This window comes from Streptomyces sp. NPDC030222 (assembly GCF_055573115.1).
The window spans coordinates 160,121-246,153 of record NZ_JBVICA010000009.1 but is presented as its reverse complement, the minus strand read 5'-3'; the positions used below and the strand labels follow the sequence as shown (position 1 = coordinate 246,153).

The following is an 86,033-nucleotide window of genomic DNA, read 5'->3' as shown; positions in this document are numbered from 1 at the left end:
TCGTCTCAGAGAGACGGGGTTATCAACATATCTGGCGTTGACTTTTGGCACGCTGTTGAGTTCTCAAGGAACGGACGCTTCCTTCGTACTCACCCTTTCGGGCTTTCCTCCGGGCGCTTCCCTTCGGTGTTTCCAACCTTACCAGATTCTTTTTCCGTTCCGTTTCCGGTCTGGATTTCGATTCCGGCGGCCGTTGGAAGGCCTTTACCTTTCGGCGCTCCCCGACTTTATCAGAATCACTTCGGCCGAGCTAATCGGCGTCGCGATCCGGATAAGGATTCGAAGGAGGGTGACTCCTTGAGGACCTCGCCCTCGGAGAGAGTCTGTAGATATGAACCGCTGCCATCGAACGTCCCGTCCAAGGCAACCGTTAAAATCTACCTCCCCACTCGTCCTGTGTCAACAGTCCTTGCGGGGCGAAGAGGACAGTACCAGCTCAGAGGGGTTGCACGCACATCAAGCGGCGGTCGGCAGCTCCGCACTGCGATCGGCCGACTCCACATCGCCACTGTCGCCGGCCCGAGCCGCGCGGCCTCCCAGTACATAGACGTACGCAAGGAACAGCACCTCGGCTGCGATACCGATCCCGATGCGGGCCCAGGTCGGGAGACCTGATGGGGTCACGAATCCCTCGATCAGGCCGGCGACGAAGAGGACCACTGCGAGTCCGATGGCCATACCGAGGGCGGAGCGTCCGCGTTCCGCGAGGGCCGCGCGACGGCTCCGCGGGCCCGGGTCGATCACGGTCCAGCCGAGGCGAAGGCCGGTGCCGGCGGCGATGAAGACCGCGGTCAGTTCTAGGAGACCGTGCGGGAGGACCAGGCCGAGGAAAGTGTCGAGCCGGCCGGCCGACGACATCAGGCCGATGCCCACACCGAGATTCAGCATGTTGAGGAACAGCACCCAGAGCACGAAGACGCCCAGGAAGACTCCCAGTACCAGGCACATCGCAGCGGCCTGCGCATTGTTCGTCCATACCTGGGCGGCGAACGACGCCGCGGGATGACTGGAGTAGTACGTCTCGTACTGACCGCCGGGGCGGGTCAGCTCTCGCAGTTCCTCGGGAGCGGCGATGGCCGCCTGGACTTCGGGATGCGTGCCGATCCACCAGCCTATGACCGCTGCGGCGAGCGTCGACAGCAGTGCGACCGGGATCCACCAGCTCCGTGAGCGGTACACAGCTGCCGGGAATCCCACGGTGAAGAAGCGGGCCGCGTCCCGCCAGGACGAGCGGCGGGTGCCGGTCACCACTGCGCGGGCACGGGCCACGAGCCGGGTGAGCCGGCCGATGAGCACCGGGTCGGGGGCACTGGACTGGATCAGTGAGAGATGCGTCGCGGTGCGCTGGTAGAGCATGACGAGTTCGTCGGCCTCGGCGCCCGTCAGACGCCGTCCCCGGCTCAGCAGGTGGTCGAGACGGTCCCACTGGGCGTGGTGGGCGGTCACGAAGACGTCGAGGTCCATGGTCGGATGCAGCTCCAGGCACTGGGTTCCGTACGGTTCGCACTACTGCTCGTACTACTGCGGCGCGCTGCCGGTCAGCTTGGCAGACTGATGGGTCACGGGGTCGGGGAAGGTCATGTCGAAGGGTGGGCGCCGATGAACGCGCTGGTGACGGGTGATGCGGTCGTACTCGGGCTGCGCCCTGCGAGGCTGCCGAGCCGTGCCCTTGCGCTCGTCATCGACACGATGGTGGTGTGGGCCGCCTATCTGCTGATCACTCTCGCGCTGGTGGCCGCGACCTCGGCTCTCGACGAAGCGGCGGTGAAGGCGATAGCGATCGCCTCGTTCGTCCTCGTGCTGGTGGGGGCCCCGATAGCGGTGGAGACCCTGACGCACGGACGGTCGCTCGGCAAGCTGGCCTGCGGCCTGCGGGTGGTCCGGGACGACGGTGGCCCCATCCGGTTCCGGCACGCGCTCGTTCGCGGAGCGGTCGGAGTGGTCGAGATCCTGATGACGTTCGGTGTGATCGCCTGTATCGCTTCGCTGGTCTCCGCCCGCGGCCGGCGCATCGGCGATGTGTTCGCCGGGACGCTCGTGGTGCGGGAGCGGGTGCCCGCCGGGCAGGCCGGCGTCGTACCTCCTCCGCCTCCGTGGCTGGTCGGACGGTTCGGCGGTCTGGATCTCTCCGCGGTGCCCGACGGGCTGTGGCTCGGCGTACGGCAGTACCTCACGCGCATGGGACAGCTGGATCCGGCGGTGAGCGGGACGATGGCCGAAAGACTGGCGGGCGACCTGGCCGAGCGGACGGGGGCACCGGTTCCCCCGGGTGTGCCTCCGGCGGCCTACCTGGCGGCGGTGCTCCACGAACGGCAGTCGCGTGACGCGCGGCGGGCTTTCGGTGACCGCGCCCACGCGGGCGCTGCGGGTGTTCCCGGGAGCATCGGCGCCGGCGGCACGTCCGGACCGGTGGGGGCAGGACACTCTCCGGTCCTCCCCGGCGGAGGGCCGGGGGCCGGGGCGGTCGCAAGCGAGGTTCCCGGCCGGTCCGCAGCCGCGGCTTCCTCGGCGTCAGCTTCTTCTACTTCGCCGTTCGCGGCACCCGGCCTGATGCCGACTGCTCCGAATCCTGGTCCTGGGCTGCCGGGACAGCCTGGTCCGGTTTCCTCCCCTGCCCCGGTCCCTGCCTCGGCTGAGGCGTCGGCGGCCGATCCCGCCCAGCCGTCACGCCGGGTCTCCCCGCCGACGGGATTCGTGCCGCCGGCGTAGACCGCTCGCCGCCGACCTGGACCGCTCGGGCGGGCTCCCCGGATCTCTGCATCCGCTTCCGTCCCCGGCCCCCTCATCCCTGTGCCCGTTGCTCACTGCGACGGGTTCGCTGCGACCGGGTTCACTGCGACGGGCAACCGGTTCCCCCTGCGGCGCGTGCCGGACGTCAGGCCCGTCTGCACTCAGGCCCTGCTGTCCTCAGGCCCTCTTGTACTCAGGCCTTCCGTCCCCCCGTCAGACCCCGTCCTCCCATTGCTCCGCGGACTCCGCCCCCGACGGGAACACGGACGGCGGGCTTTCGAGGTCCTCCAGCTCGATGCCCGGTGCGGAGAGGACGACGTCGCCGGCGATGTGGATGACCTGCTGTTCGCCCGTGTCGAGGGCGTTGACCTGGTATTCGTCCACGACGAGGGGGCCGTTGTCAGTGGGGTGCGCTTCACTTCTCATCAGGGCCCAGGACTGGTCGACGGTGAGGGGGGCGAGGACCGGGTCCGTGAAGGCGACGAGACGTACCCGCGTCGCGGGGGAACCGGGGGTGAGGCGCAGCAGTCGGGCTGTGGCGACGAGGAACGCGGGGGAACGGCCGGTGAAGGCGTGGGCGCGCACATTGCCTTCCGTGGCGTGGATGCCGCCGGGGTCGGTACGGACCCAGGTGACGCCGTCGAGGGCGGCGCCGCGGACCTGCCAGCCGGCGGCGTGGAGTTCGAGGCGAATGGGGCGGCCCAGTTCGTCGAGGGCGAGGTCGACGGAGCCGGCGTGGTCGCCGGAGGGGGTGGTGATGCTGGAGACGTAGCGCCAGCCGGAGGGGCCGGGGGCGCATTGGAAGTGTTCTTCGCCCAGGGGGGTGTGGTCGTGCGGATCGTGGAGTGAGTAGCGGCCTCGGGGCATGGGTTCCGGTCCTTCACGGGGCAGGCCCCCGCCACGGGGGGACGGGGGCCTGGTCCTGGTGCCTGCTCGTCGGTGCCGGCCTCGGCCGGGCCGGTCGCGCCGGGTGCGGCGCGCCGGCGGTCGGCCGTGGGGCCGGCGGGACGGTCAGTAGCGGTAGTGGTCGGGCTTGTAGGGGCCCTCGACCTTTACACCGATGTAGGCGGCCTGCTCGGGGCGGAGGGTCGTCAGCTTCACGCCGAGCGCGTCGAGGTGGAGCCGGGCGACCTTCTCGTCGAGGTGCTTGGGCAGCGTGTACACGTCGGTCGGATACTGCTCGGGCTTGGTGTACAGCTCGATCTGGGCCAGCGTCTGGTCCGCGAAGGAGTTGGACATCACGAACGACGGGTGGCCGGTGGCGTTGCCCAGGTTCAGCAGGCGGCCCTCGGACAGCACGATGATCGTCTTGCCGTCCGGGAAGGTCCAGGTGTGGACCTGCGGCTTGACCTCGTCCTTGACGATGCCGGGGATCCTGGCGAGGCCCGCCATGTCGATCTCGTTGTCGAAGTGGCCGATGTTGCCGACGATCGCCTGGTGCTTCATCTTGGCCATGTCCGAGGCCATGATGATGTCCTTGTTGCCGGTCGTGGTGATGAAGATGTCGGCCTTGTCGATCACCTCGTCGAGCGTGGTGACCTGGTAGCCGTCCATCGCCGCCTGGAGCGCGCAGATCGGGTCGATCTCGGTGACGATGACCCGGGCGCCCTGGCCGCGCAGCGACTCGGCGCAGCCCTTGCCGACGTCGCCGTAGCCGCAGACGACTGCGACCTTGCCGCCGATCAGCACGTCGGTGGCGCGGTTGATGCCGTCGACCAGCGAGTGGCGGCAGCCGTACTTGTTGTCGAACTTCGACTTCGTCACGGCGTCGTTCACGTTGATCGCCGGGAAGAGCAGGGTGCCGTCGCGGTGCATCTCGTAGAGACGGTGCACGCCCGTGGTGGTCTCCTCGGTGACACCGCGGATCTCGGAGGACAGCAGTGTCCACTTCTGCGGGTTCTCGGCGAGGGTGCGGCCGAGAAGGCGCAGGATGTGGCCGTACTCCTCGCTGTCCGCGGTGGACGGGTCCGGGGCCGCGCCGGCCTTCTCGAACTCGACGCCCTTGTGGACGAGGAGGGTGGCGTCACCACCGTCGTCGAGGATCATGTTCGGTCCGCCGGTGGACGCGTCCGGCCACGTCAGGGCCTGCTCGGTGCACCACCAGTACTCCTCGAGCGTCTCGCCCTTCCAGGCGAAGACCGGCACGCCCTGCGGGTTGTCCGGGGTGCCGTCGGGGCCGACGGCGACGGCGGCCGCGGCGTGGTCCTGGGTGGAGAAGATGTTGCAGGAGGCCCAGCGGACCTCGGCGCCGAGGGCGACGAGGGTCTCGATCAGGACGGCGGTCTGCACGGTCATGTGCAGGGAGCCGGTGATACGGGCACCGGCCAGCGGCCGGCGCTCCGCGTGCTCCTTGCGGATCGCCATCAGGCCGGGCATCTCGTGCTCGGCGAGGGTGATCTCCTTGCGGCCGAAGTCGGCGAGCGACAGGTCCGCGACCTTGAAGTCCTGTCGGTTGGCGACAGAGGTCATAGCGAGCTGCTCCTCGTGGGGTTGGTCGAGGTGGTCAGGGCTGGCCGGCTCTGCGGCGGCGGGCGGGCACGTCCGCACATGCGGACGTGCGGACGTGCGGGTGCCCGCCGCTCGCAGCGCAGTCCGTCGGAGGCCCTCTCTCCCTCGGTCGGCCCGTGCGGGCCGCCCGACCGCCATCAGCAGCGACGTCTGGCACTGATGACGAATCTACACCGATCACCTTGAGGCGCCCCAGTAGCTCTGGTGGAGATCGGTGGCAGACAAGGGCCCACGGGAAGGTGAAGCCGAGAGGGAGGGACCCCGCCCGGTCGTGCGGCGGGGTCCGGGTCCGCGCCCCGTACGCCCGCCCCCGGGGATCCCGGGATCCCTCGTCGCCTCTCAGTGGGCGGTGTCGCCGCCGGGGGTGGGGCCGCCCGGGGTGGCCCGGGGGTCCGGGCCTGCGGCGGCCTCGGCCTCGCTGTAGATGTCCGGCTCCAGGTAGATCACGCGGGCGATCGGGACGGCGGTGCGGATGCGCTCCTCGGCGGCGTTGATCGCGGCGGCGACCTGGGCGGCGGAGTCGCCGTGCCGGACAGCGATCTTGGCGGCCACCAGCAGCTCCTCGGGGCCGAGGTGGAGCGTGCGCATGTGGATGACGCCGCTGACGGTCTCGCCGTCGACGGCCGCCCGGCGGATCTTCTCGACCTCTTCGGTTCCCGCGGCCTCACCGAGCAGCAGGGACTTGGTCTCCGCGGCCAGCACCAGTGCGATGAGGATCAGCAGAGCGCCGATGCAGAGGGTGCCGATGCCGTCCCAGACGCCGTTGCCGGTGAGCAGGGCGAGGCCGACACCGAAGAGGGCGAGGACCAGACCGACGAGGGCACCGAGGTCCTCCAGCAGGACGACCGGGAGCTCGGGCGCCTTGGCGTGGCGCACGAACTCCTTCCAGGAGCGCTTGCCCCGCAGGGTGTTGGACTCCTTGATGGCGGTACGGAAGGAGAACGATTCGGCGATGATCGCGAAGGCGAGGACGCCGATCGGCCAGTACCAGTCCTTGACCTCGTGCGGGTGGACGATCTTCTCGTAGCCCTCGTAGAGGGCGAACATGCCACCGACGGAGAACAGCACGATGGAGACGAGGAACGCGTAGATGTAGCGCTCGCGCCCGTATCCGAAGGGGTGCTGCGGGGTGGCCTCGCGCTGGGCCTTCTTTCCGCCGAGGAGGAGCAGTCCCTGGTTCCCCGAGTCGGCCACCGAGTGCACGCTCTCCGCGAGCATCGACGACGAACCGCTGAAGAGGAACGCCACGAACTTCGCCGCCGCGATCGCGAGGTTCGCGGCGAGCGCCGCGACGATCGCCCTGGTTCCGCCTGACGCGCTCATGGATGAAGTCGTTCCCTTCGTCGGTGGCGGCTCCGGTGGTGCCGCCGTTCGGCGGCACATTGTTGCATCAGGCCACAACGGTCGCGCGGAAGACCGTCCCCGCACCGGACAGTTCGGTCTTCTCGCCCGCCGGTACGAACACCGACTGGCCGGGAGCGAGGCCGAGTTGGCCGACGGTGACCGCTCCGGCGGTGCACAGCAGGATCTGGGGGGTGCGGGCGGTGGTGAGGTCGCGCGGTGCGGCGCCGGGTGCCAGGACGTGGCGGGAGAGCCGGAAGTCGTCGACCGGGGTGTCGTAGACCTCCTCGCCCGAGGACGAGGCCTCGGGACGGAGGACGAGCGGCTCCATCGGGTCGAAGCGCGTGACGTGGAGGAGCTCGGGCACGTCGATGTGCTTCGGGGTCAGTCCGCAGCGCAGCACGTTGTCCGACGTGGCCATGATCTCGACCGCGAGACCTCCTATGTAGGCGTGCGGGATTCCGGCGCCGAGGTACATGGCCTCGCCGGGCTGGAGCCGCACGTGGTTGAGCAGCATGGCGGCGATGACGCCCGGGTCGCCCGGGAAGTGGTGGGCGAGCGTCACGTACGGGGCGTAGGGTCCGCCGAGGCGTTCGGCGGCGGCCGTGGTCTCGACGACGGTGGCGGCCATCTCCTCGTGGTCCGCGGAGAGTATGGCGGTGAGGACCTCGCGCAGGGCGGCGTCGGCGGGGTGGGCGTGCAGCAGGTCGACGTACGGCTTGAGGGAGTCGACGTCGAGTGCGGCCAGCAGTTCGGCCGTCTCGTCGGGGTTGCGGAAGCCGCACATGCCGTCGAACGGGGTGAGGGCGCAGACCAGTTCGGGCTTGTGGTTGGGGTCCTTGTAGTTGCGGTGGGGCGCGTCGACCGGGATTCCGCGGCGTTCCTCGTCCTCGTAGCCGGCCTTGGCCTGCTTCAGGTCCGGGTGCACCTGGAGGGAGAGTGGTGAGCCCGCGGCGATCACTTTGAGGAGGAACGGCAGGCGCGGTCCGAACTTCTCCGCTGCCGCGGTGCCGAGTTCGCGGACCGGGTCGGCGGCGATGACGTCGGAGAGCGCGGACTCGCCGCCCGTGCCTCGGTCGACGCCGGAGGGCGCCCCGGGGTGGGTTCCCATCCACATCTCGGCCTGCGGTTCGCCCGTCGGGGCGATGCCCAGCAGCTCCGGGATGGCGGTCGTGGAGCCCCACGCGTAGGGGCGCACGGTGTTGGAGAGGCGGTCCATGATGGCTCTTCCTGGGTCTGCCGCGGAGGCTGCGTGCGTTCACCGCGGGGCGCGGTCCGGGAGTGAGTGGTGCGGTTTCGTGAGCTGGGGCCGGGGCGGGCTGTGCGTGGTGCCTGCCGGGAGACCGGACCGCGCCGCGCCGACCCGGCCCCCGTCTGAGCCCGGGACGGTGTCCCGACGCCGTCCGGGGCCGGTCCCGGGCGGAGCCGGACACCTGCTAAGCCGAGGCCAGCGTCAGATAGACGGCGGCGAAGTCGGTGACGGCGACCAGCTCCGCGAGGGTTTCCAGCTCGCTGCCCTCCTCCGGTTCGAGTTCGCTGACCGCGGTGTCGTGGCTGAGGGCGAGCTCCCGGGCGGCCGGGGCGGCGGAGAGACCTCCGGCCGGGTGGTCGCGCAGGAGGAGCACCCGTGCGTGCAGGGCCTGTGCCTCCTCGACGCGGTCCCGGAAGAAGTCGTCGGGGTCGGCGCCCGCCGCGAGCGCTCCGGCCAGCAGGATGCCGTGCGCGGGAAGCGCTTCCGGGAGTTCCGCGGCGAGGGCGGGACGGCCGGCCAGTTCGGCCAGCACGGCGGCGAACCGGCGGCCGACGGGGGCCGCGCAGACGCCCTCCGTCCAGATCAGCGGCAGGGAGTCGGCGAGCTCGGCGGCGAGGGTCTTCGCGGGGTTGCTGTACGTCGCGGTGGCCGGGCCGCAGCGTTCCGCGGTGCGGTCCAGCCGGTCGGCCACCTTCTCCAGGACGTCCGGCGGGGCCGCGAGCAGCCCCACCCGGTCGAGCAGCGCGAGGAGCGGGGTGAAGAGCGCCCAGAGGGCGTTGGGGCTGGCCGCGGGCGTGCCCTCGTACAGCTCGTGCGGGGCGGTGGCCATCGGTACGACCAGGCCGTGCCCGCCGCTCACCGCTTCGCTCAGCGGGGAGCGCTGCGGGGCGACTGCGACGACCGTGCAGCCCCGTCGGTACGCCTGTTCGGCGAGGAGGGCGAGGCCGGGCTCGGTGCCGTCGGTCGTCACGATCAGCAGGAGGTCGACGCTGCCCGCCCAGCCGGGGAGGGTCCAGCGCAGGGCTCCCGCTGCGGCCGCGACCCCGCTCGGGTTGAGCCGGGTCACCGGGCAGGCGGCGCCTGCGAGTGCGCCGAGCAGATCGGCGACCCCGCCGGCGGCGGTGCCGGGTCCCGCGATGAGGACGGCGCGGGGGCGGCCGTCCGGGCGGAGGTCCGCGATGCCGGCCTCGGCGGCGTGCCGGGCGGCGGTGCGGACCCGGGCACCGGCTTCGGCGGCGCCGCGCAGGAGTTGCCGGCGGTCGGCGCGTGCCAGGGCTTCCGGGGCGTCGAGCAACGACTCGTCCAGCATGGGGCGGCCTCCGATCGCGGGTGCGGGTCCGTACGGCGTCTGCGTGCTCCGCTACGCCGGGCGGCGGGCCTCGTCGACGAGGAGGACGGGGATGCCGTCCCGGACGGGGTAGGCCAGGCCGCAGTCCTCGCCGGTGCAGATCAGCTCGGGGGTCTCGGCCGCGGAGCGGTCGTCGAGCGGGGCATGGCAGGCCGGGCAGGCGAGGATCTCCAGGAGTCCGGCTTCGAGCGGCATGGTCGAGTCCCTTCGGGCGCCGCGTCCAAGATGTCCGCGGCCAGGTGGTCTGGGCCACGTCAGCGTACCGCTGGGGCCAGTGGGTGGCGTGTCGGGTGGCTTATCCCGCCGTCGTGGCTTCGGCGTGCCGACGCGTGTCGCCGGACGGCGGGCGGGGCGTGGCGGGTAGGCCGAACGGGTGTGGTGCACCCGTCCGGCGTACGCGGGCCGGCCGTGATCCGCAACCGTGCACAACCTTGATCCGCAGTGGTGATCCGCGGGGTGCGCGCAGATCCCCGAGCGGACCCCGAGACGAACCCCCGAGCGGACCCCGGTACGAACCCCCGGCGGATCACCGGGGTCAGCCGCGGATGAGGGCGAGCGCCTCGTCGCGGATCTTGGCCATGGTCGCCTCGTCGCGGGCCTCCGCATTGAGGCGGAGGAGAGGCTCGGTGTTGGAGGGGCGGACGTTGAACCACCAGTCGTCGGTGGTGACGGTCAGCCCGTCGAGCTCGTCGATGGTGACGCCGTCGCGTCCTGCGAAGGCCTGGCGGACGGCGTCGAGGCGGGCACTCTGGTCGTCCACCGTGGAGTTGATCTCGCCGGAGGACGCGTACCGGTCGTACTGGGCGACGAGCTGGGACAGCGGCCCGTCCTGGCCGCCGAGGGCGGCGAGGACGTGGAGCGCGGCGAGCATGCCGGTGTCGGCGTTCCAGAAGTCGCGGAAGTAGTAGTGCGCGGAGTGCTCACCGCCGAAGATCGCGCCGGTGCGGGCCATCTCCTCCTTGATGAAGGAGTGGCCGACGCGGGTACGGACGGGCGTGCCGCCGTTCTCGCGGACGACCTCGGGCACGGACCACGAGGTGATGAGGTTGTGGATGACCGTGCCGCCGGAGTGCTTGGCGAGTTCCCGTGCGGCGACGAGGGCCGTGATGGCGGACGGCGGGACGCCTTCGCCGCGCTCGTCGACGACGAAGCAGCGGTCGGCGTCGCCGTCGAAGGCGAGGCCGATGTCGGCGCCGGTCCCACGGACCTTGGCCTGGAGGTCGACGATGTTCCTCGGGTCGAGGGGGTTGGCCTCGTGGTTGGGGAAGGTGCCGTCGAGTTCGAAGTACATCGGTACGAGGTCGATGGGCAGGCCCTCGAACACGGTGGGCACGGTGTGGCCGCCCATCCCGTTGCCGGCGTCGACGACGACCTTGAGGGGGCGGATGTCCGTGAGGTCCACGAGGCTGCGCAGGTGGGCGGCGTACTCGACCAGGACGTCTCGTTCGCCGATGGTCCCGGAGCGCTCGGCGGCGGCGGGTGCGCCGGAGTCCAGCCAGCGCTCGACCAGGGCGCGGATCTCGGAGAGGCCGGTGTCCTGGCCCACGGGGGCGGCGCCCGCACGGCACATCTTGATGCCGTTGTACTGGGCGGGGTTGTGCGAGGCGGTGAACATCGCACCGGGCAGACCCATGCTGCCCGAGGCGAAGTACAGCTGGTCGGTGGAGCAGAGCCCGATCAGGGTGACGTCCGCGCCCTGTGCCGCGGCACCTCGGGCGAAGGCGTTGGACAGGCCCGGCGAGGAGGGTCGCATGTCATGGCCGACCACGATCGCGCCGGCACCGGTCACCTGGACGAACGCGGCGCCGAACAGCTCCGCGAGGCTCTCGTCCCACTGGTCCGGCACCACCCCGCGCACGTCGTACGCCTTCACGATCTGCGACAGATCGGCAGCAGCCACGGCCAAACCCTCCCTGGAGTCCTCTTAGGTCTCCTCACAAACTACTCGGGAGAGCGCAGAACTCGCAGATGACCTCGGCGGGCGACCTCACGCGGATCGGCCGTACGGGCGTTGTTGCCGCCACCGGCCTCCGCGGCGCGGTCGTGCGGCCGGGCCGCTTCGCGTACGGCGTTGGCAAGCGCTTCCAGGTCGTCACCGCTGGGGCGGGTCGGGCCGGAGCCGTCGGAGAGGCGGACGACCTCCCAGCCGCGCGGTGCGGTGAGCCGCTCGCTGTGCTCGGCGCACAGGTCATAGCAGTGCGGCTCGGCGTAGGTGGCGAGCGGTCCGAGGACCGCGGTCGAGTCCGCATAGACGTACGTCAGGGTCGCGACGGCGGGACGTCCGCATGCGGTGCGCGAACAGCGACGTACAAGGCTCACGACGTTGGACGGTACCGCACTCTTGACCGGGCCGCGACGACTCTCCACCACGTCACTCCCCCGTGTCGCACTGTGACCTCCGCCACGAGCCCATCCTGAAGGACCTTTCTGACCTGCGGGTAAGGCGCCGGTGAACGGGGCGGGGCAGGTGTCGACCCGGTCAGCTCGCGGGTTTCTTTCCGTCATCCGCCATGAAATCCGCGGTCACGGATGGGCCGGTAATCGAGCCCAAGAGTGTCCGAAATGCTCACCCTGCGACATCGCAGCAACAGGACCGGAGGAGGGCTACCCTGCGTGAGTGATGGACAGTCCGGTACCGCCCCTACCCGCAGAGCCGCGGCCGCGGCGCAGAGACCGCCACGGACGCGGGATGCGGGGCCCCGTCGCCCCGCCCCAGGTCCCCCTCTCGGCCAGCAGGGCCGAGTCCTTCCGCGATCTCGTGCAGGACTCCGTGGAGCGGCTGGAGCGCCGCTGGCCGCAACTCGCCGACGTCGACTTCCTGGTGCTGGACGTGCCGCGGATGGGTGACGGGAGCGGCGGCCCGGATGCGTGGGTCGACGAGCCGGTACCGCTGGGCCGGGCGGTGAGCGCGGAGAAGGACCGGCCGGCCCGGATCTTCGTCTACCGGCGGCCCGTCGAGATCCGGACGAAGAACCGCGAGGAGCGGGCCCTGCTCGTCCACGAGGTCGTCGTGGAACAGGTCGCGGAACTGCTCGGCCTGGCGCCCGAGTCCGTCGATCCCCGGTACGGACAGGACTGAGCGGGTACGGACCGGACCTCGCCCATCCGGTGCGCCCGGCCCGGTCCTGACGTCGGCTTCGAGCCCGGCTTCGAGCCGCCGCCGGCACGGGCTGCGACCACCCTCCCGGCGGGACGTCCCGCGCGTGGACGTCCGCCGCCCTGTCAGTCGTCGAGCACGGACAGGTCCTGGACGGCCTTCGGGACCGCGACCGTGCCCCGGTCGTCCGGCATCGTCTGGATCGTGAACATCGGGACGCCGTCCTCGGGGATCTCCAGCACGCGTGCCGCGTGGACCGGTCCGCCCGACTCGGTGGCGACGGTCAGCGCGTACGAACCCTTGAGACCTGCGGGAACCGGCGGCTGAACCGCCAGCGTCGTGCCGGCCTTGACCGTGTAGGTCTTGACGGTCGGCTCGCCGCCCTCGGTGCCCGCCGAGGCGGTGACCTTCACCTTCGCCGCTTCCGCCGCGTACAGGGCGAGCGTGGAGCCCTTGGCACGGTTGTCGGCGGCCGTCGCGCGGGAGCCGACCGGGCCGGTGGCCGGGATGTAGGCGATCTCCTGTTTGTCGCCCTTGCCGCGTACCACGCGCAGCGCCGCGACGACCGGTGTGGGCCGCTGGTTCCCGGAAGGCTTGAGGACGAGCGAACCGGCCTCGCCCTTGGTGAGGTCCTTGAGGTCGGCGACCGCCGTCATGCCCGCCTTGACGTGCAGGGATTCGTTACCGGCGGGCGTGATGGTGCCGGTCGGGCCGGCCAGTCCGATCCTGAGGTCGGCGTCGTCCTGTCCGGGGACGTGGGCGATGAGGCGCACCGAGGTGGCGTCGGCCGGGATGCCCGGCAGGACGAGCGTCCCGGCGGGATCGGCGGACGCGGTCAGCCAGTCGCTGCCCGTCTTGGCGTCGGCGACCTGGACGACCGCGCCGACCCGCCCGTTGCGGGTGGTGACGTGTGCGGTGAGGTCGGGGACGGCTTCGGAGGTGAGGGTGCTGAGCAGGACGGGAACGCTCGACCGGGCCGGGACCGTGATCTCCTCGCCGGCCTCCGTCTTCACCTTGCCCTGGGGGCCGTAGAGCTCGATGTCGGCCACGGCGGCGGTGTCATCGGGGTTGGTGAGGTGGACGTAGTCCTGCCGTTCGGCTGCGGTGCCCACGCCGGGGAACCAGAAGTCGGTGTCGGGGACGGTGCATCCGAGGCCGAGCAGACCGCGGGAGCCGCCGACGGTGAGCGACGTGGTCTGCTGGACCGTCCAGCCGGGGGCGAGCGGGCCGTCGGCGGATCCGACGAGAGCGGGGGCGGTGCTGCCGGATGCCTCGGCTGCGGCCGGCTTTCCGGGTTCCTTGAGGGTCAGCACGGGTTTCGCCTCGGCCGGGGGCTTTGCGCCCGCCGCACCTGTCCTGCCGCCCTGCCCGTCCTTCTCCGCGTCCGCCTTGCCGGAGTCCTTCGAGCCGTCGTCCTTCCCGTCCTTGTCGTCCTTCCCGGTGTCGTCGTCCTTGGTCGTGAGGGCGGCGGACGGCACGAGTTCGGCGGTTCCGGCCCCCTTGCCGCGGGCTCCGGCGGGGGTGAACGAGGTGTATGTGGTCTCGGCGACCTCGGAGCTGCTCGGCGCGGGGCACAGCAGGCTCGACCGCTCGACGGGCAGCAGCGCCGCCGCCCTGGCTCCGGCCGGCTTCCCGCCGTCGGGCGTGACGATCGCGGCGAGGCCCGTGACGGCGGCGAGCGCGCCGACGGCCGCGACCAGGGAGAGTGCGGTGCGGTTCATCGGTTGCTCCCGTCGGGGCGCTGCCCGCTCTCGTGGCCGTCGGAGCGGCCGTCCGTGGCGGGCTGCTGTCCGTACCCGTAGGGGTCGTAGGCGTCGTAGGCGGTGCCCTGCCCGTAGGGGGCCTGCGCGTGGTCGCCCTGCTGGTACTGGGTCTGTCCGTACCCGGATTGCTCGTATCCGGACTGTTCGTACCCGGGCTGCTCGTATCCGGGCTGCTCGTATCCCGGCTGCTGGTAGCCGCCCTGTGGGTACTGCTCGTGCGTGAACTGCGCGGTCCGGTACGGATCGTCCTGCTGGTGGACGGCCGTCCCGTACGGGTCGGCCGACTGGTACGAGCCATCGCCGTGGTGCGCGTACTGGTCGCCCCCGTAGGTGCCGGCATACGGGTCGCCGGTATGCGCCCCACCTGCGTACGTCCCCTGATAGGGGTCCTGGTGGGCGGTGTGGACGGTGTCCTGGGACGGGTGTTCGCCGATGTCGTCCCATGCGGCGTGGGACGGCTGCTGCGGTACGTACGGGGTGCCGGTCCCCCGGTCGGCCGTCACGTCGGCGGCCGCTCCGGTCTCCTCGGCGGGGTCCGCGCTCTGATCGGCCTCGGCTGCCGCGCGGAGTCGGCGCGCCCTGCGGCCCTCGCCGTCGGCGGGCTGGGCGGGGACGGCCACGGTTTCGGGTGTGTCGTCCGGCAGGTCGTCGTCGATCTGCCGGCGGCGGCCCGGGAGGGCCAGCACGAGGAGGACGACGACGAGGGCGACCTGTGTCCACACCCGGGCACGATGGGTGAACGGCGCCTCGTAGACGACGTCGAGCCGGCCTCCGGCGGCGGGCAGTTCGAAGCCCTGGGCCCAGCCGTCGACGGTGATCCTCTTCAGCTGCCTGCCGTCGAGGGTGGCCGTCCAGCCGGGGGCGGCCCTGTCGGCGATGCGCAGGACCCGGCCGCCGTCGCCCGAGGGGATCTTCGTGTGGATCTCGACGGGGTCGGCGGCGACCGCCTTGGGCTCGGCAGCACCGCCACCGGCCCCGGCGGGCACGATGGTGGCGCGGGCGACGGGCTGGTCGACGCTCCACAGGGCGCTGCCGTCGAGCTGGCTGAGCCGGATGAGGCCGGGCGTGGCGTCGAGGACGCGGCTGGTCTGGCGGGGTGCGTCGTCCCGCACCAGGACGTAGCGGATCGCGAAGCCGCTGAGCTGGCGCGACTGGTCGGCGCCCGATCCGGCGACGAGGCGGGCCACGACCTTCTCGAGCTGCGGGTCCGCGCCGCCGGCCTCCGCGAGTTCGGCGTCGCCGAGCCGGGCACCGGAGCCGCGGACGAGCATGTAGGAGATCTCGGCGGGCGAGCTGCCGCCGAGGACCAGGGTGCGGGCCTGGTCGCTGCTGCTGCTCTCCTCGGCGACGAACGCGGGCACCTGCACCGGGTCACGGCGCTCCAGGGGGCCCGCGGCGCCGCCGACCGTCCAGCCGACGACGGCGATCAGCGGGCCGACGGCGGCGGCGAGCGCCACAAGCACGGCGACGGGCTGGCGCCAGCCGAAACCGTGTGCCGCCACGCGTGCGTGGGCGCCGTCCGCGCCGAGCACGGCGGCGGCGAGCAGGGCGAGGCCGTAGACGAGGGTGGTGGGACCGGCCCAGCCGCCGTCGGTGCCGTTGGTGACCACGGCGAGGACCAGGGCGGTGACGGCGGTGGCCCACGCGGTGCGGATCGCGAGCTGCCGCTCGGCACGGAGCAGTGCGGCGAGGGCGGCGAGCACCAGGCCGATGAGCAGCAGGCCGCCGGTGGTCCTGGGGCCGCCGGGGCTGATGCCCAGCAGGTCGAGTGCGGACGCCGGGCCGGTCGCGTAGGCCAGTCCGGCCTCGTGGAACAGGCGGGCGGGGTCGCGGAGCAGGCTCAGCGACCAGGGGGCGAGGACCAGGACGGGGGTGCCGACGGTGACGAGGAACCGGGGTGCGTACGCGGTGATGTCGTCGCGCCGGACGGCCAGGAGCGCGATGCCGAGGAGGACGGCGAGCGGCCATACGACGGGGGTGAAGGCCATCGCGGCGGTCAGCAGGAAGGTGTAGGCCCAGGTGGCCCGCCAGCTCCCGCGGGCGCCGTGCTGGAAGCCGGCGGCGGCGACCGCGGCGCGGGCGATGAGCGGGAGCAGGACGGCGAGGACGGCCGTGCCGAGCCGGCCGGTGGCGAGGGCGCCGGTGGCGGCGGGCAGGAACGCGTAGGCGACGGCCGCCCAGGCGCGCAGCAGCCGGGATTCGACGAGGGGCCGGGAGGCGAAGTACGCGGTGAGTCCGGCGAGCGGCACCGAGCAGACGAGCAGCACGGTGACGGCGAAGCCGGTGGAGCCGAGGAAGAGCGCGGAGAGCGCGGCGAGGACGGCGAGGTAGGGCGGTGCGCTCTGGGTGCCGCCGGTACCGACGGGGTGCCAGCCGTCGGCGTACCGTCCCCAGAGGCCGGACACGTCGTCGGGTACGGGCAGCAGCGCGCCGCCGGAGAGGGAGCCGGCGCCGAGGAGTCCCCGGCAGGCGACGAGGGAGACGAGGAGGAGCAGCGCGAAGAGGACGGGGGCGGGCCGGCGGGCGATCCGCTTGAGCCTGGCGAACTGTTCGATCTCCAGGAAGTCGGCGTCCTCGTCGCCGGGACCGGATTCCACCGCGCCGTGGCGTGAGCCACCGGAGTCGGCGGTGGCGCCTCCGATGCCGGAGACGAGCTGTTCGACGGTGGCGCGGACGGTGGCCCCGGGCGGCGGGAAGAGGTGGCGCAGCTCGCCGGGCGGGACGGCGGCTCTGCCGCGTGCGCGGCGGGCGGCGAGGATGCGTTCGGGCCGGAGCAGGGTGCCGAGGAGTCCGGTGATCTCGTCGACGGCCTGACCCGGGGCCTTGCCGACGAGGTAGGCGAGGGTGCGCAGGACCGTCCCGAGGACGAGCCGGAGCAGGACGAACGGGAGAGCGGCGCCGCGCGCGTTGGCGAGGAGGGTGAAGACGGCCCCGGCCTTGTCGACACGGTGCGGGCTGGCACCGCGCCGCGCGAAGCGGGTCGATGAGGGGTGGCGGTCGGGCGACGGGCGGGCGGACCGTCCGGCGCAGTCGACGGTGCGGCGTTCGCGGGCGGCGGCCTCGGCGTGCCGGAGCACGGCGTCGGGGGCGACGAGGACGCGGTGTCCGGCGGCGTGGGCGCGCCAGCACAGGTCGACGTCGTCGCGCATCAGGGGCAGGCGGCGGTCGAAGCCGCCGAGTTCCTCCCACACGTCGCGGCGGACGAGCATGCCCGCGGAGGACACGGAGAGCACGGTGCGGACCTGGTCGTGCTGTCCCTGGTCCTGTTCGCGGCGGTCGAGTCCGGTCCAGCGGCGGCCGCTGTTGGCGATGGTGACGCCGACTTCGAGGAGCTGCTTGCGGTCGTACCAGCCGCGGAGCTTGGGGCCGACGACGGCGGCGTGGGGGTCGCTGTCGGCGACGCGCAGCAGTTCGGCGAGGGCGCCGGGGTCGGGGGCGCTGTCGTCGTGGAGCAGCCACAGCCACTGGACGGGTTCGCCGTGCGGCAGTTCGGGCAGGTCGTAGGCGTCGTCGTGCCAGGTCCGGTTCACCGGGTCCCAGCCGCTGGGCCGCTTGAGGTACGGCAGGTCGTCGGGCGTGAGCGGGGGGGCGTTGCGGACGGCCTCTTCGACGGCGGCGCCGAAACCGGTGCGGCGCGCCAGGTGGAGGACGCGGTCGTCGCCGAGTGCCCGGGAGACGAGGCTGGCGGAGTCGTCGGCGCTGCCGGTGTCGGCGGCGACGGCGTACTGGACGGGGCGTTCCTGGCCGAGGAGCCCGGTGAGCACGTCGGGCAGCCAGCGGGCGCCGTCGTGCGAGACGAGGACGGCGGTGACGACGTGCCGGGGGAACTCGGGTGTCGAGGATCCCGAGTGCGGGGCTGTCGCTGTGTGCACGGACATGGGGGTACGGGCCCTCCGGCCGGGCTCCCGGGTCGCCCCCCGGAAGGCTGCTGTACTGACTTTTGTGCTGGTGTGGCTGCTGTGCTGTGTCGCTGCTGTGCTTCGTGTCGCCGCCAGGGCCGCGACGGGTGTCGCGGCCCGGTGCACCGGCTGCGACGCCGTGCCTCGACAGCGCCCCACACTAACGGCTGACAACACAGCGGTCCGCCGCCTGTGGACAGCTCACAGGCGGCGGACCGTTCGTGTGGTGCGGAGTTCCGGGTGCTTTCGAGGGCCGACCGGGGCTGGTCAGACGGCGGCCTTTTTCAGGCGGCGGCGTTCACGTTCGGACAGGCCGCCCCAGATGCCGAACCGTTCGTCGTTGGCAAGGGCGTATTCGAGACATTCGGAGCGGACTTCACAGGCGAGGCAGACCTTCTTGGCCTCACGAGTGGAACCGCCCTTTTCGGGGAAGAAGGACTCGGGATCGGTCTGGGCGCACAATGCGCGCTCCTGCCAGCCGAGTTCCTCGTCCGCGTCCTCGACCAGCAGTTGCTGGAACAGCTCGGTCATGTGCGCCCCTCGTCTGTCTTCTTGCGTCCCCGTGGTGCCGCCGATCGTCGACCCGGCAGAACGACACGAGTGAAATTACAAGTTCGGTGCTCCGGGCCAGTCAAGCCGAGATCTGCTATTGGGCCCGGTATTCACTCTGCGGAACCAAGGCTAGGTGGAAAGTGTTCAAATCGGCAAAAAACATGACACCACCGCCGGCCGTCCACACCCCCTCCCTTGACAGGGGGGACGCAACCGGTGCCGATCCTGTTGCACCCACCCCCTCGAAGCGACTCGGATCACATTCCGGCCACAACGCAGCAACCACGTTTGGGGGCGCGGTTGTTGCGCCACATCTCCCCGGGCGTGAATACACAAACCTTCCTCTGAGCACATTAACCGGATGAGGTGAAACAATGCCGCCAAATCGGGCAATGGGTTGACAGCGGGCACCCGGAACCGGTCTCCTTGGACCCATGTCAGCCACCGCCGTGACCACCGCGCCCCACACCCGTGGGTTCCGTCGTGCTGTCCAGGCGTGTTGTCGCTGTTGCTGTTCCAGCTGTTGATGCCGTAGCGCTCCAGCTTCTCTTCTGCGAAACGACCCGCATCCCCTGCGACGCCCCAGCACTCCGTCCTGCCGAGGAACCACCGCACCCATGAACAGCGACAGCGACCTCCAGATCGCCGGCGACATCCTCGAGGTCCAGCACCTCCTCCAGCCCCCGCGGGAGCATCCCGCCACCGTCGCCGACTTCGTCGGCCTCGCCCGCTCCATCGCCGCCGACCGCACCCAGTGGGCCCACCTGGTCCGGTACGACGCCACGACCCGCTGGTACCACCGGCTGCGCACCGGGCCCGGCTACGAGGTCTGGCTGCTCTCCTGGGTGCCCGGCCAGGGCAGCGGACTGCACGACCACGGCCGCTCCTCGGGCGTACTCACCGTGCTGGAAGGTACGTTGACCGAGCGCGGAGAGCGGGGGGCACGCTCCCTGGTCGCCGGAGCGCAGCGGGTCTTCGCACCCGGCTATGTGCACGAGGTGGTCAACGACACCCTCGAACCGGCCGTCAGCCTGCACGTCTACTACCCGGGCCTGACGGAGATGCCGATGCACGTCCGCTGCTCCGCCCCGGCCGCCGCCGAGGTCCCCGTCGCGTGACACCGCGCCCCCGCGGCCTGACAGACTGAACCGCATGCGCATTGTGGTTCTGGCCGGAGGTATCGGGGGCGCCCGTTTCCTGCGCGGCCTCAAGCAGGCCGTGGGCGACTCCGAGGACACCGTCGTCACGGTCATCGGCAACACCGGTGACGACATCCATCTGTTCGGGCTGAAGGTCTGCCCCGACCTCGACACGGTGATGTACACCCTCGGCGGCGGCATCGACGAGGAGCAGGGCTGGGGGCGCGCCGACGAGTCGTTCCGGGTCAAGGAGGAACTCGCCGCGTACGGCGTCGGACCGGAGTGGTTCGGACTCGGCGACCGCGACTTCGCCACCCATATCGTCCGCACGCAGATGCTCGGCGCCGGCTATCCGCTCAGCGCGGTCACCGAGGCACTGTGCGACCGCTGGCAGCCCGGCGTCCGGCTGATCCCCATGACCGACGACCGCGTCGAGACGCACGTCGCGATCGAGGTGGACGGCGAGCGGAAGGCCGTGCACTTCCAGGAGTACTGGGTGAGGCTGCGCGCCTCCGTGGACGCGAAGGCCGTCGTGCCCGTCGGCGCCGACCAGGCCAAGCCGGCCCCCGGTGTGCTGGAGGCCATCGCCTCCGCCGACGTCGTGCTCTTCCCGCCGTCGAACCCGGTGGTCAGCATCGGCACCATCCTCGCCGTCCCCGGCATCCGCGAGGCCATCGCCGAGGCCGGCGTGCCGGTCATCGGGCTCTCCCCCATCGTCGGCGACGCGCCGGTGCGCGGCATGGCCGACAAGGTGCTCGCCGCGGTCGGCGTGGAGTCGACGGCCGCGGCGGTCGCCGAGCACTACGGCTCGGGACTGCTCGACGGCTGGCTCGTCGACACCGTCGACGCCGGTTCCGTGGAGCGGGTCGAGGCCGCCGGCATCCGCTGCAAGGCCGTGCCCCTGATGATGACCGACGTGGACGCCACGGCGGAGATGGCGCGTGCGGCGCTGGCGCTCGCCGAGGAGGTACGGGCGTGAGCACCCCGCCGTCGTACCGGGTGTGGGCGCTCCCCGGGCTGCCCGAGGTGCAGCCCGGCGACGACATCGCCAAGCTGATCGCCTCGACCGAACCGGGTCTCGTGGACGGTGACGTCCTGGTCGTCACCTCGAAGATCGTCAGCAAGGCCGAGGGGCGGATCGTCGCCGCGGACTCGCGCGACGCCGCGATCGACGCGGAGACCGTACGGGTCGTGGCCCGCCGCGGCACCCTCCGCATCGTCCAGAACCGGCAGGGCCTCATCATGGCCGCGGCCGGCGTGGACGCCTCCAACACACCTCCCGGCACCGTGCTGTTGCTGCCCGAGGACCCCGACGCGTCGGCGCGCCGAATCCGCGAAGGGCTGCGCGACACCCTGGGCGTCCGCGTGGGCGTCGTCGTCACCGACACCTCCGGCCGGCCCTGGCGCGCCGGGCTCACCGACGTCGCGATCGGCGCCGCGGGGGTGCGGGTCCTCGACGACCTGCGCGGCGGCGTCGACTCGTACGGCAATCCGCTCGTCGCGACCGTCGTCGCCACCGCCGACGAACTGGCCGCAGCCGGCGATCTGGTGAAGGGCAAGGCGGCCGGACTGCCCGTGGCCGTCGTCCGCGGACTGCCACACGTCGTCGCCGACGATGCGGACGGCACGGATGACGACACGGAAGGCGCGGAAGGTGCCCGTGCGCTGGTGCGCGACGCCGCCAACGACATGTTCCGCCTGGGCACGTCCGAGGCCGTCCGCCAGGCGATGACCCAGCGCCGCACCGTCCGCGCGTTCACCGACGACCCCGTCGACCCCGGCGCGGTCCGCCGGGCGGTCGCCGCCGCCCTGACGGCCCCCGCCCCGCACCACACCACCCCCTGGCGCTTCGTCCTCCTGGAGTCGGGGGAGTCCCGCGTACGCCTCCTGGACGCGATGCGCGACGCCTGGATCGCCGACCTGCGCGGCGACGGGCGGACGGAGCAGCAGATCGCGAAGCGCGTGAAGCGGGGCGACGTCCTGCGCAACGCGCCCTGTCTGGCGGTGCCGTGCCTGGTCATGGACGGCTCCCACGACTACCCCGACCCGCGCCGCAGCGCCGCGGAGCGCGAGATGTTCGTCGTCGCGGCGGGTGCGGGCGTCCAGAACTTCCTCGTCGCGCTGGCCGGCGAACGGCTCGGCTCCGCCTGGGTGTCGTCGACGATGTTCTGCCGCGACGTGGTGCGGGAGGCGCTGGACCTCCCGGCGAACTGGGACCCGATGGGCGCGGTCGCGATCGGCCGCCCGGCGGAGGCTCCCAAGGATCGCCCGGCACGGGATGCGGACGGGTTCATCGCGGTGCGGTGAACCCGTCGGGGTGCGCCTCGGGGCGAGGTGCGCCACGGGGCGGGGCCCGGGACGCCGGACGCGGACCGTCAGGCCGGCCGCTCCGTCACAACTGCGCGATGTCCCATTTCGGCATCTTCGGCACACGGCGCTTCGGCGCATGGCCGCTCAGCAGGATGAGCCGGGCGGCCCGGTGGCGCTGTCCCTCGTAGGGGGCGAGGAGTTCGAGCATCTCGGCGTCGTCGGCGTCGCGGTTGCCGGCAAGGGCGTGGCCGATGATGCCGGGGAGATGGAGGTCTCCCGTGGTCACGGCGTCGGGATGGCCGTTGGAGCGCTGGAGGGTCTCGGCGGCGGTCCAGGGGCCGATGCCGGGCACGAGCCGGAGGCGGGCGGTGGCCTCGGGGAGTTCCATGCCGGCCGCCTCCTCGATGCGGCGCGCGACGCGGACGGCACGGAGGATCGTCGAGGAGCGTTTGCCGTCGACGCCCGCGCGGTGCCACTCCCAGGAGGGGATGAGGGCCCAACCGCGGGGGTCGGGCATGACTGCCATACGGTCCGGGGCCGGACCGGGTGCCGGCTCGCCGAACGCGCGGACGAGGAGCCGCCAGGCCCGGTACGCCTCGTCGGTCGTCACCTTCTGTTCGAGGATCGACGGGATCAGGGATTCCATGACGAGACCGGTGCGGACCAGGCGCAGACCGGGGCGGCGGCGCAACGACTCGTGGACGAGGCGGTGGCGGGGGACGAAGGCCTCGGGTTCGTCGAGCGCGCCGAGCAGTTCGGGCAGCCGGTCGAGCAGCCACTCCGCACCGGACCCCCAGGCCGAGGCCTCGACGTCGCCGGTACGCGCCGTCACCCGGAGGGTCGCCGGGCCCTCGGGCGTGCGGGTGGCGCGCCAGAAGGAACCGTCGGGTGTGACGGAGAACGTGGGATCGGCCGGACCGCGGCGCAGCGGCCCGAGGACCAGGCCGAGGTCGAGGGGGCCCGGCGGGGTCCAGCGGCGGGTACGGGCGGTGGCGGCCGGGGCCGTCTGGCGCGGTATGCCCGCGGGTACGGGGACGTGACCACCGCGCGCGGTGGTACTGGTGATCCGGTTCGCACCGGGCGCGAATCGTCCTGCCACGCGTCTGAGACTACGGGGTCACCGCCCGGTGGGGCAGGTGCCGCAGGCGCTCGACGCCGGGGCCGTGTGACATGTGCCGGGGAGAGGTATGCGGCGTCGGCCTGCCGTCGGCGGCCGGGCCCTCTGCGGCAGAGGCAGGGCCTGGCGCTGCCGCCCACCCTGAGCGTCCGCGCCGACCGGTCCGGGCCGGCGGACATCGCCGCGAGCCGTACCGGGCGACTCCGCCCGAGAAGGCGCGCGGTTCATAGCAGGGCCAGCCCCACGGGGCCGGGCAGGCACCGGGGTGGAACACGATGCATTCACCCGCGACACCGGAATCCAGGCCCGGCTGCCGCCCCTCGGACGGGCGACGCTCCCGCCGGTCCGGTCCGCGGCGGGTTCGCCGGGCCACTGGTCCGACGGGAAGCGCGCTACTGGTCCGACGAGAAGCGGATCGCGCCGTCCGGGAGGAGCGCCCCACACCACACACGGACGCCTTCGAGTAGTTCGTTGTCCGCGCCGACCTGGGCGCCGTCGCCGATCACCGCGCCCGAGAGGACCGTGCGCGCCCCGATACGGGCTCCGGCGCCGATCAGGGAGTCGGAGACGACGGCTCCGGGTTCGACGACGGCTCCGTCCAGGACGGTGCTGCCCTCGACACGGGCGCCCTCGCCGATCACCGCACGGTCGCCGACGACGGTGCCGCCGGTGAGTTTGGCGTCGTCGGCGACACGGGCGGTCGGCAGGACGAGCCGGTCGCCGCAGCGGCCGGGGACGGCCGGGGAGGGCGCGCGGCCGAGCACCAGGTCGGCGGAGCCGCGGACGAAGGCCTGCGGGGTGCCGAGGTCGAGCCAGTACGTCGAGTCGACCATGCCCTGGAGGTGCGCTCCGGCGGCGAGCAGGTCGGGGAAGGTCTCCCGTTCGACGGAGACCGGCCGGCCGGCCGGGATGCCGTCGATCACGGAGCGGCGGAAGACGTACGCGCCGGCGTTGATCTGGTCGGTGACGATCTCCTCGGGCGTCTGCGGCTTCTCCAGGAAGGCGGTGACGCGGCCGGTGGCGTCGGTCGGGACGAGTCCGAAGGCACGCGGGTCCTCGACCCGGGTGAGGTGCAGCGAGATGTCCGCGCCGCTCCTCTCGTGGGTGTCCACGAGGGCGTTGATGTCCAGGCCGGTCAGGATGTCGCCGTTGAAGACGAGGACGGGGTCGTCGGGGCCGGAGTGCAGCCGGGAGGCGACGTTGCGGATGGCGCCGCCGGTGCCGAGCGGCTCGGTCTCGGTGACGTATTCGATGTGCAGGCCCATGGAGGAGCCGTCGCCGAAGTACGGCTCGAAGACCTCCGCGAGGTAGGAGGTGGCGAGCACGATGTGCTCGACGCCGGCCGCCCGTGCCCGAGCCAACTGGTGGGTGAGGAACGGCACGCCTGCCGCCGGGACCATCGGCTTCGGCGTGTTCACGGTGAGCGGCCGCAGCCGTGTGCCCTTGCCGCCGACCAGGAGGATCGCTTCGGGCGAATGAGGCGCGTGAGTCAACTCTGTGTCTCTGCTTCCTGCTGGGCGGGCATGATGGGCGGCCAGTTTATGCAGACTGTCCCGGAGAGTCCGGTCAACGGCCCTGCAACCGCGCGGAGGCGGACCTGGTCGTCACGAGTTTGTCGTAGAGCTGCTCCCCGGGGCATTCGGTGGCGTATGCGTCGCGGTGCCCGGAGATGACGTTGAACTTCACGCTCGTGCCTTCCGGGAACTTGCCGCCGCCTGACGTCAGGGACGTCCTGCCCTCCGGATCGCCTCCGTGCAGGCCGAGCTTCCATGCGGTGAGTGCGGCGATCGCGTCGGTGGCGGGGCCGGGCGGACTCGTCGAACCGTACGTACCGATGACACCGATGCCCATGCTGTTCGTGTTGAATCCGAGGGTGTGCGCGCCCATCACGGGCTTGGCCACGCCACCTGCCCGGCCCTCGTAGATTTTTCCGCACTTGTCGACGGCGAAGTTGTAGCCGAAGTCCCGCCAGCCGCTGCTCAGGACGTGGTAGCGGTAGATACCGCGGATGACCGACGGCGCCTCGGAGCAGCTGTACTCGTTGCCCGACGCGGTGTGGTGGACGAAGGCCGCCTTGATCGTTTCGGTGTAGAGGAAGTCGCCCGTGCGGATCGACTCGTCGGCTCCCCAGCCGCTGCGGGTGATGATCGCGGGCCGCGGGCCGATGTACGGGCCGGTGGCGGGGGTGTCGTCTCCTGCGCTGCCGGGCGGGTTGCTGTCCGGGCGGGGATGGCCCCATGCGTTCATCAGCGCGGTCTCGGTCTCGGCCTTGCCGAGGGCGGGGATGGCGGCGGCGCCGAGCGGCGCGAGGTCGGCGTTGACCGCGGAGGCCGCGGCTTCCTGCGGGGACAGCAGTGGGGTCATGGGCTCGTCCGCAGGGGATGACTTGGGCCCGTCCCCGGGGGACACCGCGGGCGTCTTGGGACCGTCCGCAGGAGACACCGCGGGCGTCTTGGGCGTATCCGCGGGCGGCCCGGCGGCCGGTTCCGGTCGCTCGCCGGGGTCGACCAGGTCGAGGCGCAGCCCTTCGGGCAGGGGCATCCGACCGACCCGGTCGGGACCGCCCCGCTCGGGGCGCACCCGCACCTCGACGGCGTCGGACCTGCCGACCCACAGCGGTGAGGTGGAGCCGCGTGCCTTGCCGGCACGGCTCTCGGCGCTGCCAGGGTCGGCGGCATGCTCGTGGTTCCGGGTCTCGACGGTCTGCCAGCCGGACCAGGTGGCCGAGCCGACGCGCCGGGTGCGGACCTCGACGGTGCCGTGGAGTTCGGCAGTGGGGTCGTTCCAGACGACGCCGACCAGGGAGAAGGGTCCGACCTCGCTCGGGGGCAGGCCCCGTTCCGGGGCGGGGACGGTTCCCGGGGATGCGTCGCGCTCGGCCGCGGCCCCGATCGGGACGAGCGGCAGGGACAGGGTGCTGCCGGGGATCCTCGCCCCGGTCGCGGCGGCACGGGTCCCGGCCGCGGCGGCGTCGGTGCCCACACCGGCCGCGACGGGACGAACGGTGGCGGTGGCGGTCGCGGTGGCGGCGAGCGGCAGCACGAGGAGGGCTGTGCAGGCGACGCCGATCGAGGATGCACGGAGGGCACGCATACCAAGAATCCTGAACATGGTCGGATAAATCTGTCCATTGGTGATCTGACGGGCCATCGGCCGATCCGGTGTACGCACCCGCACCCGACCGGTCGACCCGGTACCGGGCGAGCCCCTGCGGGCGATGCGGCCCGCCACGTACCCTTGCCCGGTGAACGCCAGCGACCGCACCCCTGCCGACCTGCTGCGATCCGCGCTCGCCGCGGACCCGTCGCGGCCCCTGATCACCTTCTACGACGACGCCACCGGCGAGCGCGTCGAACTGTCGGTGGCCACCTTCGCCAATTGGGTGGCCAAGACCGCCAATCTGCTCCAGGGCGATCTCGCCGTGGAGCCCGGCGACCGGCTGGCACTGCTGCTGCCGGCGCACTGGCAGTCCGCCGTCTGGCTGCTGGCGTGCTCCTCGGTGGGCGTGCTCGCGGATGTGCAGGGCGACCCGGCGCACGCCGGCCTCGTGGTGAGCGGGCCGGACACGCTGGAGGAGGCCCGTGCCTGCGGCGGCGAGCGGGTGGCGCTCGCGCTGCGTCCGCTCGGCGGCCGCTTCCCGCAGCCGCCGCAGGGTTTCCTGGACTACGCGGTCGAGGTGCCGGGCCAGGGAGACCGTTTCGCGCCCTTCGCCCCCGTGGACCCGGAGGGGCCAGGGCTGATCGTGGCGGGCAGGGAACTGACGGCCGCACAGGTGGTCGACCAGGCGCGGACCGATGCGGCGGACCTCGACCTGGGGCCCGGTTCCCGGATGCTCTCCGGGCACGGTTACGACACCTGGGAGGGGCTGTCCTCCGGGCTGTTCGCCCCGCTGGTGTCGGGGGCGTCCGTGGTGCTGTGCCGGAATCTGGACCGGCTCCCCCAGGGGGATCTGGACAAGCGACTCGAAAGCGAGCGGGTCACTCATACCGCCGTGTAAGCCACGGCCGGGTCATCCACGGACGGACCTCAACTCCGGTACATGATCGACGGTGAGCTTACGAGCCTGCCGTCGACATGAAGGATGGACACCGCCGTGACCGAGAGCGCCGGCCCGCCCTCCGACGACCGCGCGGCCACCCCCGGCCACGAGGAGCCGGGACGCGGCCCCGGGCGGCACGAGGACGGGCAGCGCGACGCCGGGCAGGGCGTGGCGGACCGGCACGGGACCGGCGGGAGCGGGCACGGCGGAAGCGGGCACGGCGGGAACCGCCGGCTCCTGAGCGGCCGGGGCCGGCATGGCAGGCACAGCGGCCGGCCTCCGTACGGCACCCCCGACGGCGCAGGCGACCGGGGCGGCGAGGGTGGCGGCGGTACCGGGGGCGGCGAAGGCGGCCGCGCCGGGCCCGAACCCCCACGCCGCTGGATGCGCTGGGTTGCGCTCGGCGCCTCAGGGGTCGTCCTGGTCTCCGCGGCCACGGGCTGGTGGCTCTACCGGAAGCTCAACGCCAACATCACCAGCGACATCTCCGCCGCCGAGGAACTGGCCCGTTACGAGAGGGAACGCCCCTCCCCCGGCGCGCTGGACGCACAGAACATCCTGCTCGTCGGTTCCGACTCACGGACCGGCCGGGGGAACGCCGAGTACGGCAAGGACAAGGGGACACAGCGTTCCGACACGGTGATCCTGCTGCACCTCGCGGCGGACCGGAAGAGCGCCACCGCCATGTCCGTGCCCCGCGACCTGATGGTGCGGATCCCCAGCTGCCGGAAGCCCGACGGCACCCGTACCGCGGAGCAATTCGCCCAGTTCAACTGGTCGTTCCAGTTCGGCGGCACGGCCTGCACCATCCGTACGCTCGAACGCCTCACCGGTATCCGCGTGGACCACCACATGGTCGTCGACTTCACCGGCTTCAAGTACATGGTGGACGCGGTCGACGGGGTCGAGATCTGCCTGAAGGCGCCGATCGACGATCCCGGCTCCCATCTGAAGCTGCCCGCGGGCAGGCAGACCCTCGACGGCGAGCAGGCCCTCGGCTTCGTACGCACCCGCAAGTCGCTCGGCAACGGCAGCGACACCCAACGCATCCACCGGCAGCAGCAGTTCCTCGCCGCGCTTGCCAAGAAGATGCAGAGCAACGGCGTCCTCCTCAATCCGGCCCGGCTCTACCCCGTGCTGGACGCGGCCACCAAGTCGGTCACCACGGATCCCGGCCTCGCCTCCCTGCGCGATCTCTACGAGCTCGTACGCGGCCTGCGCAGCGTCCCCACCGAGAAGGTGCAGTTCCTCACAGTGCCCCGGCGCCCCTACCCGCCGGACCCGAACCGCGACGAACTCGTCGAACCGGGCGCCCAGCAGCTCTTCAAGCTCATCCGCGAGGACCTGCCGGTCCCGGTGCTCCCCGTGGACCGCCCGGACGACGACGGCGAGCGGCCGGACAAGGGGGATCCGGACGGTACCGCCACAGTGCGCCCGGACGGTTCCGCCACGACGGAGCCGGACGGTTCGGACACGGCCTCCCCCGAGGCGACGCCGACATTCCCCGGCACCAACGCCTCTGTTGGTACCTGTGAGTAAAGCAATCCCAAAAGCACAGGCCGTAGAGCGCCCGACTCGCGAACTATGTCCGGTTGTAAGCGCCGTGGAATTTGTCACGGGCGTCGCTCAACGCTGAACTGGACAGATAGTGTGACGCGATCCGGCGCATGAGGTTCTCGCACCCGTGGGACCGCGCACTGCTGGAGCAAGACCGAGCGCCCTGGGGGGAGGCGACTCGCGTGGCACCGACGGAGGACTGGAACAACCGTGGATGCGCAGAGCCGTGGGCGGGCCGAGGACATGGACCCCGCAGACCAGTGGGTGCTCAACCCCGACACCGGTAACTACGAACTGCGACTGGATCGATCCGCAGCGCAGCGGCCGCCGGTGAACCGCCCCCGCAGACCGTCCCCCCGGAACTCCTCTCCGCGTTCCGCCGCCTCGGCGTCCCCCTCCGCAAGCGCTTCCGCCTCGACGGGCGCTTCCGCGGGCTCCGCCTCCCGGTCGGCCGCCCGCGCAGCGGCACGGGGCAAGACCGCCGCCGTGCCCTCCCGGGCCGTCCCGGGCCAGCGCGGCCGTCGCGGCGCGCCCCCCGCGGGTGACACCGGACCCGGCGGTGCCGGGCGCCGGAAGCGCCGGCAGGAGAAGCCTCGCAAGAAGAAGGCCCTGCTGTGGACCGGGGGCGTGCTCGCCTTCCTGGTGACCGCGGGTTCCGTCGGCGCGTACCTCGTCCTCCAGCACTTCGCGGGCAAGATCGACACCGTGGACGTCGGTGGCGCGGGCAGCGGCAGCTTCAAGAAGGACCAGGCCATCAACATCCTGCTGATCGGCACGGACCGCCGCACCGGGGCGGGCAACGAGGGCTACGGCGACAAGAACAGCCCCGGCCACGCCGACACCACGATCCTGCTGCACGTCGCCAAGGACCGGACGAACGCGACGGCGATGTCCATCCCGCGCGACCTGATCGTCGACATCCCGCCGTGCGAGGTCACGCAGCAGGACGGCACCAAGACGACCATCAAGGGAACGCTCGGGACCCGCTTCAACGAGAGCCTGGGGCAGCTCGACCGCAACGCCGGCTGCACCATGCTGACGGTCGCGAAGATCACCGGCATCAAGCCGGACCACTTCATGATGGCGGACTTCAACGCCATCAAGACGCTCACCACCGCCGTCGAAGGCGTCGAGGTCTGTGTCGCCAAGCCCATCGACGACCCCGACTCGCACCTCAAGCTGCCCAAGGGCGTGAGCACCATCCAGGGCGAGCAGGCCCTGGCCTTCGTCCGCACCCGGCACAGCTTCGGCAACCAGGGCGACCTGGACCGCATCCAGGTGCAGCAGCAGTTCCTGGGCTCGCTGATGCGCAAGATGAAGTCGGACGACACGCTGTCGAGCCCGACGAAGATGTGGAACCTGGCTGAGGCCGCAACCGACGCGCTGACCGTCGACAGCGGCATAGGGGACATCTCCACCCTGCGCGACCTGGGCCTTGAGCTGAAGAAGGTCGACCCGAAGAACATCACCTTCACCACGCTGCCGGTGCGCGACAACCCGCTGGAGCGGATCAAGGCCACGGTCGTGGTCGACAAGCCGAAGGCCGAGCCGCTGTTCGCGATGATCGCCTCCGACACCTCGCTGACCGAGGTGAAGCAGAAGGAGAAGGCGGCGAAGGACGCACAGGCCGCGCTGCTCCAGGGCGACCGGGCCGAGTCCTCCGCGGTCCGGGTCGACATCTACAACGGCGGCGCCGAGGCCGGCTCCGCCCAGAAGGCGCTGGTCTGGCTGCAGAACGAGCACTCCATGCGGCTCGCCAGCAACCACGGCAACGCGTCCGAGAAGCTCGACAAGACCACCCTGGCCTATGCGCCCGACCAGGCCGACCAGGCGCGCAAGCTCGCCGACGTCATGGGTCTGCCCGCGAGCGCGCTGAAGCCGGGCACCGCGGACGCCGACGACCGCACGCCGATGACGCTGACGCTCGGCGCCGACTTCAAGGGCGCGGGCATACCGATCGTCGCTCCCAAGACGGCCCCGAAGGACATCCAGAAGACGACGGCCGACAAGGCCGTGTGCGCCAAGTAGCGTGCGCCGGCCGGCGAACGCCGATATGACCACGCCCGATCACCGGGCCTTACGAGCACCTCAGTGACAGGGGGACTTGGTGGGACAGAGCAGCGTGCGCGGAGAGAAGACGCGGGAACGCGTTCCGCGCGCCCGGCAGCGGGAGGCCGCCGCGACAGCGCCTCCCGGCCGGAAATCCGGGGGTGACGGACCCCCCGGAGCCGACCGTCGAGGGGGTGCTCCCGGCCGGCCCGTCAAGCGGGGCCGACGCCGGATACTCCGCTGGATCGCGACCGCCACCGCAGTCGCGATCCTCGGCACCGCAGGCGCCGGCTATCTGTACTACGAACATCTCAACAGCAGGCTCAAGAAGGGCGATCTCAGCCTCGGCGACCGGAGCATGGCCGACCACAAGGCCAACGCCTTCGGCCAGACCCCGCTGAACATCCTGCTCATCGGCTCCGACGCCCGTAACTCCAAGCGCAACCAGGAACTCGGCGGAGCCCGCGACACCTTCGACGGTCCGCCGCTGGCGGACGTCCAGATGCTGGTGCACCTCTCGGCCGACCGGTCCAACATGTCCGTCATCAGCATGCCGCGCGACACCCTGCTGAAGATGCCCAAGTGCACGGGTTCCGACGGCAAGGTCTACCCCGCCACCCAGCGGAGGATCATGACCAACGAGAGCCTCGGCCGCGGGGGGCCGGGCTGCACGGTCGCCGCCTGGTACGAGCTGACGAACATCACCATCGACCATTTCATGATGGTCGACTTCGCCGGTGTCGTGTCCATCGCCGACGCGGTGGGCGGCGTCCCCGTCTGCGTCCAGGAGAACGTCCACTCGCGTAACAGCACGGGGCAGGGCTCCGGTCTGAAGCTGCCCAAGGGCACCAGCGTCATCCAGGGCGAGCAGGCCCTCCAGTGGCTGCGCACCCGCTACGGCTTCGAGGACGGCACCGACATCGGCCGCACCCGCGCCCAGCACCTCTACATGAACTCGATGATCCGGGAGCTGCGGAAGAACGCCAAGCTCTCGAACCCCAACAAGCTGCGCAGGCTCGCGGAGGCCGCCACGGCCGCGCTCACCGTCGACGACGGCATCGGGGCGGTGCCCGACCTGCTCGGTCTGGGCGAGGAGTTCCGCAAGGTCCCGCCGGAGCGGATCACCATGACGACCATGCCGTGGATCACATCGCCGCAGGACCCGAACCGCGTCGAGCCGAAGCCGGGCGACGCCGAGACGCTGTTCCGGATGGTCCGCGAGGACGTACCGCTGGACGGCAAGGGCAAGAAGCAGACCGGACCGTCCGCCGCTCCGAGCGGTGCGCCCCCCTCGGCCTCCGCGAGCGCCCCCGGCGCCACCGGCAGCGCGGCCCCGTCCGCCACCGCGAGCGCCACGGCCCTCTCGGCCACCGCGACCCCGGCCGGCAGGGACCCGGTGCCGCCCTCCTCGGAGATCCCGGTGATGGTGCGCAACGGCACCGGCGTCGACGGTGCCGCGCTCGCACCGGGCAGGACCGGCACGGTGAAGGACGCCCTCGTGTCCAAGGGCTTCGCCCTGGCCAAGGCCGACTCCACACTCACCCCGCAGGACCGGACGACGGTCACCTATCCCAGCGTCGACCTCCAGGGAGACGCCGAGGCGGTCGCCAAGGCCCTGGGTATCCCCGTCTCCTCCGTGAAGAAGAGCACGGAGGTGTCCGGCATCACGGTCGTCGTCGGCGCCGACTGGCGCGAGGGCGCGGCCTATCCCGCGGCGGCGAGTGCGGCGGACAGCACCACGCCGGACTCGGCCCGGGCGCTGAACGGCGCCAAGACGGACGAGTGCATGAAGATCCAGCCCGGCTTCACCTGGTGAGGCGGCACGGCCTCGGCTCGTAGCCACACGGCACCGGCCCGGACCCGACGAGGGACCGGGCCGGTGTGTGTTCCGGGCGGCCGTGGTTCCGCCCCGTGGGCTGCGCCCGGCCGTTCCGGCCCGTTGGCTCCGGCCCGGGGAAGACCCCGCGCCGTTCGTCGCTCAGGCCGACGAGGACTCCGACGGGCGGTGGGCCGCCGGGCGGCGGGACGCGATGACCTTCCGCGCCAGCGCACGCGGCGAGGTCAGGAAGCCGAAGCCCCAGGACATGTGCATCGTCGCCAGCGCCACCGGGACCTGCAGCCGCGCCTTCAGCGGCAGCCCCTTGCCGGCCGGGACGGAACCCACGCTGATCGCCGCCAGGTAGCCGGCCGGGATCACGAAGCCGAGCGGGCTGACCGTCGCTCCGACGACGAGACCTGCGGCGATCGCGCACACCGCGGCGGGCGGGGCGAGGTAGCGGAGGTTGATGGAGCCCTCGTGGTAGCGGGCGACGACGTGCCGCCAGCGGCCGTAGTCCTTGTACTGCTTGGCGAGCGCCTTCACCGAAGGCCGCGGCCGGTACGAGACCCTGAGCTCGGGCGAGAACCAGATCAGCCCGCCCGCCTCACGGATCCGGAAGTTCAGCTCCCAGTCCTGGGCGCGGATGAACTCCTCGTTGTAGCCGCCCTGCTGCTCCAGCGCCTCGCGCCGGAAGACGCCCAGGTAGACGGTCTCGGCCGGGCCCGCCTCGCCGCCGGTGTGGAAGGCGGCGTTGCCCACTCCTATTTTCGAGGTCATCGCCGCGGCGACGGCGTGCTCCCAGTCGTTCTCGCCCTCGGCGTGCATGATGCCGCCGACGTTCTGCGCACCGGTCTCCTCCAGGAGGCGCACGGCGGTGGCGATGTAGTCGGGGGAGAGCATGCCGTGGCCGTCGACCCGTACCACCACGGGATGACGCGAGGCCTTGATGGCGGCGTTGAGGGCCGCGGGCGTACGGCCGGTGGGGTTGGGCACGGTGTGCACCCGGCCCCAGGCGTTCGACGCGGTCTCCCGCACCAGCTCGGCGGCGATCTCGTCCGTGCGGTCCGTCGACGGGCCCAGCGCGATCACCACCTCCATCTCACCGGCGTACTCCTGCTGGAGGATGGCGTGGACCGCGCCGCGGAGGTGGCGTTCCTCGTTGAGCACCGGCATGATCACGGACACGGCGGGGAGCTGGGGCATGGGGGTCCTCGGTGGTCCGGGGGCGACAGGGTGGGCCCCCCGGGAGACGGCAGCATCGCCCGCCACGTTACCGCGAACGGGGGACTCGGTCGCGCGCCGACCGGGCGCCGCCGGTCGGCGCAGATCGTACGGGCTTACTGTGCTCACAATCCCCCTGCCCCCGCGGAGGTGTACCTGTGCCCACGCCGCCCGGCTCCCGCCGTCCCCGGCCGCCCGCCCCCGCTCCCACCCGGGGAGGGGTGCGGCCCCCCGCGCGGAAGCGCCGGCCGCGCTGGGTGATGCGGGTGGTGACCACCCTGTCGGTGCTGGTGCTGGGCGCGGGCGGGATCGGGCACGGCCTGATGTCGGACCTGGACCAGGAGATCGAACGGGTCGACCCGTTCAAGGACATGAAGAACCGCCCCGAGGCAGGCCACGGCATGAACATCCTGCTCGTCGGCACCGACGACCGGGGGCACATCAGCAAGGAGCAGCGGAGGAAGTACCGGCTGGGCGGCGCGCCCTGCAACTGCACCGACACGATCATGCTGGTGCACATCTCGGCGAGACGGGACCGCGCCACCGTGGTGAGTCTCCCCCGCGACACCTACGTGGTGCTGCCGGACCACCACGACGGGACCACCGGCAAGGCGCACGGCTCGCACCCGGTCAAGCTGAACGCCGCCTATTCGGAGGGTGGTCCCGGACTCACCGTCCGGACGGTGGAGAAGCTCACCGGAGTGAAGATCGACCACTATCTGGAGATCGACTTCGCCAGCTTCATGCGGACCGTGGACGTCGTCGGCGGTGTGGAGATCTGCACCACCCAGCGGCTCAAGGACACCCACACCGGTCTCGACCTGCCCGCCGGCACGCATGAGCTCGACGGCGGCAAGGCCCTGCAGTACGTGCGCTCCCGGCATATCGACGGGACGGCGGACCTCAGCCGGATGCAACGCCAGCAGCGGTTCGTCGCCGCGCTCATCGCCCGTATCTCCGACAGCGGCGTCCTGCTGAACCCGGTGAGGTTCCGGGAGATCGCCTCGACCATGCTCGGGTCGGTCCGCGCCGACGAGGGGTTCGGCAACGAGCAGATGCTCGCCCTCGGCTCGGCCATGCGCGACTTCACGGCCGCCTCCTCGGAGTTCACGACCGTGCCGCTCATGAAGACGAGCGTCTCCGTGAGGGGCATCGGTTCCACCGTGAGGTGGGATCCGGTGAGGTCCCGCGAGTTGTTCGAGGCGCTGCGCGAGGACCAGCCGCTCGCCCCGGAGGTGTCCCGGCGCAGGAAGGCCACGCTCGTGGACGTCTCACCGCAGCGGATCCGGGTGCAGGTCTACAACGGGACCCGCAGCGACGGCCTCGGCCAGCAGGTCGACGACGCGCTGCGCGCCACCGGATTCAACACCAGCGGCAAGCCGCTGTCCGGCGATCCGCGTGATGTGCGGCACACCCTCATCGAGTACGACCCGCGCTGGGACCGGTCGGCGAAGACCCTTTCGACGGCCCTGCCGGGCAGTGTGATGAGGAAGGTGAAGGGCCAGGGCCCGACGCTGAAGGTGACCGCGGGCTCCGGCTACAAGGGTGTGCGAGAGGTGCGCGCGGAGAACGCGAACCTCGGCGAGTTCGGTGCGGTCACCGGTGACGAGGTGACCTGCCCCTGACGCCGGGCGGGCTCCCGGCGGCCCTTCGGGGCCCCGGCTCCGGTGGCTTCTACTCCTCGTAGCCCTCGGCGGCGCGCTTCTCCCGGAGCTCCCGGATCGCGCGACGCCGCGCGAGCCGGTGCGTGCGCCGGATCTGCGCCTCCTGGTGGCGCCGCCGGTCACGGTCGGTCTCCGGGAGCACGGGCGGCACGGCCCGGGGCCTGCCGTCCGCGTCCACCGCCGCGAACACCAGGTAGGCGCTGCCGACCTGGGTCGCCGGCGCCGACTCGTTCCAGCGTTCGGCCATGACCCGCACCCCGACCTCCATCGAGGTGCGCCCGGTCCAGTTCACCTGGGCCTTCACATGCACCAGGTCACCGACCCGGACCGGCTCCAGGAACACCATCTCGTCCATCGACGCGGTGACCGCAGGACCCCCGGAGTGCCGCCCCGCGACCGCTCCCGCGGCGTCGTCGACGAGCTTCATGATCACGCCGCCGTGCACAGTGCCCAGCAGGTTCGTGTCACTGGCGGTCATGATGTGGCTGAGCGTCGTACGAGAGGCCGAGGTCGGCTTGCCGGGGAGATCTGCCATGCCCCCACCCTAAGGGCGGGTGCGCGGGGGCGTGCGCAAGGCCTGTGCGCGGGTGCATTGCTGCAGGTGTGCAACAGCACTGACCCGATTTCCCACCCACCCTGTCAGCCGCCGCGGCCCGGCCTGCACACTGGTCCGCATGAGTGATTGGCCCGAGGGGTGGAGCGACGACCGCAGGGACCGGTACGGACGGGGCAGCGCAGACGCGCAGCCCGAGGGCCCCCGGGTGATGCGGCAGGTACAGCGCGGTCAGGTACCACGGCAGGCGCCGCCGCTGCGCCCCACCGTGCCCCCGCAGCAGCAGGGGTACGGCGACGACGCGTACGGCTACGACAGCGGTTACAACACCGGTCAGGTCTACGGCGGAGGCGGCGGTGGCCACTCCGCGGTCCACCCGCGGCCCGCGGGCGCTGCGCCCGACTGGCGCCGCCGGATCAAGATCGGCACGATCACCCTGGCCGTCGTGCTCCTCGTCGCCTCCGTCGGCACCTACTTCTGGGCCGACTCCAAGCTGCGCCGCGAGGTCGACCTCTCCAAGGTCATCGAGCGGCCCGAGGAGGGCGAGGGCACGAACTATCTGATCGTCGGTTCGGACAGCCGCGAGGGCCTGACCTCCGAGGACAAGAAGAAGCTCCACACCGGTTCCGCCGACGGCAAGCGGACCGACTCGATGATGATCCTGCACACCGGCGACAACGGCCCCACACTGATCTCGCTGCCCCGTGACTCCTGGGTCAACATCCCGTCCTTCCGCGGCTCGACGTCCGGGAAGATGTTCGGCCCGAAGGGCGGCTCCAAGCTGAACGCCGCCTACGCCACCGACGGGCCCGAACTCCTCGTCCGCACCGTCGAGTTCAACACCGGCCTGCGCATCGACCACTACGTCGAGATCGGCTTCGCCGGCTTCGCCAACATCGTGGACGCGCTCGGCGGCGTCGAGATCGACATCCCCAAGGCGTTCAAGGACAAGAAGTCGGGTGCCGACTTCCAGGCCGGCAAGCAGACCCTGAACGGCGAGCAGTCGCTGGCCTTCGTCCGCACCCGCTACGCCTTCGCGGGCAGCGACCTGGACCGTACGAAGAACCAGCAGAAGTTCCTGGCGGCCATGGCGAGCCAGGCGGCCACGCCGAGTACGGTCGTGAACCCGTTCAAGCTCTACCCGGTGATGGGTGCCGGTCTGGACACGCTGATCGTCGACAAGGACATGGGTCTCTTCGACCTGGCCGACATGTTCTGGGCGATGAAGGGCGTGACCGGTGGCAACGGCGAGGGCACGTCGATGAACATGCCGATCTCCGGTACCGCGCCGCAGGGCTCCCTCAAATGGGACATGCCGAAGGTCAAGCAGCTGGTGCAGCAGCTGAAGAACGACGAGAAGGTCACGGTCACCGGCAACTGACGACCGGCGACGGTCGCCGTCACGAAGGGCCCCGCCGCTCCGGCGGGGCCCTCGCTCGTGTCCGCGGCGGCCGCGGTCGCCGGTGGTTCCGGTGCTCTCAGTCCCGCAGCCGGATCGTCCCGCGCCGGCGGGCGCCGTCGAACCGCGACTCGTCGACGACCGGACGGGGCGCCGGGCGGCGGGCCATCAGCTCGATCACCTCGCGTCCGGCCAGCGCGGTACGCCACTGGCCGAGGCCCGGCCGGGAGCCGTGCGGCCCGGCCGCCTGCTCGTGGAGCCGCCGCACGGCGGCCTCCCGGCGGCCGTCCAGGACGCCGGGCACCAGCCAGAGCGGGTCGCCGGGCTTCGTATAGGCGTCCTGGGCGAGGATGCGCCCCACCGCGAGCGCCGCCTTGTAGCGGTCGCTGTCGACCGTGGCCGTGCCGGGCGGCGCCTTCGGGTCGTTCCAGTCCATGGTCTCCGCCTGTGCCAGCACCGGACGCCGGCCCGCAGGCCGGACGCCGTCGCAGTCGAGGAGATACACGGCCGGGCCCGGGCGCACCGTCCACAGCACGTTCGCCTGGGACAGGTCGCCCAGCACCAGACCGAGGGTGTGCAGCCGGTCGATCAGTTCGACCAGGGCGACCACCAGCGCGAACCGTTCGGCGGCCGTCGGCTGCACGACCCCCTGCCAGCCCTGCTTCGGTGGTCGCAGCAGGAAGGCGAGCTCGGTCAGCCGGGTGTCCCCGTTACCCGTCTGCCAGGTCATGCTGTCGGGCGCGCGGTACATCAGGAAGCCGGTGGTCCTGCCCCCGCAGACGACCCGGCACAGCGGCCAGGCCGTCGTCGCGTCCAGGAGCTCCCGTTCCTTCGCCTCGAGCCCGCGCCGGATGTCCACCAGGGCGGCGAGGGCGCCCCCGTCAGGGCGGTAGGCGGCGCGATAGCTCTTGTAGAGCAGGTCCGGACGCCCGTCCACGGTGAACACCTCGCCCTGGCCGCCGTCCCCGATACGGACGCCGGTCCCCAGCGACGACAGCCGTACGTCGGCGCCGTCCTCCGCGGTCACGGCCGTCCCTCCCAGAGGCAGACCGCGGTGCGGTCGTCGTCGTAGGACTTCACCCGGAACTGGAACTGCCACAGGAAGTCGGCAGGCGCGGGTACGGTGCCGCCGCCCCACCGGGCGCCGAGGAACTCCCTCATCTCGGGCTCTCCCACCAGCGGCGTGGACAGCCCGTCGGTGCACACGACGAGGACGTCTCCCGGCTGGGCCCGGTCGAACAGCCGCACCTCGGCGTAGCGGGCGGTCGGCAGGGCCGCCGTCCTGGTGTCGATGACGGCGGACGACCCGGCACCGTTGTCGGAGAAGCCGTCGACCGCGTGCCACGTACCGTTCCGCAGCAGCACCGTGCCGCCGTCGCCGACCGCGAACAGGACACGCCCGCGGACGGACGGGTCCAGCGGCACGAGCACACCCCGCAGGGTGGTGGCGTACGCCTCCGGCGGCTCCTCGTAATGGGCGGCGCGCCGGACGATCGTCTCGGCGACCCGGCCCACCGCCGCGTTGACCAGGCCGGTGAGCTGTTTCTCGTCCCCCTCCCGCACCGCGCGGACGAGTTCCCCGGCCGACCCGTCGAGACAGCGGACGATGTGACGGCACGCCTCGTTGGAGCCGACGTGCGAGTGCCGGGCGGATCCCACGCCGTCGGCCACGGCGAGCAGGAGCATCCCGCCCTCCGGTCCGTCGTCGCCGAGCCGGGCCACGCACAGCGCGTCCTGTCGCGGCTCGCCCGCGTAGCGGTGCGCGTCGCCGCGCACCGACGCCGCGCGTACCGTCAGGCCGCCGTGGACGGCACCGTCCACGACCATGTCGGGCAGTACGGCGGCATCGAGGTCCGCACGCGCCCCCGGCAGCCCGCCCGGTACGGCGGGGTAGAGCGGCGGGCGCTTCCCGCCGTACAGCGGTTCGCCGAGCACGGGACCATGCGGCATCGCGGGTTCGGCGGGCGTCCGGGGGGTGGGTTCCGGGGGCGTCCCGACTGGCTCGGCGGTCATCCTGGTGGGGTCGGCGGACGTCCTGGTGGGATCGGCAGACGTCCTGGTGGGATCGGCGGTCATCCTGGTGGGATCGGCAGACGTCCTGGTGGGGTCACCGGGCTTCCTGACGGGTTCGCCGGCCGACGCGGCGCGGTCCGGCGGGGTCCGGTCCGGTTCCTTCGACGCCACGGTCTGCGGGGCGGTGGGCTGCGGAGCCGTGGGCTGAGGTGCTGTGGGCTGAAGTGTCGTGGAGCGCGGAACCGTGGGCTGAGGTGTCGTGGACCGCGGTGTCGTGGTCCGAGATGTCGTGGTCCGCGGTGATGTGGTCCCGGGGCTCGCGGTCGGGTCCGGCCGCGACACCACTGGCGCCGGTGCCGTCGTGCGCGGCGCCGGCGAGGGCACCGCGCCCGGCCGGAGGGACGGTGTCCACGCGGGGACGGATTCGGGAGCGGGCACGTGTCCCGGCGGGGTGGAGACGCCGGGCACCGGGAGGGAGATGCACTCCGGCGGCGCCTCGCCGGTCGTCACCAGCATCTCCGGTACGGGTTCGGGTCCTGGGCAGAGCCGGTCTCCGTGCAGGCCGGCGTCCGGTGCCCCGGCCGTCGGGCCGGGAGACGTTCCGGTCCCGGCCCCGCTCCCGGTCGTCCCGGCCGGGGGCTCCGCCCGGGCCGCCGGATCGCCGATCGTCCGCGGCGCCGCCGGCGGCAGGACGCCCCGCCGGCTCACCCACGGGGGCAGGGAACTGAAAGCGTCGTCGAGCGCGTCGGGCTCGTCTTCCTGTCCCCACGGTGTGGTGTCCTCATGCATGGCGGCCTCAGAGCTTGTCGAGGGAGACGGTGGAGAAACCGGGCACGGTGTCGTCCACGGCCAGGCTGAATCCGCCGCTGCCGTCGGCGGGGATGCTGCCGGCCGACCGGACGATGGAACGGGTCAGGCTGGCGGCGAACTCACGCAGGGCTTCTGCGGCCGACACCGACCTGTCCTCCTGGATGAAGGCCCGGAAGTTGGCCACCTGGCCGATGGTCGCGCGGTCGGCCTCGCCGATGCCGAACGCGATGATGTTGGGCCGGTAGCGGGCCTCGACCAGCTGTTTGTGCGCGGTCGGCCAGTCGTCGTCGGTGGGGACCCCGTCCGAGAGGAAGAACACCACGGGCCGGTACACATCGTGTCCCTGCCACTTGAGGGCCGCCACGTCCGCCTCGATGCACCGCAGCAGTGTGCGGAAGGCGTCGCCGTAACAAGTAAGGCCGCCGGCCGCGAGCGCCGGCAACGTGTCGATGTCGCTCAGGTCGACCAGGGACTGGAGCACCTTGGCGTCGTCTGAGAAGCCGATCAGACAGAAGCGGGTCTTGTCGGCGACGGTCGGGTTGGTGCTGATCTCGCGGTGCAGCTCCGGCAGGGCGTCGTTGATGCTGGCGATGGGGTCGCCGTTCATCGACCCCGATTCGTCGCACACCAGGTAGAAGGGAAGGATCTGCACGGTTCGCACCTCCGGTCGGACAGGGTCAGTAGGTGTAGAAGTAGATTTCGATGTCGGCGTGGCCCCCGGAGGCCCCGCCCTTCCAGAAGTCGCGTGTGGTGGCGCCCCCGAACATGTCCGGACGGGCCTTCACCAGCAGCGTGTTGACCCTGTGGGCGTAGTCGCCGCCGCGTCCCGGGTCGGGGTTGCGGCCGAAGGTGAGCACAAAGGCGGCCTTGCGGCCGTCGTGCGGCGCGGTCACGTCGCGCAGCCGGCGGACGATGCGTTCGGTGTCGTCGGCGTCTGCGTCGATGGCCACCCGTACCGGCTTGCGCACCACGGCGCGCGGTCCGGTCGGGGACGGTTTCGGTTTCGCGGACGCGGACGTGCCGGGTTTCCGCTTGGCGGCCGTGGCCGCGTCCTCCGCTGCGGCGGGATCGCCCCGGTCCCCCATCGCCACCAGGGCCAGCACCAGCAGCATGTCCGCGAAGAGCCAGCCGGCCAGGTGGAGGGGGTTCAGCCGGGGCCGCCGGAGCGCCCTCATCGGGCGTCGGCCCAGGAGGAGCCGTCGAGGCCGTGACCGGCGTCCGGCGGGGTGCCGTTCTCGCGGGTCGATCCGTAGCGGGGGTCGTCCTGTACGCCCGTGCCGGGGCCGGGAACGGCGGGAAGTCGGTCGCGCACGGGGCCGGCGTGGGCCGGGCCTGCGTATCCCGGCACGTCCTGGACCGGAGCGTCGTGGACCGGGACCTCGTGGACCGGGACTTCGTGGACGGGGGCGTCGCGTGGCTGCTCGTCGTACCGGGACCCGTCGTACCGGGACCCGGTCGTGGGCGGGTTCACCCGGAGCGCCGCGGCCAGCTCGGCGAAGCGCTCCGCTGCCTCGCGCAGCGCCTGGGTCTGCGCGTCGAGCCGGCGTATCGCCTCCTGGGACGTCGTGACGGCGCGCGCCGTCTCCTCCGCCACGTCCCCCAGACGTTCCAGGACGCGCGTCGTGACATCGGCCGCGACTTCGGTCGACGTGGTGAACGACCGCTGTGCGGCGGCCAGCGTGTGGACGGAGTCCTCGACCCGCTCCCCCGCCCGGTCCAGGGTGTCCCGGACCTCACCGCTCATGGCCCGTACGTCGTCCAGGGCCATGCGCACCATCGCGCCGCTGCCGCTCACCGCGGCCTCCACGCGCTCGCCGGACTGCTCCAGCGGCCCGGCGAGCGAGGCCACGGCCTGCCCCACTTCGGTGGCGTTGTCGCGGACGGCGGTCTCGATCCGGCCTGCCACGGCCTCCAGCGGACCGACCGCCCTGTCGACCCCGGCGAGGCTTCGCTCCGCGCTCTCGACCGCGGCGCCGACGGTGGACGCCGCCGAGGCGAGGTGCCGCTGGGCCTTGGCCGCGCGGTCGCCCAGCTTGCCCAGCGTGTCGGCGGCGGCCGTGAGTTCGGCGGTGAAGCGCCTGGGCGAGGTCAGCCGCTCCTCGTTCAGCAGCAGCTGCGTCCGCGTCAGCAGGGGGACCATGCGGGCCAGCAGTTCGTCGGCCGAGCGTGCGGCGGCTTCCTCCTGCTGGGCGACGTGGGACCGCCGCAGACCGTGTGCCAGGGCCAGGAGGAACAGCAGCAGGATCGCGACGGTGGCGGTGGCCGCCACATGCCCGAAGGTGAACCAGCCGGTGAGGTGCCCCTCGAATCCCGACTGCCATAACTGGAGGAACGGCCGGCCGGCGGCCTCCGGGTCCGCGCCGATCAGCGCCTCGTACGCGCTCGACGCCCTCGTCAGCCCGAACCAGGTGAGCAGCAGCGGCACGAACACCAGCGCGCCGAGCAGGGCGTCGAGCCGCGCCCAGGCGGGCTTCTCGGCCGAGGTGCGCGTCAGCGCGTCGACGCTTTCGGGCCGTGCGTACGCCTGCAGCAGGTCGAGTTCCGTCCACGGTTCCAGGTCGCCGTCGCCGACCCCTTGCAGAGCGTCGGCGAGGGCCTTGAGTTCGTCACGCCGGGACGCCAGTCCCGGGTGATCGGCTATGTCTCTGAGCTGCTTGGCGACGGCAGCGCTGTCCGCCAGGGCCCCAACGGGCATTCCCCCACCCCTACCGAAAGACACGGGGGCCGGCCTCAGGCCCCCCGCGCGCCCCCGGCGTGGGACCGTCCCGCCCCCTGCGACCAGCCGTCCGGCGGTCGTCGGTGAGCGCCGATCGTAACGCACCTCACGGACTTACAATCCGGACTCGACAAACCGTCAACTAACCTTCTGCGAGGGCGAGATGAGCACCGACGACCGCCGACGCGGAGTGATCCGACTGCGGCCCGCACGCACGTACGAGGGGAGCGTTCCGGCCGCTCCCGCGCATACGGCGCCCACGGTGGTCCTTCCGGTCCTGACCAGGGACGTTCCACAGGCCCGCCTGGGCGGACGGGGGGTGCTCCAGGCCAACCTCAACTGGCGTCCCGGCACGGGTGCGGACCTGGACCTCGGGTGCCTGACGCAGTTGAAGGACGGCAGCGGTATGGCGGTCCAGGCCCTCGGCGGAGCGTATGGATCCCTCGCATCATGGCCGTATGTCGCCCTCGACCAGGACGACCGGACGGGCTCGTCCTCGGACGGCGAGACTCTCCGGGTGAACCTGGAGCACCGGGCCCTGTTCCGGCAACTGCTGTTCTACGTATACGTGTACGAGGGCGCCGCCGACTTCCAGCGGCTGGGCGCCACGGTCACCGTGACCGCCCCGGGCGACAACGGCTGCGTGATCGTCCTGGACGACTCGCCGCCCGGCGCGACGGCCTGCGCGATCGCCCTGATCACCCCGCTCGGCACGGACCCCGCCGGCGGCTTCTCGGTCCGCCGCGAGGTCCGCTGGTTCACCGAGAACCCGGCGATGTTCCAGCAGGAACAGATCGACCGCGCCTACGGCTTCGGCTTCACATGGACCCCGGCGACGAAGCCTCCCCGGCAGTGAGGCCGGTCTCGAGCAGGTCGAGCGGGTCCTGCGGAGCGGGCAACGACGGCACGCAGGCCGCACGGGCGTAGACGTTGAACCCGGGGCCCGATGCGGCGTGCACCCCGGACGAGGACGGGGTCCGAGCCGACCCGGGCGCATCGACTCACTCCGGGGCGCGCACTTGAGCGGTTCAGCACGTCGTGCGCCGCGCGATCCCCCTGCGCCCCACTGCGCGCCTGCGGCAGGACGCGGTGGAACGCGTCCTGCCGGGGGCCGTTCCGTACGTGGTGCGTGCCTACGGCAGGTTGCGCGCCATCACGATGCGCTGGACCTGGTTCGTGCCCTCGTAGATCTGCGTGATCTTGGCGTCGCGCATCATGCGCTCGACCGGGTAGTCACGGGTGTAGCCGTAGCCGCCGAGGAGCTGGACGGCGTCGGTGGTGATCTCCATGGCGACGTCGGAGGCGAAGCACTTGGCGGCGGCGCCGAAGAAGGTCAGGTCGCCGTCGACGCGCTCGGACTTCGCGGCGGCCGCGTAGGTGAGCTGGCGGGCGGCCTCCAGCTTCATCGCCATGTCGGCGAGCATGAACTGGACGCCCTGGAAGTCGGCGATGGCCTTGCCGAACTGCTTGCGCTCCTGGACGTAGCCCTTGGCGTAGTCGAGGGCGCCCTGGGCGATGCCGAGAGCCTGGGCCGCGATGGTGATGCGGGTGTGGTCCAGGGTCTTCATCGCGGTGGCGAAGCCGGTGCCCTCCGCGCCGATCATGCGGTCGGCGGGGATGCGGACGTTGTCGAGGTAGACCTCGCGGGTCGGGGAGCCCTTGATGCCGAGCTTCTTCTCCGGGGCACCGAAGGAGACGCCCTCGTCGGACTTCTCGACGACGAACGCGGAGATGCCCTTGGAGCGCTTCTCCGGGTCGGTGACGGCCATGACCGTGTAGTACTCGGAGACGCCGGCGTTGGTGATCCAGCGCTTCACGCCGTTGAGGACGTAGTGGTCGCCGTCCCGGACGGCCTTGGTCTTCATACCGGCGGCGTCGGAGCCGGCGTCCGGCTCGGAGAGGCAGTACGAGAACATCGCGTCGCCCTTGGCGAGCGGGCCCAGGTACTTCTTCTTCAGGTCCTCGGAGCCGGAGAGGATCACGGGAAGCGAGCCGAGCTTGTTCACGGCCGGGATGAGGGAGGAGGAGGCGCAGACACGTGCCACTTCCTCGATGACGATGACGGTCGCCAGGGCGTCGGCGCCGGCGCCGCCGTAGTTCTCCGGCACGTGCACGGCGTGCAGGTCGGAGGAGACCAGGGCGTCGAGGGCCTCCTGCGGGAAGCGGGCTTCCTCGTCCACGGCCGCCGCGAACGGAGCGATCTTCGCCTCGGCGAGCGAGCGGACCGTGTCGCGGAGCATCTCGTGCTCTTCGGAAAGACGGTACAGGTCGAAATCGGCCGATCCTGCCAAGATCTCTCACTCCCCAGAGGTGTTGCTAACTACCGTTAAGTAACCGAATTTTAGTGGCCCGCCGGGGCGTGGGCATACGTGAGCTTGCTGACAGCGGAAAGAGTGCCCGCCGGGACGCCCGACTATGCTCGGGCCCGCAGTCCTGACGGCGCCGCGCGCCGACCCCGTCTTACCTGGAGCTCCGCATGCCCCTCAAGATCACCGTGATCGGCACCGGCTATCTCGGCGCCACGCACGCCGCGGCGATGGCGGAGCTGGGGTTCGAGGTGCTGGGCCTGGACGTGGTGGAGGAGAAGATCCGGATGCTCTCCTCCGGGCGCGTCCCCATGTACGAGCCGGGGCTCGAGGAGCTGCTGAGCAAGCACGTCGACGGCATCGAGGGATCGACCGGCCGGCTGCGGTTCACCACCTCCTGGGAGGAGGTCGGGGAATTCGGCGACGTGCACTTCGTGTGCGTGAACACTCCGCAGAAGCACGGCGAGTACGCGTGCGACATGAGCTTCGTCGACGCTGCGTTCCGGTCGCTGGCCCCGCACCTGCGGCGGCCCGCGCTGGTCGTCGGCAAGTCGACCGTGCCGGTGGGCAGCGCCGAGCGGCTCGCGGCGGCCCTGGCCGAACTGGCTCCCGCGGGAGCGGACGCCGAACTCGCCTGGAACCCGGAGTTCCTGCGCGAGGGCTTCGCCGTGCGGGACACCCTGCACCCGGACCGGATCGTCGTCGGTGTGCGCAGCGAGCGGGCCGAGAAGCTGCTGCGCGAGGTGTACGCCACACCGGTCGCCGAGGGTTCGCCGTTCGTGGTGACGGACTACCCGACCTCCGAGTTGGTGAAGACCGCGGCGAACTCCTTCCTGGCCACGAAGATCTCCTTCATCAACGCCATGGCCGAGGTCTGCGAGGCCGCCGACGGCGACGTCGTGAAGCTGGCCGAGGCGATCGGCCACGACGACCGCATCGGCAGGAAGTTCCTGCGGGCCGGGATCGGCTTCGGCGGCGGCTGCCTGCCGAAGGACATCCGCGCGTTCATGGCCCGTGCCGGCGAACTGGGCGTCGACCAGGCGCTGACGTTCCTGCGCGAGGTCGACTCGATCAACATGCGGCGGCGCGGCCACATGGTGGAGCTGGCCCGCGAGGCCGTGGGCGGCGGGTCCTTCCTCGGCAAGCGGGTCGCGGTGCTCGGTGCCACCTTCAAGCCCGACTCGGACGACGTCCGTGACTCGCCGGCACTGAACGTGGCCGGGCAGATCCACCTCCAGGGCGGCCAGGTCACCGTCTACGACCCGAAGGGCATGGACAACGCCCGGCGCCTCTTCCCGACGCTCGGGTACGCGGACACCGCGCTGGAGGCGGTGCGGGGTGCGGACGTCGTCCTCCACCTGACGGAGTGGGCCGAGTTCCGCGCCCTCGACCCGGCGGAGCTGGGCGGGGCCGTGGCGCACCGGATGATCCTCGACGGCCGCAACGCGCTGGACGCCGAGCTGTGGCGCGGGGCGGGCTGGACGTACCGCGCGATGGGCCGGCCCCGGGCCTGAGGGTCCCTCGACGACAAGGCGCCCCGGACCGGTCGAGCCGGTCCGGGGCGCCTTCGTCGTGCGACGTCAGTAGTTGACGTGCTCGGACCAGAGCCAACCGACCTTGCCGGTGACGATCACCTTCCCGTAGAACCACGTGTTGCCGTAGCCGTTCTTGGTGCTGCAGTACACCCGGAACGCCTCGGCGCCCGGCAGGACGCCCCTCTTGGAGAACTTCTGCCCAGGGCCGGACCGGACCGGGACGTCGTCCAGGTTGTGCGAGTACGCCGTGAAGTCACGGTTGTTCTTCGTGCATCCCTCGGTACCGACGGCCGAGGCCGTCGGGGCGATGGTGACGACGCCTCCGATGGTGAGCGCGGTCACCGCACCGAAGGTGGCGAGCTTCCTGGCCATGTGGCGCATGTCTTCCTCCCCGTCATACGGCCGTCCGCGCTGCGGACGGCACGTGCCGGAAGACGCCCGGGCGAGTCGGATGCCGGCTCGGCCGATGGGGCGCGGCCGGTTACCCCCGGAATATCTCCCTCAGATCACATTGCGGCCTCACTTGTATCACCGTGTTGTCATGCACCGCTAACTCACCCCCCGTGATCATCTGCACCCGACGGGGCAAGCCGGCGCTCCTCAGGAAGCGCAGAGGCAGAACGGATGACCCGCCGGATCCGCGTACACACGCCAGGTCCGCGAGTGGTCCGCCGTGTCGAGCGGCGTGGCGCCCAGGGCGAGCACCTGGGACTCCGCGACGTCGAGGTCGTCGACGGTGAGGTCGAGGTGGAGCTGCTGCGACGCCTCCGGGGACGGCCACTTCGGCGGGACGTGGCCCGGCGCGACCTGGAAGGCCAGCGGTGTGCCGCCGTGGCCCTTCAGCTCGACCCAGCCCTCTCCGTCGTCCTCGATCTCACCCCCCAGCAGTTCGGCGTAGAACGCGGCGAGCGCGACCGGGTCGGGACAGTCCAGGGCAACGGTGCCCAATGCGGCGATGGCCATGATGACGCCTCCCTGTCGTGTTACCGGTACATCGGAAGCACCGGTAACGGTTACCCCATGGTGGCGCAGTAGAGGTAACGTCGCAAGCATGAATGAGAGGGCGCCCGCTCCCGGAGGACTCGCAGTCGTGGAGGCGCTGGTCAACACGCTGGACGTCGAGACCGGCGCGGACGCCCTGGACACATCCGAGGGGCGGACCCGCTTCGGTCTTGCCGAGTCCGACGTGGCGGCCGCCCGGGAACTGCGGGAGGCACTGCGCGCCGCCTGTCTGGCGCACGCCGGCCACGCCGCGCCCTCCGGGTCGCTGGAACGGCTCCTGTCGGACGCCCCGCTGCTGGTCGTCCTCGACGACGCCGGCGCCGCCTCGCTCCGCCCCGCCGACCCGTCGGCGCTGGCCTCCCGCGTCGCCGTCGCGATCGCCGACGCGCAGGCGGACGGCACCTGGCTGCGCCTGAAGGCGTGCGAGGCGGAGGACTGCCGGTGGGCCTACTACGACAGGAGCCCGGCCGGCCGCAGCCGCTGGTGTTCCATGGCGGTCTGCGGCAGCCGGGCGAAAATGCGCACGTACCGGGCACGCCGGGGCACGTGAGCGGGTGGATCAGGCCTGGTCGAGTGCCTCGATCGTGGCGTTCGACGGTCCCCGCCGCCCCTGGAGGTCACGGGCCACGGCCTCCGCGTCGCGGAGCGTGCGCACGGCGTTCCGCCAGGTGAGCTTGGCGAGGTCGGCCCGGGACCAGCCGCGGGTGAGGAGTTCCGCGATCAGGTTCGGATAACCGGAGACGTCGTCGAGCCCCGCGGGGGTGAACGCCGTGCCGTCGTAGTCGCCGCCGATGCCGATGTGGTCGACGCCGGCGACCTCGCGCATGTGGTCGAGGTGGTCGGCGACCGTGGCCGCTGTGGCGACCGGACGGGGACGGGCGGCCTCGAAGGCACGGTGGACCGCCATGCCCCGCGCGGTGGTGTCCAGCGGGTGCAGCCCGTGGGCACGCATGTTCTCGTCCGCTGCCGCGGTCCACTCGACGGCCGCCGGGAGGACGAACTTCGGGACGAACGTCACCATGGCGATGCCGCCGTTCGCGGGGAGCCGTCCGAGCACGTCGTCGGGCACGTTGCGCGGATGGTCGCAGACCGCGCGCGCCGAGGAGTGGGAGAACACCACCGGGGCGACGGAGGTGTCGAGGGCGTCCCGCATGGTCGTGTCCGCGACATGCGACAGGTCCACCAGCATGCCCGTGCGGTTCATCTCGCGGACGACCTCGCGGCCGAAGGCGCTGAGCCCGCCGGCCCTCGGGGCGTCGGTCGCCGAGTCCGCCCAGTCGATGCTGTCGTTGTGCGTCAGCGTCATGTAGCGCACGCCGAGGGCGTACAGCGCGCGCAGGGTGGCCAGCGAGTTGTTGATGGAATGACCGCCCTCGGCCCCCATCAGGGAGGCGATGCGTCCCTCGGCGCGCGCCTGCTCCATGTCGTCCGCGGTCAGCGCGCGGGCCAGGGCGTCCGGGTGGCGGGCGAGGAGCTGTGCGACGCAGTCGATCTGCTCCAGCGTGGCGCTGACCGCGCTGTCCCCGGCGAAGTCGGACCGCACGTACACCGACCAGAACTGGGCGCCGACACCCCCGGCCCGCAGCCGGGGGATGTCGGTGTGGAGTGTGCCGCGCCGGTCGCCGCCGATGTCGAGGCGGTCCAGGTCGTAGCGGACGTGCTGGCGCAGCGCCCACGGCAGGTCGTTGTGACCGTCGACGACGGGGAACTCGGCGAGGAGTTCCCGCGCCTCCGCGTCCCGTGCCGCAGCGGCCCGGTGCGGATCGGTCCGGTCCGGCACGACCCCGTCGGCGGCAGTGTCTCCGGTGGGCCGCGTCACTTGGCGAATCCGAAGGAGGACGAGCCCTCGACCTTCTGGCGGAGCCGCTTGCCCTTCTCGGTCGCCTGCTCGTTCAGCTCCTGCTGGAAGTCCTTCATCCGGCCGAGCAGCTCGCCGTCGTGCACGGCGAGGATCCGGGCGGCTAGCAGGCCGGCGTTACGGGCGCCGCCGACCGAGACGGTGGCCACGGGCACGCCTGCGGGCATCTGGACGATGGACATCAGCGAGTCCATGCCGTCGAGGTGCTTCAGCGGCACCGGCACCCCGATCACCGGGAGCGGGGTGACCGACGCGAGCATGCCGGGCAGGTGAGCGGCCCCGCCGGCACCGGCGATGATCGCCTTGAGCCCCCGCTCGGCGGCCTCCTCGCCGTACGCGATCATCTCGCGCGGCATGCGGTGGGCGGAGACCACATCGACCTCGTAGGGGATCTCGAACTCGTCGAGGGCCTGGGCGGCGGCCTCCATGACCGGCCAGTCCGAGTCGGAGCCCATCACGATGCCGACGACGGGGGAGGACTGGCTCTCGGGTACGGACTCGCTCATTCGGTGATCGTTCCTCGGAGGTAGTCGGCGGCGTGGCGGGCGCGTGCGCGTACGTCGCCCAGGTCGTCGCCGTAGGTGTTGACGTGGCCGACCTTGCGTCCGGGCTTCACGTCCTTGCCGTACATGTGGATCTTCAGCTGCGGGTCGCGGGCCATGCAGTGCAGGTAGGCCGCGTACATGTCGGGGTAGTCGCCGCCGAGCACGTTCGACATGACCGTCCAGCGCGCCCGCGGGCGCGGGTCGCCGAGCGGCAGGTCGAGCACGGCCCGCACGTGGTTGGCGAACTGGGAGGTCACGGCGCCGTCCTGGGTCCAGTGCCCGGAGTTGTGGGGGCGCATGGCGAGCTCGTTGACGAGGATGCGGCCGTCGGACGTCTCGAAGAGTTCGACGGCGAGATGGCCGACGACACCGAGGGCCTCGGCGATGCGCAGGGCGAGCTCCTGGGCCTGGCCGGACAGTTCGTTGGGGAGGCCGGGAGCCGGCGCGACGACCGTGTCGCAGATCCCGTCGACCTGGACGGACTCCACCACGGGGTAGGACACCGCCTGCCCGTGCGGGGACCGCACCACATTGGCCGCGAGCTCGCGCACGAAGTCCACCTTCTCCTCGGCGAGGACGGGGACACCGGCCCGGAAGGGGTCCGCCGCGTCCTCCTGGAAGCGTACGAACCACACCCCCTTGCCGTCGTATCCGCCGCGCACCGTCTTGAGGATCACGGGGAATCCCCCGACCTCCTCGGCGAAGGCCGCCACGTCCGCCGGATCGCTCACGATCCGGTGGCGCGGGCAGGGCACACCGATCTCGGTGAGCTTCGCGCGCATCACGCCCTTGTCCTGGGCGTGCACCAATGCGTCGGGCCCCGGCCGGACGGGGATGCCGTCCGCCTCCAGGGCCCGTAGGTGCTCGGTGGGTACGTGCTCGTGATCGAAAGTGATCACGTCGCAGCCCCGCGCGAACTCGCGCAACGTGTCCAGATCGCGATAGTCGCCGATGACGACGTCGCTCACGACCTGGGCCGCCGAGTCCTGCGGAGTGTCACTGAGGAGCTTGAATCTGATGCCGAGGGGGATGCCCGCCTCGTGGGTCATACGGGCGAGCTGGCCGCCGCCGACCATGCCGACTACCGGGAACGTCACCACTCCAGGGTATCCGCAGGTCCGACGCGCCCCGCGGGGCGTCCCGGGCACGCGGGACCGCGGGTGGTTAGCATTGCGGCGTCGACGCAATCGATCGGGAGGCCGAACGATCACCATGAGTGGACGGCGCGCTCTGCGCGAACGCCTGTCGGGGCTCTTCCGCGAGGCCGCCAAGTTCGGCACCGTCGGCGCGTTCGGCTTCCTCGTCAATCTGGTCGTCTTCAACCTGTGCGTGCACATGCTCGGGCTGGCCGTGGTGCGGTCCGGGGTCATCGCGACGGTCGTCGCCATCGGCACGAACTACCTCGGCAACCGCTACTGGACGTACCGGGACAGCGACAAGTCCCGGCACAGCCGTGAACTGTCGCTGTTCCTGCTGTTCAGCGGTATCGGGCTGGTCATCGAGAACGGGATCCTGGCGCTGTCCCACTACGGCTTCGGCTTCACGTCGACCGTGGCGGACAACGTCGCGAAGAACGTGGTCGGACTGGGTCTCGGCACGGTCTTCCGCTTCTGGTCGTACCGCACGTGGGTGTTCAAGGCCCTCCCGGCGGAGCGGACCGTCACCACGGAGGCGGTCGTCGCCACGGAAGCCACCGTTGCTGCGGAGGCGGCCGCGGCCGGTCCGGCTCACGCGAGCCACGACGCTGCGGCCGACGGCGGCCGGCCGGTCGATTCCGAGACCGTACGGGCGGCCGAATCGATCCTGGAGCAGTCCTCGCGGCCGGCGGTCACACGGCGCTGAGGCCGGTCACGGTCGCCTGTCGCGGACGGCCGGTCATCTGATCGTCTTCTCGTCGGACCGGCCGTCGCGCCGTTCCCTCGCCTCCCGGCCCAGGAACAGCGCGAAGACCGGCGGCTGCTGCTGGAGCATCTCCAGGCGGCCGCCGTCCGCCTCCGCGAGATCGCGCGCCACGGCCAGGCCGATGCCCGTGGAGTTCCGGCCGCTGATCGTCCGCTCGAAGATCCGCGCCCCGAGCTCCGGCGGCACGCCCGGCCCCTCGTCGGTGACCTCCACGACGGTCTGGTTCCCGGTGACCCGGGTGCGCAGCGCCACCGTGCCGCCGCCGTGCATCAGCGAGTTCTCGATCAGCGCGGCGAGCACCTGGGCCACCGCGCCCGGCGTGCCGACCGCCTTCAGGCCCTGCTTCCCGGAGCGCACGATCGCCCGTCCCGCGCTGCGGGCGACCGGCCGCCACTCCTCCACCTGCTGCTTGACCACCTCGTCGAGGTCGAAGGCGACCGCGGACCCGGTGCGCGGATCCCGCGCGTTCGTCAGCAGGCGCTCCACGACGTCGGTGAGCCGTTCGACCTGGGTGAGGGCGACCATGGCCTCCTCCTTGACCGTGTCCAGGTCGTCGGTCGTGGCGATCTCCTCCAGGCGCATCGACAGCGCGGTCAGCGGGGTGCGCAGCTGGTGCGAGGCGTCCGCGGCGAGCCGTCGCTCCGCGGTGAGCATGCGCGCGATCCGCTCGGCCGAGGAGTCCAGCACATCGGCGACCCGGTCCAGCTCGGGCACGCCGTACCGCTTGTGCCGCGGCCGTGGGTCCCCCGAGCCGAGCCGCTCGGCGGTCTCCGCGAGGTCGGTGAGCGGCGAGGCGAGCTTGTTGGCCTGGCGCACGGCGAGCAGGACGGCCGATACGACGGCGAGCAGGGCGACGGCCGCGATGATGAGCAGGGTGCGGCCCACTTCGCGGGTGACGGTGGCACGGGACTCCTCGACGGTGACCGCTTCACCGCGGTCGCCTTGCGCGGTGCCCCTGATGACGCTTCCCCCGGGCTGGCTCCCGATGTCGATCGGGGAGCGTCCCGGCAGCTCGATGCGGGCGTAGCGGCCGGGTGCCAGCTGCCGGGCCAGCGCCTCCGGGGAGATCTGCTCCCTGGCCAGCAGCCGGCCCTCCACCGAGCTGACCAGGCGCAGCGCCTCCGAGTTCACGCTCTCCTGCGCGCTGCTGCTGATCGTGCGGGTCTCGACGATGACGAGCGAGACGCCGAAGACGGCGATCACGACGAGCACCACGGCGAGCGTGGAATTGATCAGGCGGCGGCGCACGGTGCTCTGCTAACTCTTCTCGAACCGGAATCCGACGCCGCGCACGGTGGCGATGTAGCGGGGGTTGGCGGCGTCGTCGCCGAGCTTCTTGCGCAGCCAGGAGATGTGCATGTCGAGCGTCTTGGTGGACGACCACCAGGTGGTGTCCCAGACCTCGCGCATCAGCTGGTCACGGGTGACGACACGGCCGGCGTCCCGGACCAGCACCCGCAGCAGGTCGAACTCCTTGGCGGTGAGCTGGAGCTCCTCGTCGCCCATCCAGGCGCGGTGCGACTCTACGTCGATCCGCACGCCGTGCGTGGCGGGCTGCGGGGCCGGCTCGACGGAGCCGCGCCGGAGCAGCGCCCGGACCCGGGCGAGCAGCTCGGCGAGGCGGAACGGCTTGGTGACGTAGTCGTCGGCGCCGGCGTCGAGGCCGACGACCGTGTCGACCTCGTCGGCCCGTGCGGTCAGCACCAGGATGGGAACGGTGTGACCGTCGGCGCGCAGTCTGCGGGCGACCTCCAGCCCGTCCATCCCGGGCAGTCCGAGGTCCAGTACGACCAGATCGACCCCGCCCTGGAGGCCGGCGTCCAGCGCGGCGGGACCGTCCTCGCGGACCTCGACCTCGTAACCCTCCCGGCGCAGGGCACGCGCCAGCGGCTCGGAGATGGATGCGTCGTCCTCGGCGAGCAGTACACGGGTCATGCAGTGATGGTAGTCCGCGTGGGCTACAGACCGTGAGGTGATCGACAAGCCCTGCGAGACAGTGTGGCGATCCTGTTGAACACCTTCGAATGCGATGTGACGACTCCTTGATCACCTGTGATACACGTCTCAACTCCTTCCATATGGGGCACTCTCGTGACGTATGGTGGCCAGCGCGCCTGTAGCACGACTCAGGGACCTTTGGCTGAATATCGGCCAAGGGTCTCTTTTCTGCGCGTGCCCGGTCACGGCCGGTCACGGGCGTGCAGTGAATGACCTGGGCCGGGCCTCTCGCGCGATGCCGCTCGTGGGGTGTGGACCCCGGTGCGGACTTGCTCCTTCTGCTCCCCCGGACCGGGGACGAGGCCCCCTGGGCGTGAGTACGGGGCTCCTCCGCGCCGGTGCCGGCCGCCCCCCACCGCGGGCGCGACACCGCTCACAAGGCGCGCGTCCCGAACACACGAGGATCGACATGGCGTCCAGCCTGACGAAGGACCCGGCCGGCTCTGCCGTCCAGAGGACCTTCTTCGGCCACCCCCGGGGACTGGCCACCCTCTTCATGGCGGAGATGTGGGAGCGCTTCAGCTTCTACGGCATGAAGGCCCTGCTGCCGCTCTATCTGCTCTCCGGCGGTCCGGACGCGGCCAAGGACGCCCTCGGCGGCGGTCTCGCGATGTCCGTGGCCACGGCGACGGCCATCACGTCGATCTACTCGGCGATGGTCTACCTGCTGTGCCTGCCGGGCGGATGGTTCGGCGACCGCGTGTGGGGTCCCCGGAAGACGGTCACCATCGCCGCCTTCGTCATCATGGCCGGTCACCTGTGCCTGGCGCTGCCCGGCCAGGCCGCCTTCTTCGGCGGCCTCGTCCTCGTCGCGCTCGGTTCGGGTCTGCTGAAGGCCAACATCTCGACCATGGTCGGGCACCTGTACGACGGTCCTGAGGACCCGCGTCGTGACGGTGGCTTCACGCTCTTCTACATGGGCGTCAACATCGGCGCCTTCTTCGCGCCGCTGGTCATCGGCACCATCGGCCAGACATTCAACTGGCACCTCGGCTTCGCCCTCGCCGCGGCCGGTATGGCGCTGGGCCTCGCCCAGTTCCTGCTGGGTACCCGCCACCTGAGCCCCCGCAGCGACCTCGTCCCGACGCCGCTGCCCGCCGAGGAACGCCGCGCGATCCTGCGCAAGGGCCTGCTGTGGCTGGGCGCCTCCGTGCTCTTCTACGGCGTGGTCGTCGCCGCCGGCCTCTACACGCTGAACTGGGCGCTGGTCCCGATCACCCTCGTCGGTCTGCTCATCCCGGTGTACGTCCTCGTGCGGATCAAGCGCGACAAGGACCTCACCAACGCCGAGCAGTCGAAGATGTCCGGATACATCTGGTTCTTCGTCGCGGCCGCCGTGTTCTGGATGATCTACGACCAGGGCGCCTCGACCATGGCGATCTTCGGCGAGACGAAGACGACCGGTCAGATCTTCGGGATCGACTTCCCGAGCTCGTGGTTCCAGTCGGTGAACCCGCTGTTCGTCATGGCGCTCGCCCCGGTCTTCGCCTGGCTGTGGCTGTGGCTGGCGAAGAAGAACCAGGAGCCGAGCACCGTGGTGAAGTTCGCCATGGGTCTGTGGCTCATCGGAGCGTCCTTCATCGTCTTCGTCCTGCCGATGGCGACCACCACGGACGGCACGAAGGTCAGCCCGATGTGGCTGGTTTCCATCTACTTCATCCAGACCGTCGGTGAGCTGTGCGTCTCCCCCGTCGGCCTGTCCGTGACCACGAAGATGGCGCCCCAGAAGTACGCCAGCCAGATGCTGGGCGTCTGGTTCCTCGCGGTCACCGCCGGTGACTGCATCACCTCCCTGATGTCCCTGGCGGGCATGAACCTCAACGGAACAACCATGGTCGGCATCGAGGGCAGCCTGGCCGTGGTCGCCGGTTTCGCGGTGTACATGTACCGCAACCGGGTCAAGGCACTCATGGGCGACGTGCACTGACGCGTCCGGCGCTCACGACGGTGGAGGAGCCCCGCACCCGGGTGGTGCGGGGCTCCTTCGTTCGCTGCCGTTCGTCGCGTTCGGCGCAGGTTCCTCGCACCGTGCCGCTTCCTCGCGTTGCCGCCCCGGTTCAGCGGGAGGAGCCGCGGAGGCGGTTCCACGGGGTGAAGGTGAAGACCGCGCCGCCGAGGAGGAGCACCGTGCCGGCGACGAGGGCGAGTGCCCGCAGGGAGGCGTGGCCCTCCGTGCCCGTCTCGGCGAGGCCCCCGCTCGTACCGCCGCTCGTGCCCGCCGAGCCGGTGCCGCCGCCCGAGGCGCCGGAGGACCCGCCGGACGTGGTCGTACCGCCGGCGGTGCCGCCCGGCTGGGCCTCCGTGGTGAGTTCGAGCGAGACCCCGGTGGCGGACGCCTCGCAGGGAATGGTGATCTTCTGGCCGCCCATGGTGACGTCGATGGTCAGCGCGCCGGGGCTGAGTGTCGCCTTGCCGCTCGCACCTGGCTTGTAGGTGCCGGTCATGTCCGGGAGGGAGACCGGGTCGCCCTGCTTGATCGGGTCCTTGTTCGCGGGACCGGTCACGGTCACCGCGCCCTTGTCCGCGCCGCCGACCGTGATCCGCATGCTGGGTTTGAGGGAGTTCGCCGGCAGCGGGGCGGGGCTGGTCATGACGGCCTTGCCGGTCCTGACGGTGAGGTCGTAGGAACCGCCGCTCCTCTTCGCGTCGACCGTGACCGGGGACTTGACGCCCTGCGGCCCGGGCGGCCGGCAGTCGAACGTCACCATGACCTCCTTGCCCGGGAAGTCGGTCGGCCCGCCTCCGCCGGTACTGCCGCCGGACGCGGCACCGCCCGAGGTGGTCCCTCCCGAGGTGGTCCCGCCGCTCGTCGTACCGCCGGAGGCCGTGGTCCCGCCGGAGGTCGTCGTGCCCCCGGAGGTGGTCGTACCGCCCGACGTGGTGGTGCCCCCGGAGGTGGTCGTACCGCCGGACGTGGAGGTGCCGCCCGAGGTGCTCCCACCGCCGTCCGTCACCTTGATCGTGGCGGCGGCCTTCACGGTCTCCTTGGGCGAGCACTTGGTGTCCGTCGACAGCGGCTTGCTGACGTTGATGGTGTACTTGTCGGGCGTCAGCGTCACCTCGCCGGCCGCCGTCAGCTTCAGTCTGCCCTTCATGTCGGACAGCACCATCGGGCTGTTCTTCGGGATGGGCGGGTTCTGCCTGGGCCCCTCCACGGCCAGTTCGCCGGTCGCCGAGCCGCCCAGTTTGATCACGCCGGTCGGCTTGACCGTGTCCTTCTCCAGGTCGAGCACATCGGGGTTCCCGGACGCGGCCTCGACCGTCTTCCAGACCACCTCGACCTCGTCACCGACCTTCGCCTCGGCGGGTGCCGTGACAAGCACCTTCGTCGTGCCCTGGACCGGCGGCATCCCGGAGATCGGGGGCGGGATGCACTCCGTCCGGTACGCCACTTCGGCTGCCTGTGCGGGGCTCGCGGCCAGCAGGATCCCCGCGCCTCCGAGCATCAGCGCGACTCCGGCCGCGCTCATCCTCCGTTGGATGTCCACGAACGTCCCTTCGTCGTCGGCCCGCCGGGGGGCCGGTTCCCTTGCGGTGCGGAGTCGGGGGTGAACCACGGCAGGCCGGCCGTGGTGCCGGGCGGCCGCGACGAACCGCCCACGGGTCCCGGGCCGGACGGCGACCGGCGGGCGCGCCCTGGACGTCCCGCGCGGGGGCCGCGCGTACGGTGGCGGCCGGGCCGGGGCCGCACCCGGTCGACGACCGCCATTCCGATGCGGAACACGGCGGCCGGCACGACCAGGCAGAGCAGGATCCAGAACACCGTCACGCCCCAGGGCCGCGACACCCCCCAGGGCTGCTCGACGAGCACCTTGCCCCCGTACTCGACCGACACGAGGTAGTCGCCGTGCGCTCCGGCGGCCAGCTGGACGGGCAGCGCGACACGCGCCTTCCGGCCGGGCGCGACGGTGCCCCGCCACTGCCGTTCCTCCCAGGCGGGGGCGAACACGCCGTGCGAGGTGCCGAGCCGGAACACCGGGTCCACGACCGGTGCGGACCCGAGGTTGCCGACGGTGAACACGACTTTCCGTGTCGGCGGCGCGCCGAAGGTGGTGAGGATGCCGTCCGAACCGTCGAGCCGGGTCGCGGCCAGGACCGCCAGCCGGCCCGCGCCGGCGGCCCGGGGCAGCGCCGCGACGGGGTGCCCGACGACGGTGAACGGCACGTCCCTCACCGCCGGTTCCCCGGTGACGGTGGCGATGTGCACCACGCACGGGCAGGGCTTGGGAGGTGCCGCCACCGGCAGTCGCGTGCCGAAGCCGCCCCGGTCGTCGGTGGTGACCGCGCGGCCGTCGGCGTTGGCACAGGAGTTGGTGCCGCCGATCACCCCCCGGTCCGGGGTGGACTGGCCGCAGATCAGCAGCATCAGCAGTGCCCGGGGGCGCCAGCCGGTGCCGCCGACGGTCAGGTCACCGCCCTTGGCGGCTTCCTTCCGGGAGAGGGTGACCGCAGGCCGGTCCGCCTCGGCCGCGGCGAGGGCCCGGCCGGGACCCGTCAGCACGGTGAGCGCGACGACGAGGAACGCCGCGGCCGTTCTGCCCAGGACGGTGACGCTCATCCGGTCTCCCCTCCGGCCCGCCGCCGCGGTCGTCGCCGTAAACTTCGCCGTGGTCGTCGTACGTACCGGACGGCGCCGGCTCCGCAGACGGCGATGAGCAGCACCGCCCCTGCCGCCAGGCCCCAGGGCAAGAAGACGGCGGACGTCGCGCCGGTCGCCCGCAGGCCGCCCGCGGCCGTGACGTCGAGCCGGACCTGCACCGAGTCCAGGGCCGGCCGGATGGCCAGGGGCTCGGTGAGTTCGACGCGCCGGCCCGGCGGTACCTCGATGTCCAGGGGCCGTACGTCGCGCCGCAGCCGTGTGCCGAACCGGCCGTCGGCGCGGACCGAGAGCCGGGGAGCGATCACCGTGTTCCCACGGTTGACCAGGGCGTACCGGACGAGGCCGCGATCGGCGTCGAAGCCGACGTCCTCGACGGTCAGCGCCGGCAGCCGGGCACCGGCGATGTGCAGCCGGAGCGGCACGGACGCCGCACGGCCGTCACCGGTCACCGTGATGTGCTCGGCCCGGTCGGCGGGGTGGGCGCCCGCCGGGACGGTGACGGTGAACGGCACGTCGGCACGGGTGCGGGCCGGGGTCCGTACGCGGGTCTCGGCGAAGCGGATCCAGTCGCTGCTGCCGCGGAGGGTGAACGTGCGGGTGGTGCGGCCGGTGTTGGTGAGGGAGAGGGTGTCGTCGAGCACCGCGCCGGGTGCGCCCTCCAGGTAGAAGGAGGGTCTGCCGTCGCGCGCCGCGCCACTCGTCGCGGGGGCCGCGGTCCAGCCCGGTCCGTCGTCCGGCCGTGCGGCCCCGGACGCCGGGTACGGGACGGCCGTCAGCAGCGCGGCGACGGAGACGGCGAGGACGGCCGGTGCGGTGCGGCTGCGACGGCGCGGCGGCATGGGCGGCTCCCTGGTGCAGGACGTGCGCAGGACTTACGGCGGGCGGCCTGCGGTGGTGCGGGACGTGTGCAGGGGTGCGGGGCGTGGTGGTGCTGGTCTTGTGCTGCGGTGCGGGGCGTGGTGGTGCGGGGGTACGCGCCGTGCGTAACGCGTGCGGTGGTGCCCGCGCGAACGGCGGTGCAGGACAGGTGCGGTGGCGCTGCTCCACGGTGCCGGCCGGGGATACGGGCCGGAAGATGCGGGCCGGAAGATGCGGGTGCGGCCCACCCTGCGACGACAGCCGCCGCACAATGGCCGCTCCACGACGGCCGTTGCCACGACGGCCGCGGCCGCTGCGACGACGGTCGGCTGTTGCGGAGACGGACGGTCGTCACGGAAGGCCAACGGCACCAGGGGGCGCGGTGCGGACGGCGGTCGCGGGGTGCGCCGCCGCGGGGACGAGGACAGTGAGGAGGGCAGGGCGGACGCGGTCGTGTCAGGCCTGGGTCGGCCGGGTCCTGCGGGTCAGCCACAGCACTCCCGCCACGCCCGTCAGCAGGACCGTTCCGCCGAGGGTGGCAAGGGCGGCCGCGGAGTCCAGGGGGCCGGTTCTGGGGAGTTGTCCCCCGGTGGACCCGCCGGCAGACGTGGAGCCGACGGCCGACATCGAGCCGCCGCCCGCAGCGGTGACGTCGAGTTCCAGCGAGGGCCCCGGCTTGTTCGCGGGGGTGCACGTCGTCGTCGTGCCGAGCGCCTTGATGGTCAGGACACCGGCGGTGAAGGTGACCTTGCCCGTCTTCTTCGGCGTGTACGTACCCGTCAGGTCACTTATCTTGATGGGGGTGTTGGCCGGGATCGCCGATGCGTTGGCGGGACCGGACACCGCGACCGTTCCGCTGTCGGCCCCTCCCAGCACGATGACCGCACTGGGGTTCATGGCACCGACGCCGAGTTCGACCGGGCTGGACGAGACGCCCTTCTGGAAGGACATGGTGAGCCGGTAGGCGCTGCCGCTCTTCACGGCCTTGATGTCGATCGGCGACACGGCACCCTTGTCCCCGATCGGGGTCTTGCACTGGTAGTTGACGTCCACGACGGCGGCCTGGGCGGTGGGGGCGGCCATCAGGACCACCGGGACCGCCACCGCAGCCGCCAGCGCGAGCGCTGTCCGCTTCTGGTACGACACCTCGAGTCCCCTCACACCGTAAGTTACTGACGCCACATCAGATGGGGCGCTCAAGGTACGCCTGGGACGTCGAGGAGGGAAGAGACGCAGCAGCGGCTGCTTACGCGGGGGCTGCCAGCTCCGCCCAGACGGTCTTGCCGGGGATGCCGGGCCGCCGCAGCACTCCCCAGTCGAGGCAGAGCCGCTGGACGATGAACATGCCGTGGCCGCCGGGTCGGCCCGCGCGGTGCGGGGTGCGCGGAGCCGGACGGCCGGCGCCCCGGTCGGCGACCTCCAGCCGGAGCACCTTTCCGTCGCAGGCGATGCGCAGTTCCTCGGGTCCTTCGGCGTGCAGGCAGGCGTTGGTGACCAGTTCGGAAACGACCAGCAGCACGTCCTCCGCGGCGGCCCGGCCGTCGGCGGTGGCGGCGGGCAGCCAGCCCCAGTCGTACAGCGCCTGGCGGGCGAAGTCACGGGCGAGCGGAACGATTCCGGCGGCGTCGGCCAGCGCGAGCGTGCGGTACCGGTCGAGGGGGGCCGGGGCGACCCCGTCCGGCCGTGGGCCGAGGTCGTCGCCCGGCGGATGCTGCCGGGTGCTGCTCATCAGCGCTTCACCTCACCGATTCACTGTTCATGGACACGGACCGTGTCGGCGGACCGTGCTGCTGGGGGCTGATGCCGGGTCTCTCCTGCCCGGCCGGAACGTGACGACACCCACGAGGCCGGGAGAGCCCGGGACGGGGGTGCGGGGCGGGCCGGAAGGCGTAGACAGGAGACGGGGGTCCGCCGCTGGAGGGGCCTGCGAGCGGCCCGGGCCTCAGGTGTCGGAGAGCGCCGCTTCGAGGGTGTCGTGCAGCGCGAAGACCGCGTCGGCTCCGGTGATCTCGAACACCCTGGCCATCACGGGCGGCATGCCTGCCAGATGAACCCCTCCCCCGGCCGCCTCGGCCCTGAGACGGGCACCGAGCAGCACGTTGAGCCCGGTCGAATCGCAGAACGTGAGACCGGAGCAGTCCACGACGAGCCGGTTGCGCCCCTGGGCCACCGCGCGGTCCAGCGGTTCGCGGAGCAGGCCGGCGGTGCTGTGGTCGAGCTCACCCACCGGTGTCACGACCTCGTTCCGGCCCTCGGCCCTGGCCTCGACACTCAGCCGGTTCCGGTGGGCGCTGCCGATCGTTCCACGGTCCATGCCGTCTCTCTCCGCCGTCCCGTCGCTGTCCTTGACGCCCGAGGAACATTACGCGTTCCTCACGCCGGCCGGTAGCCGAACAGCGTGACAAACCCAACTAACACGGACATTTGACACTTGCGACGGGCTGCCGGAAGCAGGTAGGGCTAGAAGGGACAGCTTTCGACACGGCCGGCTTTGGAGGCGCCGCACACCGCAGGATCACGTAGGGGCTTCGGCAGCCGCATGCCGAGAAGCACGGAGGTCACCCATGTCACCCCGGCTCGACGAATCGCACCCCGAGACGTCGGCACCGCACCACCACAGCAGGCCCTCCACGCTGGAGGACCTCCCTGAGATCCCGCCCTATGACGAGGTGGGTCCGGTGGACGCGAGGGCGCTGTCGAAGACGCTCTTCGACCGGCTCGACTCCCTCGAAGAAGGCACGCACGAATACGCGTACGTCCGCAGCACGCTGATCGAACTCAACCTCGCCCTGGTCAAGTTCGCCGCCTCCCGGTTCCGCACCCGCAGCGAACCCATGGAGGACATCATCCAGGTCGGCACCATCGGCCTCATCAAGGCGATCGACCGCTTCGACCTCAGCAGGGGCGTCGAGTTCCCCACCTTCGCGATGCCGACCATCATCGGCGAGATCAAGCGCTTCTTCCGCGACACCTCCTGGTCCGTGCGCGTCCCGCGCCGCCTCCAGGAACTGCGGCTCGACCTCGCGCGGGCGACCGACGAGCTCGCCCAGCGCCTCGACCGCGCCCCCACCGTCGCGGAACTGGCCGGGCACCTCGGGATCGACGAGCACGAGGTCGTCGAGGGCATGGCCGCCAGCAACGCCTACACGGCCGGATCGCTGGACGCCCAGCCGGACGAGGAGGGCGCGGACAGCACCCTCGCGGACCGCATCGGCTATGAGGACCACGGACTCGAAGGCGTCGAGTACATCGAGTCGTTGAAGCCGCTCATCGCGGAACTGCCCAGCCGTGACCGGAAGATCCTGTCGCTGCGGTTCGTCGCCGGCATGACCCAGTCCGAGATCGGCGAGGAACTCGGGATCTCGCAGATGCACGTGTCCCGGCTGCTGGCCCGTACCCTCCGCAGGCTCAGGCGCGCGCTCGTCGCCGAGGAGTAATCGCGTCGGCCCACGTCGGCGCCACGCCGCGGCCCCCCTTCCCGGGGCCGCGGCGGGTGCGTCGACGACGGATCAGAAGGCCACCGGTTCGCCCCGCCGCCAGACGCGGGACACCAGCGGAACGCCCGGCCGGTAGGCCAGGTGGACATGGCTGGGCGCGTCCAGCAGCGCCAGGTCGGCGCGGGCCCCGGGGCTGATCCTGCCCACGTCGGTGCGGCGCAGCGCAGCCGCGCCGCCCGCGGTGGCGGACCAGACCGCCTCGTCGGGGGTCATCCTCATGTCCCGCACGGCGAGGGCGATGCAGAACGGCATCGACGAGGTGAACGACGAGCCGGGGTTGCAGTCCGTGGACAGCGCGACCGTGACGCCCGCGTCGAGCAGACGGCGGGCGTCCGGCCATTCGGCGCGCGTGGAGAACTCGGCACCCGGCAGCAGCGTCGCCACCGTACGGCCGTTCGCGAGGGCGTCCACGTCGGCGTCGGTCAGATGGGTGCAGTGGTCGGCCGAGGCGGCGTCGAGCTCCACGGCGAGTTGTACGCCGGGCCCGTACGACAGCTGGTTGGCGTGCACGCGGGGGTGCAGACCGCGGGCCTTGCCGGCCGTGAGGATCGCGCGGGCCTGGTCGCCGTCGAAGGCGCCCTTCTCGCAGAACACGTCGATCCAGCGGGCGTGCGGCGCGCAGGCGTCGAGCATCTCGCCCGTGACCAGGGCGACGTACCCGGCCGGGTCGTCGGCGTAGTCGGGGGACACGATGTGGGCGCCCAGGTAGGTGACCTCGTCGGTGTGCTCGGCGGCGATGCGCAGGGCGCGGGCCTCGTCCTCGACGGTGAGGCCGTAGCCGGACTTGGTCTCGAAGGTGGTGGTGCCCTGGCGGAGCGCCTCGGCGAGGTAGCGGGCGACGTTGGCGGACAGCTCCGCGTCGGTCGCGGCGCGGGTGGCGGCGACGGTGGTGCGGATGCCGCCCGCGGTGTAGCCGCGGCCGGACATCCGGGCGTTGAACTCCGCCGTGCGGTCACCGGCGAAGACGAGGTGCGAGTGGGAGTCCACGAACCCGGGGATCAGGGCCCGGCCGCCGGCGTCGACCCGGTTGTCAGTGGCGGGTGCTTTGCTTGATTCACCGACCCAGACGATGTGGTCGCCGTCGATGACGACGGCCGCGTCCTGGATCAGGCCGAGGGGGGAACCGTCGCCGAGGGAGGGATCGTTGGTGACCAGGCTGGCGATGTTGGTGATGGTGGTGGCGGCCGCCGCCACGGGGCTGTTCGTGCTCGTGGGGGCGGACGTCGCCGGGTTGTCCGTGCTCGCGGGGCCCGTGTTCATGATGCGAGGTGTCTCCTTCAGTCGCGCAGGGCGGCGATCGAGTCCGCGAGGGCCCGCGGCACGTCCGGCACCAGCCGGTGGGCCCCGTCCCGGACGATGTGGCGGCCGTCCACGATCGTGTGCCGGACGTCCGCCGCGGACGCGGCGAATACGGCCGTCTCGGCGCCCAGCCGGGGCAGCGGCCCCGCGGTCCGGACGGAGTCCAGTGCGATCGTCGTGAGGTCGGCGAGGGCGCCGGGCTCGATCCGGCCGGCCTCGTCCCAGCCCAGTGCGGCGTGGCCGTCGGCCGAGGCCGCGTTCAGCAGGGCCGCGGCGGTCCAGTGGCCGCGGGTGCGGGTGCGCAGCCGTTCGTCGAGCTCCATGGCGCGGGCCTCTTCGAACAGGTCGATCACGGCGTGGCTGTCGCTGCCGAGGGACAGCGGCGAGCCGGCGCGCTGGAGCGCGGCGGCCGGTCCGATGCCGTCGGCCAGGTCGCGTTCCGTGGTGGGGCACATGCAGGTGCCGGTGGTGGTGCCGCCGAGGAGGGCGATGTCCTCGTCGGTCAGATGGGTGTTGTGGACTCCGGTGGTGCCGGGGCCGAGGACGCCGTGGTCGGCGAGCAGCCTGGTCGGGGTGACGCCGTGCGCGGCGAGGCAGGCCTCGTTCTCGGCGGTCTGCTCGGACAGGTGCACATGGAGCGGGGTGCTCCGGGCCCGGGACCATTCCGCCACGGTGGACAGTTCGGCGGCGGGCACGGCGCGTACGGAGTGGATGGCGGCGCCGATCCGGGCGTGGGCGCGTTCCTTGAGCAGGGAGGCGCGCTGGGCCCAGGCGTCGGCGGTGCCGTCGGAGAAGCGCTGCTGGTGCCGGTCGGGGGCCTTGCCGAAGCCCGACGAGAGGTAGCAGGTGTCGAGGAGGGTGATACGGATGCCGGCTTCGGCGGCCGCGGCGATCAGGGCCTCGCCCATGGCGTTGGGATCGCCGTAGGGGGCGCCGCCGGGTGCGTGGTGCAGGTAGTGGAACTCACCGACGGAGGTGATGCCGGCGAGCGCCATCTCGGCGTAGGCCGCGCGGGCGAGCGCGAAGTAGCTGTCGGGGGTGAGCTTCTCGGCGACCGAGTACATGACCTCGCGCCAGGTCCAGAAGGTGCCGGAGCCGACCTGGACGGTGCCGCGGAGCGCACGGTGGAAGGCGTGCGAGTGGGCGTTCGCCAGGCCCGGGAGGGTGAGTCCGCGCAGGGGCTCCGCGCCCGGCGGGGGCGTGGGCGTCCCGGTCCGGACGGCGGTGATGCGTCCGTCGGCGACCTCCAGGGCCACGCCCGGCTCGACATGGGTGCCGAGCCAGGCGTGCTCCAGCCAGTACGTCGTCACCTGCACGCGAGTCCTTCCAGTACGTCGGCGAGGGCGAGGACACCGGCGACGCAGTCGTCCTCGGCCGCGTTCTCGGCCGGGGAGTGGGAGACGCCGGTGGGGTTGCGTACGAACAGCATGGCGGTCGGGACCGAGGCGGAGAGGATTCCGGCGTCGTGTCCGGCGCCGGTTCCGAGCACGGGCGGCCTTCCGCCCAGCAGGCCGGAGATCTCGTCGCGCAACGCGTGCCCGAACTCGACCACGGGGGTGAACGACTCGCGGACGACGGTCAGGTCGACGCCGTCGCGGGCCGCGCGCTCCCGGGCCGCGGCCTCGATGCCGGCGACGACGGTGTCCAGGGTCTCCTGGTCGGTAGCGCGGGAGTCGAGCCAGCCGCGCACCAGCGACGGGATGGCGTTGACGCCGTTGGGTTCGACGGCGACCTTGCCGAAGGTGGCGAGGGCACCGGCGAGCTCGGCCTCGCGGCGGGCGGCGAGGACCGTCTCGGCGTAGGTGAGCATCGGGTCGCGCCGGTCGACTATGCGGGTGGTGCCGGCGTGATTGGCCTCGCCGGCGAAGTCGAACCGCCAGCGGCCGTGCGGCCAGATGGCGCTGGCGATGCCGACGGCGTCGCCGGACAGGTCCAGGGCCCGCCCCTGCTCGACGTGGAGTTCGACGAACGCGCCGATCCGGGCGAGGCGTTCGGGGTCGGCCCCGATGGCGTCCGGGTCGTATCCGGCGGCCTCCATGGCCTGCGGCAGGCTGATGCCGTCGGCGTCGCGCAGCCGGTGGGCCGCGTCACGGGTCAGCTGCCCGGCGGTGAGCCGGGAGCCGACGCAGGCGAGCCCGAACCGGGCGCCCTCCTCGTCCCCGAAGTTGGTGATGGCGAGGGGCTTGGTGAACTCCGCTCCCCTGCGCCGCAGTTCGTCGAGCGCCGCGAAGGAGGACACCACACCGAGGGGGCCGTCGAAGGCCCCGCCGTCGGGGACGGAGTCGAGGTGCGAGCCGGTGACGACGGCGTCGCCGGCCAGCGGGTCGCCCAGCCAGGCCCACTGGTTGCCGTTGCGGTCGACCTCGTGGACGAGCCCGCGTGCCTCCGCCTGTGTGCGGAACCACTCGCGGCACTCCAGGTCGGCACCGGTCCAGGAGTACCGCCGGTATCCGCCGCTGTCCGGGTGGCGGCCGACGGGGAGCAGCTCCTGCCACATCGCGTGGAAGGAGGAGCCGGTGGCCCCGCGGTCCGGCGCCGCAGCGGCGGCGCCGGACGGGACACGGCGGTCCGTGGTCACTCGGACTCCCGCATCGGCACGCGGACGTGCCGCTCGTCGGCCACGCGCTCGGCGATGTCGTAGCCCGCGTCGACGTGCCGGATGACACCCATGCCGGGGTCGTTGGTCAGCACGCGGCGGATCTTCTCGCCGCCCAGCTTGGTGCCGTCGGCGACCGTTACCTGGCCGGCGTGGATGGACCGGCCCATGCCGACGCCGCCGCCGTGGTGGATGGACACCCAGGAGGCGCCGGAGGCGACGTTGACCATGGCGTTGAGCAGCGGCCAGTCGGCGATCGCGTCGGAGCCGTCGAGCATCGCCTCGGTCTCCCGGTAGGGGGAGGCGACGGAGCCGCAGTCGAGGTGGTCGCGGCCGATGGCGAGCGGCGCGGCGAGTTCGCCGGAGGCCACCATGTCGTTGAAGCGCTCACCGGCCTTGTCGCGCTCGCCGTAGCCGAGCCAGCAGATCCGGGCCGGCAGGCCCTGGAAGTGGACCCGCTCGCCGGCCAGCTTGATCCAGCGGGCGAGGGACTCGTTCTCCGGGAAGAGGTCGAGGATCGCCCGGTCGGTCTTGGCGATGTCGGCCGGGTCGCCGGACAGGGCGGCCCAGCGGAAGGGGCCCTTGCCCTCGCAGAAGAGCGGGCGGATGTAGGCGGGGACGAAGCCGGGGAACGCGAACGCCCGGTCGTAACCGGCCAGCTGGGCCTCGCCGCGGATGGAGTTGCCGTAGTCGAAGACCTCGGCCCCGGCGTCCATGAAGCCGACCATGGCCTCGACGTGCCGGGCCATCGACTCGCGGGAGCGCTGGGTGAAGTCGGCGGGCTTCTCGGCGGCGTAGGCGGCCATGTCCTCGAAGGCGACGCCCACCGGCAGGTACGACAGCGGGTCGTGCGCGCTGGTCTGGTCGGTGACGATGTCGATCGGGGCGTTCATCGCGAGGAGCTGCGGGACCAGTTCGGCGGCGTTGCCGAGCACGCCGATGGACAGCGGGCGCCTGGCGTCCCTTGCCTCGACGGCCAACTGCAGCGCGTGGTCCAGCGAGTCGGCGCGGACGTCCAGGTAGCGGTGCTCGATGCGGCGCTCGATGGCGCGGGGGTCGCAGTCGATGCAGATGGCGACGCCGTCGTTCATGGTCACGGCGAGCGGCTGGGCGCCGCCCATGCCGCCGAGGCCGGCGGTGAGGGTGATCGTCCCGGCGAGGGTGCCGTCGAACTTCTTGGCGGCGACGGCGGCGAAGGTCTCGTAGGTGCCCTGGAGGATGCCCTGGGTGCCGATGTAGATCCACGAGCCGGCGGTCATCTGGCCGTACATGGTCAGACCCAGCTGCTCCAGCCGGCGGAACTCCTCCCAGTTGGCCCAGTCGCCGACCAGGTTGGAGTTGGCGATGAGGACGCGGGGGGCCCATTCGTGGGTCTGCATCACGCCGACGGGGCGGCCTGACTGGACGAGCATCGTCTCGTCCTGCTTCAGGGTCCGGAGCGTCCGGACCATCGCGTCGAAGGACCGCCAGTCACGGGCGGCCTTGCCGGTGCCGCCGTAGACGACGAGCTTGTCGGGGTGCTCCGCGACCTCGGGGTCCAGGTTGTTCTGGAGCATCCGCAGGGCGGCCTCCTGCTGCCAGCCCAGGGCGTTCAGCTCCGCACCGCGGTGGGCCCGTACCGGACGGGGTCCTGACATGGTCTGCCTCCTCGACGGCACACGGTCATTGCATTGGATATTCACATCCTGACCGCCTGAATAGAACTAGTCAACAGGGTGGACGGGTGCGCGGCCGCGCGCCGGGTGGTTGGCTGGCGTCATGCCTGCTGACGTGGACGCCGCCGCGCGGCGCGACCGGGCCGTTGCCGCCGCCGTGGAGGAGGGGCTCGTCGGCCCCGGGCGCCCGCTCGTGGGACTGCTGGACACGGCCGGCATCCGCGCCGCGGCCGCCGCGCTCCGCGAGGCGTTCGCCGCGGTGGTGCCGCCCGGCACCCCGGTCCTGCACGCCTTCGCGGTCAAGGCGACCCCGCTCGTGCCGGTGCTGCGGCTGCTGCACGAGGAGGGTCTCGGCGCCGAGGCCGCCAGTCCGGGCGAACTGGCCCTGGCCCGCGCCGCCGGCATCGGCCCCGGCCGGCTGGTGCTCGACTCCCCCGCCAAGACCGATGCGGAACTGCGGGATGCCCTCGCCCTCGGCATCGCCGTGAACGCGGACAACCCGCAGGAACTGGCCAGGATCGACGAGCTCGTCGCGCGTTCGTCCGGCGTCCCGCCGCTCGGACTGCGGGTCAACCCGCAGACCGGCGCGGGCAGCATCGGCGCCCTCTCCACCGCCACCGCCACGTCCAAGTTCGGCGTGCCGCTGGCCGAACCGGGCGCCCACGCCCGGGTCGTCCGGGCGTATCTGGACAGACCCTGGCTCACCCGGCTGCACATCCACTCCGGCTCGCAGGGCCTGCCCCTCGCCCTCATGGCCGAGGGCGTCCGCACGGTGTACGGGCTCGCCGAGGAGATCAACGCGGCGGCCGGCCGGCGGCAGGTCGACACCGTCGACATCGGCGGGGGGCTCCCGGTGAACTTCGCCTCCGACGAGGTGACCCCGACCCACGCCGAGTACGCGGCCCTGCTCGCCCGCGAGGTACCCGGCCTGTTCGACGGGCGGTACGGCCTGATCACCGAGTTCGGCCGGTCCCTGCTGGCGAAGAACGGCCTGCTCCTCGCCCGCGTCGAATACGCCAAGACGGCCGGCGGGCGGCCGATCGCCGTCACCCACGCGGGGGTGCAGGTGGCCACCCGGACCGTCTACGCCCCGCGCGACTGGCCGCTGCGGCTCGTCGCGTACGACGCGAAGGGCAGGCCCAGGACGGGCCCCGCGGTCCCCCAGGACGTCGCGGGCCCGGCCTGCTTCGCCGGCGACCTGCTCGCCGCGAACCGGCCGCTGCCGGCACTGGAACCGGGGGACCTGGTGGCCGCCCTGGACACCGGCGCATACGGCTTCGCCCACCACTACACGTACAACAGCCTGGCCCGGCCCGGAGTCCACGGCTTCACGGTCGCCCCCGACGGCAGGGTGCGCTTCGCGACGGTCCGGGCCCCGCAGACGGTCGAAGAGATCGTCGCCGAGGCGGGCGGCATGCATCCGGACGCACTGCTGTAGTCACCCTTTCCTCCGCATTCGTCCGGGACAGCGCATGCCGGGCGCCGGCCCGGGCAGGTCATCCGAAAACCGGGAGGCATCCGGCAAACGGACCGGGAGAGATTCCCATGAGCGTCGGCAGTACACCCGCGCCCGCACCCGCGGGCGCCGAAGAGACACCTCTGAAGCGGGCCATCGGGCCCAAACTGCTGATCCTCTTCGTGATCGGCGACATCCTCGGCACCGGCATCTACGCCACCACCGGCAAGGTCGCCGGGAAGGTGGGCGGAGCCCTCTGGCTGCCGTTCGTGATCGGCTTCGTCGTGGCGATCCTCACGGCGGCGTCGTACGTCGAACTGGTCAGCAAGTACCCGAGGGCCGCGGGCGCCGCGCTCTACACCCAGAAGGCGTTCGGGATCCCGTTCCTCACCTTCATCATCGCCTTCATGGTGATGTGCTCGGGCCTGTCGTCGGCGAGCGCCGCCGCCCGCGCGTTCAGCGGCGACTACCTCGCCGAGTTCACCGGGGCCGTACCGCCCACCCTGGTCGCCATCCTGTTCATCCTGGCCCTCGCCGCCCTGGCCCTGCGCGGCGTCTCCGAGTCCGTGAAGACCAATGTGGTCCTCACCCTCGTCGAACTCACCGGCCTGGTGGTCATCCTCGCCATCGGCGCGTACTCCGTGCTGGCCGGCCACGGCACGCCTTCACGGCTCGGCGACTTCGAGGCGCAGGGCACCGGGTTCGCCCTGCTCACCAGCGTCCTCGGAGCCACCGCGCTCGCCTTCTTCGCGTTCGTCGGGTTCGAGGACTCGGTCAACATGGCGGAGGAGACCAAGGACCCGGTCCGCACCTTCCCGCGCGCGATCTTCCTCGGGGTCGGCATCACCGGGACCGTCTACGTGCTGGTCGGACTCGTCTCGTCGCTCCTCGTCGACTACCGCACCCTCGAGCAGTCCAGCGGGCCCCTGCTGGAGGTCGTCAAGGTGAGCGGGGTCGCCTTCCCGCCGAAGCTCTTCGCCCTGATCGCGCTGTTCGCCGTCACCAACTCCGCGCTGATCAACATCATGATGGCCTCCAGGCTCTGCTACGGACTGGCCAACGAACGGATCCTGCCCCGGGTCATGGCCCGCGTCCTGCCGCACCGCCGAACCCCCGTGACCGGCATCCTCTTCGTCACGCTGCTCGCCGTCGGGCTGGTGTCGACCGGCGGGATCGAAGGCCTCGGCGACACCACCGCGTTCCTCCTGCTGTGCGTGTTCACCGTCGTCAACATCGCCGTCCTGGTACTGCGCGGGGACCGCGTGGCGCACGCCCACTTCCGCACCCCGACCGCGCTGCCGGTCCTCGGCGCGATCGCCTCGCTCGTCCTGGCCAGCCCGCTCGCCGACCGGGCGGCCGACGTGTACATCCGCGCGGGCGTGCTGCTCGCCATCGGCATCCTGCTCTGGGTGGTGAACCGGCTGGTCCTGAAGCTGCGGCACGAGGAACCGGGACGGCCCGCCGGGGACTCGACACCGGAGGCCTGAGAAGCACGAGGGCGGACCTTAGCCAACCTCGCGCATGTTCCGCTGGAAAATGCCATAAGTCTCACCTGCGGGCTGCACGGTGCGTAACCTCTTCGTCACGGACAAGTGTCCTAGGGGTTCGTACACACGCGCCGGAGGGGGTTCCGCGTGCCCGGAATCGACGAGTGCCTACTGCACGCCATGCGACTGCCCGGCGCGCGAGGCGCCGCTGTGGTCGACTGGACCAGCGGGCTCGCGCTCGGCACGGTGGGTGACGCGGCCGGCGACGACCACGAGACGGCGGCGGCCGAGACGGCCGAACTGGCCCGCATGGCCGCCGAGAATCCCACGTTCGCCCCCGTCGGCCCGGCAGGGTCCGGGACGGGCGCGGCCGAGGGAGGCGGTCCGGCCAAGGGGTTGTTCGTCGAGGACGTCATCGTCACCACCCACACGTGTTATCACGTACTGCGCTTCGTCGAGACGCAATTCGAGAGCAGCGTCCTGCTGCATCTGTGGCTCGACCGCGACGAGGGCAATCTCGCCATGGCGCGGCTGCAGCTGCGGGAACTCGCGGAGCGGCTGGTGCTCGAATGACCGTCTCGCCCATGCTCCAGCGCCTCGCCGCCGAGCGGGCCACCGGAGCGCTGCTGCGCGACCGGGGCGTGATCTACCTGGCCGACGGGCAGGTCGTGCACGCCGAGAGTCCCGCCTCCCCCGGCCTGGACGTCCTGCTGACGGCCGGCGGCCGGCTGCACCCCGACCGATGGCAGGAGGCCCTGCAGCAGGCCGGGGCGCGCCGCAAGGTCGGCCGCTGGCTCGTCGACAGCGGCCGGATCTCCGGCGGCGAACTGGAGATCTGCCACCTGGGCGCGCTGTTCGACGCCGCGTTCTTCGCACTGGCGCCCAGCGGCGGCCCGACCCGCTTCCGCTACGGCGTGGCGCACTGGATGGGCCCCGTACGACCCGTGCCGGCGGAGGCCGTCGAGCGGGAGACCGAGCGGCGCCGGCGGCTGCTCGACCGGCTCTGGGCGCACCCGGAGACCGACACCGCTCCCGTCGTCCGCACCTCCCTGCCGCCCGACAGCCGGATCGCCCCCCGCCACCACGCCGTGCTGGACCTCGCGGACGGCACTCGCACCCCAGCCGACATCGCACGCGAACTGGGCAGACCGGCGTTCCACACGCTGATCGACGTACGCCGGCTGGCCGCGGCCGGCTTCGTCGAGACGCCGAAGCCGCGCCCGAGACAACGACCCGTGCCCGCGTACGTGCCGCCGCGTCCCCCCGCCGCGAGCCTCGACCCGGCCGGTGTCGCCGCGGACGTGGCGCTGCTCCGGCGACTGCGTGACGCCTTGGAGGCAACGCTGTGATCCGCGCGCTGAGGCATCGCGCCGAGAGGAGACTGCTGATGGCTGCGAGCCCCGAAGTCCTCGACGAACTCAACCGGTTGAGGACCCGGTTGCCGCAGCTGACCGGCGCGCTCGCGGCCAGCGTGGACGGCCTCGTACTCGCCCAGGACACGGCCGAGGTGGAGGCGGAGGGCATCGCCGCGCTCACGGCCGCCGCCCTCGGTGTCGCACTGCGGCTCACCGACGCCACCGGCCGCGGCGGCTTCCGGGAACTGCTGCTGCGCGGCGAGCACGGCTATGTGGCGACCTACGCGGCGGGCGCCTCCGCCGTACTGACCCTGCTCGCCGGCCCCCGCGTCAATGTGGGCCGGCTCCACCTGGAGGCCCGCCGCTCCGGCGCCCGGATAGGCCAGATCGTGGACGCGACTCTCGAACGACCCGAATACACCCAGGAAGAGCCCGATCGGCCGACCGATCGCCAGCTGGACCGCAAGCCCGACCGAAAGGAACCCCTCTCATGGCCAACACCGAAACTGCCCTCAAGGAAGCGATGACCTCGATCGAGGGCGCCATCGGTGCCGCCCTCGTCGACTACACCAGCGGTATGGCGCTGGGCACCATCGGAGGCGGAAAACACCTCGATCTGAACGTGGCCGCGGCCGGGAACACCGACGTGGTGCGCGCCAAGCTCCGCACCATGGAACTCCTGGGCCTGCAGGACGACATCGAGGACATCCTGATCACCCTGGGCAGCCAGTACCACCTGATCCGGCTCCTCAAGGCCCGCGGCGGCAACGGCCTGTTCCTCTACATCGCGCTGGACGCCCAGCGTTCGAACCTGGCGATGGCCCGTCACCAGCTGAGGAAGATCGAGACCGAACTGGAGGTCTGACCGCGTACTCCCCGCGCCGGCGCCGCGCCTCGGTCTCGGGAGGCGCGGCGTCCTCGTGCCCCGGTCGGCTCCCGCTGAGGCCGCGCGGACGCGCCGGCCGGGGGTCGAGCAGGGTCGTGGTCTCGTCGGCGCCGCCGTGGTCGCCGTAGGCGGCGGTGCGCGGCCGGGGATGCCCGGGCCGGGAGGACGGGTCCGGATGGCGGATCCGGGCCGTCGGCCGCTACTCGACGAAGAGTCCCCGCGCCGCCGCGTGTGTGTCGAACTCCTCCAGACGCGCCTGGGCGTCCGGCAGGTGGTCGCAGAGGGCCTCCAGGAGCACACGGCCCAGCAGCATCGGCGCACAGGCCGTGTCGAAGGCGAGGCCCGTGCCCACGGGGGCCGGGATGAGCAGGTCGCTGTGCTTGGCGACGGGTGCGAACGCGGAGTCGGCGACCGTAACCACCTTCAGGCCCTTGTCCCGGGCGTAGTCGAGGGTCTCGACGACCTCGCGCGGATGGCGCGGGAGCGCGAAGCACAGCAGTGCGCTCGCGCCTGCGCGCCGGGCCGCGTCGATGCGGTCGGCGAGCATCGAGCCGCCCTCGTCGAGGAGTCGTACGTCGGGGTGCACCTTGGCGGCGAAGTAGGCGAACCCGCGGGCCTGGGAGGATGCGGCCCGCAGCCCGAGGACGGGCAGCGGACGGGACAGGGCGAGCAGCCGGCCCGCCTCCTCGACCGGGCCGGGGTCGGCCAGGAATTCGGCGAGGTGCCGCAGGTTCTCCATCTCGGCGTGGACGGCCTGCTGGTACTCGTTGTGCGGGGACCCGGTCTCGACCGGGGCCGCCGGGGCGACCTCGCGCAGGTGCCGGCGCAGCGCCGGGTAGCCGTCGAAACCGAGCGCCACCGCGAAGCGGGTGACGGAGGGCTGGCTGACCCCGGCGAGCTCGGCGAGCTCGACGCTCGAAAGGAACGGGGCGTCGGCCGCCCGCCGGACCATGCAGTGGGCGATGCGCCGCTGGGTAGGGGTGAGCCGGTGCCCCTCGAAGAGCTGCTGCAGGCGTGCCGCAGGACTGTCGTTCACTGCCATCCCCCGTCCGGCGATCTCATGACGATGCTATTCAGTCACTGAGAACTCTGCATGAGGCTATGCAGCGGGGGCAACCCGGTCCGGCGGACGGACATCCGGTATCCGGACGGGCGTGCCGACGTGTACGTGCGGGCGGGCCGAGGTGTCCGTGCGGCCGGGCAGGCGTACGTACGGCCGGGAACGGCGTGGCGGGGACCGCCGCACCCCGGCCGGAGCCGGGGGCGGGACGACGGCGGTCCCCGCGGGGGGCACGGGCCGGGTCAGGGCCGGCCTGCGCGCCCCGGCGTCCAGGGAGGTCCGGGAGCCGCTCCGGAGGTCCTTGGCGCCGTTGGTGGCGCCGGCGGGACGTGATCGCCTCGCCGACGTCCACCAATGTGCCGGACCTGTGTTAAGCGGGTGCTGCGTAAACGTGTCGCGTTCGTTCCCGTTTCGCGAAACTCCCCTTCCCCTCAGGGGAGTCAGGCCTTGGCCCCGGCCTTGGCGAGGAACGCCAGCAGGTCCTGACGGCTCACCACACCGGTCGGCTTGCCCTCCACGAGGACGATCGCCGCGTCGGCCTCGCCGAGGACGGACATCAGGTCCTCGACCGGCTCGCCGGAGCCGACCTGCGGCAGCGGCGCGCTCATGTGCTTCTCCAACGGGTCGCCCAGCGACGCCCGCTGCGTGAACAGCGCGTCGAGCAGCTCGCGCTCCACGACCGAGCCGACGACCTCGGCGGCCATGACGTCGGGGTGTCCGGCACCGGGCTTGACGATCGGCATCTGGGAGACGCCGTACTCGCGCAGCACCTCGATGGCCTGGCCGACGGTCTCGTCCGGGTGCATGTGGACGAGCGAGGGCATGCCGCCCTCCTTGTCGTTCAGCACGTCGCCGACGTTCGCGGAGGGGCCGGCGTCCTCGAGGAAGCCGTAGTCGGCCATCCACTCGTCGTTGAAGATCTTGCTGAGGTAGCCGCGGCCACTGTCCGGCAGCAGCACGACCACGACGTCGTCCGGGCCGAGGCCCTTGGCGACCTCCAGCGCGGCCACGACCGCCATGCCGCAGGAGCCGCCGACGAGCAGGCCCTCCTCCTTGGCGAGGCGCCGGGTCATCTGGAACGAGTCCTTGTCGGACACGGCGACGATCTGGTCGGTGACGTTCCGGTCGTAGGCGGACGGCCAGAAGTCCTCGCCGACGCCCTCCACGAGGTAGGGGCGACCGGAGCCGCCGGAGTAGACGGAGCCCTCCGGGTCGGCGCCGATGATCTTCACCTTGCCGTCGCCGACCTCCTTGAGGTAGCGGCCGGTGCCGGAGATGGTGCCGCCGGTGCCGACGCCCGCGACGAAGTGGGTGATCTTCCCCTCCGTCTGTTCCCACAGCTCGGGACCGGTGGTCTCGTAGTGCGAGCGCGGGTTGTTCGGGTTGCTGTACTGGTCGGGCTTCCAGGCACCCGGCGTCTCACGGACGAGCCGGTCGGAGACGTTGTAGTAGGAGTCGGGGTGCTCCGGCGCGACGGCCGTCGGGCAGACGACGACCTCGGCACCGTAGGCCCGCAGCACGTTGATCTTGTCGGTGGAGACCTTGTCCGGGCAGACGAAGATGCACTTGTAGCCCTTCTGCTGGGCCACGATCGCCAGGCCGACGCCGGTGTTGCCACTGGTCGGCTCGACGATGGTGCCGCCGGGCTTCAGTTCGCCGCTCTTCTCCGCGGCTTCGATCATGCGCAGAGCGATGCGGTCCTTGACCGAACCGCCCGGGTTGAAGTACTCGACCTTGGCCAGGACAGTCGCCTGAATGCCCTCGGTCACGTTGTTGAGCCGCACCAGCGGGGTGTTGCCGACGAGGCTGATCATCGAGTCGTGGATTTGCACCGTGTTCTCCGGGGTCTCCGTAATGGTCCAGTCAGCGTATGCGGACGGAGTCCCGTCATTCACCTCCATGGTTCACCCACTGCGGGAATGACGCGATTGAGGCACACCCACGACCGGGCACGTAGCTGGTACGGCGACGAGGAGGTGGCGGTTGTCCAGGGCGAGGGTGGCACGAAGGATCGCCGCGGGTGCGGCTTACGGAGGCGGCGGCATCGGGCTGCTGGGGGTGGCGGCAGCCGGTGTGCTCCTGGCCGAGGTGCAGCTGGCACGGCGTGCGGTGGGCGGCGGTCTCTCCGACCCTCCCGACGCGGACGGCCTCTACGGGATGGTGTTCGCGGGCGGCGGTGATCCGCTCCGCCTGGGGATGCTGGGCGACTCGACGGCCGCCGGGCAGGGCGTACGGAGGGCGGGGCAGACGCCGGGGGCCCTGCTGGCCTCGGGGCTGGCGGCGGTGGCGGAGCGCCCGGTGGACCTGCACAACGTGGCGCTGCCCGGTGCCCGCTCGGACGACCTCGACCGGCAGGTCACGCTGATCCTGTCGGACACCTCACGGACCCCCGACGTCTGCGTGATCATGATCGGGGCCAACGACGTGACGCACCGGATCCCGGCGACGCGCTCGGTGCGCTGCCTGGCGGACGCGGTGCGGCGGCTGCGTACGGCGGGCGCCGAGGTGGTCGTGGGCACCTGCCCGGATCTCGGGACGATCGAGCCGGTGTACCAGCCGTTGCGCTGGCTGGCCCGCCGGACGTCGCGGCAGCTGGCCGCGGCGCAGACGATCGGCGTGGTGGAGCACGGCGGGCGGACCGTGTCGCTGGGCGACCTGCTGGGCCCGGAGTTCGCGGCCAATCCGCGGGAGCTGTTCGGGCCGGACAACTACCACCCCTCTGCGGAGGGCTACGCGACGGCGGCGATGGCGGTGCTGCCGACGCTGTGCGCGGCGCTCGGCCTGTGGCCGGAGAGCGACCGCCCCGACGCGTCGCGGGACGAGGACATCCTGCCGGTGGCCGTCGCCGCCGTCGAAGCCGTGGAGGAGGCCGGTACGGAGGTCACGGGTGTACGGGCCGCGTGGGCGCTGCTCAAACACCGGCGCTGGAGGAGGCTGCCGGCCGGGGCGGAGCCCGCGCCGGAGCGGGCCGAGGAACCCGCGGAGCGGACCACGGCGCCGGACGCGGCCGCCTCGCCGTGAGCTCACCGGGAGCTCGCCGGGAGCTCGCCGGGAGCTCGCCGGGAGGGACGCCGGCCCTCCTGGCAGCACCCCGGCTTGTCGGCATGGCACCCCAGGGAACAAAATTGGCTGAGCGAGCGCTTAGAAAAGAGGTCCGCATCACATGGTGCGGCCGGTGACCGCCCACGGTACGGACAGGTAACTTCCCTTTCTGTCCTGCCGCCTTCCTCGCCCCTCAGGAGCCGTGATGCCCGAAGCCGTGATCGTCTCTGCCGCCCGCTCGCCCATCGGCCGCGCCTTCAAGGGGTCGCTCAAGGACGTCCGCCCGGACGACCTGACCGCCACGATCATCCAGGCCGCGCTGGCGAAGGTCCCCGAGCTCGACCCGCGGGACATCGACGACCTGATGCTGGGCTGCGGCCTGCCCGGTGGTGAGCAGGGCCACAACCTGGGCCGCATCGTGGCCGTGCAGATGGGCATGGACCACCTGCCGGGCTGCACCATCACCCGCTACTGCTCCTCCTCGCTCCAGACGTCGCGGATGGCGCTGCACGCGATCAAGGCGGGCGAGGGCGACGTCTTCATCTCGGCCGGCGTGGAGACCGTCTCCCGCAGCGTGAAGGGCACCAGCGACGGCCTGCCGGACACCCACAACCCGCTCTTCGCCGAGGCCGAGGCCCGCACCGCGACCGTCGCGCAGAGCGAGGGCGCGGACTGGCACGACCCGCGCGAGGACGGCCTGATCCCGGACGCCTACATCGCGATGGGCCAGACCGCGGAGAACCTGGCCCGGCTCAAGGGCGTCACCCGCCAGGAGATGGACGAGTTCGGCGTACGGTCCCAGAACCTCGCCGAGGAGGCCATCAAGAAGGGCTTCTGGGAGCGCGAGATCACCCCGGTGACCCTGCCCGACGGCACGGTCGTCTCCAAGGACGACGGCCCGCGCGCGGGTGTGACGCTGGAGGGCGTGCAGGGCCTGAAGCCGGTCTTCCGTCCCGACGGCCTCGTCACCGCCGGCAACTGCTGCGCGCTCAACGACGGCGCCGCGGCGCTGGTCATCATGTCCGACACCAAGGCGCGGGAGCTGGGCCTGACCCCGCTCGCCCGGATCGTGTCCACCGGCGTCTCCGGCCTCTCCCCCGAGATCATGGGCTACGGCCCGGTGGAGGCCAGCAGGCAGGCCCTGAGGCGGGCCGGCCTGACCATCGACGACATCGACCTGGTCGAGATCAACGAGGCGTTCGCCGCACAGGTCATCCCGTCCTACCGCGACCTGGGCATCGACATCGACAAGCTGAACGTGAACGGTGGCGCCATCGCCGTCGGCCACCCCTTCGGCATGACCGGCGCCCGCATCACCACCACGCTGATCAACAGCCTCCAGTTCCACGACAAGCAGTTCGCCCTGGAGACGATGTGCGTCGGCGGCGGCCAGGGCATGGCCATGGTCATCGAGCGCCTGAGCTGACCCCGGCGGTGCCCGGCGGCCCCCGGGCCGCTCCCGGGACCCCGGTTCCCAACCCGGTCGCGGCCGAGCCGTGACCAAATCTCCCCCAGGATGTGACCTATGTCCTGGGGGAGGATCGTTTGCGCAGGTCACCCACCTCGCCGGAGTAAACCTCGGGCCAAAAGTCCTGTCCTTTTCGTGACGTAATGCACTGACACGAGGGGCGGGTCCACGACAAGCTGATGTAGGAAGTCCGGGGGGTATCCATTGAATCCGGGAGTAAGTCAGTGAGCGCGATGTCTTTTGCCCTGCTGCTGACCACGGCCGCTGCCACGGTCGTGGGGGCAGCTGCCCTGCACGCCGCTCACGGGCTGCGGAAGCAGGTGACCGCCCTGCGTGTCGAGCTCGCCGCCGCGAGTGACCGCCGCACGGCCACCATTCCGCCACAGTCCCGTCACAGCCACGCCGCGGACATACGCGCCGCCGTCGCCGAGGCCCTGGCCGAGGAGCGCGAGCGCGAGCTGGCCGAGGCGCGCGCCTTCTGGGCGGCGCAGGAGGCCCGCGACGCCGCGGACGCCCCGTCCCTGCTGGGCGGACTCGGCGGGCTGGGCGACGAGTCCGGTTTCTTCATGCCGCGCCAGGCGGACCTGGTGGGCCTGGAAGGCCTTCCCGAGGTGACCGAGCCGGCCGTCGAGGAGTTCCCCGAGGACTCCCCCGAGCTGGCCGCGGCCCGCCGCCGGCACCCCTCGCACCCCGACTTCGTGCCCGTCCAGACGCCGGTCGTCACCGACCACGAGCGCACCGTGGCCCGCCTCGAGGAGCTCGCCGAGGCCGGTACGGCCCTGTCGGACGTGCGTCCCGGCCCGCTGGGCACCCTCGACGTGTACGTGTTCGCCGACGGGACCACGCTGTGCATGACCCCCGGCCACCGCGAGACCGCTGAGCGGCTGGGCGAGGCCCTCCGCTCCGGCGAGGTACCGGTCCTGCTGGGCGGTTCCGGCGTGTCCGGCGCGTACGCACTCACCTTCTTCTGCGGCGGGGAGAACGTCTACGTGCTCGCCGACCGCGTCATCGCGTCGCTCTGACGCACCACCGGCCGCCGGTCCGACCAGCCCCCGCCCGCACCCCCGCGGCGGGCTCAGCCGAACGCCTCGGACTCCGCGGCTGCGACCCTTCGCACGGCCTCGTCGAGTCCTCCGGACGGGGCCGTTTCCCGTGCCGCCAGAGCCAGCGCCAGATCGTTCCCGGCGACCGCCAGTTGGTCGGCGACGGCGAAGACCCCGGCGTCGGGCAGGGTGCGTGGTTCGGCGTCCGGGAACTCCAGCCGCTGGGCGCGCAGGGCGAGATCGCGGGCGAGGGCGAGGCCCGCCGCGGCCGCGCCGCGCCGGAGCCGGCTCTCGGGCGCCGCCCGCAGACGGTCGGCGAAGCGTTCCACGGCGTTCGTCAAGGGCGTCACGTCAACCACGCCGCGACCCTACGCGCCTCCCCCGCACTGTTGCCAATACGCCAACACTCGGGCACGGTGACGTGAAGGACCAGCATCGCAATGCGTCCGGAGGCGCCGATGTCCCACGTCTTCTCCGAAGAGACCCATCGAAATCTGCTCTCCCGCATCCCCCAATGCACCGGTCGTGAAGTCTCCGACTGGCTGCGCACCGTCGAGGACGGCCCCGCCCTGTTCCGTTTCGAGGAGAAGGTGAGCTGGCTGCGCGGCGAGTACGACCTCGCCTACGGCCACGCGAAAGCGATCATCCACGAGTACGACCTCCGGCGCGCGGCACGCCGGCTGCACTGACGCGCGAGCGCGCGGGAAGCGGAGGAAACGGAAGGGCCCGGCACCGAAGTGCCGGGCCCTTCCGGGTCATCCACTGGGCGTCAGTCGTCGCCCTGCAGGATCGACACCAGACGGAGCATCTCGACGTAGATCCACACGAGCGTCATGGTGAGACCGAAGGCGGCCAGCCAGGACTCCTCGCGGGGCGCGCCGTAGGTGACGCCGTCCTCGACCTGCTTGAAGTCGAGGGCCAGGAAGCAGGCGCCGAGGACGACACCGATGACACCGAACAGGATGCCGAGGCCGCCGGAGCGCAGGCCCAGACCGTCACCGCCGGCGATGACGGCGACCAGCATGTTCACCAGCATCAACAGCACGAAGCCGATAGCCGCCGCCATCACGAAGCCGTAGAAGCGGCGGGTGACGCGGATGAGGCGGGTCTTGTAGGCGATCAGGACGCCGGCGAAGACCGCCATGGTGCCCAGGACGGCCTGGGCGACCGCGCCGGGTGCGACGTAGGTACTGACGATGCTCGACAGCACCCCGAGGAAGACGCCCTCGAACGCCGCGTAGGCGAGGATCAGCGCGGGCGAGGCCTTGCGCTTGAAGGACTGCACCATCGCCAGGACGAAGGCCACCAGGGCCGCGCCGATGGCGACGCCGTAGGACTTGCCCGCGTTCGCCGGGTCGACCGGCAGGAGGGTCCAGGCGGCGATGGCACCGACGACGACCGTGCCGAGCGTCATGGCCGTGCGGGCCACCACGTCGTCCATGGTCATCACATCGGCGCGGACCGGCGCCGGTGCACCTACCTGGGCGTCCTGCGCGTACGGGTTGGTCGCGTAGGGGTTGGTCGCGTACGGGTTCGTGCCGGCTGCGGTGCCCCCGGCCTGTGCGGCGTCGAAGCCCGCGTAGCCGTTGTCACGGCTGAACCCCCGTCGCGAGAAGACCGGGTTGCTGCTCCTCATCTCACTCCTCCATGGCCACCGAGCGCGGCCTTGCGTCAAGAGTAATGGGCAAGCAAAGGGAAGGCCCTAGTGCCTAGGGAGGATCTTTGCGGGACCGAGACCGGACCGGCGTCGAGAAGTGCCCGGAGCCGGATTCGAACCGGCACGGCCCGAAGGCCAGCGAGGTTTAAGCTCGCCGTGTCTGCATTCCACCATCCGGGCAACGCGCGGCTCCGCGTGAGCGTGACGAGCCTATCCGGACAGATCCCCCGAACAGCCGAGCGACGACCGGATGTTGTCTTATTTTATTGACTTCTGAGGGTGCGTCAGCAGGCCGGATGCCGCTTCGGCACATGCCGGAGGCGGTTGGCAGGCGTGGCCCGCGCCGAGACGAAATGACGGAAAGTCGTCCACCCGTTACGGGGAGGCCCGCCTCAGGGGCGCCGTCATACCCAAGGAGGACGGACGGCACCGGGGGTCCGACCCAAGACGGCCCCGGGAACGGGCACGAGGACTGACGATTCGCTCCCGCTGCCCGGACAGGATGGAGCCATCCCCGAACGACCGTCCGTCAGGAGTGCCCTGTGACCACCATGCCCACCGCCGTCCGCGCCACCGCGGTGGCCGCCCGCGCCACGGATCTCAGCAAGGTCTACGGATCCGGCGAGACCCAGGTGGTCGCCCTGGACCGGGTCACGGTCGACTTCCGGCAGGGGGAGTTCACCGCGATCATGGGCCCGTCCGGCTCCGGCAAGTCCACGCTGATGCACTGCGTCGCCGGCCTGGACAGCTTCAGCAGCGGCTCGGTGCGCATCGGCGACACCGAACTGGGCTCGCTCAAGGACAAGCAGCTGACCCAGTTGCGCCGGGACAAGATCGGATTTATTTTCCAGGCGTTCAATCTGCTGCCCACGCTGACGGCGCTCGAGAACATCACGCTGCCCATGGACATCGCCGGCCGCAAGGCCGACAAGCAGTGGCTGAACGCCGTCATCGACATGGTGGGACTGTCGGGCCGGCTCGGCCACCGCCCCACCCAGCTCTCCGGCGGCCAGCAGCAGCGCGTGGCCGTCGCCCGCGCCCTCGCCGGACGGCCGGAGATCATCTTCGGTGACGAGCCCACCGGCAACCTCGACTCCCGGTCCGGCGCCGAGGTGCTCGGCTTCCTCCGCAACTCCGTCCGTGAACTCGGCCAGACCGTCGTCATGGTGACCCACGACCCGGTCGCCGCCTCCTACTCGGACCGCGTCGTCTTCCTCGCCGACGGACGGATCGTCGACGAGATGCTGCACCCCACCGCGGACGCGGTGCTGGACCGGATGAAGGACTTCGACGCCAAGGGACGGACCAGCTGATCCACGGCTCCTCCGCAGACTTCCGGCCCCCACCCCAGGACTGACACACACCATGTTCCGTACCGCCCTGCGCAATGTGCTCGCGCACAAGGCCAGGCTGCTGATGACCGTGCTCGCCGTGATGCTCGGCGTGGCCTTCGTCTCCGGCACCCTGGTCTTCTCCGACACCCTCTCCAAGGCCTTCCGCAACCAGACCGCCAAGGGCTACGACAAGATCGCCGTCGGGATCACCTCGTACGGCTCGCCGGACTCCCAGCAGGAGCCGGGCATTCCCGCCGCCACCGTCGAGAAGATCGGGAAGATCGAGGGCGTCGCGGCCGCGACCGGCCGCGTCGACGGCTTCGCCGGCGTCGCCGACGAGAGCGGCAAGCTCATCGGCAACGGCTGGGCCAACATAGGCTCCAACTTCGCCCCCGGCAAGGACGGCAAGGACGAGCGCTACTCCTTCACCGACGGCCACGGCCCGGCGAAGGCCACCGAGATCGCCCTCGACAAGGACACCGCCGCGGAGGGCAGGTACCGGGTCGGCGACACCGTGCGCGTCGCCACCAACGGACCGGTCAAGGAGTACACGCTCGCCGGGGTCTTCACCACCGACGACGGCGGGGTGAGCGCGGGCGGAAGCCTCGTCCTCTTCCAGACCCCCGTGGCCCAGCAGCTCTACCTCAAGCCGGGCATCTTCCAGGACGTCACCGTCACCGGCCTTCCGGGCGCGTCCGACCAGAAGATCCTCGAACAGGTCAAGCCGCTGCTCCCCGAGGGCTCGGAGGCCAGGACCGGTGCGGCGCTCGCCGCCGACGAGGCCGAGACGATCGACCAGGAGCTGAGCGGCCTCAAGCAGATGCTGCTGGCCTTCGCCGGCATCGCGCTGTTCGTCGGTGTCTTCCTGATCTCCAACACCTTCACCATGCTGGTCGCCCAGCGCACCCGGGAACTCGCCCTGATGCGCGCCGTCGGCGCCTCCCGTCGGCAGATCACACGCTCGGTGCTCCTGGAGGCCCTGGTGGTCGGCGCCGTGGCCTCGGGTGTCGGCCTCGCCCTCGGTCTGGGACTCGCGACCGCGCTGCGCTCCGGCATGAGCGCCTTCGACATGAAGGTCCCGGACGGTCCGCTGGTCGTCTCCCCGACCGCCATCGTCTCGGCCATCGCCGTCGGCGTCCTGGTCACCGTGATCGCCGCCTGGCTGCCCGGCCGCCGCGCCGCGAAGATCCCGCCGGTCGCCGCCATGAGCAGCGTCCACGCGGTCGCCACGACCAAGTCCCTGGTGCTGCGCAACAGCATCGGCGCCCTCTTCACCCTCATCGGTGCAGCCGGCATCGTGGCCGGCGCGTCCATGGGCAAGGACGGCAAGGAGGTCATCGCCGGCGGCACCTTCTTCGCCCTGGTCGGCCTGATCATCCTGATCCCGCTCCTCTCCCGTCCGGTCATCGCGCTCGTACGGCCGCCGCTGACCCGGGTGTTCGGGGTGTCCGGCAAGCTCTCCGCGCAGAACGCGGTGCGCAACCCGCGCCGTACCGGCGCCACCGCCTCGGCCCTGGCCATCGGCCTGACCCTGGTCACCGGGCTGTCGGTGCTCGGCATCTCGATCGGCCAGGCCATCGAGAAGTCGACCACGGACAACGTCAAGGCCGACTACATGATCCAGATGGCGGGCGAGGGCATGCCGCTGGACAGGTCCACCTTGGACGCCGTCCGCAAGGCCAAGGGCGTCACCGCGGCCTCCCCGCAGCAGGCCTCCTACCTCGAGCTGGGCGGCGTCGCCCGCTCCGTCTCGGGCGTCGTGCCCGGTGACGTCGAGCAGGTCATGAACCTCGACGTCGTCGAGGGTTCGCTAGACTCGCTCGCCGAGGGCCGGATCGCCGTCGAGCGGAAGACCGCCGCGGACAAGGGCTGGAAGCTCGGCCAGACCCTGCCCGTGAAGTTCGACGACGGCAAGACCGGCAAGGTCACCCTCGGCGCCACGTACGAGGAGAACGAGCTCGTCTCCACCGTCATGGCTCCGCTGTCGCTGCTCGAAGCGCACGAGACCCACTCGTACATCCCGCAGATCTACGTGAAGACGGACGGCGGCGAGAGCCCGGCCAACGAGCAGGCCCTGGTGGACGCGCTCGGCCAGAACCCGGCCATCAAGGTCATGGACAAGCAGGACATCAGGGACTCGTTCGGCGGCATGATCAACATGCTTCTGAACATCATGTACGGCCTGCTGGCGATGGCCCTGATCATCGCGGTCCTCGGCGTCGTCAACACCCTCGCCATGTCGGTCTTCGAGCGCCAGCAGGAGATCGGGATGCTGCGGGCGATCGGCCTGGACCGCCGCAAGGTCAAGCGCATGATCCGCCTGGAGGCCGTGGTCATCTCGGTCTTCGGCGCCCTCGTCGGCGTGGCCATGGGCAGCTTCCTGGGCTGGGCGATCGGCCAGACCGTGAAGGGCTCCATCCCCAACTACGCCATGGTGATCCCCTGGGACCGCATCGGGATCTTCATGGTGCTCGCCGGGCTGGTCGGCGTGCTCGCCGCGATGTGGCCGGCACGGAGCGCGGCGCGGCTGAACATGCTGACGGCGATCAAGACGGAGTAGTCCTCGGCCTCCCGACCGGAAGGGCCCGGGCCGGGGGCGCAGGGGGGGGGGGGGGGCCTTTCGGGGGTGGGGGGGGGGGGGGGGGCGAGAGGGAGGTCGTGGTTTGTGGTGGAGGTTGATGGGGCGGGCAGGGCTCCA

At 71.7% G+C, this 86,033-nt stretch carries 74 protein-coding genes and 1 tRNA gene; 30 read left to right on the top strand and 45 right to left on the bottom strand.

The features are described 5' to 3' along the window. Positions 1 to 456 precede the first annotated feature (456 nt). Positions 457 to 1,464, bottom strand: coding sequence for a stage II sporulation protein M (locus tag ACZ4Z5_RS16240; protein ID WP_468262614.1), 1,008 nt, complete (start codon positions 1,462 to 1,464; stop codon positions 457 to 459). A 135-nt stretch (positions 1,465 to 1,599) separates the two neighbouring features. On the opposite strand from ACZ4Z5_RS16240, the gene ACZ4Z5_RS16235 reads away from it, so the two are divergent. Beyond that, a complete protein-coding gene (locus tag ACZ4Z5_RS16235) occupies positions 1,600 to 2,709 on the top strand; it encodes an RDD family protein (RefSeq protein WP_468262611.1) in 1,110 nt (369 codons plus the stop codon). Positions 2,710 to 2,943: 234 nt separating this feature from the next. Here the strand turns inward: ACZ4Z5_RS16235 and ACZ4Z5_RS16230 are convergent, their stop codons facing one another. The 8 genes from ACZ4Z5_RS16230 to ACZ4Z5_RS16195 form a co-directional block, all read right to left on the bottom strand. Continuing rightward, a complete protein-coding gene (locus ACZ4Z5_RS16230; protein ID WP_468262608.1) occupies positions 2,944 to 3,597 on the bottom strand; it encodes a hypothetical protein in 654 nt (217 codons plus the stop codon). Between the two features lie 144 nt (positions 3,598 to 3,741). Beyond that, positions 3,742 to 5,199: an adenosylhomocysteinase gene (gene ahcY / locus ACZ4Z5_RS16225; RefSeq protein WP_468262605.1), complete on the bottom strand. Its 1,458-nt coding sequence runs from the start codon at positions 5,197 to 5,199 to the stop codon at positions 3,742 to 3,744. Positions 5,200 to 5,577: 378 nt separating this feature from the next. Then, the gene (locus ACZ4Z5_RS16220; protein WP_468262602.1) at positions 5,578 to 6,561 is read right to left on the bottom strand and encodes a cation diffusion facilitator family transporter; all 984 of its coding nucleotides are present in this window, start codon (positions 6,559 to 6,561) and stop codon (positions 5,578 to 5,580) included. Positions 6,562 to 6,628: 67 nt separating this feature from the next. Further along, positions 6,629 to 7,798, bottom strand: a complete 1,170-nt coding sequence (gene manA / locus ACZ4Z5_RS16215; RefSeq protein ID WP_468262599.1) for a mannose-6-phosphate isomerase, class I — start codon at positions 7,796 to 7,798, stop codon at positions 6,629 to 6,631. Positions 7,799 to 8,015: 217 nt separating this feature from the next. Then, a complete protein-coding gene (locus ACZ4Z5_RS16210; RefSeq protein WP_468262596.1) occupies positions 8,016 to 9,140 on the bottom strand; it encodes an SIS domain-containing protein in 1,125 nt (374 codons plus the stop codon). Between the two features lie 51 nt (positions 9,141 to 9,191). Then, on the bottom strand, positions 9,192 to 9,374 hold the full coding sequence (locus ACZ4Z5_RS16205) for a Trm112 family protein (RefSeq protein ID WP_468262593.1): 183 nt from the start codon (positions 9,372 to 9,374) through the stop codon (positions 9,192 to 9,194). A 340-nt stretch (positions 9,375 to 9,714) separates the two neighbouring features. Continuing rightward, positions 9,715 to 11,079 (bottom strand): phosphomannomutase/phosphoglucomutase, encoded by a 1,365-nt coding sequence (locus ACZ4Z5_RS16200; RefSeq protein ID WP_468262590.1) that lies wholly within the window; start codon positions 11,077 to 11,079, stop codon positions 9,715 to 9,717. Between the two features lie 41 nt (positions 11,080 to 11,120). Further along, positions 11,121 to 11,546: a DUF3499 domain-containing protein gene (locus ACZ4Z5_RS16195; RefSeq protein WP_468262587.1), complete on the bottom strand. Its 426-nt coding sequence runs from the start codon at positions 11,544 to 11,546 to the stop codon at positions 11,121 to 11,123. 253 nt (positions 11,547 to 11,799) lie between these two features. Here ACZ4Z5_RS16195 and ACZ4Z5_RS16190 point away from each other — a divergent pair, with 253 nt between their 5' ends. Further along, complete coding sequence (locus ACZ4Z5_RS16190; protein ID WP_468262584.1) at positions 11,800 to 12,258, top strand: metallopeptidase family protein; 459 nt, start codon at positions 11,800 to 11,802, stop codon at positions 12,256 to 12,258. A gap of 143 nt (positions 12,259 to 12,401) precedes the next feature. Here the strand turns inward: ACZ4Z5_RS16190 and ACZ4Z5_RS16185 are convergent, their stop codons facing one another. From ACZ4Z5_RS16185 to ACZ4Z5_RS16175, 3 genes are all read right to left on the bottom strand, one after another. After that, positions 12,402 to 13,997 carry a DUF5719 family protein gene (locus ACZ4Z5_RS16185; protein WP_468262581.1) on the bottom strand — a complete coding sequence of 532 codons (1,596 nt, stop codon included), beginning with the start codon at positions 13,995 to 13,997 and terminating at the stop codon, positions 12,402 to 12,404. Beyond that, the gene (locus tag ACZ4Z5_RS16180; RefSeq protein ID WP_468262578.1) at positions 13,994 to 17,917 is read right to left on the bottom strand and encodes a glycosyltransferase family 2 protein; all 3,924 of its coding nucleotides are present in this window, start codon (positions 17,915 to 17,917) and stop codon (positions 13,994 to 13,996) included. Before ACZ4Z5_RS16180 ends, ACZ4Z5_RS16185 begins: the two co-directional genes overlap by 4 nt. A 288-nt stretch (positions 17,918 to 18,205) precedes the next feature. After that, positions 18,206 to 18,469, bottom strand: coding sequence for a WhiB family transcriptional regulator (locus tag ACZ4Z5_RS16175; RefSeq protein ID WP_017945871.1), 264 nt, complete (start codon positions 18,467 to 18,469; stop codon positions 18,206 to 18,208). Positions 18,470 to 19,107: 638 nt separating this feature from the next. On the opposite strand from ACZ4Z5_RS16175, the gene ACZ4Z5_RS16170 reads away from it, so the two are divergent. The 3 genes from ACZ4Z5_RS16170 to ACZ4Z5_RS16160 are packed head-to-tail and all read left to right on the top strand — an operon-like array spanning position 19,108 to position 21,936. Beyond that, the gene (locus ACZ4Z5_RS16170; RefSeq protein WP_468262575.1) at positions 19,108 to 19,608 is read left to right on the top strand and encodes a cysteine dioxygenase; all 501 of its coding nucleotides are present in this window, start codon (positions 19,108 to 19,110) and stop codon (positions 19,606 to 19,608) included. Between the two features lie 34 nt (positions 19,609 to 19,642). Then, a complete protein-coding gene (gene cofD / locus ACZ4Z5_RS16165) occupies positions 19,643 to 20,608 on the top strand; it encodes a 2-phospho-L-lactate transferase (protein ID WP_468262572.1) in 966 nt (321 codons plus the stop codon). Then, the gene (locus ACZ4Z5_RS16160; protein WP_468262569.1) at positions 20,605 to 21,936 is read left to right on the top strand and encodes a coenzyme F420-0:L-glutamate ligase; all 1,332 of its coding nucleotides are present in this window, start codon (positions 20,605 to 20,607) and stop codon (positions 21,934 to 21,936) included. The genes cofD and ACZ4Z5_RS16160 overlap by 4 nt, the downstream gene beginning before the upstream one ends. 85 nt (positions 21,937 to 22,021) lie before the next feature. Here the strand turns inward: ACZ4Z5_RS16160 and ACZ4Z5_RS16155 are convergent, their stop codons facing one another. The 3 genes from ACZ4Z5_RS16155 to ACZ4Z5_RS16145 all read right to left on the bottom strand — a co-directional run bounded on the left by ACZ4Z5_RS16155 (position 22,022) and on the right by ACZ4Z5_RS16145 (position 26,149). Beyond that, positions 22,022 to 23,038 carry a DNA-3-methyladenine glycosylase family protein gene (locus ACZ4Z5_RS16155; protein ID WP_468262566.1) on the bottom strand — a complete coding sequence of 339 codons (1,017 nt, stop codon included), beginning with the start codon at positions 23,036 to 23,038 and terminating at the stop codon, positions 22,022 to 22,024. Positions 23,039 to 23,448: 410 nt separating this feature from the next. Then, entirely contained in the window at positions 23,449 to 24,549 is a 1,101-nt protein-coding gene (gene manB / locus ACZ4Z5_RS16150; RefSeq protein ID WP_468262564.1) for a mannose-1-phosphate guanylyltransferase, read from the bottom strand. Positions 24,550 to 24,622: 73 nt separating this feature from the next. Continuing rightward, on the bottom strand, positions 24,623 to 26,149 hold the full coding sequence (locus ACZ4Z5_RS16145) for a peptidoglycan recognition protein family protein (protein ID WP_468262561.1): 1,527 nt from the start codon (positions 26,147 to 26,149) through the stop codon (positions 24,623 to 24,625). A gap of 151 nt (positions 26,150 to 26,300) precedes the next feature. Between ACZ4Z5_RS16145 and ACZ4Z5_RS16140 the strand changes: the two genes are divergently transcribed. From ACZ4Z5_RS16140 to ACZ4Z5_RS16125, 4 genes are all read left to right on the top strand, one after another. Further along, entirely contained in the window at positions 26,301 to 27,053 is a 753-nt protein-coding gene (locus ACZ4Z5_RS16140) for a TIGR03089 family protein (protein ID WP_468262558.1), read from the top strand. A gap of 96 nt (positions 27,054 to 27,149) precedes the next feature. After that, positions 27,150 to 28,634, top strand: coding sequence for an LCP family protein (locus ACZ4Z5_RS16135; protein WP_468262555.1), 1,485 nt, complete (start codon positions 27,150 to 27,152; stop codon positions 28,632 to 28,634). Positions 28,635 to 28,862: 228 nt separating this feature from the next. Next, entirely contained in the window at positions 28,863 to 30,680 is a 1,818-nt protein-coding gene (locus tag ACZ4Z5_RS16130) for an LCP family protein (RefSeq protein ID WP_468262553.1), read from the top strand. 79 nt (positions 30,681 to 30,759) lie between these two features. Then, positions 30,760 to 32,517, top strand: coding sequence for an LCP family protein (locus ACZ4Z5_RS16125; protein WP_468262550.1), 1,758 nt, complete (start codon positions 30,760 to 30,762; stop codon positions 32,515 to 32,517). A gap of 162 nt (positions 32,518 to 32,679) precedes the next feature. On the opposite strand, the gene ACZ4Z5_RS16120 is transcribed toward ACZ4Z5_RS16125, so the two are convergent. Beyond that, a complete protein-coding gene (locus ACZ4Z5_RS16120) occupies positions 32,680 to 33,723 on the bottom strand; it encodes a glycosyltransferase family 2 protein (protein ID WP_468262547.1) in 1,044 nt (347 codons plus the stop codon). A gap of 176 nt (positions 33,724 to 33,899) precedes the next feature. On the opposite strand from ACZ4Z5_RS16120, the gene ACZ4Z5_RS16115 reads away from it, so the two are divergent. Continuing rightward, positions 33,900 to 35,366, top strand: a complete 1,467-nt coding sequence (locus tag ACZ4Z5_RS16115) for an LCP family protein (protein WP_468262544.1) — start codon at positions 33,900 to 33,902, stop codon at positions 35,364 to 35,366. Positions 35,367 to 35,415: 49 nt separating this feature from the next. On the opposite strand, the gene ACZ4Z5_RS16110 is transcribed toward ACZ4Z5_RS16115, so the two are convergent. Beyond that, a complete protein-coding gene (locus tag ACZ4Z5_RS16110) occupies positions 35,416 to 35,940 on the bottom strand; it encodes an acyl-CoA thioesterase (RefSeq protein WP_468262541.1) in 525 nt (174 codons plus the stop codon). 139 nt (positions 35,941 to 36,079) lie between these two features. On the opposite strand from ACZ4Z5_RS16110, the gene ACZ4Z5_RS16105 reads away from it, so the two are divergent. Beyond that, positions 36,080 to 37,339 carry an LCP family protein gene (locus ACZ4Z5_RS16105; RefSeq protein ID WP_468262538.1) on the top strand — a complete coding sequence of 420 codons (1,260 nt, stop codon included), beginning with the start codon at positions 36,080 to 36,082 and terminating at the stop codon, positions 37,337 to 37,339. A gap of 97 nt (positions 37,340 to 37,436) precedes the next feature. Here the strand turns inward: ACZ4Z5_RS16105 and ACZ4Z5_RS16100 are convergent, their stop codons facing one another. Together ACZ4Z5_RS16100 and ACZ4Z5_RS16095 are read right to left on the bottom strand one after the other, a co-directional pair. Beyond that, positions 37,437 to 38,384: a hypothetical protein gene (locus ACZ4Z5_RS16100; protein WP_468262535.1), complete on the bottom strand. Its 948-nt coding sequence runs from the start codon at positions 38,382 to 38,384 to the stop codon at positions 37,437 to 37,439. Then, on the bottom strand, positions 38,381 to 39,370 hold the full coding sequence (locus ACZ4Z5_RS16095; protein WP_468262532.1) for a PP2C family serine/threonine-protein phosphatase: 990 nt from the start codon (positions 39,368 to 39,370) through the stop codon (positions 38,381 to 38,383). Before ACZ4Z5_RS16095 ends, ACZ4Z5_RS16100 begins: the two co-directional genes overlap by 4 nt. A gap of 25 nt (positions 39,371 to 39,395) precedes the next feature. On the opposite strand from ACZ4Z5_RS16095, the gene ACZ4Z5_RS16090 reads away from it, so the two are divergent. Beyond that, positions 39,396 to 39,578: a hypothetical protein gene (locus tag ACZ4Z5_RS16090; protein WP_468262529.1), complete on the top strand. Its 183-nt coding sequence runs from the start codon at positions 39,396 to 39,398 to the stop codon at positions 39,576 to 39,578. Between the two features lie 588 nt (positions 39,579 to 40,166). Here the strand turns inward: ACZ4Z5_RS16090 and ACZ4Z5_RS16085 are convergent. From ACZ4Z5_RS16085 to ACZ4Z5_RS16075, 3 genes are read right to left on the bottom strand one after another with little or no spacing between them, the layout of a single operon-like run. Further along, entirely contained in the window at positions 40,167 to 40,832 is a 666-nt protein-coding gene (locus ACZ4Z5_RS16085) for a vWA domain-containing protein (protein ID WP_468262526.1), read from the bottom strand. 25 nt (positions 40,833 to 40,857) lie between these two features. Beyond that, complete coding sequence (locus ACZ4Z5_RS16080; RefSeq protein WP_468262522.1) at positions 40,858 to 41,355, bottom strand: hypothetical protein; 498 nt, start codon at positions 41,353 to 41,355, stop codon at positions 40,858 to 40,860. Further along, positions 41,352 to 42,875 carry a methyl-accepting chemotaxis protein gene (locus ACZ4Z5_RS16075; protein WP_468262520.1) on the bottom strand — a complete coding sequence of 508 codons (1,524 nt, stop codon included), beginning with the start codon at positions 42,873 to 42,875 and terminating at the stop codon, positions 41,352 to 41,354. Before ACZ4Z5_RS16075 ends, ACZ4Z5_RS16080 begins: the two co-directional genes overlap by 4 nt. A 184-nt stretch (positions 42,876 to 43,059) precedes the next feature. On the opposite strand from ACZ4Z5_RS16075, the gene ACZ4Z5_RS16070 reads away from it, so the two are divergent. Next, positions 43,060 to 43,752, top strand: a complete 693-nt coding sequence (locus ACZ4Z5_RS16070) for a tellurium resistance protein (protein ID WP_468262517.1) — start codon at positions 43,060 to 43,062, stop codon at positions 43,750 to 43,752. Positions 43,753 to 44,029: 277 nt separating this feature from the next. Here ACZ4Z5_RS16070 and ACZ4Z5_RS16065 read toward each other — a convergent pair whose 3' ends face one another. Beyond that, positions 44,030 to 45,187, bottom strand: a complete 1,158-nt coding sequence (locus ACZ4Z5_RS16065) for an acyl-CoA dehydrogenase family protein (RefSeq protein WP_468262514.1) — start codon at positions 45,185 to 45,187, stop codon at positions 44,030 to 44,032. A gap of 185 nt (positions 45,188 to 45,372) precedes the next feature. On the opposite strand from ACZ4Z5_RS16065, the gene ACZ4Z5_RS16060 reads away from it, so the two are divergent. Beyond that, entirely contained in the window at positions 45,373 to 46,716 is a 1,344-nt protein-coding gene (locus tag ACZ4Z5_RS16060; RefSeq protein WP_468262511.1) for a UDP-glucose dehydrogenase family protein, read from the top strand. A gap of 66 nt (positions 46,717 to 46,782) precedes the next feature. Here ACZ4Z5_RS16060 and ACZ4Z5_RS16055 read toward each other — a convergent pair whose 3' ends face one another. Further along, the gene (locus tag ACZ4Z5_RS16055) at positions 46,783 to 47,118 is read right to left on the bottom strand and encodes an SH3 domain-containing protein (protein WP_468262508.1); all 336 of its coding nucleotides are present in this window, start codon (positions 47,116 to 47,118) and stop codon (positions 46,783 to 46,785) included. Positions 47,119 to 47,337: 219 nt separating this feature from the next. Further along, positions 47,338 to 47,700: a VOC family protein gene (locus tag ACZ4Z5_RS16050; protein WP_468262506.1), complete on the bottom strand. Its 363-nt coding sequence runs from the start codon at positions 47,698 to 47,700 to the stop codon at positions 47,338 to 47,340. An 88-nt stretch (positions 47,701 to 47,788) separates the two neighbouring features. Between ACZ4Z5_RS16050 and ACZ4Z5_RS16045 the strand changes: the two genes are divergently transcribed. Then, positions 47,789 to 48,289 (top strand): CGNR zinc finger domain-containing protein, encoded by a 501-nt coding sequence (locus ACZ4Z5_RS16045; protein ID WP_468262503.1) that lies wholly within the window; start codon positions 47,789 to 47,791, stop codon positions 48,287 to 48,289. A gap of 9 nt (positions 48,290 to 48,298) precedes the next feature. Here the strand turns inward: ACZ4Z5_RS16045 and ACZ4Z5_RS16040 are convergent, their stop codons facing one another. The 3 genes from ACZ4Z5_RS16040 to ACZ4Z5_RS16030 are packed head-to-tail and all read right to left on the bottom strand — an operon-like array spanning position 48,299 to position 51,239. Next, on the bottom strand, positions 48,299 to 49,519 hold the full coding sequence (locus ACZ4Z5_RS16040) for a dipeptidase (RefSeq protein ID WP_468262648.1): 1,221 nt from the start codon (positions 49,517 to 49,519) through the stop codon (positions 48,299 to 48,301). 35 nt (positions 49,520 to 49,554) lie between these two features. Further along, entirely contained in the window at positions 49,555 to 50,103 is a 549-nt protein-coding gene (gene purE / locus ACZ4Z5_RS16035) for a 5-(carboxyamino)imidazole ribonucleotide mutase (RefSeq protein ID WP_468262500.1), read from the bottom strand. Next, on the bottom strand, positions 50,100 to 51,239 hold the full coding sequence (locus ACZ4Z5_RS16030; protein ID WP_468262497.1) for a 5-(carboxyamino)imidazole ribonucleotide synthase: 1,140 nt from the start codon (positions 51,237 to 51,239) through the stop codon (positions 50,100 to 50,102). Before ACZ4Z5_RS16030 ends, purE begins: the two co-directional genes overlap by 4 nt. Positions 51,240 to 51,354: 115 nt before the next feature. On the opposite strand from ACZ4Z5_RS16030, the gene ACZ4Z5_RS16025 reads away from it, so the two are divergent. Continuing rightward, positions 51,355 to 51,984, top strand: coding sequence for a GtrA family protein (locus tag ACZ4Z5_RS16025; protein WP_468262494.1), 630 nt, complete (start codon positions 51,355 to 51,357; stop codon positions 51,982 to 51,984). A gap of 33 nt (positions 51,985 to 52,017) precedes the next feature. Here ACZ4Z5_RS16025 and ACZ4Z5_RS16020 read toward each other — a convergent pair whose 3' ends face one another. Both ACZ4Z5_RS16020 and ACZ4Z5_RS16015 read right to left on the bottom strand, forming a co-directional pair. Then, positions 52,018 to 53,292: an ATP-binding protein gene (locus ACZ4Z5_RS16020; protein WP_468262491.1), complete on the bottom strand. Its 1,275-nt coding sequence runs from the start codon at positions 53,290 to 53,292 to the stop codon at positions 52,018 to 52,020. A 9-nt stretch (positions 53,293 to 53,301) separates the two neighbouring features. Further along, entirely contained in the window at positions 53,302 to 53,979 is a 678-nt protein-coding gene (locus tag ACZ4Z5_RS16015) for a response regulator transcription factor (protein WP_468262488.1), read from the bottom strand. Between the two features lie 472 nt (positions 53,980 to 54,451). Here ACZ4Z5_RS16015 and ACZ4Z5_RS16010 point away from each other — a divergent pair, with 472 nt between their 5' ends. Then, positions 54,452 to 55,969, top strand: coding sequence for a peptide MFS transporter (locus tag ACZ4Z5_RS16010; protein WP_468262485.1), 1,518 nt, complete (start codon positions 54,452 to 54,454; stop codon positions 55,967 to 55,969). Between the two features lie 130 nt (positions 55,970 to 56,099). Here the strand turns inward: ACZ4Z5_RS16010 and ACZ4Z5_RS16005 are convergent, their stop codons facing one another. The 6 genes from ACZ4Z5_RS16005 to ACZ4Z5_RS15980 all read right to left on the bottom strand — a co-directional run bounded on the left by ACZ4Z5_RS16005 (position 56,100) and on the right by ACZ4Z5_RS15980 (position 61,814). Continuing rightward, positions 56,100 to 57,512, bottom strand: a complete 1,413-nt coding sequence (locus tag ACZ4Z5_RS16005; protein ID WP_468262483.1) for a hypothetical protein — start codon at positions 57,510 to 57,512, stop codon at positions 56,100 to 56,102. Continuing rightward, positions 57,509 to 58,600, bottom strand: coding sequence for a hypothetical protein (locus tag ACZ4Z5_RS16000; protein WP_468262480.1), 1,092 nt, complete (start codon positions 58,598 to 58,600; stop codon positions 57,509 to 57,511). Before ACZ4Z5_RS16000 ends, ACZ4Z5_RS16005 begins: the two co-directional genes overlap by 4 nt. Then, positions 58,597 to 59,481, bottom strand: a complete 885-nt coding sequence (locus ACZ4Z5_RS15995; RefSeq protein ID WP_468262478.1) for a COG1470 family protein — start codon at positions 59,479 to 59,481, stop codon at positions 58,597 to 58,599. The genes ACZ4Z5_RS16000 and ACZ4Z5_RS15995 overlap by 4 nt, the downstream gene beginning before the upstream one ends. 475 nt (positions 59,482 to 59,956) lie before the next feature. Continuing rightward, positions 59,957 to 60,646, bottom strand: a complete 690-nt coding sequence (locus ACZ4Z5_RS15990) for a peptidase (RefSeq protein WP_468262645.1) — start codon at positions 60,644 to 60,646, stop codon at positions 59,957 to 59,959. Between the two features lie 100 nt (positions 60,647 to 60,746). Beyond that, positions 60,747 to 61,229 (bottom strand): ATP-binding protein, encoded by a 483-nt coding sequence (locus tag ACZ4Z5_RS15985; RefSeq protein ID WP_468262475.1) that lies wholly within the window; start codon positions 61,227 to 61,229, stop codon positions 60,747 to 60,749. Positions 61,230 to 61,442: 213 nt separating this feature from the next. After that, a complete protein-coding gene (locus tag ACZ4Z5_RS15980; RefSeq protein WP_468262472.1) occupies positions 61,443 to 61,814 on the bottom strand; it encodes an STAS domain-containing protein in 372 nt (123 codons plus the stop codon). Between the two features lie 250 nt (positions 61,815 to 62,064). On the opposite strand from ACZ4Z5_RS15980, the gene ACZ4Z5_RS15975 reads away from it, so the two are divergent. Then, positions 62,065 to 62,937: an RNA polymerase sigma factor SigF gene (locus tag ACZ4Z5_RS15975; protein ID WP_468262469.1), complete on the top strand. Its 873-nt coding sequence runs from the start codon at positions 62,065 to 62,067 to the stop codon at positions 62,935 to 62,937. Between the two features lie 72 nt (positions 62,938 to 63,009). Here ACZ4Z5_RS15975 and hutI read toward each other — a convergent pair whose 3' ends face one another. The 4 genes from hutI to hutU form a co-directional block, all read right to left on the bottom strand. Beyond that, positions 63,010 to 64,257, bottom strand: a complete 1,248-nt coding sequence (hutI, locus tag ACZ4Z5_RS15970) for an imidazolonepropionase (RefSeq protein ID WP_468262467.1) — start codon at positions 64,255 to 64,257, stop codon at positions 63,010 to 63,012. Positions 64,258 to 64,274: 17 nt separating this feature from the next. Then, positions 64,275 to 65,612 (bottom strand): formimidoylglutamate deiminase, encoded by a 1,338-nt coding sequence (locus tag ACZ4Z5_RS15965; RefSeq protein ID WP_468262464.1) that lies wholly within the window; start codon positions 65,610 to 65,612, stop codon positions 64,275 to 64,277. Beyond that, positions 65,603 to 66,793: an allantoate amidohydrolase gene (locus ACZ4Z5_RS15960; protein WP_468262642.1), complete on the bottom strand. Its 1,191-nt coding sequence runs from the start codon at positions 66,791 to 66,793 to the stop codon at positions 65,603 to 65,605. Before ACZ4Z5_RS15960 ends, ACZ4Z5_RS15965 begins: the two co-directional genes overlap by 10 nt. Before the next feature lie 77 nt (positions 66,794 to 66,870). Beyond that, positions 66,871 to 68,529, bottom strand: a complete 1,659-nt coding sequence (gene hutU, locus ACZ4Z5_RS15955) for a urocanate hydratase (protein WP_468262462.1) — start codon at positions 68,527 to 68,529, stop codon at positions 66,871 to 66,873. Between the two features lie 121 nt (positions 68,530 to 68,650). Here hutU and ACZ4Z5_RS15950 point away from each other — a divergent pair, with 121 nt between their 5' ends. From ACZ4Z5_RS15950 to ACZ4Z5_RS15925, 6 genes are all read left to right on the top strand, one after another. Then, the gene (locus ACZ4Z5_RS15950; protein ID WP_468262459.1) at positions 68,651 to 69,985 is read left to right on the top strand and encodes a type III PLP-dependent enzyme domain-containing protein; all 1,335 of its coding nucleotides are present in this window, start codon (positions 68,651 to 68,653) and stop codon (positions 69,983 to 69,985) included. A 107-nt stretch (positions 69,986 to 70,092) separates the two neighbouring features. Then, entirely contained in the window at positions 70,093 to 71,490 is a 1,398-nt protein-coding gene (locus ACZ4Z5_RS15945; RefSeq protein WP_468262456.1) for an APC family permease, read from the top strand. A gap of 147 nt (positions 71,491 to 71,637) precedes the next feature. Then, the gene (locus ACZ4Z5_RS15940; RefSeq protein ID WP_468262453.1) at positions 71,638 to 72,063 is read left to right on the top strand and encodes a hypothetical protein; all 426 of its coding nucleotides are present in this window, start codon (positions 71,638 to 71,640) and stop codon (positions 72,061 to 72,063) included. Beyond that, positions 72,060 to 72,839 (top strand): transcriptional regulator, encoded by a 780-nt coding sequence (locus ACZ4Z5_RS15935; protein ID WP_468262450.1) that lies wholly within the window; start codon positions 72,060 to 72,062, stop codon positions 72,837 to 72,839. Before ACZ4Z5_RS15940 ends, ACZ4Z5_RS15935 begins: the two co-directional genes overlap by 4 nt. A gap of 38 nt (positions 72,840 to 72,877) precedes the next feature. Beyond that, on the top strand, positions 72,878 to 73,372 hold the full coding sequence (locus tag ACZ4Z5_RS15930) for a roadblock/LC7 domain-containing protein (RefSeq protein ID WP_468262447.1): 495 nt from the start codon (positions 72,878 to 72,880) through the stop codon (positions 73,370 to 73,372). Further along, the gene (locus ACZ4Z5_RS15925; RefSeq protein ID WP_468262444.1) at positions 73,336 to 73,710 is read left to right on the top strand and encodes a hypothetical protein; all 375 of its coding nucleotides are present in this window, start codon (positions 73,336 to 73,338) and stop codon (positions 73,708 to 73,710) included. Before ACZ4Z5_RS15930 ends, ACZ4Z5_RS15925 begins: the two co-directional genes overlap by 37 nt. Before the next feature lie 220 nt (positions 73,711 to 73,930). Here ACZ4Z5_RS15925 and ACZ4Z5_RS15920 read toward each other — a convergent pair whose 3' ends face one another. Both ACZ4Z5_RS15920 and ACZ4Z5_RS15915 read right to left on the bottom strand, forming a co-directional pair. Continuing rightward, entirely contained in the window at positions 73,931 to 74,773 is an 843-nt protein-coding gene (locus tag ACZ4Z5_RS15920; RefSeq protein ID WP_468262441.1) for a MurR/RpiR family transcriptional regulator, read from the bottom strand. Positions 74,774 to 75,231: 458 nt separating this feature from the next. After that, positions 75,232 to 76,623, bottom strand: a complete 1,392-nt coding sequence (locus ACZ4Z5_RS15915) for a cystathionine beta-synthase (protein WP_468262439.1) — start codon at positions 76,621 to 76,623, stop codon at positions 75,232 to 75,234. A 166-nt stretch (positions 76,624 to 76,789) separates the two neighbouring features. Between ACZ4Z5_RS15915 and ACZ4Z5_RS15910 the strand changes: the two genes are divergently transcribed. From ACZ4Z5_RS15910 to ACZ4Z5_RS15900, 3 genes are all read left to right on the top strand, one after another. Further along, the gene (locus ACZ4Z5_RS15910; protein WP_468262639.1) at positions 76,790 to 77,812 is read left to right on the top strand and encodes an SGNH/GDSL hydrolase family protein; all 1,023 of its coding nucleotides are present in this window, start codon (positions 76,790 to 76,792) and stop codon (positions 77,810 to 77,812) included. A 226-nt stretch (positions 77,813 to 78,038) separates the two neighbouring features. After that, a complete protein-coding gene (locus tag ACZ4Z5_RS15905; RefSeq protein WP_468262436.1) occupies positions 78,039 to 79,259 on the top strand; it encodes an acetyl-CoA C-acetyltransferase in 1,221 nt (406 codons plus the stop codon). Positions 79,260 to 79,534: 275 nt separating this feature from the next. After that, complete coding sequence (locus ACZ4Z5_RS15900) at positions 79,535 to 80,323, top strand: hypothetical protein (protein WP_468262636.1); 789 nt, start codon at positions 79,535 to 79,537, stop codon at positions 80,321 to 80,323. Positions 80,324 to 80,376: 53 nt separating this feature from the next. Here the strand turns inward: ACZ4Z5_RS15900 and ACZ4Z5_RS15895 are convergent, their stop codons facing one another. Then, entirely contained in the window at positions 80,377 to 80,703 is a 327-nt protein-coding gene (locus ACZ4Z5_RS15895) for a hypothetical protein (protein ID WP_468262434.1), read from the bottom strand. Positions 80,704 to 80,802: 99 nt separating this feature from the next. Here ACZ4Z5_RS15895 and ACZ4Z5_RS15890 point away from each other — a divergent pair, with 99 nt between their 5' ends. Continuing rightward, positions 80,803 to 81,033 (top strand): DUF4287 domain-containing protein, encoded by a 231-nt coding sequence (locus tag ACZ4Z5_RS15890; RefSeq protein WP_468262431.1) that lies wholly within the window; start codon positions 80,803 to 80,805, stop codon positions 81,031 to 81,033. Positions 81,034 to 81,113: 80 nt separating this feature from the next. On the opposite strand, the gene ACZ4Z5_RS15885 is transcribed toward ACZ4Z5_RS15890, so the two are convergent. After that, a complete protein-coding gene (locus tag ACZ4Z5_RS15885; RefSeq protein ID WP_468262428.1) occupies positions 81,114 to 81,980 on the bottom strand; it encodes a Bax inhibitor-1/YccA family protein in 867 nt (288 codons plus the stop codon). 119 nt (positions 81,981 to 82,099) lie between these two features. Then, positions 82,100 to 82,181 (bottom strand) — tRNA-Leu (locus tag ACZ4Z5_RS15880). A gap of 362 nt (positions 82,182 to 82,543) precedes the next feature. Here ACZ4Z5_RS15880 and ACZ4Z5_RS15875 point away from each other — a divergent pair. After that, positions 82,544 to 83,314 (top strand): ABC transporter ATP-binding protein, encoded by a 771-nt coding sequence (locus ACZ4Z5_RS15875; protein ID WP_468262425.1) that lies wholly within the window; start codon positions 82,544 to 82,546, stop codon positions 83,312 to 83,314. 52 nt (positions 83,315 to 83,366) lie between these two features. Beyond that, entirely contained in the window at positions 83,367 to 85,895 is a 2,529-nt protein-coding gene (locus ACZ4Z5_RS15870) for an ABC transporter permease (RefSeq protein WP_468262423.1), read from the top strand. Positions 85,896 to 86,033: the final 138 nt, after the last annotated feature.

Coding starts and splice junctions, on each gene's coding strand:
- ACZ4Z5_RS15870 (WP_468262423.1), top strand. CDS start 83,367: ATGTTCCGTACCGCCCTGCGCAATGTGCTCGCGCACAAGGCCAGGCTG.
- ACZ4Z5_RS16070 (WP_468262517.1), top strand. CDS start 43,060: ATGAGCACCGACGACCGCCGACGCGGAGTGATCCGACTGCGGCCCGCA.
- ACZ4Z5_RS16235 (WP_468262611.1), top strand. CDS start 1,600: ATGAACGCGCTGGTGACGGGTGATGCGGTCGTACTCGGGCTGCGCCCT.
- ACZ4Z5_RS16220 (WP_468262602.1), bottom strand. CDS start 6,561: ATGAGCGCGTCAGGCGGAACCAGGGCGATCGTCGCGGCGCTCGCCGCG.
- ACZ4Z5_RS15900 (WP_468262636.1), top strand. CDS start 79,535: ATGTCTTTTGCCCTGCTGCTGACCACGGCCGCTGCCACGGTCGTGGGG.
- ACZ4Z5_RS16095 (WP_468262532.1), bottom strand. CDS start 39,370: ATGACCGCCGAGCCAGTCGGGACGCCCCCGGAACCCACCCCCCGGACG.
- ACZ4Z5_RS16110 (WP_468262541.1), bottom strand. CDS start 35,940: ATGGCAGATCTCCCCGGCAAGCCGACCTCGGCCTCTCGTACGACGCTC.
- ACZ4Z5_RS16170 (WP_468262575.1), top strand. CDS start 19,108: ATGAACAGCGACAGCGACCTCCAGATCGCCGGCGACATCCTCGAGGTC.
- ACZ4Z5_RS15920 (WP_468262441.1), bottom strand. CDS start 74,773: ATGGCAGTGAACGACAGTCCTGCGGCACGCCTGCAGCAGCTCTTCGAG.
- ACZ4Z5_RS16190 (WP_468262584.1), top strand. CDS start 11,800: ATGGACAGTCCGGTACCGCCCCTACCCGCAGAGCCGCGGCCGCGGCGC.
- ACZ4Z5_RS16045 (WP_468262503.1), top strand. CDS start 47,789: ATGAATGAGAGGGCGCCCGCTCCCGGAGGACTCGCAGTCGTGGAGGCG.
- ACZ4Z5_RS15960 (WP_468262642.1), bottom strand. CDS start 66,793: ATGTGGCAGGAGCTGCTCCCCGTCGGCCGCCACCCGGACAGCGGCGGA.
- ACZ4Z5_RS16105 (WP_468262538.1), top strand. CDS start 36,080: ATGAGTGATTGGCCCGAGGGGTGGAGCGACGACCGCAGGGACCGGTAC.
- ACZ4Z5_RS16120 (WP_468262547.1), bottom strand. CDS start 33,723: ATGCCCCAGCTCCCCGCCGTGTCCGTGATCATGCCGGTGCTCAACGAG.
- ACZ4Z5_RS16145 (WP_468262561.1), bottom strand. CDS start 26,149: ATGCGTGCCCTCCGTGCATCCTCGATCGGCGTCGCCTGCACAGCCCTC.
- ACZ4Z5_RS16075 (WP_468262520.1), bottom strand. CDS start 42,875: ATGCCCGTTGGGGCCCTGGCGGACAGCGCTGCCGTCGCCAAGCAGCTC.
- hutI (WP_468262467.1), bottom strand. CDS start 64,257: ATGAACACGGGCCCCGCGAGCACGGACAACCCGGCGACGTCCGCCCCC.
- ACZ4Z5_RS16080 (WP_468262522.1), bottom strand. CDS start 41,355: ATGAGGGCGCTCCGGCGGCCCCGGCTGAACCCCCTCCACCTGGCCGGC.
- ACZ4Z5_RS16010 (WP_468262485.1), top strand. CDS start 54,452: ATGGCGTCCAGCCTGACGAAGGACCCGGCCGGCTCTGCCGTCCAGAGG.
- ACZ4Z5_RS15980 (WP_468262472.1), bottom strand. CDS start 61,814: ATGGACCGTGGAACGATCGGCAGCGCCCACCGGAACCGGCTGAGTGTC.
- ACZ4Z5_RS16050 (WP_468262506.1), bottom strand. CDS start 47,700: ATGGCCATCGCCGCATTGGGCACCGTTGCCCTGGACTGTCCCGACCCG.
- ACZ4Z5_RS16015 (WP_468262488.1), bottom strand. CDS start 53,979: ATGACCCGTGTACTGCTCGCCGAGGACGACGCATCCATCTCCGAGCCG.
- ACZ4Z5_RS16055 (WP_468262508.1), bottom strand. CDS start 47,118: ATGCGCCACATGGCCAGGAAGCTCGCCACCTTCGGTGCGGTGACCGCG.
- ACZ4Z5_RS16180 (WP_468262578.1), bottom strand. CDS start 17,917: ATGTCCGTGCACACAGCGACAGCCCCGCACTCGGGATCCTCGACACCC.
- hutU (WP_468262462.1), bottom strand. CDS start 68,529: ATGTCAGGACCCCGTCCGGTACGGGCCCACCGCGGTGCGGAGCTGAAC.
- ahcY (WP_468262605.1), bottom strand. CDS start 5,199: ATGACCTCTGTCGCCAACCGACAGGACTTCAAGGTCGCGGACCTGTCG.
- ACZ4Z5_RS15945 (WP_468262456.1), top strand. CDS start 70,093: ATGAGCGTCGGCAGTACACCCGCGCCCGCACCCGCGGGCGCCGAAGAG.
- purE (WP_468262500.1), bottom strand. CDS start 50,103: ATGAGCGAGTCCGTACCCGAGAGCCAGTCCTCCCCCGTCGTCGGCATC.
- ACZ4Z5_RS16210 (WP_468262596.1), bottom strand. CDS start 9,140: ATGCTGGACGAGTCGTTGCTCGACGCCCCGGAAGCCCTGGCACGCGCC.
- ACZ4Z5_RS16185 (WP_468262581.1), bottom strand. CDS start 13,997: ATGAACCGCACCGCACTCTCCCTGGTCGCGGCCGTCGGCGCGCTCGCC.
- ACZ4Z5_RS15890 (WP_468262431.1), top strand. CDS start 80,803: ATGTCCCACGTCTTCTCCGAAGAGACCCATCGAAATCTGCTCTCCCGC.
- ACZ4Z5_RS15950 (WP_468262459.1), top strand. CDS start 68,651: ATGCCTGCTGACGTGGACGCCGCCGCGCGGCGCGACCGGGCCGTTGCC.
- ACZ4Z5_RS15885 (WP_468262428.1), bottom strand. CDS start 81,980: ATGAGGAGCAGCAACCCGGTCTTCTCGCGACGGGGGTTCAGCCGTGAC.
- ACZ4Z5_RS16025 (WP_468262494.1), top strand. CDS start 51,355: ATGAGTGGACGGCGCGCTCTGCGCGAACGCCTGTCGGGGCTCTTCCGC.
- ACZ4Z5_RS15935 (WP_468262450.1), top strand. CDS start 72,060: ATGACCGTCTCGCCCATGCTCCAGCGCCTCGCCGCCGAGCGGGCCACC.
- ACZ4Z5_RS16000 (WP_468262480.1), bottom strand. CDS start 58,600: ATGAGCGTCACCGTCCTGGGCAGAACGGCCGCGGCGTTCCTCGTCGTC.
- ACZ4Z5_RS16175 (WP_017945871.1), bottom strand. CDS start 18,469: ATGACCGAGCTGTTCCAGCAACTGCTGGTCGAGGACGCGGACGAGGAA.
- ACZ4Z5_RS15995 (WP_468262478.1), bottom strand. CDS start 59,481: ATGCCGCCGCGCCGTCGCAGCCGCACCGCACCGGCCGTCCTCGCCGTC.
- ACZ4Z5_RS16230 (WP_468262608.1), bottom strand. CDS start 3,597: ATGCCCCGAGGCCGCTACTCACTCCACGATCCGCACGACCACACCCCC.
- ACZ4Z5_RS16205 (WP_468262593.1), bottom strand. CDS start 9,374: ATGCCGCTCGAAGCCGGACTCCTGGAGATCCTCGCCTGCCCGGCCTGC.
- ACZ4Z5_RS16060 (WP_468262511.1), top strand. CDS start 45,373: ATGCCCCTCAAGATCACCGTGATCGGCACCGGCTATCTCGGCGCCACG.
- ACZ4Z5_RS15925 (WP_468262444.1), top strand. CDS start 73,336: ATGGCCAACACCGAAACTGCCCTCAAGGAAGCGATGACCTCGATCGAG.
- ACZ4Z5_RS15930 (WP_468262447.1), top strand. CDS start 72,878: ATGGCTGCGAGCCCCGAAGTCCTCGACGAACTCAACCGGTTGAGGACC.
- ACZ4Z5_RS16005 (WP_468262483.1), bottom strand. CDS start 57,512: ATGAGCGCGGCCGGAGTCGCGCTGATGCTCGGAGGCGCGGGGATCCTG.
- ACZ4Z5_RS15985 (WP_468262475.1), bottom strand. CDS start 61,229: ATGAGCAGCACCCGGCAGCATCCGCCGGGCGACGACCTCGGCCCACGG.
- ACZ4Z5_RS15905 (WP_468262436.1), top strand. CDS start 78,039: ATGCCCGAAGCCGTGATCGTCTCTGCCGCCCGCTCGCCCATCGGCCGC.
- cofD (WP_468262572.1), top strand. CDS start 19,643: ATGCGCATTGTGGTTCTGGCCGGAGGTATCGGGGGCGCCCGTTTCCTG.
- ACZ4Z5_RS15975 (WP_468262469.1), top strand. CDS start 62,065: ATGTCACCCCGGCTCGACGAATCGCACCCCGAGACGTCGGCACCGCAC.
- ACZ4Z5_RS16240 (WP_468262614.1), bottom strand. CDS start 1,464: ATGGACCTCGACGTCTTCGTGACCGCCCACCACGCCCAGTGGGACCGT.
- manA (WP_468262599.1), bottom strand. CDS start 7,798: ATGGACCGCCTCTCCAACACCGTGCGCCCCTACGCGTGGGGCTCCACG.